Origin of the sequence: Pseudomonas sp. RL_5y_Pfl2_73, assembly GCF_963970515.1 — a bacterium.
Lineage (GTDB): Bacteria > Pseudomonadota > Gammaproteobacteria > Pseudomonadales > Pseudomonadaceae > Aquipseudomonas.
Window position 1 is genome coordinate 1 of record NZ_CAXAPD010000021.1, and the last position, 112737, is coordinate 112737.

Below are 112737 nucleotides of genomic sequence, written 5' to 3' on the forward strand. Positions count from 1 at the left end.
GCATTGCCATTGAAAATCCTCCGGGCTAAGGTTTGAACACTTGAAGGGTTCACCCAGAGGCGCAGGCTTGTTCCTATCGTCGGTCTAGGCCAGATGCATTCTTTATCGGCGCTTGGGTGAAAGGAGGGGGGGTGAAATCTCCCACGGTCTGTACTGCGGCTAACAGTCAGAATCGAGCTTTGTCCCTCCTCCTCCCTTCAAGTCCTACCATACAAGCGAGCTGGCTCGCGATGAGGCCGGCACATCCAACATCTTCATCGACTATGGCACCGCCTTCGCGAGCAAGCCCGCTCCCACAGGAGAAACGCGGTCTCCACCAAGAACCAGGCCGGCCGTTAGGCCGCCTCGCGGTGGCCGTTGATCTCGGCGCCCCGTTAACCACGCTGGCCGAACGCAGGCATTGTGGAGTGGGCACCTCGGCATGGATGCCGAGGTAGCCGCGCTGGGCCATGGATGGCCCTTCGCGGCGGCCCACGGAGCAATGCCGGAGTGAGGGCATGCCGAGCCTAGGCGAGGCACCGAGTGGTGGGGCAGGAGCGTTTTGCTTACTTTTGCGCTTCTCAAAAGTGAGCCGCCGTCAGGGCGGAACCCTAAGTGGCCATTACCGCAGAAACGGATATACACACCAAAACAAAGGAAATACCGATCCTTCTCAAAAACAACGCATTCCAATTCTAAAAAAAGCAGATATTGCGAGGCGACACGCACTAATGCAACCGAGCGCACAGGCCCGCAGATCTTGTCCCTTGCACCCCACGAGGTAAAAACCTTACAGTCATACGACAACCTACAACTAAAACAGCCGATCCTGGGCCTTTTGCCTTGGCGGCCGCCTTCGAGACACCTGCCATGACTCGCCCCATCGCTGCATCTGACACCCCCACACCGTTACCCCGCCACCTCGCGGTGCTCGTCCTGCTGTGCATGGGCTGTGCCTTCGCCGGCAACCACGTCGCCGCGCGGGCCGCGTTCGATGACGGTGCCGGTGTGCTGCTGGCGATCCTGCTGCGCTCGGGCGGGACGCTGCTGGTGCTGGCTGCGATGGTGCTCTGGCAACGACAGAGCCTGCGCCTGCCGCCCGGTACGTGGCGTTGGCAATTGGCGCTGGGGCTGTTGATCGGCGCCCAGAGCCTGTGCCTGTACTCCGCCGTGGCCCGGGTGCCAGTGGCGTTGGCGCTGCTGGTGGGCAACGTGTTTCCGATACTGCTGGCCTTGCTGACCTGGGCCCTGGGCGGACCACGCCCGACGGCGCGCACGGCTGCGTTGATGGGCATGATCCTGGTGGGCCTGGTGTTCGTGTTGGAAGTGCCGGCGAGGTTATCGTCCGGGCACGGCGTCGGCCCGCAATGGCTGCTCGGGGTGGGCCTGGCCTTTGGCGCCGCTTGCGCCTTTGCCTGCGCATTGTGGATCACCGATCACAAGTTGTCCCAGGTGCGCGGCTCGGTCCGCAGCCTGCTGACGATCTTCATCGTCTTCAGCAGCGTCAACCTCGCTGGCCTGACAGGCGCCCTGCCCGGCGGTTTCGACCTGCCAGCCAGCAACACCGGCTGGTTCGCCCTGGCGACCCTGGTGGTGCTCTATGGCACCGGGTTTACCGTGCTGTTCATTTCCGTGCCCCGCCTGGACATGCCGCGCAACGCCCCGGTGATGAACATCGAACCGCTGGCCACGCTGCTGATCGGCTGGCTGGTGCTGGACCAGATGCTCAACCCGGGCCAGGTGATGGGTGGCGCGATTGTGGTGACGGGCATCGTGTTGCTGACCTATCGCAAGGTTGAGCGGGTCAAGGTGCCTGTGGCTGAGCACACTTGAACTGACTGAACACCGTTGTGCCAGCCCACAGATAGTCTTCGCCTTCCTGAAACTTGTTCCAAAACCGACAGTCCTACCCCAGCCGTGAAACCCCCGCCGATCTGCAGCGGCGGGTTTTCCAGCTGATCGGCGCCAAGCCTGGCGCTATGGCAACTCCCCCTCTTGAGCCGTTCGCCCCATGCGCCACCCTGTTCGCTCTTGCCGTTTCGTTTCGCTGTGCTTGCTTGCCCTGTTTCCTCTATTCGCCAGCCCCGCCCATGCCCGCGGCGAAAGGCAGCTGGTGGAGGCCATCAACGATTTCCGTAGCCAGTCGCGCCGCTGTGAATGGCGCACAGTACGTGCCACGCCGCCGCTGGTGCTGCGTTCAAGCCTGGGTTTGCCGATTGGCCTTCGCGGTGGCCTGCGGGAAACCTTGAAAAACGCCGGCTATCAAGCTCGGGCCGTGCGCAGCATTCGCTTGACCGATGCGTGGGACGCCGAAGAAGCGTTCGACAGGCTGGCAGACGAACATTGCACCGCGCTGCTGAACAACCAGTACGCCGACATCGGCGTCAATCGGGTCGGTGATCAATGGCGCGTGGTGCTGGCGCAACCCATGGGTGGCACACGGATGAGCGACGCGGGTGCGGCGGACAAGTCGCTGCTGGCCCAGGTCAACGCCGCCAGGGCCAAGCCACGAATGTGCGGGCGCCAGCGCTTCGCGGCGGCCCGGCCGCTGAGCTGGAACGCCGCGCTGGGAACCGCCGCCCAAGGCCACAGCCGGTCGATGGCCCGCGAGAATTATTTCGCCCATCGCGACCCGGACGGTCGCTCTTCTTCCGATCGGGCCAAGCGCGCCGGCTTTCGCGGACGTAAACTGGGCGAGAACATCGCCGCCGGACAACGCTCACCGAGCCAGGCCATGCAAGACTGGCTGGCCAGCCCGGGGCACTGCGCCAACCTCATGAACCCGATGTTCACCCAGATGGGCGCAGCTTCGGCCAGCGATTCGCGCAGTGATGCGGGGGTGTACTGGACGATGGTGCTCGGCGCGCCGTGATGTGACGGACACCTTTGTGGCAAGGGGCCCCTGGATTCTGTAGGAGCTGGCGAAGGCTCGGGCCGCGTTCGGACGATCTTTTGATTTTGATCTTTCACTCTTGACTCAATGGGCAGGGGAAAGATCGCAGCCTCGTTGCACTCGACAGCTCCTACAGGGTGTTCTCCCAACCCATTGCGCAAGCCCTGCCTCACGCCGGCCGACGAACCGCCCTCACCTTGCCACTGCCACCACCGCCACAGAAAAACCGGTCGGCCCCGTCGGACTCCAACCCCGACACACCGATACCAGGCGGCATCGTCACGCTTTCCAGCACTTGCGCCGTTTGCGGATCGATACGCCGCAGGTCACTCTCGTCGTTTTCCCAGGTGCCGTGCCAAAGCTCTCCATCGACCCAGGTCACGCCCGTGACAAAGCGGTTGGATTCGATGGTGCGCAGGACCCTGCCGTCGGCGGGGTCGATCTGCAGTATCTTGCGCGCCTTGTACTGACCGACCCAGAGCGATCCTTCGGCCCACGCCAGGCCGGAATCATCACCGCTGTTGGGGGCCGGAATCGTCGCCAATACTTGACCGGTGCGTGGATCGATCTTGCGGATGCTGTCGCCGGCGATCTGGAATAAATGCTCACCGTCGAACGCCGTGCCCGCATTCGCCGGGACATCGAGCGAATGCATGGGCTGGCCACTGGCGGGATCGAGGGCATGCAACTTGTCGCCCGAAGCGAACCAGACACACTCGCCGTCATGGCTCACGCCGTGCACGCAATCGACGCCCGGAAAAGGACCGTATTCACGCAGGATCTGTGCCTCTGAATGTTTCATCTCTCTCGCCTCATGAATGGGGTGTGACTGCAGCCTAAGCCTGGGATGGCAGTGCGGTGAGTAACAATACCGTCGCGAATCCGGGCATCGGTGGCGCCATCCAGCGACGGGCCCTGGCGCGCCCGAACGACTGCGCCTTACCGGCGACGGCCAGCGTTTCCAAGGCCCGCTGCACGCTACGCTGACTGATGTCCAGGGCCAGCGCCAGGGCTGAACTGGACCAGGCTTCACCGTCGGCCAGCAATGCCAGCACCGCCCCGTAGGGCTCCTCGACGACTCGCGCCAGCACCACGACCTCGTCGGCCTGTCGCGGAATCAGGGTAAAACCGCGCTGGGTTGCCTTCACTTCAGCCAACGGACGAAGCGTTACCCGCAACCGCCCCATCTCCACCCGCAGCCGAGCGCGATGGGATTCATCCGTCAGCTTCAAGCCGAAGGCCTGGATCATGAGCGTTTCCCTCGGTACATCGCCAGGCCAGGCTTGAGCCAGCCCTCGCGCCAGGGCGAACAATACCGGTCGTCGGGCAAGGCTGACTTGAATGCCGGCGCCGCTGATCCCATAGCGGCACGCGTCCACCACCAACGCCGACCCGGCCAACAGCGCTTGCACCTCCTCCAGCACGAGCAAGCGCTCTTCGCCTCGGGCAATCAGACGCGCGGCGGGTGTGCGCAGTAGCCGCCAGGCGCTTTCAATTTCGGCGCTCAGTGCGCCGATTCCCGCTTGCTGTGCGGCTTGCCCGGCCCGTTCGAGGGCCGCGCGGGCGGTCTGTGTTTGCAACCGCCGCATGGCGATTCCCGCAGCCACTAACTCGCAAGCCGCCCGTGATGCCGAGGGCAGCCAGGCAAGATCCAGGTCAACGAGCCTGCGTTCGGCCTCGTCGAGCCGACCGATCAACAGCAGCCGGCGGATTTCGATCGTGTGGGCATGAGCAACGTTCGCCCGATCGCCGTGGGTTTCGAGCACCGCCCGCGCGGCGGCGAGACGCTTCATCGGCCAAGTCAGGTCACGAGACGCCAGGGCGATTTCGCCTTCGGCGACCACACAGCGCGCCCGTGCCACGGCCTCCGTGGGCCCGAAGGCCGCGCCCGCCCGACGCATCAGGGTACTGGCCCGAACCAGATCACCCAGCTGCGCCATGGCAATGCCGCGAAGCGCGAGGGCCGGGGCATCCTTGCGCAGCGCGACGCGATTGAGCGCAGCGACAGGATCCCCCGCTACCAGTGCTCGCGCCGCTGCGGTGATCAGAGGGTCAGTTGTCATCGGTTTGGGGGGTCAGAGGCGGATGTCGGCAGCCGGCACCACATCGATCCGCGATACCGCGCTGCTCAGACGCCCCAATCGGTTGTTGTGGTTGGCGATGATCTGTTCGGCCGCCATGCTGCCGTTGTCCACCGTGGAGTGGGCATCGGCCGCCAAAACCACGTCGTACCCCAGGGCATGGGCCTGGCGCACGGTAGCGTTGACGCAATAGTCGGTTTGCAGCCCACAGATCACCAGGCGGTTGATGTCCCGGGCCTGCAACAACGGTTGCAGGTCGGTCTGGTAGAAGGCATCGGGGGTGGTCTTGCGCACCCGCAGGTCATCGGCAGCGGTCAACAGGTCATCGACCAGTTGCCAGGCGGCAGAACCATACGTCAGCGAGCCTTCCAATTCTTCGTGCTGGATCAGCACCACCGTCAAGCCGAGGGCCCGGGTTTTGGCCGCCAGTTCGTTGATGGTCTGGATGATGCGCTGGCTGTCGAAGCACTCTTCTTCACCGCTGCACAGTGCGTTCTGGACATCGATGATCAGCAATGCGGTGTTCATGATCTTCCCTCTTCAGAACGGTATTGGACACCCAAGTCATGTAGGACCTGTGGAGCGAAGCGAGGCTGCGATCTTCCCCGGCCCGAAAGATCGCAGCCTCCGGCAGCGCCTACAGGGGATTAATATCCCAGCGACAACCCGGTATTGCGACGGGGGTCGTTGGCGCCATAGAAGCGGTTCTTGCCCACCGGCTTGCCGCCCAATGACGGCGCGCCGACCAGGATCGCGGCAATGTGGTTGGGATCCTGCGGGCCGGCAAACTTGTGCCCCCAGCTTTCCAGCAGCTTCTGGGTATCCGGGCTGGCCGCAAAGGTCTCCAGGTTGGTTTCCTCCGGCATCCACTGCTGGTGGAAACGCGGCGCGTCGACAGCCTCCTGGAGGTTCATCCCGTAGTCGATCACATTGAGGATAGTCAATAACGTCGCGGTGATGATCCGGCTGCCGCCCGGGGTGCCCACCACCATGACCGTCTTGCCGTCCTTGGTGACAATGGTCGGGCTCATGGATGATAGCGGCGCCTTGCCCGGCGCAATGGCGTTGGCTTCGCCCTGAACCAGGCCATACATATTGGGCACGCCGACCTTGGCGGTGAAGTCGTCCATTTCATCGTTGAGAATCACCCCGGTCTTGCTCGCCATGACACCGGCACCGAACCAGTCGTTCAGGGTATAAGTGACCGAAACGGCGTTACCCCAATGGTCGACGATAGAGTAATGGGTGGTGTTGCTGCCCTCATGGGGCGCTACGCCGGGCTTGATCTTCTGCGAGTCGCCGGCCTTTTGCGGTTCGATCGCGGCCCGCAGTTTGGCGGCGTAGTTTTTATCCAGCAGATGGTCGATGGGGTTCTTCACGAAGTCCGGGTCACCCAGGTAGCTGTTGCGGTCCACGTAGGCGTGGCGCATGGCTTCGATCTGATAATGCAGGCCCTGGGCCGAATGGAACCCCAGGTCCTTCATCGGATAGCCGTCGAGGATGTTCATGATCTGGCACAGCACTACCCCGCCGGAACTGGGCGGCGGCGCCGAGATGATGTGATAGCCGCGGTAGTCGCACTCCACCGGGGCCAGCTCGCGGGTCTTGTACTTGTCCAGGTCGGCCTGGGTGATGATGCCTTTGTTGGCCTGGCTGGAGGTGACCAGGGCATCGGCGACCCAGCCCTTGTAGAAACCGTCGGCGCCTTTGGCGGAGATTTCCCGCAGGGTCTTGGCGAGGTCTTTTTGCACCAGCTTCTGGCCGACCTGCATGGGCTCGCCGTTGTGCAGGAAGATCGCACCGGAGTCGCGCATGTCCTTCTTGAACACATCGGTGGCGGTTTCCAGCAGATCGACATCACCCTGCTCCAGGGTGAAGCCTTCCTCGGCGAACTTGATGGCCGGGGCGATCAGTTCCGCCCGGGGTTTGCTGCCGTACGCCTTCAACGCCAACTCCAGGCCGGAGACCGTGCCAGGCACGCCCACGGCCAGATGTCCGCGGGTACTGAGGTCGGGGACGACGTTGCCGTCCTTGTCCAGGTACATGTTGGCGGTGGCAGCCAGGGGGGCTTTTTCACGGAAATCCAGGAACGTCTTGCGGCCATCGGCCAATTGGAGGGTCATGAACCCACCTCCGCCCAGGTTACCCGCCGCCGGGTACACCACCGCCAGGGCATACCCTACCGCCACCGCCGCATCCACGGCATTGCCGCCGTTCTTGAACACATCGACGCCCACGTGGGTCGCCAGGTGCTGGGCGGTGACCACCATGCCGCTCTCGGCAGCCACCGGCGCCTGGGAGGCGGCCTGGGCATACACACAACTGAGGGTCAGGGTGGTCGCAACGAGGATCCGGGCAAAGGATTCGAACTTCATGAGTCGGCCTGTTCTTGTTCTAAAAAGTCGGGGATCGCATCAAGCAACTAGCTAGTATGGCCCGGTTTGCGTAATGCGCCTGCTTCCAAGTCGACCGGGTGACGCCACGGTAGCCTTTGGGATAGGCTCCTGCGGTTGATCTTGACTGAATAAGGACATCACCGATGACGCTACGAATCGAACGCACGGACACGCCCACCGACGCAGAACGCCAAGCCATCATCGCCCCGCTACGCGCCTATAACACGGCCAAGACCGGCGGGACGGTGCCTGAACTGGTCGCATGGCTGGTGCGCGATGAACAAGACGAAATTGTCGGGGGGCTCTACGGCCGAGTGTTTTTCCGCTGGCTGTATATCGAGCTGCTGGTGGTGCCGGAACAGGCCCGGCGCCAGGGCACGGGCTCGACCCTGATGCAGATGGCCGAAGAACTGGCCCGGGAGAAAAACTGCGTGGGCATCTGGCTGGACACCTTCGACTTCCAGGCCCCGGAGTTCTACCGCAAACACGGCTTCACGCAAATCGGCCAGATCGACGACTACCCGCCAGGCCACCAGCACTTCTTCTTCCAGAAGCGCCTGACTCAGACCAATTGAAATACTGACCCTGTGGGAGCGAGCCTGCTCGCGATGGCAGGCACCTCGGTCTATCTACTTAAAGACACGTCGCCAACGCCGCCAACCGGCGCTTGGCCACGAAGTCGTCATGCTTGGCGTAATAACTCAACTCGGTGCCTGTCGCCCCGGCATGCACATCGACAAACGATTCGGCCGAGCGGGTGTAGACCGTCAAGCCGCTTGGCTTGCCCGGTTGCAGGTAGGCGCCGGCATCGACACCGAACACCGCTTCGTCCTGCCAGGAGAACTGCACACACTGGGCGACGACCTGTTCGGGTTTGTCCGAAGTCAGGGTCTTGTAAGGGGCCTGGGTCCGGGCCTCGTTCATCGCCGAACCCGCGCAGCCGGCCAGCAAGGTTGCGGCCAGGGCCACGGTCAACATTCGCATGGTGCTCACTCATCAAGAAAAAAACCGACTGTAGCACTGCGACCCAGGCCTTCGTGCTGCTTTACTGAAATTTACACGGGACATCGGCCTGCGATTCACGCACCCTGTCGCGCCACTGTCACCAGCCACGCGGAACACCCCATGACCCCCAACGCCGAATTCTACAAACCCACCGCCGAATACGCCGACAAACTGATCAGCCAGATCGGCCAGACACCGTCCTGGATCGCCAAGCGCATCGGCGTCACCGACAAGCGGGTTCGCTACATCCTCGACGGCGAACGCACCGTCAAGGGCGAAACCACGCCGATCCAGATGACCTACACCGAACAGTTCGCCCTCGAATGCCTGGCGGCTGCGGCCAAGGCCAGCAAGAAGCAGTCAGCATCCCCCAAGGAGTGACCATGGCGGCAACCGAACAGCAACACGAACGAGCCCTGGAAAAATTCCTCGATGAGCGCCCCGAACTGCGCGTCGAATTGGACCACCTCAACCCGCTGCTGGCCCAGGCCAAGGGCGAGACCGCCGCGCAGTACCGCGCCGAGCGGTTGCATGAAGCCTTCGAAGCCGAGGCCGAGCGCCTAGGCCTGTTTGCCTGGGAACTGACCCTGCAACTGACCGCGGCCTCGCCCGCGGAGTACCAGGCCCAGCGCCTGGAGGTGCACAAGGAAGTCGCGGAGATGGCGGGGATGGAATGGGCTGAGTATTGCGCGTTAAATGGCCTCAACACCCAGGACTGAGCACTAGCTTGGTCCCGCAGGGTCCCGTAGGAGCTGTGTAGGAGCTGTCGAGTGCAACGAGGCTGCGATCTTTCCTGGGCTATTTGGAGCTCAAGCGAAAGATCAAAAGATCAAAAAGATCAAAGAGGTCAGATCGCAGCCTCGTTGCACTCGACAGCTCCTACAGAGTTCCTAAGCTGGTCCAGATAGGCCTCGCCACCCTTTCCCGGCAATCGCCCCCCCGCCCATAAAGCTTTATCATGGCCGCAGTTTTGCTGATCGGGTCTGTCATGAAGTTCGCCATCGCTTTGTTTTCCGCCGCCCATGCGCCCTCCTCGCGCCGTGCCTTGCTGTTTGCCCAGGCTGCGCTGGCGGGCGGGCATGAGATCGTGCGGCTGTTTTTCTATCAGGACGGCGTCTATAACGCCTGCGCCAGTGTCGTCACGCCCCAGGACGAACAGGACCTGCCCCAGCAGTGGCGAACCTTTGTCAGCGACAACCAGCTCGACGGCGTGGTCTGCATCGCGGCGGCGTTGCGCCGTGGGGTGTTGAACGAGGAAGAAGCCCAGCGCTACCAGCGTTCGGCGGTTAGCGTCGAGGCGCCCTGGGCCTTGTCCGGGCTGGGCCAGTTGCACGATGCAATCCAGGACGCCGACCGTTTGATCTGCTTTGGAGGCGCGTAATGGCCAAGTCTGTATTGCTCATCAGCCGCCAAGCCCCATGGTCGGGCCCCGGCGCCCGTGAAGCGCTGGACATCGTCCTGGCCGGCGGTGCATTCGACCTGCCCATCGGCCTGCTGTTTCTCGATGACGGGGTGTTCCAGCTCACGGCCGGCCAAAACGCCAAGGCGGTCCAGCAAAAAGACCTGAGCGCCAACCTGCAGGCGTTGCCGATGTTCGGCGTCGAGGACCTGTTCCTCTGCGCCGACAGCGCCGCCGAACGTGGTGTCGACACCGACACCCTGGCGCTGGGCGATGTGAAAGCACTGACCGCGCCGCAAATCGCCGCGCTCATCGATCGTTACGACCAGGTGATCACCCTCTGATGTCGACTTTGCATGTGTTGTCTCATTCGCCCTTCGGCGATAACCGCCTCGCCAGCTGCATGCGGGTACTGGGCAACCAGGATGCGCTGCTGCTGTGCGGCGACGCGACGTACGCGTTGCAACCGGGCAGCCCACCGTTTGAAGTGCTACTGGCTGCTGGCGTGAACCTGTTCGTGCTCGCCGAAGACCTCCAGGCCCGCGCCCTGGACACGCCAGACTGGGCCGAAGCCATCAACTACTCAGGTTTCGTCGAGCTGTCGATCGAGCACGACAAGGTCAACACCTGGCTATGAAGACGCTGACCGTGGGCGAGCGCGCCATCGCACTGGACAAGGACGGCTACCTGGCCGACCTTGACGATTGGTCGGCCGAGGTCGCCACCGCCCTGGCAACCGCCGAAGACATCGAGCTGGGCCCCGAACACTGGGAGATCCTCGAACTGCTACGCGGCTTCTACAACGAATTCCAGCTCTCCCCCGCGACCCGGCCGCTGATCAAGTACACGGCGCTGAAACTGGGCGCGGACAAAGGCAATAGCCTGCACCTGAACCGACTGTTCAAAGGCACTCCCGCCAAACTCGCCGCCAAACTGGCGGGCCTGCCCAAACCGACGAATTGCTTATGACCGACTTCCCATCGCTGACCCTTGAGACCCCGGCCGAACACCCGTTCGCCCAGTTCGTGCGCATCCTTGGCAAAGGCAAGCGCGGCGCCCGCAACCTGACCCGCGAAGAAGCCCGCGAAGCCATGGGCCTGGTGCTCGACGAAAAGGTTGAGGACACCCAGCTTGGCGCCTTTCTGATGCTGCTGCGACACAAGGAAGAAAGCGCCGAGGAGATGGCCGGTTTCACCGAAGCGCTGCGTGAACGCCTGGTGGTCCCGGCGTTGGCGGTGGACCTCGACTGGCCGACCTACGCCGGCAAGAAACGCCATTTGCCGTGGTACCTGCTGGCGGCCAAATGCCTTGGGCAGAACGGCGTGCGGATCTTCATGCACGGCGGCGGCGCTCACACGGCAGGCCGGCTCTACACCGAACAATTGCTGGGCTTGTTGCATATCCCGCTGTGCCGGGATTGGCGGCAGGTCGGCAGTGCGCTGGACAACGGCGGCCTGGCCTTCATGCCACTGGTGGATTGGGCGCCGCAAATGCAGCGGATGATCGACCTGCGCAACACCCTGGGCCTGCGCTCGCCGATCCATTCCCTGGCACGGATCCTCAACCCGCTGGCCGCTCGTTGCGGCTTGCAAAGCATCTTTCACCCGGGCTACCAGGCCGTGCATCGCGATGCCAGCGGTTTGCTCGGTGATAGCGCTATCGTCATCAAGGGCGACGGCGGCGAGATCGAGATCAACCCGGACGCCGACAGCCACCTGTACGGCACCACCGGCGGCGTCAGCTGGGACGAAGAATGGCCGCGACTGGCCGAGCAGCGCCACGTCAAACCGGAAAACCTCGATCCCGAGCACTTGAAAGCGATCTGGCGCGGTGACGTCGAAGACAGCTACCCACAACTGGCGCTGATCGCCACCATGGCCCTGGCCTTGCGTGGCCTGGGCCTGGCTCGCGAAGAAGCGTTCGACAAAGCCCGGCAGTATTGGGATGCCCGGGATCGTTCGATTTAACCTCATTAATCGCCGGACCTTTGCGCTTTTAGTTCGAATCTCTTTAATTTCGAATCATAGGAATAAACTCGCCTCCAATGACCATTGAGCGAGGACATCCAAATGGGTTTGTTGGTCGAGGGCCGCTGGCAGGACCAGTGGTATGAAAGCAAGGACGGCACCTTCCAGCGCGAACAGGCGCAGCGCCGTCACTGGGTGACCGCCGACGGCAGCGCCGGCCCCTCGGGCGACAGCGGTTTTGCCGCCGAGGCCGGGCGCTACCATTTGTATGTCTCCCTGGCCTGTCCCTGGGCGCACCGCACGCTGATCTTGCGCCAGCTCAAGGGCCTGCAAGACTTGATCGATGTGTCGGTAGTCAGCTACCTGATGCTGGAAAACGGCTGGACCTTCGACAAGGCCCACGGTTCCACTGGCGACAACCTCGACAACCTGAGCTTCCTGCATCAGCGCTACACGGCCGACACGCCGGACTACACTGGCCGCGTCACGGTTCCGATCCTTTGGGACAAACGCCAACAGCGCATCGTCAACAATGAATCGGCGGAAATCATCCGCATGTTCAACAGCGCCTTCGACGGCGTGACCGGCAACGACCTGGACCTGTATCCCGAACACTTGCGCCGCGATATCGACGCCCTGAACGAACGGATCTACCCGGCGGTGAACAACGGTGTGTACCGTGCCGGATTCGCCACGACCCAAGCGGCCTATGAAGAAGCCTTCGACCGGTTATTTGCCGAACTGGATTGGCTGGAGGCATTGCTGGCAACCCGCCGTTATCTGGCTGGCGAATACCTGACCGAGGCCGACATCCGTCTGTTCACTACGATCATCCGCTTCGACGCGGTGTATTTCGGTCACTTCAAGTGCAACCTGCGGCGCATCGCCGATTATCCGAACCTGTCGAACTGGCTGCCAGAGTTGTACCAGTGGCCGGGCATTGGCGAGACCGTGGACTTCCCCCATATCCAGGGCCATTACTACGCCAGCCACAAGACCATCAACCCCAATGGGATTGTGCCCAAGGGGCCGAAGCAGGACTTTACAGTCGCCCATGATCGGGGAAGGTTGAGTGGGAAAGGGATTTGGCGTGGGGCTGAGAGCTGATCTGAGATCTTTATTGCCTCAGAAGGCTAATCGCGAGCAGGCTAGCTCCCACATTTGATGGTTGTTCAACCATGGATCTGCGGTTGTACACGGTCCATTGTGGGAGCGAACCTGCTCGCGTTTGGAGGCGACGCGGTCTTCAGACCTGCCCCTGAGCCCCTTCAAACCATGCCAGTTTCTCGCGCAGTTGCACCACTTCCCCGACAATCACCAGGGTCGGCGCATGCACTTCGTGCTCGGCCACCAGCCGTGGCAAGTCCGCCAAAGTGCCGGTAAAGACCCGCTGATTGGACGTCGTGCCCTGCTGGATCAACGCCGCTGGCGTATCCGCCGCACGGCCATGCCTGATCAGCTCGCTGCAGATCATCGGCAGGCCGACCAAGCCCATGTAGAACACCAGCGTCTGGGCCGGGGACACCAGGTCGGCCCATGGCAAGTCGCTGGTGCCGTCCTTGAGATGGCCGGTGATGAAACGCACCGATTGAGCGTAATCGCGATGGGTCAGCGGGATCCCGGCGTAGGCCGCGCAACCACTGGCCGCGGTGATGCCTGGGACGACCTGGAACGGGATGCCATGGGCTGCCAGTTCCTCAATCTCTTCGCCGCCACGACCAAAGATGAACGGGTCGCCGCCTTTCAACCGCACCACGCGCTTGCCCTGACGGGCCAGGTCGACCAATTGCTGATTGATCTGATCCTGGGGGACCGCGTGTTCGGAGCGGCGCTTGCCGACGTAGATCCGTTCGGCGTCGCGCCGGCACAGTTCCAGGATTGCCGGTGCCACCAGGCGGTCGTACAACACCACGTCCGCCTGCTGCATCAAGCGCAAGGCGCGGAAGGTCAGCAGGTCCGGATCACCCGGCCCGGCCCCCACCAGATAAACTTCACCCGACGCGTTCGGCGCCTGGCCGTCGATCTTGTCCCGCAGCAGGCGCTCGGCTTCAGCCCCCTGCCCGGCCAGTTGCCGATCGGCGATAGGGCCCTGGAACACGTCCTCCCAGAACGCCCGTCGTTGCTGCACGTCGGGAAACAAACCTTTGACCTGGCCGCGAAAACGCGCCGCCAGCCCGGCCAGTTGCCCGTAGGTCGACGGAATCCAGGTTTCCAGCTTGGCCCGGATCAGCCGCGCCAGCACCGGCGCGTCGCCACCGCTGGACACCGCGATCACCAAGGGTGAGCGGTCGACAATCGCTGGGAAGATCACGCTGCACAGGGCTGGCGCGTCCACCACGTTGACCGGCACGCAACGCTTATGAGCATCGGCCGAGACCTGGGCATTGAGCGGTTCGTCGTCGGTGGCGGCGATGACCAAACCGCAGCCGTCCAGGTCCGCTTCGACGTAACCACGCAGGATGCATTCACCGCCGCTGCCACTGACCAGTTCCCGCAACTGCGGTTCGATGTCGGGTGCGACCACCCGCAGCAACGCGCCGGCATCGGCCAGCAGGCGGGACTTGCGCAAGGCAATCTCCCCGCCGCCGACCACCAGCACGCGGCTGCCGCGCAGGTTGTGGAACAGTGGCAAATAGTCCATTTAGCCGATGACCTCGATGCCGCCCATGTAGGGCTTCAACACCTCGGGCACACGGATCGAACCGTCGGCCTGCTGGTAGTTTTCCAGCACGGCCACCAGGGTACGACCCACCGCCAGGCCGGAGCCATTGAGGGTGTGGACCAGTTCCGGCTTGCCGGTTTCCGGGTTGCGGAAACGCGCCTGCATGCGCCGCGCCTGGAAGTCGCCACAGTTGGAGCACGAGGAAATCTCGCGGTACTTGTCCTGGCTCGGGATCCAGACTTCCAGGTCGTAGGTCTTGACCGCACTAAAGCCCATGTCACCGGTGCACAGCGCCAGGGTGCGATACGGCAGCTCCAGCATTTGCAGGACTTTCTCGGCGTTGGCGGTCAGGCCTTCCAATGCTTCCATGGACACCGACGGCTCGACGATCTGCACCATCTCGACCTTGTCAAACTGGTGTTGGCGGATCATGCCACGGGTGTCACGGCCCGACGCCCCGGCTTCACTGCGGAAGCACGGCGTGTGGGCGACGAATTTGATCGGCAGTTGCTTGGCATCGATGATTTCGCCGGCCACGATGTTGGTCAGCGACACTTCGGCAGTTGGGATCAGGTACAGGTCGGCCTCGCCTTCGCGGCTGATCTTGAACAGGTCTTCCTCGAACTTCGGCAACTGGCCAGTGCCTTGCAGGGCCGGGGCCTGGACCAGGTACGGTGTGTAGGCCTCTTCGTAGCCGTGCTCGGTGACGTGCAGGTTGATCATGAACTGCGCCAGGGCCCGGTGCAGACGGGCAATCGGCCCGCGCAGCAAGGCAAAACGGGCACCCGACAGCTTGGCGGCGGTTTCAAAGTCCAGCCAGCCGAATTTCTCACCCAGGGCCACGTGGTCCTGCACGGGGAAATCGAAGGCTTTCGGCGTGCCCCACCGGCGTACTTCGACGTTGCCCTCTTCGTCTTCACCGACGGGTACCGACTCGTGAGGCAGGTTCGGGATGCCCAGCAGGATCGAATCCAATTCGGTCTGGATCGCGTCCAGCTCGACCTTGCCGGCGCTCAATTCGCCCGCCATGCGCTCGACATCGGCCATCAGCGGCGCGATGTCTTCACCGCGTTGCTTGGCCTGGCCGATGGACTTGGAGCGCGCGTTACGTTCAGCCTGCAGGGCTTCGGTGCGGGTCTGGACGGTCTTGCGCTGTTCTTCCAGCGCTTCGATGCGCGCGACGTCCAGGGCAAAGCCACGGGAAGCCAGGCGGTCCGCTACGTCCTGAAGGTTGCTACGTAACAGTTTGGAATCGAGCATGTCGGTCTCTCGTTATCAAAGTTTGGTCAAGGACAGGCCAGCCCAGGTAGCGAGCAGCCCGCCGAATACGCTGATGGCCGCATAGCCCAGGGCCAGCGGCACTTGCCCGCTTTCCAGCAGGCGCACCGTATCCAGTGAAAAGGATGAAAAGGTCGTCAGGCTGCCAAGAAAGCCGACGATCAGGCCCGCACGCACCTCGATCGGCGCTTCCGGGCGCATCAAAAACAGACCGTATAGAACACCGATCAGCAGACAGCCCACGATATTAACGGTCAGCGTCGCGGTATAGAAGTGCCGCGGCCAATTTGCGTTGATCCAGTTGCCGGTCGCGAAGCGCACCAACGTACCCGCAACGCCACCGGCGCAAACTGCAAGAATCAAGGGGATCAAGGTATTCTCCGTTGCCGTGGACTCAAGCGGTCCAGTTGCGCCAAGTGGTTGAGCTTCTCGCCGATCTTCAGCTCCAGGCCACGGGGCACCGGCTGATAGAAGCGCTGGGGTTCGAGCGCATCAGGAAAATAGTCTTCACCGGCGGCATAGGCGTCCGGCTCGTCATGGGCGTAACGGTATTCTTCGCCGTAGCCCAGCTGCTTCATGAGCTTGGTCGGCGCGTTGCGCAGGTGCAGCGGCACCTCGAGGGACCCGTGCTCGGCGGCGCTGCGCATCGCCGCCTTAAAGCCCATGTACACGGCATTGCTTTTCGGCGCGCACGCCAGATACGTGATCGCCTGGGCCACGGCAAGCTCGCCCTCCGGGCTGCCGAGGCGCTCCTGCACGTCCCAGGCCGCCAGGCACAGGCTCAGGGCCCGCGGGTCGGCATTGCCGATGTCTTCGCTGGCCATGCGCACCACCCGCCGCGCCAGGTACAACGGATCACAACCGCCGTCGATCATGCGCGCGAACCAATACAAGGCCGCGTCAGGGTTGGAGCCGCGGATGGATTTGTGCAGCGCCGAAATCTGGTCGTAGAAGGCCTCGCCGCCCTTGTCGAAGCGTCGGCGGGTGTCGCCCAACAGGCTTTGCAGCAGCTCGACGTCGATCTCGCTGTTGTCTTCGGCCAGGTCCGAGGCGTTTTCCAGCAGGTTGAGCAAGCGTCGACCATCACCATCGGCGGCTGAGAACAGGATCTGGAAGCCTTCATCGCTGAGGCTCAAATGCCGCTTGCCCAGGCCACGTTCCTCAGTCAGCGCGCGATGCACCAGCTTGCGCATCGCCGCCTCGTCGAGGCTCTTGAGCACATAGACCCGCGCCCGTGACAGCAAGGCGTTGTTGAGTTCGAACGAGGGGTTTTCGGTGGTCGCACCGATGAAAATCAGCGTGCCGTCTTCGACGTAGGGCAGGAATGCGTCCTGTTGGGACTTGTTGAAGCGGTGGACTTCGTCGACGAACAGGATCGTGCGCTTGCCGTATTGCCCGGCCTGCTGCTTGGCCACTTCCACCGCTTGGCGGATTTCCTTGACCCCGGCCAGCACCGCCGACACCGTTTCGAAGTGGGCATCCGAGACTTCCGCCAGCAGTCGCGCCAGGGTGGTCTTGCCCACGCCCGGCGGCCCCCAGAAGATCATCGAATGCAACGCACCCTGCTCCAAGGCCTCGCGCAGAGGTTTGCCGCGGGCGAGCACATGTTCCTGGCCGACGTACTCATCCAGGTTGGTCGCACGCAGGCGGGCGGCCAATGGCTGGGCAATCGGGGCGCTTCGAAACAGGTCCATCACAACTTATGCAACCTCCGCTGAATCCTGGTGCCGATGATCTCTGCCGGAGCAGATCTGTGGGGGCAAGGTTTGCCCGCGATACAGGCACCTCGGTGCATCTGGCGGACCGAGGCGATGCAATCGCGGGCAAGCCTTGCTCCCACAGACCTTTTCCCACAGGGGCCTTGGGTTACTCCTGGATCACGTCCGCCCCCTTGGGGATTTCGAACTTGAACTTGGACGCGGCGATCGGCTCGTTGGCCTTGACCCCGGTGAACAGGATATTGGTGCGCTGGCCGACACTGTCGATCAGTTGCATGTCGTTGACCAGGCCGTTACGGAACGACAGGCGCAGGCTGTCGAACAGGCTGTCCTTGGTCTTGGGCTTGAGGGTGAAGTCAATCACGCCACCGGCTTCCTTGGCACTGATGTCGAAGCTCTGGCCAATCTTGGAGATGTCGCCCGAGAGCAGCAGCGCCGGCGTCTGGGTCAGGCGCTGGTCGAGGGTCTTGATGGTGACCTGCTCCAGGTCCGGATCCCACAGGGAGACTTTCTTGCCATCGGAGACCATCAGTTGTTCGGCTGGCGCATCGGTGTGCCAGTAGAACAGGCCCGGACGCTGCAGGGCCATGTCGCCGGCGGTTTCCTGCAACTGGGTGCCGCCGCCGTCGAGGGTCAGTTGGGAGAAACGTGCGGTCAGGGTCTGGGAGCGCTCCAGCAACTGGGTCAGGCGGGCCACGTCCTTTTCATCGGCGTGGGCCGACAAGGTGGTCAGGGCCAGTACGGGCAACAGCAACATGCGAATCAGGCGCATGGGAGTCCTCATGAAGTCGTGGGGGTCGAGCGGCGCTTCAGCAGGCCGCCCGGGTCGTTAGTCGCGCATCGGGCCCGGCGCCAGTACTTCGCGCGAGCCGTTGGTGTTCATGGCCGTCACCACCCCGGCCATTTCCATGGCTTCGATCATGCGGGCGGCGCGGTTGTAGCCAATCTTCAGCTTGCGCTGAACGGCGGAAATCGAGGCCCGACGGCTCTCCAGGACGAACTGCACCGCTTCGTCATAGAGCGCATCGGTTTCAGCATCGTCGTCACCGCCGCCACTGCTACCCTCGAAACCGCTGCCAGCTTCTTCGACACCGTTGAGGATGTCGTCGTTGTATTCAGGGGCGCCGCGCAGCTTCCAGGCTTCCACCACGCGGTGCACTTCGTCGTCGGAGACGAACGCGCCGTGCACACGAATCGGCAGGCTCGTGCCCGGCGGCATGTAGAGCATGTCACCGTGGCCAAGCAACTGCTCGGCGCCACCCTGGTCGATGATGGTCCGCGAATCGATCTTGCTCGACACCTGGAACGCCATGCGGGTCGGGATGTTCGCCTTGATCAGGCCGGTGATCACATCCACCGACGGCCGCTGTGTGGCGAGGATCAGGTGAATACCAGCCGCACGGGCCTTCTGGGCAATACGGGCGATCAGCTCTTCGACCTTCTTGCCAACGATCATCATCATGTCGGCGAATTCGTCCACCACCACCACGATGGTCGGCAGCTTGTGCAGCAGCGGCGCTTCGTCATGGATATTTTCGCGGTGATACAGCGGGTCGCTCAACGGTGTACCGGCTTCTTCGGCTTCCTTGACCTTGGCATTGAAGCCCGACAGGTTGCGCACGCCCATCTTCGCCATCAGCTTGTAGCGGCGCTCCATCTCGGCGACGCTCCAGCGCAAGGCGTTGGCGGCGTCCTTCATGTCGGTGACCACCGGGCACAGCAGGTGCGGAATGCCCTCGTAGATCGACAGCTCGAGCATTTTCGGGTCGATCATGATCAGCTTGGCGTCTTCCGGGCCGGACTTGAACAGGATCGACAGGATCATCGCGTTCACGCCCACCGACTTACCGGAACCGGTGGTACCGGCCACCAGCAGGTGGGGCATTTTCGCCAGGTCAGTAATGACCGGCTTGCCGCCGATGTCGTGGCCCAGGGCCAGAGTGACCGGCGACTTGTGGTTGTCATACTCAGGCGTCGAAAGCACTTCGGAGAAGCGCACGATCTGCCGGTCTTCGTTGGGGATCTCGATGCCCACGGTGGTCTTGCCAGGAATCACTTCCACCACCCGCACGCTGGTCACGGCCAGGGAACGCGCCAGGTCCTTCGCGAGGTTGGCGATGCGGCTGACCTTCACGCCGGCGGCCGGCTGGATTTCGTAGCGGGTAATGACCGGGCCCGGGTGGATCGAGTCCACCGAGACCTCGACGCCGAATTCCTTGAGCTTGATCTCCAGCAAATGGCCGACGGCCGCCAGGGATTCAGGGGAATAGTTGAGTTGTTTCTTCTCGGCCGGGTCCAGGATCGAGATTGGCGGCAAGGTGCCTTCCACCGCGCTGTCGACGAACAGCGGCGCCTGTTTCTCTTTCTGTACGCGCTTGCTTTGCTCGGGTGGCTTAGCCGGGGCCATGGTGATAACCGGCGGCACCAGCTTCTCGCGATCGGACATGTGCTTGCTCAACGCCTGCTCACGCTCGATCAGGCGCTCCTTGACCTTGGCCTGCTCGCGCTTGTCTGGCGTCGTCGGGGCTACCACGTCATGGACCCGGTCGTCGACGTCGCGCAGTTGCGCCACCAGTTGCTTACGCTCGGTGCGTGCCGCCCACCAGCGATTCATGGCGCCCTGGATCAGTTCGATCAGGTCGAGGGTGATTTTGCCGGTGATGTCCATGACTTTGAACCAGGACAGGTCGGTGAACACTGTCAGGCCGAACAGGAACAGGGCGATGAACAGCAGCGTGCTGCCCTGGATGTTCAGGGCGTTCCTGGCCAGGTCGCCGAGGCTTTCGCCCAGCGCACCGCCCGCCCCGGCCGGCAAACCGGTGGGCGCATGGAAATGGATATGGGCCAGCGCGGCCCCCGACAACACCAGGAACACCAGACCGATCAGGCGCCAGGAGAACAGCCAGCCGCTCCACTGCCACGGCTCGTGACGCTGGCGGAAGATCTGGTAGGCCTTGATCGCCAGCAACAGTGGGAAGATGTAGGCGAAATAACCCAGCACCATGAACAGGATGTCGGCGCTGTAGGAGCCGGCCGGTCCGCCAAAATTCTGCACGTCGTCGATTTTGCTGTTATGGCTCCAGCCCGGGTCGTCCCTGCCGTAGGTCAGCAGGGCCATCATCAGGAACAGGCACAGGGCACCGATGGCGATCAACGCACCTTCCTTGAGCCGGTAGTGCAATTGCTGGCGCCAGAGCGGAACGACTGGTTTGGGTGCTGCGGTGGATTTCTTCAAAACGCTTCTTTTCCTGCGCCAACGGCGCGTCCATCTGTTGAATGACTATAAAAAACTGCTCATGACGAGCAGGTAAAAAAGTGAATGTGCACAACCGGTACTACTTTTACCACTGTGGGGCGCATCCAGAAAACCGTAGGGATCGCCGAAGATTTGATCTTTAGCCCATCCCGCGTTCAAAACTCAAGCATTGTACGGGTTTGTCCGCGCCAAGGCATTGCCTGACAGCATAGCCGGATACAGGGTGCACACGCGCTAATTGGACCATGCATTCTCTTTTGTGACAAAGGCTTATGAGGTGTTTTTATGAGTGAAGTGAAGCATTCACGCCTGATCATTCTCGGTTCCGGCCCAGCAGGGTACAGCGCTGCCGTCTATGCCGCCCGTGCCAACCTCAAACCCGTTGTCATTACCGGACTGCAGGCCGGTGGCCAGCTCACCACCACGGTGGAAGTCGACAACTGGCCCGGCGATGTCGAAGGCCTGACGGGCCCGGTACTGATGGAGCGCATGCAACGGCACGCCGAGCGCTTCGACACGCAGATCGTCTACGACCACGTCCACACCGCCAAGTTGCAACAGCGCCCGTTCGAATTGATTGGCGACAGCGGCACCTACACTTGCGATGCGCTGATCATTGCCACCGGCGCCTCGGCCCAGTACTTGGGGCTGCCTTCGGAAGACAGCTTCGCCGGCAAAGGGGTTTCGGCGTGTGCGACCTGCGACGGATTCTTCTATCGCAACCAGGTGGTGGCCGTGGTCGGCGGCGGCAATACCGCGGTCGAGGAAGCCCTGTATCTGTCGAATATCGCCCGGGAAGTACACCTGATCCACCGTCGCGACAAGCTGCGTTCAGAGAAGATCCTGCAGGACAAACTCTTCGAAAAGGCCGCCAGCGGCAATATCAAGCTGCACTGGAACCAGAACCTGGATGAAGTCCTGGGCGACGCCAGCGGCGTGACGGGCGCGCGCCTGCGGCACAGCGAGACCGGCCAAACCAGCACCCTGTCCCTGGTCGGGGTGTTCATTGCCATCGGCCATAAACCCAATACCGAGCTGTTCCAAGGCCAGTTGAAGATGCGTGACGGCTACCTGCTCGTACGCGGCGGCAGCGAAGGCAACGCCACCGCGACCGATATCGCAGGCGCGTTCGCCGCTGGCGATGTGGCCGACCACGTCTATCGCCAGGCGATCACCTCCGCCGGTGCCGGCTGCATGGCCGCTCTCGACGCAGAGAAGTATCTCGATGACATCCCTGCCGCTTGACGGTTAACCTTCCAGGCGGGCGCTCGCCGATGGACGAGGCCCGCCACCTGCCGCCCTCCCCTTCTACTTAAGCCGGATACCCATGCTGACCTGGTTACAACGCAACACCTTCGAGTTCCCGCCACTGGCAAAAGCCATGCGCGAACCCAATGGGTTATTGGCCGCTGGTGGTGATCTATCCGCCGACAGGCTGATCCAGGCCTATCGCCACGGCTGCTTCCCATGGTTTTCCGAGGGGCAACCGATCCTCTGGTGGTCGCCGGACCCACGCACGGTGTTATTTCCCGACGAACTGCACGTCTCCCGCAGCCTGGGTAAACTGCTGCGCAAGCAGCGCTATGAAGTGACGTTCGATCGGGATTTTGCGGCGGTCATCCAGGGCTGCGCCGCGCCGCGAGACTATGCCGAGAGCACCTGGATCACCGACGCCATGCAAACCGCTTATCTGGAACTGCACCGACGCGGTTTCGCCCATTCGGTGGAAGTGTGGGACCAAGGGGCGTTGGTGGGCGGCCTGTATGGCTTGGCCATGGGGCAGCTGTTTTTTGGCGAATCAATGTTCAGCCGGGCCGATAATGCCTCGAAATTGGGCTTCACCACCTTGGTCCAACACCTCAAGGCCGCCGACTTCGTGATGATCGACTGCCAGATGCCCACCGAACATCTGCACAGCCTGGGCGCCCGCTCGATTCCACGAACTGAATTTGCGGGCTATCTCAAGGCCCACCTGGATCAACCCAACCACGCAACCTGGGTTTGCTGAGCGACATTCGCGCTCGTGGCTTACACTTAAATCTAAAAGCTTATCCGAGGGTTGATCATGACCGAGTTGGCGCGCTTGAAGTTCTATGCCACTCAGCCCCACTCTTGCAGTTACCTGCCGGAGGAACAGGCCACGACGCTGTTCCTCGACCCTAGCCAGCCCATGGATGTGCATGTCTACGCAGACCTGTCGGAAATGGGCTTTCGTCGTAGCGGCGACCACCTCTACCGGCCCCATTGCCAGCATTGCAACGCCTGCGTCCCGGCGCGCATCCCTGTGGCGCAATTTTTGCCCAATCGCCAGCAGAAACGCATTTTCAAGCGCAACGCCGACCTTCAGGTCCGCCCGGCCAAGCCGCAGTTCACCGAAGAATATTTCGACCTGTACCAGCGCTATATCGAACAACGCCATGCCGATGGCGACATGTACCCGCCCAGTCGGGATCAGTTCACGACCTTCCTGGTGCGTGACTTGCCGTTTTCCCGGTTCTACGAGTTCCGACTGGACGGACGACTGGTCGCCATCGCCGTCACGGACCTGCTGCCCAACGGGCTTTCGGCGGTGTACACCTTCTACGAGCCGGACGAAGAACGGCGCAGCCTGGGGCGGTTTGCCATCCTCTGGCAAATCAACGAAGCCCAGCGCCTGGAACTGGAAGCGGTGTACCTGGGCTACTGGATCAAGAACTGCAAGAAAATGAACTACAAGACCCAATATCGCCCCATTGAACTGCTGATTAACCAGCGGTGGGTTGTCCTGAGTTAGAACCCTTCGGCTTAAAAGCTAGAACCCCTTGGCTTGAACCCCCTTTTTCGGGCACAATGCACGCCGCTTTTGCCTGGCGCAGTTGCACCGGGCCATTCACTGGATACCGAGGGCTTTACTGCATGTCGAAAGAAGACAGCTTCGAAATGGAAGGCACTGTCGTCGACACCCTGCCCAACACCATGTTTCGTGTGGAGTTGGAAAATGGGCACGTCGTAACCGCGCATATCTCCGGCAAGATGCGCAAGAATTACATTCGTATTCTTACCGGTGACAAAGTGCGCGTCGAGCTGACGCCCTATGACTTGAGCAAAGGGCGCATCACTTACCGCGCTCGCTAACAAGTCAATACAAAACGCCCGGCTGATGCCGGGCGTTTTTGTTTGTGGGAATTGGCGGGGAAACTCAATCTTGTGCCCTGCCCAAGACAAACTGTGGGAGCGGGCTTGCTCGCGAAGACGACGGGTCAGCTTGCTCACATGCTGAATGTGCCACCGCATTCGCGAGCAAGCCCGCTCCCACAGGAGGTCGGCGTTTTCTGAAGCCAGCAAAAAGGCGCCTTGCGGCGCCTTTTGCTTTGTTGCAGCTATCGATCAGGCCATTTCGGCTGTGGTTTCGAAGTCGAAGGTCAGCTCGCCGTCCTTGATGTCGATGTGCACCACACCGCCATGTTCGGCCAGTTCGCCAAAGAGGATCTCCTCGGCCAGTGGACGCTTGATTTTGTCCTGGATCAAGCGAGCCATCGGCCGCGCGCCCATCGTCACATCGTAACCACCTTCTGCCAGCCAACTGCGGGCCGCATCGGTGACTTCCAGCAATACACGCTTGTCTTCGAGCTGCGCTTGAAGTTCGGTAAGGAACTTGTCCACCACGCTCTTGATAACCTCATGGCTGAGGCGACCAAACTGGATAATGGTGTCCAGGCGGTTGCGGAATTCAGGCGTAAAGCTCTTTTTGATCACTTCCATCGCATCGGACGAGTGGTCCTGATGGGTGAAACCGATCGAAGCGCGAGCTGCGGTTTCGGCACCAGCATTCGTGGTCATGATGACGATCACGTTGCGGAAGTCCGCCTTGCGCCCGTTGTTATCGGTGAGCGTACCGTGGTCCATGACCTGCAGGAGCAAGTTGAAGACTTCCGGATGCGCCTTCTCGATTTCGTCGAGCAACAATACGCAGTGTGGCTGCTTGGTGATGGCTTCGGTCAACAGGCCGCCCTGGTCGAAACCGACATAGCCTGGAGGCGCACCGATCAGACGCGATACGGTGTGGCGCTCCATGTACTCGGACATGTCGAAGCGAACCAGCTCGATACCCATTGCCTTGGCCAGTTGCCGTGCTGCCTCGGTCTTGCCGACACCGGTCGGACCGGCAAACAGGAACGAACCCACTGGTTTATCCGGCGACTTGAGACCGGCGCGGGACAGCTTGATGGCGGTCGACAGCGAGTCGATGGCCGCATCCTGGCCGAACACCGTCAGCTTCAGGTCACGCTCCAGGTTACGCAGCAACTCCTTATCGGAACTGGTGACGTGTTTAGGCGGAATACGCGCGATTTTCGCCACGATGTCCTCAACCTGAGGCACTTCGATGCGCTTGACGCGTTTCTCCACCGGTTGCAGGCGCTGGTAGGCACCCGCTTCGTCGATGACGTCGATGGCCTTGTCCGGCATATGCCGATCGTTGATGTAGCGCGAGGCCAGCTCAGCCGCCGCGCGCAGGGCTTCATCGCTGTACTCGATGTTGTGGTGCAACTCGAAACGCCCCTTCAGGCCGCGCAGGATGCCAATGGTGTCTTCCACCGAAGGTTCCGACACATCGACCTTCTGGAAGCGCCGGGCCAGGGCACGGTCCTTCTCGAAGATCCCGCGAAATTCCTGGAACGTGGTCGAGCCGATGCACCGGATATCACCCGATGACAGCAAGGGCTTGAGCAGGTTCGACGCATCCATGACGCCACCCGACGCCGCCCCGGCACCAATAATGGTGTGGATTTCGTCGATGAACAGAATCGCTTGCGGACGTTTTTTCAACTCGCCGAGCAACGCCTTGAAGCGTTTCTCGAAATCACCGCGGTACTTGGTACCGGCCAGCAAGGCCCCCAGGTCGAGGGAATACACCACGCTGTTGGCCAGCAGGTCTGGCACTTGGTTGTCGACGATGCGCTTGGCCAGACCTTCGGCGATTGCGGTCTTGCCTACGCCCGCCTCGCCCACCAGCAATGGGTTGTTCTTGCGACGCCGAGCCAGGATCTGGGCAACACGCTCGACTTCCGCTTCGCGCCCGACCAGCGGGTCGATACGTCCCTGACGCGCCAGCTCGTTCAGGTTGCTGGCATAAGCATCCAATGGGTTGCCTGAAGAAGAAGACTCACCGCCCTCGTCGTCCTGCATATCCTGCTCACCCTCGGAATGATCGCCATGCCCTGGTACCTTCGAGATGCCATGGGCGATGTAGTTGACGACATCGATACGCGCAACGCTCTGCTGCTTGAGCAGGAACACCGCCTGGCTTTCCTGCTCGCTGAAAATGGCAACCAGCACGTTGGCACCGGTGACTTCACGCTTGCCCGAGCTCTGCACATGGAAGACAGCACGCTGCAAGACACGCTGGAAGCCCAGGGTTGGCTGGGTTTCGCGATCCTCGTCATGAACGGGGATCAGTGGCGTGGTGGAGTCGATGAACTCCTGCAGATCGTGCTTGAGTTTATCGAGGTTCGCGCCGCAGGCACGCAAAACGGTGGCGGCAGCCTCGTTATCCAATAGGGCCAGCAGCAGGTGTTCGACGGTCATGAATTCATGACGCTTCGAACGAGCCTCCTTGAAGGCAAGATTGAGGGTGACTTCGAGCTCGCGGTTTAACATAGCTTCACCTCATACCCAAGTGGTCGGCGTTAACCGTCCTTCTCGATTTCACAGAGTAGCGGATGCTGGCTTTCCCGGGCGTACTGGTTGACCTGCATGGCCTTCGTCTCGGCGATGTCGCGGGTAAACACTCCACATACTGCCCGCCCCTCTGTATGGACGGCCAGCATGACCTTGGTCGCCAGCTCGCGATTCAGGTTAAAAAACACCTCGAGCACTTCGACGACGAAATCCATCGGTGTGTAGTCATCGTTGAACAAAACCACCTTGTACATCGGCGGTGCCTGTAATGCGGGCTTTGCTTCCTGAACAGCAATGCCCGAGGAATCGTCGTCGTGTAAATCCGGGCGATCCTGATTGAATGTTAGTCGAATCTGGCTGACTGCATGCATGGAAAGAAAGGTTCGTTTAGTTGGCGAATACAGTGATGGGGGCGTTTGTGGGCGATTTCAACCACGACCACCCGGTCACCTTGACTATCGGTAAAACGGTGTTACAACCAATAGAGCCCATCGCGGGTTAAAAAGGTCCGTGGAATCTATCTTATGCTTCAAGATTAGCCTGCGGATGGACTGGATGATACTCCAGTGATGGAGTGCGTTGCAGAGGGAAATGGGTTATGTCGGTTGTGAAGATGAATGGCAAGGTAAAGTGGTTCAACAATGCCAAGGGCTACGGCTTCATTATTGCGGCCGGCAGGGATGATGAAGACCTTTTCGCCCATTACTCGGCCATCAACATGGAAGGCTATAAAACCCTGAAGGCCGGACAGCCGGTAACGTTCGACGTCATCCAGGGACCCAAGGGTCTGCACGCGGTCAACATCAGGGTTGTCACCGTCGAAGAAACGCCCATCCCTGTCCAGGTCAGGGTCACCGAGACCCATTGACCGGCCGTCGCACCGGTCAAATGAAAATGCCCGGCTCGATCACTCGAGCCGGGCATTCGCGCTGAGCGCCGATTCGCTTACATATGCGAGATCAGAGCGTCACCGAAGCCTGAGGACGACACCAGCTTGGCACCCTCCATCAGGCGTTCGAAGTCATAGGTCACGGTCTTGGCCGAAATTGCGCCATTGGTGCCCTTGATGATCAGGTCGGCCGCTTCGGTCCACCCCATGTGACGCAGCATCATTTCCGCCGACAGGATCAGCGAGCCCGGGTTGACCTGGTCCTTGCCGGCATACTTGGGCGCGGTACCGTGGGTGGCTTCGAACATCGCCACGGTGTCGGACAGGTTGGCGCCTGGCGCAATACCGATACCACCCACTTCCGCCGCCAGGGCGTCGGACAGGTAGTCACCGTTCAGGTTCAGGGTGGCGATCACGTCATATTCAGCAGGACGCAGCAGGATCTGCTGCAACATGGCATCCGCGATGGCGTCCTTGACGACGACGTTCTTGCCGGTCTTCGGGTTCTTGAACTGCATCCACGGCCCACCGTCGAGCAGGGTCGCGCCGAACTCCTCGGCCGCCACTTCGTAAGCCCATTCCTTGAAGGCACCTTCGGTGAACTTCATGATGTTGCCTTTATGCACAATGGTCAGCGAATCGCGGTCGTTGTCGACAACATATTGCAAGGCCTTGCGAGCCAGGCGCTGGGTGCCCTGCTTGGAAACCGGCTTGACGCCGATGCCGCAGTCCTCGTCGAAACGGATCTTGGTCACGCCCATTTCTTCTTTCAGGAACTTGATGACCTTGGTGGCTTCAGCCGAACCGGCCTTCCACTCGATGCCAGCGTAGATGTCCTCGGAGTTCTCGCGGAAAATCGTCATGTCCACGTCGCCAGGCTTCTTGACCGGGCTTGGCACGCCTTCGAACCAGCGCACTGGACGCAGGCACACGTACAGGTCGAGCTGCTGGCGCAGCGCCACGTTCAACGAACGGATACCACCGCCCACCGGCGTGGTCAGCGGCCCCTTGATGGAAACGACGTAATCCTTGACCGCATCCAGGGTTTCCTGGGGTAGCCAGGTGTCCTGGTCATAGACCTGAGTCGCTTTTTCACCGGCGTAGACTTCCATCCAGGAAATCTTGCGCTTGCCGCCATAGGCCTTCTGAACCGCAGCGTCCACAACCTTGATCATGACCGGACTGATATCGACGCCAATGCCGTCGCCTTCGATGAAGGGGATGATCGGGTTGTCGGGAACATTAAGAGAATGGTCTGCATTGACGGTGATTTTGTCACCGACGGCTGGAACCTGAATCTTTTGATACCCCATGCTGAACTCCATTGCTTGGATTGAACATCTGGCTGCGTTCGAGCGTACCCCACTTGAATCGGCGCGCAAACCCTACGTTAGGCTCATCCGGGGTAAAGCGTTGCAGTTCGCGGTGTACAACCCTGAAAACCAAGGGAAAAGCGCCAAACTTGAGCATAGCCGCCCCCTTAGGTACTGCGACGTTTAGACCAATGGACGTGTACGGAAGTCTATGAACCATCGGCAGATTGCCAGCTACCTATGTATAATGCCGCCGCTGACCACAGGGTCACGCTGGCTGAGTGCTCTATCACAGGACTTTCCGTCAGTTTAGAAGCCGGACCGTTACCGCGGCCCAACCGCTTGACGCTCGACTGATGCACCCAACATCACCGCGAAGAAACCTCGACATTCGGTTCACGGATGACTTTGAACGAACGCGCTTACCCGGCGCCCCTCGAGTTTCTGCGCATGCTTTAGCAAAGAAGAGAGTTAATCCGAATATGCCCACCCGCTCGAAGATCATCTATACCTTCACCGACGAAGCGCCCGCCCTCGCCACCTATTCGCTTCTGCCGATCGTCGAAGCCTTTACCGCTTCGGCCGATATCGCCGTGGAAACCCGCGATATCTCCCTCGCAGGGCGCATCCTGGCCAGCTTCCCCGAGCAACTGGGTGACAAAGCCGTAGCCGACCACCTCGCCGAACTGGGCGACCTGGCCGTTACGCCTGAAGCCAACATCATCAAGCTGCCGAACATCAGCGCCTCGGTGCCGCAACTGCAGGCCGCGATCAAGGAATTGCAGGCCCAGGGCTACGCACTGCCGGACTACCCGGAAACCGTGACCAGCGACGCCGAGAAAGACGCTCGCGCGCGCTACGACAAAATCAAGGGCAGCGCCGTGAACCCGGTCCTGCGCGAAGGCAACTCCGACCGTCGCGCGCCGCTGTCGGTCAAGAACTACGCCCGCAAGCACCCGCACAAAATGGGCGCTTGGGCAGTCGACTCCAAGTCCCACGTGGCCCACATGAGCACCGGCGATTTCTACGGCAGCGAAAAAGCCGCCCTGATCGACGCCGCCGGCAGCGTAAAAATCGAGCTGATCGCCCAGGACGGCACTGCCACTGTCCTGAAGGAAAAAACCACCGTACAAGCCGGTGAGATCCTCGACTGCGCCGTGATGAGCAAAAACGCCCTGCGTGACTTCATCGCCGCTGAAATCGAAGATGCCAAGCAAAAAGGCGTCCTGCTGTCGGTTCACCTCAAGGCCACCATGATGAAGGTCTCCGACCCGATCATGTTCGGCCAGATCGTTGCCGAGTTCTATAAAGACGCCCTGGCCAAGCACGCACAAGTGCTGGAACAGATCGGCTTCAACCTGAACAACGGCATCGGCGACCTGTACGCCCGCATCAAAGCGCTGCCGGCCGAGCAGCAGGCGCAGATCGAAGCCGACATCCAGGCGGTCTACGCGGCGCGCCCATCCCTGGCGATGGTCAACTCCGACAAAGGCATCACCAACCTGCACGTGCCGAGCGACGTCATCGTCGACGCTTCGATGCCAGCCATGATCCGTGACTCCGGTAAGATGTGGGGCACCGACGGCCAGCTGCACGACACCAAGGCCGTGATCCCGGATCGCTGCTACGCCACCATCTACCAGGCGGTGATCGAAGACTGCAAGCAACACGGCGCCTTCGACCCAACCACCATGGGCAGCGTGCCAAACGTTGGCCTGATGGCCAAGAAAGCCGAAGAGTATGGCTCCCACGACAAGACCTTCCAGATCAAGGCCGACGGCGTGGTCCGTGTTTCGGACAACAACGGTCACACCCTGCTGGAGCAGAGCGTCGAAGCCGGCGACATCTTCCGCATGTGCCAGACCAAAGACGCGCCGATCCAGGACTGGGTCAAACTGGCCGTCAACCGTGCCCGCGCCAGCAGCACCCCAGCGATCTTCTGGCTGGACCCGATGCGCGCCCATGACGGCGTCGTGATCGAGAAAGTCCAGAGCTACCTGAAGGACTACGACACTGCTGGCCTGGACATCCGCATCATGTCGCCGGTCGACGCGATGAAGTTCACCCTGGCCCGCACCCGCGAAGGTAAGGACACCATCTCGGTGACCGGCAACGTACTGCGCGACTACCTGACCGACCTGTTCCCGATCATGGAGCTGGGCACCAGCGCCAAGATGCTGTCGATCGTGCCGCTGATGAACGGCGGCGGCCTGTTCGAAACCGGCGCCGGCGGCTCGGCACCCAAGCACGTGCAGCAACTGCTGGAAGAAAACTTCCTGCGCTGGGATTCCCTGGGCGAGTTCCTGGCCCTGGCCGCGTCCCTCGAGCACCTGGGCGTGACCTACAACAACCCGAAAGCCCTGGTGCTGGCCAAGACCCTGGACCAGGCTACCGGTGAGTTCCTGGACCGCAACAAGTCGCCTTCGCGCAAGGTCGGCGGCATCGACAACCGCGGCAGCCACTTCTACCTGACCCTGTTCTGGGCCCAGGCACTGGCCGCTCAAGACGACGACGCAGCCCTCAAGGCCCAGTTCGCTACCCTGGCCAAGACATTGACCGACAACGAAGAAAAAATCGTTGCCGAACTCAATGCCGTGCAAGGCAAGCCCATGGACATCGGCGGTTACTACTTCGCCAACCCGGAGCTGACCAGCAAGGCCATGCGCCCGAGCAACACCTTCAACGCGGCGATTGCTGCGCTGGTATAAGGTTGTAAGGAAGCACCACAAACCCCGGCCTTGTGCCGGGGTTTGTGTTTCTGGCATTTACACCATTCATCAACCAGAACCCACCCCTGTGGGAGATTCTATGCTGCAGGGGAACCCTGCAGCCTTAAATTCGGCTGATAATCGCTCTGGTTTTTCATGAGTGCAAATGCCACCCGGCCAACTGCAAGCCCCACATTCCAATCTGAGAAATAAAGGAGCCTTATGAACTGGCACCCCCACATCACCGTCGCCACCATCGTCGAAGACAACGGCCGCTTCCTGATGGTGGAAGAATCCAAGGCCGGGCGCGCAGTACTCAACCAGCCCGCCGGCCACCTGGACCCCAACGAAACCCTCATCGAAGCCGCCGTACGCGAAACCCTCGAAGAAACCGGCTGGGACGTCGAGCCCACCAGCGTCACCGGCATCTACCTCTACACCGCCCCGAGCAACGGCGTGACCTACCAGCGAGTCTGCTTCGCCGCCAAGGCCCTGAAACACCACCCCGGGTATCAACTGGACGACGGCATCCTCGGCGCCAAATGGCTGACCCGCGACGAACTGCTCGAGCAGCGCGAACACTGGCGCAGCGAGCTGATCATCCACTGCATCGACGATTATCTGGCCGGCCACCGCCACAGTCTGACGCTGATCCGTCCTTCTCTTTAGCCTTGCGCGCCCGGGCCTGATAGAATCGCGTCCTTTTTCAAGACACTCATTGAATTCCTATGCGTGATCCAGTTCCTTCTGACACATCCAAGCAGCGCGTCATAGTCGGCATGTCCGGCGGCGTGGACTCTTCCGTTTCCGCCCTTCTGCTGATCGAGCAGGGTTATGAGGTGGAAGGCCTGTTCATGAAGAACTGGGAAGAAGACGACGGAACCGAATACTGCACCGCCATGGATGACCTGGCGGACGCCCAGGCCGTGTGCGACAAGATCGGCATCAAGCTGCACACCGCCAACTTCGCCGCCGAATACTGGGATAACGTCTTCGAGCACTTCCTGGCCGAATACAAGGCCGGCCGCACGCCGAACCCGGACATCCTCTGCAACCGCGAAATCAAGTTCAAGGCGTTCCTCGACTACGCCATGATGCTCGGCGCCGACCTGATCGCCACTGGCCACTACGTGCGCCGCCGCGACATCGACGGCCGCACCGAACTGCTCAAGGGCCTGGACCCGAACAAGGACCAAAGCTATTTCCTGCATGCCGTGGGCGGCGAGCAGATCGCCAAGACCCTGTTCCCGGTAGGCGAACTGGAAAAGCCTGAAGTGCGCGCCATTGCTGAAAAACACCAGCTCGCCACCGCCAAGAAAAAGGATTCCACCGGGATCTGCTTCATTGGCGAGCGCCGTTTCAGCGATTTCCTCAAGCAATACCTGCCGGCCCAGCCGGGTGAGATCAAGACGACCGAAGGCGACGTCATCGGCCGCCACCATGGCCTGATGTACCACACCATCGGCCAGCGCCAGGGCCTGGGCATCGGCGGGCTCAAAGACGCCGGCGAAGAGCCGTGGTACGTACTGGTCAAGGACCTGGAGCACAACGAGCTGATCGTCGGCCAGGGCAACGACCATCCCTGGTTGTTTTCCCGCGCCCTGCTCGCCTCCGATATCTATTGGGTCAACCCGATCGACCTCAGCGAACCACGCCGGCTGACGGCCAAGGTTCGCTACCGCCAGAGCGACCAACCCTGCACCTTGGAAAAAACTGCCACAGGCTACCGTGCCATCTTCGATGACCCGCAGCGGGCAGTCACGCCCGGCCAGTCAGTGGTGTTCTATGACGGCGAAATCTGCCTGGGCGGCGGCGTGATCGAAGTCGCAGAGCCCTGGAGCAGCAAGGCATGACCCCCACCCAGGAACAACTGACAGCATTGGGCGGTGTGTTTCTCGCCGCCGTGCTAGTGGACAGGATCGCCAAGACCGGCCAGGCCACCGAAACGGGCGTGGCCTGCATGCTCGGCAGCCTGCTGGTTCGCGACCCCAAGGACACCCTGGAAGTCTACGGCGGTGACGACCTGAACCTGCGCGAAGGCTATCGTGCGCTGATCGGCGCCCTGGAGCGCGATCCCAGTACCCTGCAACGCGAACCGCTGCGCTATGCCCTGTCGATGCTGGGCCTTGAGCGTCAGCTGGCCAAACGCGACGACCTGCTGGAGACCATCGGCAAACGCTTGCCGCAGATCCAGTCCCAGGTCGAGCACTTCGGCCCTTCCCACGAAAACGTCGTCGCAGCCTGCGGCTCGCTGTACCAGGACACCCTGAGCACCTTGCGCCAGCGCATCCAGGTGCATGGCGACATGCGCAACCTGCAACAGCCAAGCAATGCCTCGAAGATCCGCGCGCTGTTGCTGGCCGGGATTCGCTCGGCACGGCTGTGGCGGCAGTTGGGCGGTCATCGCTGGCAACTGGTGATCAGCCGGCGCAAATTGCTTAAAGAGCTTTACCCGTTGATGCGCAACGAATAAGTCGCCTCAACCCGTTTTTTGTGGCGAGCTTGCTCCCATTGGACTTGTAGGAGCTGCCGAAGGCTGCGATCTTTTGATCTTTCGCTTGGGATTCAAGCGCCAAGGGAAAGATCGCAGCCTCGTTGCACTCGACAGCTCCTACAGACCCAGCAGGAGCAAGCGCCCTCGCCATAGGCATCAAGAGTTTTATTTCGTTACGCGTAATACGCCGGTCAGTTGGCGACGGACCGGCGATTGTTTTCATGTATGATACGCGCCCCATTTCGTTGCCCGACTGTCCGAGAACACCCCATGCAGCTCTCTTCGCTCACTGCGGTTTCCCCTGTTGACGGCCGCTACGCCGGCAAAACCCAGGCCCTGCGCCCGATTTTCAGCGAGTACGGCCTGATCCGTGCCCGCGTCCTGGTTGAAGTGCGCTGGCTCCAGCGCCTGGCCGCCCACCCTGCCATCAGCGAAGTCCCGGCGTTTTCCGCCGAAGCCAACGCGGTGCTGAACACCCTGGCAGAAAATTTTGTGCTGGAGCACGCCGAGCGCGTCAAAGAGATCGAGCGCACCACCAACCACGATGTCAAAGCCATCGAATACCTGCTCAAGGAGCAGGCGGCCAAGCTGCCGGAACTGGCCAATGTCAGCGAGTTCATCCACTTCGCCTGCACCAGCGAGGACATCAACAACCTGTCCCACGCCCTGATGCTGCGCGAAGGCCGTGATGAGGTGATGCTGCCACTGATGCGCCAGACCGCCCAGGCCATCCGCGAGCTGGCGATCCGCTTCGCCGACGTACCGATGCTCTCGCGCACCCACGGTCAGCCGGCTTCGCCGACCACCCTGGGCAAGGAACTGGCGAACGTGGTCTACCGCCTGGAACGCCAGATCACCCAGGTGGCCGCCGTGCCGCTGCTGGGCAAGATCAACGGCGCCGTGGGCAACTACAACGCCCACCTATCGGCCTACCCGGACATCGACTGGGAAGCCAACGCCCGCGCTTTCATCGAAGACGAACTAGGCCTGGGCTTCAACCCCTACACCACCCAGATCGAACCGCATGACTACATCGCCGAGCTGTTCGATGCGATCGCGCGCTTCAACACCATCCTGATCGACTTCGACCGTGACATCTGGGGCTACATTTCCCTGGGTTACTTCAAGCAGCGCACCATCGCCGGCGAAATCGGTTCCTCGACCATGCCGCACAAGGTCAACCCAATCGACTTCGAAAACTCCGAAGGCAACCTGGGCATCGCCAACGCGCTGTTCCAGCACCTGGCGAGCAAGCTGCCGATCTCCCGCTGGCAGCGCGACCTGACCGACTCCACCGTGCTGCGCAACCTGGGCGTGGGTTTTGCCCATAGCGTCATTGCCTACGAAGCCAGCCTCAAGGGCATCAGCAAGCTGGAACTGAACGAGCAGAAGATCGCCGCCGACCTGGACGCCTGCTGGGAAGTCCTGGCCGAGCCGATCCAGACCGTGATGCGTCGCTACAACATCGAAAACCCGTATGAAAAGCTCAAAGAACTGACCCGTGGCAAGGGCATCAGCCCTGAAGCGTTGCAGACTTTCATCGATGGCCTGGATATGCCTGCCGAGGCCCGCGCCGAGCTGAAGAAGCTGACACCGGCCAACTACATCGGCAACGCGGCGGCACAAGCCAAGCGCATCTGATCCACGGCTTTACCTTTGAGACGCCCGGCCGCGCCGGGCGTTTTTATTCGCGTCTGAAAAGTATATTTTTTCAATAGGTTACACATGAATCCTGATATTCCTCTGCAACTCCTGGGCGGCATCACGGCGCGGGAGTTTCTGCGCGACTACTGGCAGAAAAAACCCCTGCTGATCCGTCAGGCGATTCCTGACTTCCAGAACCCGATCGATGCCGATGAACTGGCCGGCCTGGCCCTGGAAGAAGAAGTCGAATCGCGCCTGGTGATCGAGCACGGCGAACGCCCCTGGGAATTGCGTCGCGGCCCGTTCGCCGAAGACGAATTCAGCAAGCTGCCAGAGCGCGAGTGGACCCTGCTGGTACAGGCGGTCGATCAGTTCGTACCGGAAGTCAGCGAGCTGCTGGAGAACTTCCGCTTCCTGCCGAGCTGGCGCATCGACGATGTGATGATCAGTTTCGCCGCTCCCGGCGGCAGCGTGGGTCCGCATTTCGACAACTATGACGTGTTCCTGCTGCAGGGTCACGGCCAGCGCAACTGGAAAATCGGCCAGATGTGCGACTCCGAAAGCTCCCTGCTGCCGCACGCCGACCTGCGCATCCTCGCCGAATTCGAAGCCACCGATGAGTGGACCCTGGAACCGGGCGACATGCTCTACCTGCCGCCTCGCCTGGCGCACTGCGGTGTGGCCGTGGACGACTGCATGACCTACTCGGTGGGCTTCCGTGCGCCGAGCGCCGCAGAAGTACTGACCCACTTCACCGACTTCCTCAGCCAGTTCCTGCCGGACGAAGAACGCTACACCGACGCCGACGCACGCCCTGTCGCCGACCCGCACCAGATCCAGCAGGACGCCCTCGACCGCCTCAAGGGCTTGCTGGCCGAGCACATGAGCGATGAGCGCCTGCTGCTGACCTGGTTCGGCCAGTTCATGACCGAGCCGCGCTACCCGGAACTGGTGGTGGGTCCGGACCTGGAAGAAGACGACCTGCTGGCCAGCCTGGAACAAGGCGCGGTAATCATTCGCAACCCGAGCGCGCGCCTGGCCTGGTCGGAAGTCGATGACGACCTGCTGCTGTTCGCCAGCGGCCAGAGCCGTTACCTGCCGGGCAAGCTGCGTGAACTGCTGAAAATGATCTGTGCCGCCGACGCCCTGCACATCGAAAACCTCGGTCCGTGGTTGGCCGACGAAGACGGTCGCGGCCTGGTCTGCGAGCTGGTCAAACAAGGCAGCCTGGGGTTCGCCGATGAATAAAATTCACGCTCGTGTCGCAGACTGGCAAAAGGATAACGCCGAGATCCGGCGCATTCGTGAGACCGTGTTCATTGCCGAACAGTCCGTTCCACCTGAGCTGGAATGGGATGCCGATGACCAGAATGCGGTGCATTTTTTGGCATTTGAAGGCGACTTTCCCATCGGCACCGCCCGCCTGTTGACCGACGGCCATATCGGCCGTGTCTCGGTTCTCAAGGACTGGCGCGGTCTGAAGGTGGGCGATGCGCTGATGCACGCCGTGATCGCCGAAGCCGAGAAACGTGGGCTCCAGCAACAGATGCTCAGCGCCCAGGTGCATGCCACGCCGTTCTACGAGCGACTGGGGTTTGCGGTGGTCAGCGAGGAGTTCCTGGAAGCCGGGATTCCTCATGTGGACATGGTGCGGCGCTCGGCCTGAAACCGCAGCGCGGCCATCGCGAGCAAGCTCACTCCCACAGGAGGCCGATGGTGAACCTCTGACTCATGTACACCTGTCCCCATGTGGGGCGAGCCTGCTCGCGATGAGGCCCTCAAGCCTTACCCAAAACGCCCCGCCATCCACCGATGTCGGGGCGTTTTGCCGTCTAGCATTCAACTTGCACCACCCGGGGCCGACAAACTGGCAATATCAGGCCTTTGTCTCACGGAGAAATGGACATGCTTGCACGCACCCTGCTGACCCTCTTGCTGCTTGGTAGCGGCCTGTCAGCCATGGCCGACACGCAAATCGTACCGCTGAACTACCGCACCAGCGCCGACCTGCTGCCGGTGGCACAGAACTTCATCGGCAAGGACGGCCAAGTCAGCGCCTACGGCAACCAACTGATCGTCAACGCCGAACCCGGCAAGATCGAAGAACTCCGGCAATTGCTGGCCCAATTGGACACCGCGCCCAAGCGCCTGCTGATCACAGTCGACACCAACGAAAACAACCTGCAGGGCGACCAGGGCTACTCGATTAACGGTGCCGCGCCGAGCCAGACCCGCATCATCAACCGCAGCACCGCCAGCCGTGACGGCGGCGTGCAGCAGGTGCAAGCCAGCGAAGGCCAGCCGGCGCTGATCCAGGTCGGCCAGAGCGTGCCCTTCACCAGTAGCCAGAGCGATGGCTACGGCCGCCTGCATAGCCAGACCGAATACCGCAACGTCACCCAGGGTTTTTATGTCACGGCGAGCGTCACCGGCGAGACCGTTCATCTCAGTATCAGTACCAACCGTGACCGCATGAGCCAGGAACGTCCCGATGTAGTGAACGTCCAGAGTACCGACACAACGGTCAGCGGTCGCCTGGGGGAATGGATCACCCTGGCCGGCGTGAATCGCCAGACTCAAGCCGACAAGCAGGGCCTGACCCGCAGCTATTCTACCCAGGGCCGCGACGACATGATTCTGCGGGTCAAGGTCGATACCCTGAACTGAAGCACCAAAAACTGACTGATGAGTCGTATTAGACCAAAGATGTAGTGCCACAAAAAAAGCACTACAAAACGTTTGACGAGCCAAAAAACCGAAGGCATGATGGCCTCGCTCCCGCTAATCAGGGGCCCTGGCAAGGGCCTTCGGGTCGACGCTTGCAACTACCCTGCGAGCCGATTCGTGTCTGTACCGCCCACAAGGTGTGTTTGACGAGGTTGCGACTGGAACGAAGTTGTCCCGAGGGACGGAAGCGTAACTAGGTAACCCGGCATCACTCTGAGTTCGTATGAAGGCCCACGACGCCCGAATGCGCCCGCAGTTCGCCCCTACCTGCTCACTTTCCCCTCGAGCCCATCGTTCATCCCGTCGCCTCCCCGCCTGAACCGACTTGTACGCCACCCCTGGTCGGCAGGAGCAGGAATTTTCCACCAAGACCTATGCGACGAGGTTTATCTCCATGGCACTGACACGCGAACAGCAAATTGCAGCCCTTGAAAAAGACTGGGCTGAAAACCCGCGCTGGAAAGGCGTGAAGCGCAATTATTCCGCTGCTGACGTCGTCCGTCTGCGTGGCTCGGTTCAACCTGAGCACACCTTTGCGAAACTGGGCGCCGAGAAGCTCTGGAACCTGGTCACCCAGGGCGCCAAGCCAGCCTTCCGTCCCGAGAAAGATTTCGTCAACTGCATGGGTGCCCTGACCGGCGGCCAGGCTGTGCAGCAAGTCAAAGCCGGCATCCAGGCGATCTACCTGTCGGGCTGGCAAGTGGCCGCGGACAACAACTCCGCCGAGTCGATGTACCCTGACCAGTCGCTGTACCCGGTGGATTCGGTTCCAACCGTGGTCAAACGCATCAACAACTCGTTCCGTCGCGCCGACCAGATCCAGTGGAAAGCCGGCAAGAACCCGGGCGACGAAGGCTACATCGACTACTTCGCGCCGATCGTGGCTGACGCTGAAGCCGGCTTCGGTGGTGTTCTGAACGCCTACGAGCTGATGAAGAGCATGATCGAGGCAGGCGCCGCCGGCGTTCACTTCGAAGACCAATTGGCTTCGGTGAAGAAATGCGGCCACATGGGCGGCAAGGTACTGGTTCCAACCCAGGAAGCCGTACAGAAGCTGACCGCCGCCCGCCTGGCTGCCGACGTTGCCGGTGTACCGACCATCATCCTGGCCCGTACCGACGCCAACGCCGCTGACCTGCTGACCTCCGACTGCGACCCGTACGACCAGCCGTTCGTGACCGGCACCCGCACCCAGGAAGGCTTCTACAAGGTGCGCGCCGGTCTCGACCAGGCCATCGCCCGCGGTTTGGCCTACGCGCCATACGCCGACCTGATCTGGTGCGAAACCGCCAAGCCGGACCTGGACGAGGCTCGTCGCTTCGCCGAAGCGATCAAGAAGGAATACCCGGACCAACTGCTGTCGTACAACTGCTCGCCTTCCTTCAACTGGAAGAAAAACCTGGACGACGCGACCATCGCCAAGTTCCAGCGCGAACTGTCCGCCATGGGCTACAAGCACCAGTTCATCACCCTGGCCGGCATTCACAACATGTGGCACAGCATGTTCAACCTGGCGCACGACTACGCCCGCAACGACATGACCGCCTACGTGAAGCTGCAAGAGCAAGAGTTCGCTGACGCCGCCAAGGGCTACACCTTCGTGGCTCACCAGCAGGAAGTGGGCACCGGCTACTTCGACGACATGACCACCGTGATCCAGGGTGGCACTTCGTCGGTCACCGCACTGACCGGTTCCACCGAAGAAGAACAGTTCCACTGACCCACGCCGTAAACGGCCCTTGCGGACCGAGTAAAAGCTAACCGCAAAGCCGATGATCTAACGCCCCGACTGGTTCGGGGCTTTTTTTCGCCTATGCTTCGAGAGGCAACACACTTCCCTTCAAAGCAACCTAGTGGAGCAAGGCTTGCCCGCGATGAACGATAACGCGGTCCGTCTGGAAAGATCCCCTCGCCGGCATCGCGAACACGCTTTGCCCCCACCGAGGCATTCCCATACACAAATCTGCGAACCGATAAAAAAATTGATCGAACGCAGTATTGGGCTGCCTGAAAAAGAGTAAAACGGCCGGCGCTGACAGTTGCAGTAGCGAGCATGTAAGAAGAGTTCTCAGCCGCTGTGCCGGGTTATTGATGAAAAAGCCAGGCAAACAATAATAATTATCATTTAGGCTGGTGTTTCGTTGTTACGCCCTGCACGAAATATTATTGACGAATAAACGGTCAATGCCCGCCCGGCCGGGGCCGCAGGGCCATGGAGGCGCGCTATGTCCTTATTCCAATAAATAATTTCGCTATAGGAATTTTACTTGCCCGGTGTTTAGCCATAAAATCACCGCGATTGATTGCTGCGACATATCGTCACTGCGTTATTTCTTTTCAAGCTCAGAGACCTTTGCTCTCTGTTAAGGATTTCCAGCATGCCCGAAGCGACAGGACTCATGGCCCACAACTGGGGCTTTGCCATTTTCCTTCTGGGCGTTGTCGGCCTCTGCGCCTTCATGCTCGGGGTATCGAGCCTGCTCGGGTCAAAAGCCTGGGGCCGCAGCAAAAACGAACCGTTCGAGTCCGGCATGCTACCTACCGGTGGCGCCCGCTTGCGGCTCTCAGCCAAATTCTATCTGGTCGCGATGCTCTTCGTGATCTTCGATATCGAAGCCCTCTTTCTCTTTGCATGGTCTGTGTCCGTCCGCGAAAGCGGCTGGACCGGATTCGTCGAAGCTCTCGTTTTCATAGCAATTCTGTTGGCAGGTCTTGTCTACCTTTACCGAGTGGGGGCGCTTGATTGGGCTCCGGAAGCTCGGCGCAAGCGGCAAGCGAAGCTGAAACAATGAGGCTTTGGCAATGCAATACAATCTCACCAGGATCGACCCCGATGCTCCTAACGAGCAGTATCCGATTGGCGAACGGGAAACCGTCGCCGATCCGTTAGAAGATCAAGTCCACAAAAACATCTTCATGGGCAAGCTCGAAGACGTGCTGAACAGCACGGTCAACTGGGGTCGCAAGAACTCCCTGTGGCCGTACAACTTCGGCCTTTCGTGCTGCTACGTGGAAATGACCACCGCCTTCACGGCGCCCCACGACATCGCGCGCTTTGGCGCCGAAGTGATCCGGGCATCGCCACGCCAGGCGGATTTCATGGTTATCGCCGGTACCTGCTTCATCAAGATGGCGCCGATCATCCAGCGTCTCTACGAGCAAATGCTCGAGCCCAAGTGGGTTATCTCCATGGGTTCGTGCGCCAACTCCGGTGGCATGTACGACATCTACTCCGTCGTTCAAGGGGTGGACAAGTTCCTGCCCGTGGACGTCTACGTGCCCGGCTGCCCGCCTCGCCCTGAAGCTTTCCTGCAAGGCCTGATGTTGTTGCAGGAGTCGATTGGCCAGGAGCGTCGCCCACTGTCCTGGGTCGTTGGCGATCAAGGCGTCTATCGCGCCGACATGCCATCGCAAAAGGAACAGCGCCGCGAACAGCGTATCGCAGTCACCAACCTGCGCAGCCCCGACGAAGTCTGATCCAGCTCTGTTCCTCTACAAGAAACGAGAACCTGGCTTCATTCTTTACGTTGACCGAAAGCGATAAATAACCATGACTACAGGCAGTGCTCTGTACATCCCGCCTTACAAGGCAGACGACCAGGATGTGGTCGTCGAACTGAACAACCGTTTTGGCCCCGAGGCGTTCACCGCCCAGCCGACCCGCACCGGCATGCCGGTGCTTTGGGTTGCCCGCGCCAAACTCGTCGAAGTCCTGACTTTCCTGCGCAACCTGCCCAAGCCGTACGTCATGCTCTATGACCTGCACGGCGTGGACGAGCGCCTGCGCACCAAGCGTCAAGGGCTGCCCGACGGCGTCGACTTCACCGTGTTCTATCACCTGATGTCGATCGAACGTAATAGTGACGTCATGATCAAAGTCGCCTTATCCGAGAGCGACCTTAGCGTGCCGACCGTGACCGGCATATGGCCGAACGCCAACTGGTACGAGCGCGAAGTCTGGGACATGTACGGAATTGACTTCCCCGGCCACCCGCACCTGACCCGCATCATGATGCCGCCGACCTGGGACGGTCACCCGCTGCGCAAGGACTTCCCGGCTCGTGCCACCGAGTTCGACCCGTTCAGCCTGTCCCTGGCCAAGCAACAGCTCGAGGAAGAAGCCGCACGCTTCAAGCCCGAAGACTGGGGCATGAAGCGTTCGGGCGCCAACGAGGACTACATGTTCCTCAACCTCGGCCCGAACCACCCTTCGGCCCACGGTGCGTTCCGCATCATCTTGCAGCTGGACGGCGAAGAGATCGTCGATTGCGTGCCTGACATCGGTTACCACCACCGTGGTGCCGAAAAAATGGCCGAGCGCCAGTCCTGGCACAGCTTCATCCCGTACACCGACCGCATCGACTACCTCGGCGGCGTGATGAACAACCTGCCGTACGTGCTGTCGGTGGAGAAACTGGCCGGGATCAAGGTACCGGAGAAGGTCGACGTCATCCGCATCATGATGGCCGAGTTCTTCCGTATCACCAGCCACCTGCTGTTCCTGGGCACCTATATCCAGGACGTGGGGGCCATGACTCCGGTGTTCTTCACCTTCACCGACCGCCAGAAGGCTTACACGGTGATCGAAGCCATCACCGGTTTCCGCCTGCACCCGGCCTGGTACCGCATCGGCGGCGTTGCCCACGACCTGCCACGCGGCTGGGAGAAATTGGTCAAGGACTTCGTCGAGTGGATGCCCAAGCGCCTGGACGAATACACCAAGGCCGCCCTGCAGAACAGCATCCTCAAGGGTCGTACCATCGGGGTCGCCGCCTACAACACCAAAGAGGCCCTGGAATGGGGCGTCACCGGTGCCGGCCTGCGTTCCACCGGTTGCGACTTCGACCTGCGCAAGGCGCGTCCTTACTCCGGCTACGAGAACTTCGAGTTCGAAGTACCGCTGGCCGCCAATGGCGATGCCTACGATCGCTGCATGGTTCGTGTCGAGGAAATGCGCCAGAGCATCAAGATCATCGACCAATGCATGCGCAACATGCCGGAAGGCCCGTACAAGGCGGACCACCCGCTGACCACGCCACCGCCAAAAGAGCGCACGCTGCAACACATCGAGACCCTGATCACGCACTTCCTGCAGGTTTCGTGGGGCCCGGTCATGCCGGCCAACGAATCCTTCCAGATGATCGAAGCGACCAAGGGCATCAACAGTTATTACCTGACGAGCGATGGCGGCACCATGAGCTACCGCACCCGGATTCGCACCCCAAGCTTCCCACACCTGCAACAGATCCCTTCGGTGATCAAAGGCAGCATGGTCGCGGACATGATTGCGTACCTGGGTAGTATCGATTTCGTTATGGCCGACGTGGACCGCTAAGCATGAACAGCACGCTTATCCAGACAGACCGTTTCGCCCTGAGCGAAACCGAGCGCTCGGCCATCGAGCACGAGCTGCATCACTACGAAGACCCGCGCGCGGCGTCGATCGAAGCCCTGAAGATCGTCCAGAAGGAACGTGGCTGGGTGCCTGACGGCGCGCTCTACGCCATCGGCGAGATCCTCGGCATCCCGGCCAGCGACGTCGAAGGCGTGGCCACCTTCTACAGCCAGATTTTCCGCCAGCCAGTGGGCCGTCACATCATTCGTGTCTGCGACAGCATGGTCTGCTACATCGGCGGCCACGAATCGGTGGTCGGCGAGATCCAGAGCAAGCTGGGCATCGGCCTGGGCCAGACCACCGCCGACGGCCGCTTCACCCTGCTGCCGGTGTGCTGCCTGGGCAACTGCGACAAGGCGCCAGCGCTGATGATCGACGACGACACCTTCGGTGACGTCCAGCCTGACGGCGTCGCCAAATTGCTGGAGGGCTACGTATGACCCTGACTTCCTTCGGGCCCGCCAACCGCATCCAGCGTTCGGCCGAAACCCATCCCCTGACCTGGCGCCTGCGTGACGACGGCGAAGCCGTATGGCTGGACGAGTACCAGGCCAAGAACGGCTACGCCGCCGCGCGCAAGGCGTTCAGCGACATGGCTCAGGACGACATCGTCCAGACCGTGAAAGACGCCGGCCTCAAGGGCCGTGGCGGCGCGGGCTTCCCCACGGGTGTGAAGTGGGGGCTGATGCCCAAGGACGAGTCCATCAACATCCGCTACCTGCTGTGCAACGCGGATGAAATGGAGCCCAACACCTGGAAGGACCGCATGCTGATGGAGCAACTGCCCCATCTGCTGATCGAAGGCATGCTGATCAGCGCCCGCGCGCTGAAAACCTACCGTGGCTATATCTTCCTGCGCGGCGAATACACCACCGCCGCCAAGCACCTGAACCGTGCCGTGGAAGAAGCCAAGGCCGCCGGCCTCTTGGGCAAGAACATCCTGGGCAGCGGTTTCGATTTCGAGCTGTTCGTCCACACCGGTGCCGGGCGCTACATCTGCGGTGAAGAAACCGCGCTGATCAACTCCCTGGAAGGCCGCCGCGCCAACCCACGCTCCAAGCCGCCCTTCCCTGCCGCCGTCGGCGTGTGGGGCAAGCCGACCTGCGTGAACAACGTCGAGACGCTGTGCAACGTGCCGGCGATCATCGCCGACGGCGTGGACTGGTACAAATCCCTGGCCCGCGACGGCAGCGAAGACATGGGCACCAAGCTCATGGGCTTCTCCGGCAAGGTCAAGAACCCTGGCCTGTGGGAACTGCCGTTCGGCGTCACCGGTCGCGAGCTGTTCGAAGACTACGCCGGCGGCATGCGCGATGGCTACACGCTCAAGTGCTGGCAGCCTGGCGGCGCCGGTACCGGGTTCCTGTTGCCGGAACACCTGGACGCCCAAATGTACGCCGGCGGCATCGCCAAGGTCGGCACCCGCATGGGTACCGGCCTGGCGATGGCGGTGGACGACAGCGTCAACATGGTGTCGCTGCTGCGCAACATGGAGCAGTTCTTCGCTCGCGAATCCTGCGGTTTCTGCACCCCTTGCCGTGATGGCTTGCCCTGGAGCGTCAAGCTGCTGATGGCCATCGAGAAAGGTGAGGGCCAACCCGGCGACATCGAGACCCTGCTGGGTCTGGTGGGTTTCCTCGGCCCAGGCAAGACCTTCTGTGCTCACGCACCGGGTGCCGTGGAGCCGTTGGGCAGCGCCATCAAATACTTCCGTCCAGAGTTCGAAGCCGGCATCGCGCCCATCAGCGCCGTCGTCCCGCCTCTGGCAAAGCCGATCGTAGTCGGCGCGTAAACGCTTAAAAAGGCGAAGGGTCCGTGCCCTTCGTCTTTTCGTGTGATGACGCCGTAAACGGCTGTGTTGATTCACGCGAATAACAAGATTCCATTAGCCACGCCCGCTGACACCGGGCCAACGAAGAACTTTGAACCATGGCCACTATCCACGTAGACGGCAAAGAGCTCGAAGTCGATGGCGCAGACAACCTGTTACAGGCATGTCTGTCGCTGGGCCTCGACATTCCTTATTTCTGCTGGCACCCCGCCCTTGGCAGCGTTGGCGCTTGTCGCCAGTGCGCGGTCAAGCAGTACACCGACGAAAACGACAAGCGTGGTCGGATCGTCATGTCCTGCATGACCCCCGCCACCGACGGCAGCTGGATCTCCATCGACGACGAAGAAGCGAAAGTGTTTCGCGCCAGCGTCGTCGAATGGCTGATGACCAACCACCCTCACGACTGCCCGGTCTGTGAGGAAGGCGGCCACTGCCACCTGCAAGACATGACGGTGATGACCGGCCACAACGAGCGCCGTTATCGCTTCACCAAGCGCACCCACCAGAACCAGCAACTGGGCCCGTTCATTTCCCACGAGATGAACCGCTGCATCGCCTGCTATCGCTGCGTGCGTTTCTACAAGGACTACGCCGGCGGCACCGACCTGGGTGTGTTCGGCGCCCACGACAACGTGTACTTCGGTCGCGTTGAAGACGGCACCCTGGAAAGCGAGTTCTCCGGCAACCTCACCGAGGTCTGCCCGACCGGTGTGTTCACCGACAAGACCCACTCCGAACGCTACAACCGCAAGTGGGACATGCAGTTCTCGCCGAGCATCTGCCATGGCTGCTCCAGCGGTTGCAACATCTCCCCGGGCGAGCGCTACGGTGAACTGCGTCGCATCGAAAACCGCTTCAACGGTTCGGTGAACCAGTACTTCCTGTGTGACCGTGGCCGCTTCGGCTATGGCTACGTCAACCGCAAGGATCGTCCACGTCAGCCGCTGCTGGCAAACGGCGCCAAGCTGAGCCTGGACCAAGCGCTGGACAAGGCCGCCGAGCTGCTGCGCGGGCGCAACATCGTCGGCATCGGTTCGCCACGGGCCAGCCTGGAAAGCAACTACGCACTGCGTGAACTGGTCGGCGCCGAGCACTTCTACAGTGGCATCGAAGCCGGTGAGCTGGAACGCATCCGCCTGGTGCTGCAAGTGCTCAAAGACAGCCCGCTGCCCGTGCCGAACATGCGCGACATCGAAGACCACGACGCGGTATTCGTCCTTGGCGAAGACCTGACCCAGACCGCCGCCCGCATGGCCCTGGCCCTGCGCCAGTCGGTCAAGGGCAAGGCCGAAGACATGGCCGACGCCATGCGCGTCCAGCCGTGGCTCGACGCTGCCGTGAAGAACATCGGCCAGCACGCGCTGAACCCGCTGTTCATCGCCAGCCTCGCTGAAACCAAGCTCGACGACGTGGCCGAAGAATGCGTCCACGCCGCCCCTGACGACCTGGCCCGCATCGGTTTCGCCGTGGCCCACGCCCTGGACGCCAGTGCCCCAGCCGTCGAAGGCCTGGACAGCGAAGCGGCCGCCCTGGCCCAACGCATCGCCGACGCCCTGCTGGCGGCCAAGCGTCCATTGATCATCGCCGGTACCTCCTTGGGTTCCAAGGCGCTGATCGAAGCCGCGGCCAACATCGCCAAGGCCTTGAAGCTGCGCGAGAAGAACGGTTCCATCAGCCTGATCGTGCCGGAAGCCAACAGCCTCGGCCTGGCCATGCTCGGCGGCGAATCGGTGGACGCCGCACTGCAAGCGGTGATCGACGGCAGCGCCGACGCCATCGTGGTGCTGGAAAACGACCTGTACACCCGCACCGACAAGGCCCGGGTGGACGCCGCCCTGAACGCCGCGAAAGTGCTGATTGTCGCCGACCATCAGAAAACCGCCACCACCGACCGCGCCCACCTGGCGCTGCCGGCGGCGAGCTTCGCCGAAGGCGACGGTACGCTGGTCAGCCAGGAAGGTCGCGCCCAGCGCTTCTTCCAGGTCTTCGACCCGACTTACCTGGACGCCAGCATCCTGGTCCACGAAGGCTGGCGCTGGCTGCATGCCCTGCGCGCCACCCTGCTGGACCAGCCGATCGACTGGACGCAACTGGACCACGTTACCGCCGCCGTCGCTTCGAGCAGCCAGCAACTGGCCGCCATCGTCGACGCCGCACCGTCCGCCGCGTTCCGCATCAAAGGCCTGAAGCTGGCGCGCGAACCGCTGCGCTACTCCGGTCGCACCGCCATGCGCGCTGACATCAGCGTTCACGAACCGCGCACCTCCCAGGACAACGACACCGCGTTCTCGTTCTCCATGGAAGGTTACTCGGGCTCCGCCGAACCGCGCTCGCAAGTGCCGTTCGCCTGGTCGCCGGGCTGGAACTCGCCGCAAGCCTGGAACAAGTTCCAGGACGAAGTCGGTGGTCACCTGCGTGCCGGTGACCCGGGCACCCGCCTGATCGAAAGCCAAGGCGATGGCCTGAGCTGGTTCGCCAGCGTACCGCGCGCCTTCAACCCGGCACCGGGCACCTGGCAGGTCGTGCCGTTCCATCACCTGTTCGGCAGCGAAGAGAACTCTTCCAAGGCCGCACCGGTGCAGGAACGCATCCCGGCCGCCTACGTGTCGCTGGCCAAGTCCGAAGCCGACCGCCTGGGCGTCAACGACGGTGCCCTGCTGAGCCTGAACGTGGCCGGCCAGACCTTGCGTCTGCCGCTGCGCATCAATGAAGAACTGGGCGCCGGCCTGGTGGCCCTGCCGGCCGGCCTGGAAGGCATCCCGCCAGCGATTTTCGGCAAAACCGTCGACGGTCTGCAGGAGGCAGCGCTATGAGCTGGTTCACCCCTGAAGTGATCGCTGTGATCCTGACGGTCCTCAAGGCCATCGTGATTCTGCTGGCCGTGGTGGTCGCAGGCGCACTGTTGAGCTTCGTCGAACGTCGCCTGCTGGGCTGGTGGCAGGACCGCTACGGTCCGAACCGCGTCGGCCCGTACGGCATGTTCCAGATCGCCGCCGACATGATCAAGATGTTCTTCAAGGAAGACTGGACGCCGCCGTTTGCCGACAAGGTGATCTTCACCCTGGCACCGGTGGTGGCCATGAGCGCCTTGCTGATCGCCTTCGCGATCATCCCGATCACCCCGACCTGGGGTGTGGCGGACCTGAACATCGGCCTGCTGTTCTTCTTCGCCATGGCCGGCCTGTCGGTGTACGCGGTGCTGTTCGCCGGCTGGTCGAGCAACAACAAGTTCGCCCTGCTGGGCAGCCTGCGGGCCTCGGCCCAGACCGTGTCCTACGAAGTGTTCATGGGCCTGGCGCTCATGGGCATCGTGATCCAGGCCGGCTCGTTCAACATGCGCGACATCGTCGAGTACCAGGCCCAGAACCTGTGGTTCATCATTCCGCAGTTCTTCGGTTTCTGTACCTTCTTCATCGCTGGCGTGGCCGTGACTCACCGTCACCCCTTCGACCAGCCGGAAGCGGAGCAGGAACTGGCCGACGGTTACCACATTGAATACGCCGGCATGAAATGGGGCATGTTCTTCGTCGGTGAATACATCGGCATCATCCTGATCTCGGCGCTGCTGGTAACGCTGTTCTTCGGTGGCTGGCACGGTCCGTTCGGCATCCTGCCGCAACTTTCCTTCGTCTGGTTCGCCCTGAAGACCGCGTTCTTCATCATGCTGTTCGTCCTGTTGCGCGCCTCGATCCCGCGCCCACGCTACGACCAGGTGATGGACTTCAGCTGGAAATTCTGCCTGCCGCTGACCCTGATCAACATGCTGGTGACCGCTGCGATCGTTTTGATGAACGCGCCTGCGGCCGCGGTTCAGTGAGGATTTGACCCATGTTCAAATATATTGGCGACATCGTTAAGGGTACCGGTACCCAACTGCGAAGCCTGGTCATGATCTTCGGCCATGGCTTTCGCAAGCGCGACACCCTGCAATACCCGGAAGAGCCGGTCTACCTGGCACCGCGCTATCGTGGCCGCATCGTCCTGACCCGCGACCCCGACGGCGAAGAGCGTTGCGTGGCTTGCAACCTGTGCGCCGTGGCATGCCCGGTGGGTTGCATCTCGTTGCAGAAAGCTGAAACCGAAGACGGTCGCTGGTACCCGGACTTCTTCCGCATCAACTTCTCGCGCTGCATTTTCTGCGGCCTCTGCGAGGAAGCCTGCCCGACCACCGCTATCCAGCTCACGCCGGATTTTGAAATGGCCGAGTTCAAACGTCAGGACCTGGTGTACGAGAAAGAAGATCTGCTGATTTCCGGTCCCGGTAAAAACCCTGATTACAACTTCTATCGTGTTGCAGGTATGGCCATTGCCGGTAAGCCAAAAGGCGCCGCGCAGAACGAAGCCGAACCGATCAACGTGAAGAGCTTGCTGCCTTAAGGAAGAAAGATGGAATTCGCTTTCTATTTCGCATCGGGTATCGCGGTGGTGTCCACGCTTCGTGTGGTCACCAACACCAACCCTGTGCACGCCCTGCTCTACCTGATCATTTCGCTGATCGCCGTGGCCATGACCTTCTTCGCCCTCGGTGCACCGTTCGCCGGTGCCCTGGAAGTGATCGCCTACGCCGGCGCCATCATGGTGCTGTTCGTGTTCGTGGTGATGATGCTCAACCTCGGCCCGGCCGCGGTCCAGCAGGAACGCTCCTGGCTCAAGCCTGGCATCTGGGCGGGACCGGTGATCCTGTCCGCCCTGCTGCTGGGTGAACTGCTGTATGTCCTGTTCGCTCATCAGAGCGGCCAGGCCATCGGCCACACCACCGTAGACGCCAAGGCCGTGGGCATCAGCCTGTTCGGTCCGTACCTGCTGGTGGTCGAACTCGCCTCGATGTTGCTGCTTGCCGCAGCCGTCACGGCGTTCCATTTGGGCCGTAACGAGGCGAAGGAGTAATCACATGCCTGCTATCCCTCTCGAGCATGGTCTGGCGGTTGCCGGCATCCTGTTCTGCCTCGGTCTGGTTGGCCTGATGGTCCGCCGCAACATTCTGTTCGTGCTGATGAGCCTGGAGGTCATGATGAATGCCTCCGCCCTGGCTTTCATCGTCGCGGGCGCTCGCTGGGCGCAGCCGGATGGACAGATCATGTTCATCCTGGTGATCAGCCTGGCAGCCGCCGAGGCCAGTATCGGCCTGGCGATCCTGTTGCAGTTGTATCGCCGCTTCCACACTCTCGATATCGACGCTGCCAGCGAGATGCGCGGATGAACCTACTCTTTCTGACTTTCGTATTCCCCCTCATTGGTTTCCTGCTGCTGTCGTTCTCTCGTGGACGCTGGTCGGAAAATCTTTCGGCACTGGTTGGCGTGGGTTCCATCGGCCTGTCTGCCATCGTCACGGCCTACGTGATCTGGCAATTCAACGTCGCCCCACCGGAAGGTGGCAGGTACGTGCAGGTGCTGTGGCAGTGGATGGCCGTTGAAGGCTTCACACCGAACTTCGCCCTCTACCTGGACGGCCTGTCCATCACCATGCTCGGCGTGGTGGTCGGCGTGGGTTTCCTGATCCACCTGTTCGCCTCCTGGTACATGCGCGGTGAAGCCGGTTATTCGCGTTTCTTCGCCTACACCAACCTGTTCATCGCTAGCATGCTGTTCCTGGTGCTCGGCGATAACCTGTTGTTCCTGTACTTCGGCTGGGAAGGCGTGGGCCTGTGCTCGTACCTGTTGATCGGTTTCTACTACAGCAACCGCAACAACGGGAATGCCGCACTCAAGGCGTTCATCGTCACCCGGATCGGCGACGTGTTCATGGCCATCGGCCTGTTCATCCTGTTCCAGCAACTGGGCACGCTGAACATCCAGGAACTGCTGGTCAAGGCACCCGAGCACTTCAAGGTCGGTGACTTCTGGATCGTCCTGGCGACCCTGATGCTGCTGGGCGGCGCCGTCGGTAAATCCGCGCAACTGCCGCTGCAAACCTGGTTGGCGGACGCGATGGCCGGCCCTACCCCGGTCTCGGCACTGATCCACGCCGCGACCATGGTGACCGCCGGTGTCTACCTGATCGCCCGTACCCACGGCCTGTTCGCCCTGGCGCCGGACATCCTGCACCTGGTCGGCATCGTCGGCGGCGTGACCCTGGTACTGGCCGGTTTTGCCGCCCTGGTACAGACCGACATCAAGCGCATCCTCGCCTACTCGACCATGAGCCAGATCGGCTACATGTTCCTGGCCCTGGGCGTTGGTGCCTGGGAAGGCGCGATCTTCCACCTGATGACCCATGCCTTCTTCAAGGCGCTGCTGTTCCTTGCTTCCGGTGCGGTGATCGTTGCCTGCCACCACGAGCAGAACATCTTCAAGATGGGCGGCCTGTGGAAGAAACTGCCGTTGGCCTACGCCAGTTTCATCGTCGGCGGCGCGGCCCTGGCGGCCCTGCCATTGGTCACCGCCGGTTTCTACTCCAAGGACGAGATCCTCTGGGAAGCGTTCGCCAGCGGTAACCAGGCGCTGCTCTATGCCGGCCTGGTGGGTGCGTTCATGACCTCGCTGTACACCTTCCGCCTAATCTTCATCGCGTTCCATGGTGAAGCCAAGACCGAAGCCCATGCCGGCCACGGCATTGCTCACTGGCTGCCACTGTCGGTGCTGATCGTGCTGTCGACCTTCGTCGGCGCCTTGATCACCCCACCGCTGGCCGATGTGCTGCCGCAAAGCGTCGGCCATGCCGGCGGCGAAGCCAAGCACAGCCTGGAAATCGCCTCGGGCGCCATTGCCCTGTCGGGTATCCTGCTGGCCGCCCTGCTGTTCCTGGGCAAGCGTCGTTTCGTCACGGCGATCGCCAACAGCGGCATCGGGCGATTCCTTTCGGCCTGGTGGTTCGCCGCCTGGGGCTTCGACTGGATCTACGACAAACTGTTCGTCAAGCCATACCTTGCGATCAGCCACATTCTGCGCAAAGACCCGCTCGACCAGACCATTGGCCTGATCCCGCGCATGGCCAAGGGCGGCCACACTGCCCTGAGCCGTACCGAGACCGGTCAACTGCGTTGGTATGCGGCTTCCATGGCGGCTGGCGCCGTGCTGGTTATCGGCGCCATCGTGCTGGTAGCGGTCTGATATGAACCTTGCGAACTTGCGAAAGGAAACGAGCCCGTCATGATTCTGCCCTGGCTAATCCTGATCCCCTTCATCGGCGGCCTGCTGTGCTGGATCGCGGAGCGCTCCAGCTCCACGCTCCCGCGCTGGATTGCGCTGCTGACCATGTCCCTGGAACTCGCGCTCGGCCTCTGGCTGTGGGCGACCGGCGACTATTCATTTGCACCGGCCCCTGGTGCCGATCCGACCTGGGCGCTTGAGTTCAAGCACATCTGGATCGAACGCTTCGGTATCAGCGTGCACCTGGCCCTCGACGGCCTGTCGCTGCTGATGATCCTGCTGACCGGCCTGCTGGGTATCCTCTCGGTACTCTGCTCCTGGAAAGAGATCCAGCGTCACGTCGGTTTCTTCCACCTGAACCTGATGTGGATCCTGGGCGGCGTGATCGGCGTGTTCCTGGCGCTGGACCTGTTCATGTTCTTCTTCTTCTGGGAAATGATGCTGGTGCCGATGTACTTCCTCATCGCGCTCTGGGGTCACAGTTCTTCGGACGGCAAGAAAACCCGGATCTACGCGGCGACCAAGTTCTTCATCTTCACCCAGGCTTCCGGCCTGATCATGCTGGTGGCGATCCTTGGTCTGGTGCTGGTCAACTTCAACAACACCGGCGTGATTACCTTCAACTACGCCGACCTGTTGAAAGTGCAGATGTCCAAGACCACCGAGTACGTGCTGATGCTCGGCTTCTTCATCGCCTTCGCGGTGAAGCTGCCGGTGGTGCCGTTCCACTCCTGGTTGCCCGACGCTCACGCCCAGGCGCCGACCGCAGGTTCCGTGGACCTGGCGGGTATCTTGCTCAAGACCGCGGCCTATGGCCTGCTGCGCTTTGCCCTGCCGCTGTTCCCCAACGCTTCGGCCGAGTTCGCGCCGATCGCCATGACCCTGGGCCTGATCGGGATTTTCTACGGTGCGTTCCTGGCGTTCGCCCAGACCGACATCAAGCGCCTGATCGCGTTCTCCAGCGTTTCGCACATGGGCTTCGTGCTGATCGGGATCTACTCCGGCAGCCAGCTCGCCCTGCAAGGCGCGGTGATCCAGATGCTGGCTCACGGCCTGTCGGCTGCGGCGCTGTTTATCCTCAGCGGTCAGTTGTACGAACGCCTGCACACCCGGGACATGCGTGAGATGGGCGGCATCTGGTCGCGTATCGCCTACCTGCCGGCCATCAGCCTGTTCTTCGCCGCCGCGTCCCTGGGCCTGCCAGGCACTGGCAACTTCGTCGGCGAGTTCCTGATCCTGATCGGCACGTTCGCCAGCGCTCCATGGATCACCGCCATCGCCACCTCCGGCCTGGTGTTCGGTTCGGTCTACTCGCTGATCATGATCCACCGTGCCTACTTCGGCCCAACCAAGTCGGACGAAGTGCTGCGTGGCATGGACGGTCGCGAACTGATCATGGTGCTTGGTCTTGCGGTGCTGCTGGTTTACCTCGGCGTTTTCCCGCAACCGTTCCTCGACACCTCTGCCGCCACGATGCATGGCGTGCAGCAGTGGCTCGGCACCGCCTTCTCTCAACTCGCTTCGGCCCGGTAAGAGCGCTATGGAATTCACGATTCAACACTTTATCGCGCTTGCGCCGCTGTTGATCACCAGCGCCACGATCATCGTGGTGATGCTGGCGATCGCCTGGCGGCGCAATCACTCACAAACCTTCCTGCTGTCGGTGGCGGGGCTGAACCTGGCCTTGCTGTCGATTTTGCCGGCCCTGAAAGTCGCGCCCCTGGCGGTCACCCCGCTGATACAGATCGACAGCTTCGCCTGCCTGTACATGGCGCTGATCCTGGTCGCCACCCTGGCCTGCGTCACCCTCGCCCACGCCTACCTCGGCGATGGCGGTTCGGGTTACCCGGGCAACCGCGAAGAACTGTACCTGCTGATCCTGATGGCCGCCGCCGGTGGCCTGGTCCTGGTCAGCGCGCAGCACCTGGCTAGCCTGTTCATCGGCCTGGAACTGCTGTCGGTACCGGTCTACGGCCTGGTGGCTTACGCCTTCTTCAACAAACGCTCCCTGGAAGCAGGCATCAAATACATGGTGCTGTCGGCAGCCGGTTCGGCGTTCCTGTTGTTCGGCATGGCCTTGCTCTACGCCGAAGCCGGCACCCTGAGTTTCGTTGGCATTGGCCAGGCCCTGGCGGCCACCGGCCTGCCTAGCCCGATCGCGCAACTGGGTCTGGGCATGATGCTGATCGGCCTGGCGTTCAAGCTGTCGCTGGTACCGTTCCACCTCTGGACCCCGGACGTCTACGAAGGCGCCCCGGCGCCAGTGGCGGCGTTCCTGGCCACCGCGTCGAAAGTGGCGGTGTTCGCGGTCATGGTGCGTCTGTTCCAGATCTCGCCAGTGGCCAGCAGCGGTGTGCTGAGCAACGTACTGACCATCATCGCCATCGCGTCGATCCTGTTCGGTAACCTGCTGGCACTGACCCAGAGCAACCTCAAGCGTCTGCTGGGTTACTCGTCCATCGCCCACTTCGGCTACCTGCTGATCGCCCTGATCGCCAGCAAGGGCCTGGCCATGGAAGCCATCGGCGTGTACCTGGTCACCTACGTGATCACCAGCCTCGGGGCGTTCGGCGTGATCACCCTGATGTCCTCGCCGTACAACGGCCGCGACGCCGACGCCCTGTACGAATACCGCGGCCTGTTCTGGCGCCGTCCGTACCTGACCGCCGTGCTGACCGTGATGATGCTGTCCCTGGCCGGCATCCCACTGACCGCCGGCTTCATCGGCAAGTTCTACATCATCGCCAGCGGCGTCGAGGCCCACCAATGGTGGCTGGTCGGCTCCCTGGTGCTGGGCAGTGCCATCGGCGTGTTCTACTACCTGCGCGTCATGGTCACCCTGTACCTGATGGAACCGAACCTGCGTCGCCACGACGCCGAGTTGCACTGGGAACAGAAGGCAGGCGGCGTGATGCTGCTGGCCATCGCCGCACTGGCGTTCTTCCTCGGTGTGTACCCGCAGCCGTTGCTGACCCTGGTTCAGCAGGCTGGCTTGACGGGCTGATCGTGTAGCGGTAGCTCGTAGAAAACAGAAACGGCACCTTTGGGTGCCGTTTTTGCGTTTGGGGCATGATGGGTTTTCAGAACCCCGTGATCGCAGCCTTTCTTGCTCCAGTTCTTATGCGATCAATCAAACCTTCCTATAAAAGCCTCTTCACCATGGGAACACATGCCAGTTGAAGCCCCGAAGGGGATTGGTAAATCGCAGGCGCCTCACCCACGAAACCGCAGCGTCGGTAAAAGTCAGCCGCATTCAAAGTCGCATCAAGCTTGACTTCCTCCAGGCCCAACTCCCGCGCCAGGCATTCGAGGTAATCCAGGACTCTCCTACCGATACCTCGCTGCATAAAGTCAGGATGCACAAAGATCGCGCCGATTTCGCTGTTCTCCAGGTCAAGCATTCCTGTCGCCACCGCCTCTCCATCAATACAACCCAGATAGAAGTGCTTCTCCATCAGCGTGTCATAGCCATCCTCGGCCGCACCAGCTGTCCAGGCTAATAGCTGCGCCTGGGTATAGGCGCCGATGCATTGATGCCGGATCGCTAGAAGGCGAATGTCGAATGCTGTCTGGGAATCGCTGTGGCTGGCTCGTCTAATCTCGAACATTTCATTCTCCGTCAGCCATGTTCGGACGGAGAACTGAAAAGCCCCGTCCATCTCTGGCGGGGCTTGGGGGTAACACGTCAAATTCTATGCACGCATGACCTCATGGCCCGCCAGAGGCGGTCATGGAGGAACACATCATGTTCATTCGGCGTATGTAAATCATGGTCGGATAGTGCTGAGGATGGCCAGACAAGTCAATCTCGAGGCGGCTTTGCGGAACCTGCGCATGTTCCGACATGCTTTTGAGTATCCGGAGCTGTTACGAACGGAGTGCTTGACGCTTCACCATTATTCAATATGATTAATTCTTAATCATTTCGCTGAATATAGATTCGGTATTATTCACCGATAGTAAGTAGCCCCGGAAGCGGTTGCTCAGAAGACTGGCTTGTACTGCCAATTGCCTAAGAGAAATCCACCATGACAACCACCGCGAAAACCCGGTCGGTCACAGCTCACGTCCCGGTGCACCTGGCCGAAAAAGTCGACCTGATGGCCGAGCGCCTTGAGCGCTCCAGGAACTGGATCGTCAAACAAGCGCTATCTGCCTGGATCGAGCAGGAGGAGGAGCGAAGCCGCCTGACCCATGAGGCCTTGGCCGATGTTGACGCTGGCCGAGTGATTGACCACCAGGCTGTCCAGGCTTGGGCCGATAGTCTCAGCAACGACGCCCCGTTGCCGGTACCGCGCTGATGGAGTTGAAGTGGACCAGCAAGGCGCTTTCCGACATTGCTCAACTTTATGAATTTCTGGCGTCGGTGAATCAACCCGCGGCCGCGCGAACAGTGCAACAACTCACGGCCGCGCCAACCTCTCTGCTGGCTAACCCGCGCATTGGTGAACGCCTGGAAGAGTTCGAACCTCGAGACGTACGCAGAATCCAAGTGGGGCGCTACGAAATGCGCTATGAAATAGCCGGTTCCACCCTTTTCCTGCTACGCCTGTGGCACACACGTGAGGATCGATGACTTGGGCTCGAGCGGACTGACTGCCGTCACGCAGAATCTTTTTTTATTCGACGTCCGGCAGGGATGAGCGTCGATATCGAATGCGTGGTGGTCGGCGCAGGCGTCGTTGGCCTTGCCGTGGCACGGGAAATGGCCCGAGCCGGTCATGAAGTGCTGCTGATCGAAGCCGCCGACGCCATCGGCATGGGCATCAGTTCGCGCAACTCCGAAGTCATCCACGCGGGCATCTATTATCCGTCGGGCAGTCTCAAGGCGCAGCTGTGCGTCGAAGGCCGGCACCGGCTGTACACCTATTGTGAAAGCCACGGCGTCGCCACCCGCCGGCTCGGCAAGTTGATCGTTGCCACGGATCAGGCGCAGGTGGCCGGACTCGAAACACTGCTCGAGCGGGGCTTGATGAACGGCGTGGACGACCTGCGCCTGCTCGACCACGAACAGGCGCAGGCTTTGGAACCGGCCCTGGCCTGTGTCGCTGCGCTGTATTCGCCTTCCACCGGTATCGTCGATTCCCATGCTCTGATGCTGGCCTTGCTGGGTGACGCCGAAGCGGCCGGGGCGGACATTGTTTTCCACACGCCTTTACTGGGCTCTCGCGTCATCACTGGGGGGTTCATGCTGGAATTGGGCGGCACGGCGCAGATGACCCTGTCCTGTCGCCTGCTGATCAACGCCGCCGGCCTCCAGGCGCCCGCCCTCGCCCGCTGCATCGAAGGCCTGGAGATGCAATCGGTGCCCGAGGACTTTTTGTGCAAGGGCAACTACTTCAGCCTCACCGGGCGGGCACCGTTCCGGCACTTGGTCTATCCCGCCCCGGAAGCCGCCGGCCTGGGCATCCACATGACGCTGGACCTGGCCGGCCAGGCGCGTTTCGGGCCGGACACCGAGTGGGTCGAGTCCGAGGACTACCGAGTGGATCCGGCCCGGGCCGAAGCGTTTTACCCGGCGATCCGCAATTATTGGCCGGGCCTGCCGGACCAGAGCCTGCAACCGGCCTACAGCGGCATCCGCCCGAAGATCTCTGCCCCCGGCGAACCGGCCCGCGACTTTGTCATCAGCAGCGAGGCCGAACACCGGGTGCCAGGGTTGATCAACCTGCTCGGGATCGAATCGCCAGGGCTGACGTCCTGCCTGGCAATCGCCAGTCGGGTCCGACAACAGATCGAAAGTCTCTAGTCACCCGCGCAAAGTGCAACGCGTTTTGCACCCCGCTCATGCAGCCTGCACGACGCCGGACATTATTAGCGTCTCAACTGATTGTTTTTAAAGGGTTTTAAATCGATCCCCGGCTGGCACAGCTGATGCAATTCAGCACCTACGCGGCGTCGGCGCTTGAAGCCTGCCCGCATCCGTGTATTGCCGAGGAGCTACTTATGAATGCCATCGATCTGCTGAAAGCCGACCACGAACGCGTCAAAGCCATCCTGACTCAACTGAGCGAGTCGACCGAACGCGCCGTGAAAAAACGCACCGACCTGTTGGCGAAACTGGAAATGGAAATTTCCATTCACACCCGCCTGGAAGAAGAAATTCTGTATCCGGCTTTCAAGCAGGCCGGTGGCAAGGACGAGGCCGAAATGTATTACGAGGCCAAGGAAGAACACCGTACCGTCGACTCGCTGGTGCTGCCGGACCTGAAAGCCACCGATCCAACCCAGCCAGAATTCGCCGGCCGGGTGAAAGTGGTCAAGGAACTGCTTGAGCACCACATCGAGGAAGAAGAAAAGGAAATGTTCCCCCACGCGAAAAAACTGCTGGGCAAGGCAAAACTGGACACCTTGGGTGCAGACATGGAAACCATGAAAGCGCAGTACAAGAAAGAACTGAGCAGCGCCAACCTCGCCGCCTGATCAAAGCGCCGTAGCGGCTTCAGCCGTCATGTGACGGCTGAAGGCGTTGCGGCGCTTTATTGCATTTGTTCACGCAAGAATTCCACCAATGCCTGCACCGGGCGTGCACTTTGGCGATGCTGTGGATACACCGCCGACAGCGCCAGCGGTTCGGTCTCGAAGCCTTCAAGGACCTTGATCAGCCGCCCATCCTTCAAGGCATCGCCGAGGATGAAAGCGGGCAGATAGGTGATGCCCATGCCGGCAATGGCCGCATCCCTGAGCAAATCCCCGTTATTAGCGCGCATGCGCCCCGTGACCTCCAGGGTCAACGGTTTGCTGGCCCCCACGAAACGCCACTGCACCTGACGGCTGTGACCATAGGGCAAGCAGTCGTGATTGCGCAGGTCTTCAGGCCGCGCGGGTGTGCCTTTTTGCGCCAGGTAGCTGGGACTGGCGCAGTACACCCGCTCGATGGTCGCGATGCGCCGGGCAATCAGCGTCGAATCCTCCAGCACACCGATGCGCAGCGCCAGGTCGTAGCCCTCCCCCAGCAGGTCCACCGAGCGATCACTCAGGTCCACCTCGACGCTGACGCCCGGATAGCGTTGCAGAAACAGCGGAAGCAGACTGCCCAGGTGCGCCACGGCGAAGGACAGCGGTGCGCTGAGGCGAAGGGTGCCGCGGGGCTCGCTGGTCTGGCCGCTGATACCCTGCTCCACCTGTTCGACGTCATTGAGCAGGCGCAGCGCCGCCTCGTAATAGCGCTGGCCCAGGGGGGTGACGTCCAGCCGCCGGGTCGAGCGATTGAGCAGGCGCACGCCCAGGCGTTGTTCCAGTTCCATCAGCTTGCGGCTGACAAACTGCTTGGACAGCCCCAGTTTTTCCGCCGCAGCGGTGAAACTGCCCGACTCCATGACCTGGGCAAAGATGCGCATTTCTTCGAAGGGGTTCATTGTCATTCCTGGGGTGGACAGTCAGGCGTTTCTGTCGGCCATTGTGGTTGAGCTAAGACAGATTTGGAAGGTGTGGAATGTGCCACCGTCATCGCGAGCAAGCTTTGCTCCCACATTGGATCTGTGGGAAAAACGGTGGGAGCAAAGCTTGCTCGCGATAGCGGTGGCACAACTTGCGAGGCGTTAATGCCAAACACGAAAACGCCCGCACAAGGCGGGCGTCGTTCAGCATGAACCGCTTACTTGGCCGTCAGCGCCGAGTAGCTGTTCATCAGGTTTCGGTAGTTCGGAATGCGCTGGGACAGCAGGTTGCCCAGGCCTTCGATGTCGTTGCGCCAGTCGCGGTGCAGCTCACAGGCCACCGAGAACCAGTTCATCATCTGCGCGCCGGCAGCGGTCATGCGGACCCAGGCGGCCTGTTGCACGGTTTCGTTGAACGTGCCCGAAGCGTCGGTCACCACGAACACGTCAAAACCTTCAGCCAGCGCCGACAGGGTCGGGAACGCCACGCAGACATCGGTGACCACGCCGGCGATGATCAGTTGCTTGCGGCCGGTGGCCTTGATCGCCTTGACGAAATCTTCGTTGTCCCAGGCATTGATCTGGCCTGGACGCGGGATGTAAGGCGCATCCGGGAACATTTCCTTGAGTTCCGGCACGATCGGGCCGTTGGGGCCTTGTTCGAAGCTGGTGGTCAGGATGGTCGGCAGTTCGAAGAACTTCGCCAGATCGGCCAAGGCCAGCACATTGTTCTTGAACTCGTTAGGCGAGAAGTCCTGGACCAGGGAAATCAGGCCGGTCTGGTGATCGACCAGCAGGACGACCGCGTCGTCTTTGTTCAGACGGTTGTAGGTGGGAACGTTGCTCATGGGATGACTCCTTTGGGATGGATGTATTGAAAACCAATGTGGGAGCGAGCCTGCTCGCGATGACGGTGTGTCAGCTTGCGGCGATGTCGGATGTGCCGACGCCTTCGCGAGCAGGCTCGCTCCCACAGGGGAGAAACGGTGCGTTAGTCAGAAGGCAAAGCAGGAACAACCAAACGCGCCCCAGAACCCCTGGAAGTCGCTGACCGGGACGTTCGACAGTCGCGCCCGTTCATGGCTATGAGAATGCACCGTGCACGGACCGCTGCACTGGTGGACCTGGGCCTGCAACGGTGACGTCGGGCGCCAGTGGCCAGGGACCTTGACCACCGGCGACCAGTCGGGCAGTACCGGGACACTGGCCGGTCCGAGTTTTTCGAAGTCGCCGGCGGCGTACACCACCTTGCCATCGACCACGGTCAGCACCGACTCGATCCACTTGATGGCTTCTTCCTCGACGCTGAAAAAGTCCGCGCTCAGGGCCGCCAGGTCTGCCAGTTGGCCAACCTTGATCAACCCCTTCTTGCCCTGCTCCGACGAGAACCAGGCACTGCCGTGGGTGAATAATTCCAACGCGGTCAGGCGCGGCAGGCCTTCTTCGTGCAACGACAGGCCACCGACGGTGCGACCGCTGACCATCCAGTACAAGGAGGTCCAGGGGTTGTAGCTGGAGACGCGGGTGGCGTCGGTGCCGGCGCCCACCGGCACGCCTTCGGCGAGCATGCGCTTGATCGGCGGCGTGGCTTCGGCGGCCTTGGCGCCGTAGCGATCGACGAAGTATTCACCCTGGAAAGCCATGCGATCCTGGATCGCAATCCCGCCGCCCAGCGCCCGCACACGCTCGATGTTCTTCGGTGTGATGGTCTCGGCGTGATCGAAGAACCAAGGCAGGCCGTTGAATGGGATGTCGCGGTTAACCTTCTCGAACACGTCGAGCATGCGGCTGATGGACTCGTCATAGGTGGCATGCAGACGGAACGGCCAGCGCTGCTCCACCAGGTGCCGGACCACCGGCTCCAGGTCCTGCTCCATGCCCGGCGGCAGGTCCGGACGCGGCTCCAGGAAGTCCTCGAAATCCGCTGCCGAGAACACCAGCATTTCCCCGGCGCCGTTGTGCCGCAGGAAATCATCGCCCTGGTGCAACTTGACGCTGCCGGTCCAGTTCTTGAAGTCGCTGAGTTCTTCCTTGGGCTTCTGGGTGAACAGGTTGTAGGCGATGCGCACCGTCAACTGCTGCTCGCGGGCCAACTGCTCGATGACCGCGTAGTCGTCCGGGTAGTTCTGGAAGCCGCCACCGGCATCGATGGCACTGGTCAGGCCCAGGCGATTGAGTTCACGCATGAATTGGCGGGTGGAGTTGACCTGGTATTCCAGCGGCAGCTTTGGTCCCTTGGCCAGCGTCGAGTAAAGGATCATCGCGTTGGGCCGCGCCACCAGCATGCCGGTGGGCTCGCCCTTGCTGTCACGCACGATCTCGCCACCCGGCGGGTTCGGCGTGTCACGGGTGTAGCCGGCCACCCGCAGCGCGGCACGGTTGAGCAAGGCACGGTCATACAGGTGCAACACAAACACTGGCGTATCGGGAGCCGCCTGGTTGAGTTCTTCCAGGGTCGGCATGCGTTTTTCGGCGAACTGGAATTCGTTCCAGCCCCCCACCACGCGCACCCATTGTGGCGTTGGCGTGCGGTCGGCCTGGTCCTTGAGCATGCGCAAGGCATCGGCCAGGGACGGCACGCCCTCCCAGCGCAGCTCCAGGTTGTAGTTCAGGCCGCCGCGGATCAGGTGCAAGTGCGAGTCGTTGAGCCCGGGGATGACGGTGCGGCCCTTGAGGTCGATGACCTGGGTGCCGCTGCCACGCAAGGCCATGGCCTCGGCGTCGGTGCCGACCGCGACAAAGCGCCCCTGGCTGATAGCGACCGCGCTGGCGCGGGGCTTTTCACGGTCGACGGTATGGAACTGGCCATTGAACAGAATCAGATCGGCGTTCATCGGTTTTTCCTTCAACAATGGATATGCGGACAAATCCGTGGCGAGGGAGCTTGCTCCCGCTGGGCTGCGAAACGGCCCCCAAAAAGAGCGGACGCTACGCGTCCAGCGGGAGCAAGCTCCCTCGCCACACAGTGCTTGTCACAAAAGTTCGGCGCTGCTTAGGGCTCCAGGTGTTCATGGGCCTTGGACGCTTCCAGCCACGGCGCGAACAGCCGGGTCGCCAGCGGCATGCACACGTACACCACCGAGAGCACGATGGTTACGGTGATCAGAAACGTGGCGACCACGTAGTTGGACAGAAACGCGTTGAGTTGCAGCAACGGGCCCCAGATCAGCGGCACCAGCAAGGTATGCGGCAGGATGACCAGCAGCGTCACCACCGATTGTTTCCAGCGCGGCGGTGGCGTGGCGGCATCGGCCAGCGGGGCGAACCAGAACTCCTTGTGGGAACCGACCTCAATCTGATCGCCGTCGGCCAACAGTGGCGCGGCCTCGGTCACTAATTCGCGCCGCTCGGGGGAGTCCAGCCAGCGCTGCATGGCCTCGGTGGAGCGAAAACGCAGCACGCAAGTAAACAGCGACAACCCATCCAACTTGCCCCGGACCACATCGACGCCCAGGTGCCCCGGCCACTGACCGGCCACAGTCACGATGCGCCGCAACCAGGCCTCGTAGGCATCGTTCTGTCCAACCTTGATCCGGTGCTTGACCACCAAGGTGACGATTTCATCGAAACCGGGCACTGCCGGGCTTGCGGTGGATTCCAGAGCTTTGGATTCAGACATGACGAAGCACTCCATCAAAACGCGTGTTCAGCACCAGGCGTCCAGGGCCGGCAATGAACACGCTGGTAAATACAATCAGCAGTAACCAGCCAAACTGGCCTTCTTCCAGGCTCCACTGCGGGTGCACCACCAGCAGCGCCACGGCCAGCAGAAACAGGATCGGCAGGCACGCCAGGCGCACCAGCACACCGGCCATGATCAGCAGCGGACACAGCACCTCGGCGAAAATCGCCAGGATCAGGGTCGGCGCCGCGCCCAAGTGAAACGGGTCTTCGATGCGGCTCAGCTCGATGCTGTAGTGCAACAGCTTCGGCAGCCCATGGACCCACAGCAGGAACAGCCCGCCGCTCAGGCGCAGGAACAACAAGCCCAGGTCCTGCAACGGGCGCTCATCGGTCAGGCTCATCGGTGGGCTCCGTCCGGGGCGGCCGAGGCAGCGGCCGGCAATGGTTGGGACATATGGCTGGCAATGCGCGAGCGCAGCCAGCGCTCGGCCGGGTCGTTGTCATGCACACCGCTCCAGACCATCGACAGTTCCGCGGCATTGATCTCGAACGGCGGGTCCTCGGCGCGCAGCGCGCAGCCTTCCACCAGCGCGCAGGCGGCATAGTCGGGCACGGTGGCGATCAACTCGGTGCCGGCCAGCAAGGCCCGCAGCCCACTGAATTGCGGCACCGCCAGCACCACTTTGCGGGTCCGGCCGATGCGGGCCAGGTCCAGGTCGATGTTGCCGCTCAGGTCGCCCGAGAACGAGACCATGGCGTGGGGCCGCGAACAGTATTCATCCAGGGTCAAGGGCCCCGGGCGCTTATCGCCACGCAAGACTTTGCAAGGAATGTCCCGCAGTTTCTTGCGCTTGGCATTGGCCGGCAGATCGGTGGTGTAGCTGACTCCGACGCTGATTTCACCACTGGCCAGCAGCGACGACATCAGCAGGAAGTTGGCCCGGCGCACCACCACGATGATCCCCGGCGCTTCATCGCGCAGTTGGCTCAGCAGCGGTGGAAACAGGCCGAACTCGGCATCGTCGGACAGACCGATGCGAAACACGTCGCAACTGGTGGACGGATCGAACGCCTTGGCCCGGCTGACCGCGCCAGAGATGGTGTCCATGGCCGGTTGCAGCTCTTGCAGGATCGCCAGGGCCCGCGGCGTCGGCTCCATGCCGCGACCGTGGCGGATCAGCAACGGATCATCGAACAGATCCCGCAACCGCCCCAGCGCCGCGCTCACCGCCGGCTGGCCCATGAACAGCTTTTCGGCGACGCGGGTCAGGTTTTTCTCGAACATCAGCGCCTCGAAGATCACCAGCAGGTTCATGTCGAGACGGCGTAAATCATTGCGGTTCATGGGTGTGAGGTCCCGTTTTAACTGTGGGAGCGAGCCTGCTCGCGATGGCGGTGGGTCAGCTTGCATTCATATCTACTGTCCTGACGCCTTCGCGAGCAGGCTCGCTCCCACAGGTCTTAGCTTGCTTGCGTCAACCCTGGATGAACGCCAGCAGGTCCGCGTTCAGGCGGTCCTTGTGGGTGTCGGTCAGGCCGTGAGGTGCGCCGGGGTAGACCAGCAACTGCGAGTTCTTGAGCAATTTGGCGGCAGCGATGCCAGCTGTTTCGATGGGGACCACCTGATCGTCATCGCCATGGACCACCAGGGTCGGCACGTCGATATTGCGCAGGTCTTCGGAAAGATCGGTCTCCGAGAACGCCTTGATGCAGTCGTAGGTGTTCTTGTGGCCGGCGACCATGCCCTGCATCCAGAACCAGTCGATCATGCCTTGGGACACCTTGGCGCCCGGGCGGTTGGCACCGAAAAATGCGCTGGCCACGTCTTTGTATAGCTGAGAACGGTCGGCCAGGGAGGCCTGGCGGAAGCCGTCGAAGACTTCCACCGGCAAACCGCCGGGGTTGGCCGGGGTCTTGAGCATCAGCGGCGTCACCGCCGAAATCAGCCCGAGCTTGGCGACACGGCCAGCGCCATGGCGGCCGATATAGCGCGCCACTTCGCCACCGCCGGTGGAGAAGCCGAGCAACACCGCGTCCTTCAAGTCCAGGCGCTCGATCAGCTCGGCCAGGTCATCGGCGTAGGTGTCCATGTCGTTGCCGTCCCAAGGCTGGCTGGAGCGCCCGTGCCCACGGCGGTCATGGGCGACCACCCGGTAGCCATTGGACGCCAGGAACATCATCTGCGCCTCCCAACTGTCCGAGTTCAACGGCCAGCCGTGGCTGAAGACCACCGGTTGACCACTGCCCCAATCCTTGTAGTAAATCTCGGTGCCGTCGCGGGTGATGAAAGTGCTCATGACATGACTCCTTGAGGTGGGTGGATCGCTTTATGGTCCGGCCAAGGGGGGCACCTGCGTGAGTTAAACGTTGTTAATTTTTTCGGGACGGCGGTGTTAAAACCCCGCTTGTGTGGCGAGAAAGCTTGCTCCCGCCGGGCTCCCCCCGTAAGAGCTGCGTAGGAGCTGCGTAGGAGCTGTCGAGTGCAACGAGGCTGCGATCTTTCCCCAGCCACTTGAATCTCAAGCGAAAAATCAAAAGATCAAAAGATCGCAGGCTTCGCCAGCGCCTACAGAAGCCCAGCGGGAGCAAGCTCCCTCGCCACAGGTTCGGCGTCTGGAAGGCTGGGCGTAGAGCCTGCGCCGTTGCGCTTGACACAAAACCTGAGGAATATGCTCGGGTAAAGCCCAGGCACCGGGTCCAGAACATTGAGAGCAACATGAGCCAATACCTCAGCCTGCCCGTTGAACAGACGGTGCATTTCGGCCCTTACCGAGTCCACCCTCGCCAGCGCCTCGTGCTCGAGGGCGAGCAACCGTTGCGCCTGGGACGGCGGGCCGTGGAGATTCTGCTGGTGTTGCTCGAACACGCCGGCGAGGTGGTGAGCAAGCAGCAATTGATCGCCCGGGTCTGGCCCAGGAGCGTGGTGGAAGACACCAACCTGCGCGTGCATGTCGCGGCACTGCGTAAAGCCCTCGGGGATGGCCAGGCCGGGCAACGCTACATCGTCACCGTGGCGCAGCGCGGTTACAGTTTTGTCGCGCCGCTGTCATTCGAACCGCTCGAACAATGGGCGCGCATCCCTCATCCGTCTTTGACGCGCAACCTGCCGCTGCAGCGCACGCGTATGATCGGACGCCAGGCCCTGCTGGAAAACCTGGTGGCCCAACTACCGCGAAAACGCTTCATTACCCTGGTCGGTACCGGCGGCATCGGCAAGACCACCGTTGCCCTGCGGGTCGCTGAACGGCTGATCGGCCATTACCGTGACGGCACTCATCTGCTGGACCTGGCATCGCTCAACGACGCGGCCATGGTCGCCCCCAACCTGTGCGCGTTGCTCGACCTGCCACTGCAGGACGGTGATCCGCTGGACGCCATCGCCCGGCAGCTCAAGGAGCGGCATCTTCTGCTGGTGATCGACAACTGCGAGCACCTGATCGACGCCGTCGCCCAGCTCAGCGAAGCCCTGCTGCGCGGCGCCCCCCACCTGCACATCCTGGCCACCAGCCGCGAAGGCCTGCGCGCCGAAGGCGAACACATGCAGCGCCTGGATGCCCTGGCGTTCCCGCCCCGGGAAATGCCCATCGAGGGCTATCCCGCCCTGCAATACCCGGCGCTGCAACTGTTTGCCGAGCGCGCGCTGGCCAGTCGTGACGACTTCGAACTGAGCGACCACGACGTGCCGTTGGTGATCGACATCTGCCAACGGCTCGACGGCATTCCCCTGGCCATCGAGCTGGCTGCCGCGCAAATCGGCCGTTTCACCCTGGAGGAACTTCACCGGCAACTGCAAGACAGCGTCGCCCTGCTTCACAACGACACCGACGCCGCACCGCGCCAGCAAACCCTGCGCGCCACCCTGGACTGGAGCTTCGCGTTGCTCACGGCCTGCGAGCAGACTTGCCTGCGGCGGCTGGCGGTGTTCATGGGCAGTTTCAACCTGGCCTCGGCCGCTGCGGTGATCGTCGGCCAGCATGTCGCGCCCGACCAGGTGCTGGTGTCGGTCAGCCAGTTGGTCGCCAAATCGCTGCTCAATGTAGAAATCGGCGATGAAGAGGTGCGCTATCGCCTACTGGACACCACCCGCCGCCATGCCTTGGAGCAACTGGCCGAAGCCGGGGAACTGGCGGCCAGCCAGGAACGCCACGCCGAGCGCTGCCTGGCGCTCATGGGACAAGCGCAAAGCGATTGGGAAAGCACCCCCAGCCGACTGTGGATCGCCCGCTACGCCGACTATCGCGATGACATCCGCGCGGCGCTCAACCGAGGCTTGGGCCCGCAGGGTTCACACGCCGTAGCGATCCGCCTGACCGCCCGCACCCTGCCTCTCTGGCAGGAGCTGTCGTTGCTCAAGGAACACGGCCTCTACGTCAACAAAGCGCTGCAATTGTTGCGAGCCAGCCCCGCGCCATGCCCACGCTTGACCCTGGCCCTGGAGCTGGCCCACGCCAGTTTCAACTACCACACCGAGGGCGGCACGCCGGCCACCGTGCGGGCCTTTGCCACGGCCCGGCAACTGGCCCGGCAATGCCAGGACCTGGCCGGCGAACTGCGGGCCGTGTCCGGGCAAATGACCGTCGACCTCAGTTGCGGCGACTACCAACAAGCCCTGGCACACAGCCGGGATTTCGACCGGTTGGGCTTGCAGGGCGACCCGACCCTGTCCTTGAGCACCCAACGCCTGCGGGTGCTGGCGTTGCACTTCACCGGCGACCAGGGCGCGGCGCGGCGCGAAGCCGAACAGGTGATCCAGCGCCTGGCCCAGAGCGGTCACCTCAACCGCTTCAGCCTCGGCTTCGGCGTGCAATACGATCAGAGCGTGGCCGCGCTGACGGTTCTGGCGCGCATCCTCTGGCTGCAAGGTTTTGCCGAGAAAGCCCGACGCACCGCCAACCTGGCGCTGCAGATCGCCGTGCAGATCAACCACGGTATTTCGATCTGCTACACCTTGGCGCTGGCCGGTTGCGTGATCGCCCACTACAACGGCGATTACCCCAGCGCCCGGGAAAGGCTCGACCTGTTGAAGCAGCAGGCCAAGAAACATTCGGTGATGCTGTTCCATGACTGGGCTTGCCATTACGACTGCGCATTCAATGGCCAGCCCCTGGCAACACGTCCGGCCGACGGATTGATCCAGGACATCGCCGCCACCCTGCGTAGCGACTTCGTCAGCCCGGCGCAAATCGAACGGGCGCGCAGCGGCGCCGCAGGCTGGTGTTCGGCGGAGATCCTGCGGGCCGATGCCGAGACCTTGCTGGCCCGCAACGAACCGTCTCTTGAAGAAGCAGCCGAAGCGCAACTACTTGCCGCCCTGGACATCGCCCGTCGTCACCAGGCCCTGGCCTGGGAGCTGCGCAGCGCCACGTCCCTGGCCCGTTTGTGGCAGCGCCAAGGGCAGGCGCAAGCTGCGCAGGCGCTGCTCGGCCCCGTCTATCGACGCTTCACCGAAGGTTTCCAGACCCCCGACCTATTGGAAGCCGGCGCGCTGCTCCAGGCGCTGACTTGACGGTTGGGGCCTTGAATGCCGGACTCCCCAAGCGCCTTGCAACACGTAACGCCGATGAAACACAGGCCACTGACCACTGCGCCGCAGTTTGTCCATGGCATAGGCGCGAGTGGTGTGGAGCAGATGGAAGCGCCCCCCTTCGGCAAGCGGCTCGACCATCAGCAGTGACACGCCCACCAGACGCGACAGCAGCGAGGGTAATTGCCCGACGCTCAGTTCAGCGCAACTGATCACGGCCAGCGCCGCCTTGAGCGTAAACGGCCCCTCGAACACCGCCAGACGCTGGAATGCGGTTTTTTCGTCAGCGCTCAAACGCTCGAAACTCGAGTCCAACACCGCCTCCAGGCTGCGGTGCCGGGCTACCGCCGTACGCCGCCCATGGCTCAAGAGTGATAAACCGTGATCCAGTTGCTCCAGGACCCCGGCCACTCCCAAGGCGTCAACCTGGGCCGCTGCCAGTTCCAACGCCAGCGGCAATCCGTCCAGGCGCTGGCAGATCTGCGCAAGCGTCGGCCAGTCGCGACCACCCGGCCTGAAACCCTGCTGCCGGGCGCCAACCCGCTCGATCAGCAACTGCACCGCCGGGCATGCCTCGATCTGGTGCGCAGGTTCCAGGGGCGACGCCACGGCCAGGCCCGGCAGTGACACCACCCTTTCATCCGGCACGTCCAAAGGTGCGCGACTGCTGAGCAGCAGAGACACCCCGGGTGCCGCCGCAGCCACTGCCTGGACCAGTTCCCGACAAGCATCGAGCACGTGCTCACAACCGTCGAGCACCAGCAACATCCGACAGGGTTCGAGGCAGCGGGCCAAAGCACCCTGCTCCACGCCTAGCACACCGGCCACTTGCGCCACCACTTCCGAGGAGTCGGTGACGGCCGCCAGGTCAACGAACCAGGCACCGTCCTCAAAGTGTTCGAGCAGCAACTCCGCCCCCCGCAATACCACAGTGGTCTTGCCGACCCCGCCGGGGCCGGTCACGGTGGTCACAGCTTGACGGGGTACTTGCGCCAATAACCGCCCCAGGACTTTGTCGCGACCCACCACCGGACTCAAGCGCATGGGCAGGTTGTGCCGCTCGGTTGGGTGACTGAAAGGCGAGCCAACGCGCTCTTGCACCGCCAGGGGCACCGCAAGGCAATAGCCTTGTCGAGGATGATTGAGGATATAGCGAGCGCCATCGCGCCCGTCACCGAAGGCCCGGCGCAGCGCCGCGATGTGCACCCGCAGGTTGATGGCCTCCACGACGCTGTCAGGCCAGACGTGGGCGATGAGTGTTTGCTTGCTGACGTAGTGGCCGGCGTGTTCCACCAGCACCTGCAGGACATCCAAGGCGCGGCCGCCCAGCGCCAGGGGCTGGCCGTCACGGGTGACCAGCCGCTGCTGCCGGTAGAAGGCAAACGGACCGAAGCCCACCGCCGGCTCGCTATCAGGTTTGACGAAACTGTTCATGGGCGATCCAGCGCCGGATAACCGGTCTGGGCGTCAGCGTGCGGATCACCGAACACGTCTGCCCTGGCTCCTGCGCATCCTTTCCAAAGGGTTCGCCGTTATCTTGGCAGGCACAGGCCTCAGGACAATGCTGGCACAGGGAGCGTCACGGACATCACGGTGCCCTGGACGGACATCGATGGCTCAACTGAACTGCTGGCGATACTGCACCGGGGTCAGGCCGAGTTTTTCACTGAACAAAAAGCGCATGTGCCGCACACTGCCGAAGCCACTGCGAAACGCCACGGTCTTGAGCGGCAGGTCGGTGGTTTCCAGCAACTGACGCGCCCGGTCGATGCGCGCACCTTGGAGGAACTCCATGGGCGTCATCTTCACTTCACGGGCAAAGACCCGGGCGAAATGCCGCGAGCTCATGGCGGCCAACGCGGCCATGCGCTCGATGGTGAAGGGTTCTTCCAGATGTTCCATCACATGATTCTGCACGCGGGTAATGGCCGACTCCTGTGTCGCCACCGCCGCCACCGAGGGGCTGAATTGCGCCTGTCCGCCCTGGCGTTTCATCACCACCAGCAACACCTTCGCCACGTCCAACGCGACCTTGCGACCGTGGTCCTGAGCGACGATGGACAAGGCCATGTCGATCCCGGCGGTGACGCCGCCGGAGGTGATCAGGCGCCGGTCCTGCAGGAAGATCTTGTCGGTTTCCACCAGGGCCTTGGGGAAACGTTGTATCAGGCGTTCGGTGTAATGCCAGTGGGTGGTGACGCGATAACCGTCGAGCAAGCCCGCCTCACCGAGCACAAAAGCCCCGGTGCAGATGGAGCCGTAGCGCGTAGCCCGTTGCGCCGCGGCCCGCAGCCAAGTGTGCAGCCCCGGATGCTGGTCGTTATAGGCCCCCGGCCCGCCCGGTACCAACAACACGTCATAAGCCGCCCATGCCTGGTCGATATGGATATCGGCCTGCACCGTCACGCCGTTGGAGGCTCGTAACGCCCCGCGCTCGGTGCCCAGGGTCAGCAGTTGATAACGCTGATCCGCTGCGAGGTAACGATTGGCGATGGAAAACACCTCCAGAGGCCCGGCCATGTCGAGCAGCAAAAAATCCGGGTACAGCACCATTGCAACGGTTTTCATCGGGGATACGCCAAAAAATCCAGAACGTGTAGATGTCCCATGTGGGAGATTCTATGTTGCAGGCTCGCTCCCACAGGTTATAGAGCCTCAAAGCCTCAGCATTATGTCGAAGCGAAGCTTCAGCCGGTAGGCATTATCGATTGCCCACCCAAAGCGGACAGTCTTTCATTTTTAACCTACTTATTGAACATCTGGATAACCATTAACCTTCTTCTGAACCCGGCGAACGGCCCAGTCGTCGCCCACAGACATCAGGAGAATTGATCATGCTGACCCTTCGCAAAGCTTCGGATCGCGGCATTGCCCGTCACGGCTGGCTGACCTCGTTCCACACCTTCTCGTTCGCCAGCTACCGTGACCTCAACGAACAGGGCTTCTCCGACCTGCTGGTCATCAACGATGACCGGGTCGCCGCCGCCAAGGGTTTCGGTCAACATCCCCACCGGGACATGGAAATCTTTTCCTATGTGCTCGAAGGGGCGCTGGAGCACAAGGACACCCTGGGCACAGGCTCGGTCATTCGCCCGGGTGACGTGCAATTGATGAGCGCCGGCAGCGGCGTGGCCCACAGCGAGTTCAACCATAGCGCGGACGAACGGGTGCACTTCCTGCAGATCTGGATCGTGCCCAACGTCAGCGGTGCCACGCCACGCTACCAACAGGAGCATTTCAGCAGCGAGCAGAAACGCGGTCGCCTGCAATTGATCATCTCCCCCGACGGTGCCGACGGCTCGCTCCTGGTGCGCCAGGATGCGCGGGTCTACGCCGGGTTGTTCGATGGCGAGCAAAGCGCCACCCTGACCCTGGTGCCGGATCGCTATGCCTACGTGCACGTGGCACGAGGCGCTGTCGAGCTCAACGGCATACCGTTACTGGAAGGTGATGGCGTGCGGGTGCGCGAGGAGCAGGTCCTGACCTTCAGTAACGGCCAGGATGCCGAGGTGCTGGTGTTCGATCTGCGGCCACAGGAACTGCCACAGATGCCATGAAGCCACCGAGAACCATTGTGGGAGCGAGCATGCGCCCACAATGTTTATCTCCCGCAATAAGTGAAAAAAACTCGAAAGTCCTGAATCCATGATCAATGACGTATTTCAGGCGAAAAACATCTAAAAAAAGTCGGGCAACTTGAAAAATCCAGGCTTTGCTAATGGAGAGCCGCGCATTGGGAGAAGGCCACTGGAGCGCCTCAAATGCGTTCGTCTGTTGCCACAAGCTTGGTCGATCTATAAAGTTCCCGGAAGAACCTCGACTCCGACCAATGGTCGTTGGATGCTATCCTGCGCGAATTGACCCAATGCGTGCGCCAAGGCAAAATGATTCCACTTTGCCATTGATTCTCCTGACTTGCTTATTCACGGAAGAAAGCATGAAAACCGCTATGTCCCTCGCTTTACTCTCCATTGCGTGCAGTGCAACTGCGGACGTCCAGAACATCACTTACCTCTACGATGATTCGGATGCCGTGTACTCCATCGTTTCGTTTGTCGACAGTGGTTCAGCCATCCAGGCCACCGTACAAAGATCGGGCGCTTACTTCACCAACTACACAAAGTTCGAACTCGACTGTGCCACCCGCAATGTTCGGCACATGGGGATGTACAACAGCCTTTCAGGGGTGGAAAAAGCTCAGTTCGACCAGATGGAAGGACGAATCGTCGACGGCTCGATAGCCGACGAAGTTGGAAAAGTGCTCTGCAAGGACACAACAACCATGACCGCTTCGCAAGCAGCGAAGCAAACTGAAGACCTGCCCACCGAAACACAAGCAGGCGATAACACCTGATTTATCTCCGTAGCGCGGGAGCTGTGCAGGAGCGCCTGCTCCCACACAGCTCTGGCGCTACAGCGCGGCAACGCCCTTTCCCCACGCTAAAAACTCATCTCTGATCTGCCAGCGTCTTCATCGCACGGTTTGTTTGCGCTCCGATTTCGAGCGGTAGCTACCCGGTGGCACACCAAAAAAATCCCGGAAACGACGCTGGAAGTGCGGGGAGCTGACGAAGCCTGTCGCCACGGCGATTTCGGTCACGGATCGATTGGTTTGCTGGATGAGCTGGCGGGCACGCGTCAAGCGCAGTTCCAGGTAATAGCGTGTGGGGGTCGCACCGAGAAAACTGCAGAACCGTCGCTCCAACTGCCGCTTGGAAATCTTGACGCACGCTGCCAGCTCATCGATGGTCAACGGCTCTTCTACGTTTTGCCACATCAGTTCCAACGCCAACTTGAGGCTTTCCGGCAGCGTCGGGTCGGTCTCGACGAAAACCGGAGGCAAGTCCGTCGCATCATCGCCTGACTCATCACAGCGAAGAATTTCCTCGATGGCGCCCACCAGCGCCGCCCCGCCCGTCTGGCGAATCAACTGGAGCATCATGCGCAGCGAACTGTTGGCGCCCGCGCAACTGACCCGCTCCCGATCAACGACATAGGCCCGGCTGGATACCTTCACATGGGGAAACACCTCCACCATCATGGCACGGCTTTCCGGATGAACAGCGCATTCGAAACCGTCCAGCAGATTGGCATCGGCCACGAAGAAGGCACCGTTCCACAACCCGCCCAGGATCGCCCCGGACGCCGCATGGGCGCGCAGCTTGCGGCGCAGCAAGGGATGACCTTGCAACTTCACGCGAAAGCCCCCGGCGACGATCAGCACGTCCTGGTTTTCCGGCATCTGCGCCAGTTCGATGTCGGTCGAGATGACAATGCCCAGGTCGCTCGTCACTTGCCCTCCTGAAACCCCCACCGTCAGCACCTCGTAGAGGGGCATGTCGTTCATCAGATTGGCGGTCACCAGCGCGTCCACCGCACCGGTGAAGGACATCATCGAGAAATTGTCCATCAATATAAACGCGACGCGGATCGGCGTCTGGCTGGCTGACGCTGATCCGAGCGGTCGATAAGCCATGTTCTTGTTTTTGAGTACGCTCTCGAATGCGCTTGGCATAGGGCCTCGTGAATACATTAAAGACGATGAGGATGTGCTGCACGTGGGCGCCTTGAGCCGCAGGGCGAAGGCGCAGAGCAGACCACGCTATCTTCCAGGCAAGTCAAGCCGGCTGCAATCGCGCCTGCGCCCCCTACTGATCGGCCCGCGCCAAAAGGGAACGCCTCAAGTGCCTATGACTTTGGTCGATACACTGGCAGTAGGCATGGGCGCTTTTCCCTTTAAGAGACTCGCAACGCCAAACACTGCTGTTTCCGCCGCTCCAACACTTAAAATATTCCGCGGGAGAAGTCATGAATATCAAACAAAAGCTGACATGGGCGTTCGCGACCATCGCCTGCCTCCCGGTTATCCTGGTGGCGGTGCTTGTCGTAATGAACCTGCGCGACGCCGCGAAGGCCAACTTCCTGGACAGCAGCGGCCGTGAAATCCGCCAGATCGACAACGGCATGAAGCAGTTTTTCGATGGGATCAGCCAGAACGTCGAATTCATCGCCAAGGATCCACGGATCGTCGCCGCCAAGGACTTGAAAAACTACTCGGGTGCCGACGCCGCACAAATCCCTCTCCCTGAGAACAATAAACAGCTTTTGGAGATCTTCGACAGATTCGCCAAGAGCCACCCGACCACCGCCTATCTTTCCCTGGGCCTGGCCGACGGTGGTTATGCCAGTTGGCCTGACGACCCCAAGATATCCAACTACGACCCACGGGTGCGTCCATGGTACAAGGCCGCCGTCGCCGCGCCGGGCACTACTGTACGGACAGATGCCTATTATTGGGCGCCGGATGATGTGTCCTTGATCGGCATCGTGCACACGGTTTCAGACGCCGCCGGCAAACTGGTGGGCGTGGTTGGCCTGGACGTATCGCTCAAGCAACTGACCGAACTGGTCAAGAACATCAAGCTGGGCGAAAGCGGCTACCTGATGCTGGTCGAAGCCAACGGCAACGTCCTGGTGGACGCCGCCGATGCCAAGCACAACTTCAAGCCGCTGGCCGACCTGGGCCCCAACTATGCCGAGCTGGCAAAAAGCAGCGATGGCGTGACCCAGATCGAGATCGACGGTGTGCCCTACATGGCCAACGTGGTCAGTTCCAAAGGGTTGGGCTGGCGCTTCATCGGCCTGATCAAACGCGATGAGGTGATGGCCAAGGCTTCGAGCCTGACTTGGCTGATCGCCGCCATTGCTGCCGCGCTGGCTGCGGTGTTCGCTTTGGTCGGCGCCAGTTTCGCCAGTGTGATCGTGCGGCCGATTCGCGGTGTTGCCAACGGCCTGCAGGAAATCGCCGAAGGTGAAGGCGACCTCACCCGCAAACTCATCGTGCAAGGCAAGGACGAAACAGCCACCCTGGCGGGCTGGTTCAACCAGTTCCTGGGCATGATCGCGCAACTGATGCAGCGTATCGGCAGCGCCTCCTCCGACCTGCAAACTGCCGCAGCCGATACCAGCCACGTGGCCCAGAACATGAACGACGCAGCCGGGCGCCAGCGCCAGGCCGTGGAGCTGGTGAGCACCGCGTTCAACGAAATGGTCGCCACCGCCAACGAAGTGGCCCGTTCTTGCAGCCAGGCCGCCTCCAGTGCGGACGAAGGTTATCGCGATGTACACAATGGTCAGCATCACATCGGCGAAGCCACGGGCAGCGTGCTGAAACTGAGCGAAGACCTGCAACAATCGACCCAGACCATGCAGGCGCTGGAACAGGACAGCAAGAACATCAACACCATCCTCGACACCATTCGCTCGATCGCCGAACAGACCAACCTGCTGGCTCTGAACGCCGCCATCGAAGCGGCACGGGCCGGCGATCAAGGTCGCGGGTTCGCCGTGGTAGCCGATGAGGTCCGGGCGTTGGCACGGCGTACCGCCGACTCCACCGGTGAGATCGACAGCCTGCTGGGCAACCTCGCACGGCGCACCCAGGAAGTCACCCAACAGATGCAAAGCAGCCTGCAGGTGTCGCACACCAGCGTCGAGCGCATCCAGCAGGCCCGTGACAGCTTCGACAAGATCCGCAACTCGGTGGACTCGATTCGCGACCAGAACACCCAGATCGCCACAGCAGCAGAGGAACAACACCAGGTGGCCGAAGACATCAACCGGCACATCGCGCAGATCCATGCCGATGCGCAGTTGGTCGAGGAATTCGCCCACTCGGCGCAGACCGGCTCGGGGCGCTTGACCGATATTTCCGGGCAGCTCAAGGGCTTGGTGGGGCGCTTCAAGTTCTAGGCGCTAGTGCCTGGGAGAGCCAAGGATGGCTCTGATCTGATGACGACTGGGCGGTAGGGAAAGTCGCCGCACCTAACCTTTCGCCTTGACCGCATAAAGGCCACCGATGAGCGCCAATGTCGCCTTTGCGGTCCGAATGCCGGATAACGCTGATACACAAGTGTTCCAATTTTCCTTGGGGCAGACGTTCTAAGCGGGTGGGTCAGTCGTAAACCGGGGGGCGCCTCATCGCCCAGATCCGCAATAAACGCAGCTCACCCATACATCTAAAAAACGGACAATATCGGCCGATACCCAGGATAAGCCCCCGCGGCCGGGGCGCAGGATAGAACGGTGGGTCAGTCATGACAGAGATTTATTTGCTGATAGCGCACGGCACGGATCAGGGCGAAGCTTACGTTCTGGGCTGGTTCGATGACCGGAGCAAAGCCCGGGAAGTGGCCGAACAGAAAGAATGGGAAGCGTACCGCGCCAGCCTGAAGGAGAAACATCCATGGTCCAGCCACAAACCGCTGGCGCCGGATCAGACGGACTATCGCCGTTACTGGATCAAGACCATTTCCAAATTCGAGCATGTGCCGGTGCCAAGGTCCTTTGCGGTCCATTGATCATCGCGACTGAATATTCAACGAAACGCGCGTTATCGGTAGCGGTCTAGACGATTAAGCCCATCCGATGAGAGCGTTTTTATGTTGAAATTCCTTGGCGGTACCGTAGGTATCATTTTCCTGATTGGCCTGATCGTGGTAATTGCGCTGTTCAAGTTAGTTTTTTGAGCGTGGCGGCGGCCAGTGGCTTGGTTCTGGAGCTGGCGAAGCCTGCGATCTTTTGATCTTTCGGTTGGCCCCCAAGTGTCTGGGGAACGATCGCAGCCTCGTTGCACTCGTCAGCGCCTACATGGCTGCTACAGGCTCAGCGGCTCTGGAGGTTCGCGGACCTCATCCTCACCGTACTTTGGCCCATAGGCATTCAAAGTAGTCGCTATTGACTGGAACAGTGGGAGCCGACTCCACCCCAGCCAATACCAGACCGCGCAGGTGCTGTCGATTCTGATCCTTGTCAATGAGCTCTCGCACATATTCGCTACGGGTGCTGTAGCCTCGCAGGCTAACCTGAACATCCACGAAGGATTTGAGAGCGTCCGTCAGAGAGATGTTCAGGGTACTCATGACTTCGTCTGCTTTTGGAAAAACTTGCCGAAGTTTACACTCTTGGCCCGACCTCTCCAGTGTCGAGCTCGCGGAAAAACTGTAGTCCTTGGCTAGCAATGACAAACGTTCAGGTCTCAACACTATGACAGACATAGAGACGGCTATTGCTGACTGGGAGCCGCTGCAGCTTGAATGGCATCAAGGTTTCGCCTTCGTCGACGGTGTGCTGCTGGGCGACGGGCAAGTACCTGATGTGTACATCATGCTCAACCCCAAAGGTGCATACCCCGGCGCGATAGCACAATCTGCCAGCGCGGGGCATTATCCGCCCTCGCCCTTGTTTGCCGGTCAGCCGGTTTGGCGACATCGACGCAACCCCTGGGTCTTGCGCGACACGCTGCGCGACTACTACCTGCTTCCATCCTACCGGGAGCGCCACGGCTACCACGCGCTTCAGGCCCTGCCGTTTCGCTTCGACAACGGCCTGGAAAGCCTTGGCTACCAGTATTGGCGTGACGCAACCGGCGCCTATTGGTTCGGCGACTACGCGATCACCCAAATCCCCGAGGCACGGCACGACAGCCTGGCCCTGCTGGCAGCGTCGCCGGCCTCGGTGACTTCAGCGTCTGCCCTGTTCAGCGATGGTGTGCATCTCTTTCTGCAAGGGCTATTTATCGCCAATGCCACAGCGCGGGTGCGGTATTGCAACCACCCTTTCTATCGAGTGATCGACGGTCAGGTCTACAAGGGCTTCAAGCCCCTGCACCAGAAGGACGGCATGCCGCTGACGATCGCAAACCCGGACGACTTCCAGATGCTCGCCCGTCGCTGGGGCACCGATGGGCAGTCGATCATCGTGCAAGCGCAGCAAGGCTCGAGCATTTCCTATGAATACTTCTACCGCATCGACAATGCCGACCTGGCGAGCTTCACCGTACTTAACGAACGCTACGCCAAAGACCGACACCGCGCCTATTACCTGACTGGCAAGAGCATTCGCTACGTTGGCGATTTCCACCTGCTCAAATGCTCGCAGCCAGTGTTTGATGAGTGCGGCCGCGTGGTCAGCACCGGCGAACACGAGGATGACTATTTTGCCGTGGACGACACCTTCGTCTACGCCGCCGGAACCCGTTTGCGTGACGCCCATGGTCCGAGTTTTCGCCACTTGGGGTTCGACTATTACCGTGATCATCAGCACGTCTACAGGCGCCAGAAACGCCTCGATGTCGACGTAGAAAGCTTCGTAGTGACCCAGCTCTATCGCAATGACCAGCATTACTCACCCGCGCTGGTCGGTGACAAGCACGGCCCGCTGGGCTCTGGCGGCATCATCGATACGGCCATGCAAGAGGCATGGGCGCCTTACTTCGAGGCCCATCCGCAGTTGAAGGACTATTGGTGGCACCGCCTGCAGGCCCTGTCTGAAGAATCGCAAACGCCTGCAGAAACACTGCCCTTACGTGCCATCGGTCTCGGTTTCGAGCTGGGCCGCCAGGTGTATTTCCATGGACGTGTGATCAATGGACTGGACGCGGCGAGTTTCAAACTGCTGGACACGCACCTGTGCGGCGATGCCCAGGGCTTGTATCTGATCCCGTTTCATAACGCCGAAACCGAGGTACCTGAGCGGTTTTCCCAGGAGCCCGCGGAGCATTTCCGCTCACTGGGTGCCCCCTACCTGACTGACGGTAAGACCGTGTTCTGTCACCGAATTTTTTACCACCGCCCGGAACCGATTCGTAAGGCGCAAGCGGCCACGTTCGAGTCCTGTGGTCATGGTTGGGCCAAGGATCGGGATGCGGTGTATTACTACGGCGAGGCGAAAAAACGGCTACATCCCGCGGATACCCGCATTCTCGGCAGCTATGCCATCAGCCCTACCCTGATTCTCTCGGAAGGCAAACCACTGGATGTGGCATTCGACCCTGATGAAGTCCGCGTGCCGCATCCCGACTTCCTGCAACTGGGCACGCGTAAATTGTTCTGCCACCGACGACCGCTGAGCGCCAAACGGATCGACCTGGCAACCCTCCGATTCCTGAATGACCGCTACGCCCGTGACCAACATCGAATCTATCACTACGACGGTTATGCAACCTTGACCGAAGTCGACGAAGCGCATTATCGGGAATCGCTCGGCCAGCCGGTGGCGAACGCCTAGAACTGCGTCACGACCGTCACCCCTGCCGTGTCAAACCGGTCCATGTTCATGAGCGCATCAATCGATTGTTCGAGGCTGATGGTCTTGCCGACCAGTTTTTCAGGCGCCAGCTTGCCGGACGTGATCATCTCCATCATCGCGCCGTAACGGTGAGCCTGCATGCCATGGCTGCCACAGATCTCAAGCTCGTAGGCAATGACCTTGCTCATTGGGATTGCCGGCGTGCTGTGGTCCGCCAGCATCAAACCGACCTGGATATGCCTGCCACGCCGTCTCAAATTATTGATGGAGTTGAAGCACGTCGTTGGATGACCCAGGGCATCCAGCGAAACGTGAGCGCCACCCTTCGTAATCTCGAGCACCGCCTCGGTGACATCCGCCACCCGGCTTGCGTTGACCGTCGCGACGGCGCCGAGCGACTGGGCAAGCTTGAGCTTATCGTCGGAGATATCGATGGCGATAACATTCGCCCCAATAGCGTGGGCGATCATCACCGCAGACAACCCCACACCGCCACAGCCATGAACCGCCACCCACTGGCCCGCCGTGACCTTGCCTTGATCGACAACAGCGCGGAACGACGTAACGAAACGACAACCCAAGCTCGCCGCCGTGGCGAAGTCCATGTTTTCCGGTAGCGCGACCAGGTTCAAATCCGCCTTGTGAATCCCCACATACTCGGCGAAAGACCCCCAATGGGTGAAGCCCGGCTGAAACTGGCTGTGGCACACCTGCTGGTTGCCGCTATTGCATTCCGGGCAAGCCCCACAGCCACCGACAAAGGGAACGGTAATGCGATCGCCAACCTTCCACCGGGTGACATCCGTCCCCACCTCCGCCACGATCCCTGCCAATTCGTGACCGGGCACATGGGGCAACTGAATGTCAGGATCATGACCTTTCCAGCCATGCCAGTCGCTTCGGCATACCCCCGTGCCAAGGACCTGAACAACCACACCGTGACGTTCAGGGGTCGGGTCCTCGACGGTCATCAAACGGGGGGGTTGGGAAAAGGCTTCGTAAACTACGGCTTTCATGAAAATCCCTCTACTGTGCAAAAGCGCTATGCCTGAATCCGGGTTCGCGGACAGGCCAAACCGCAAACAAAAGCCAGCAGTAGCCACAGGCCCCACGACACGTACCAATCTCTGTCGCTTAGAGGTTGCAGCTGTACTGATATTCGAAGGGGAAGAATACGGTATCGACCACCAATGAAAAGGGTGCGTCGATAAGCAAAAAAGGGATCAGTTTTCCTTTGGATGTGCCCACCAGCCACCAGTCAAACCGCAGGCCGATGTAGGGACATCGGTGTTTGTCGTAATCCATCCGCATCGCGGTGGCCATGCAGCCGCTCAAGCTGGCGATCAGGATCAGCAGAATCACTTTTTGTAGCACGTAATGTCCTTATTGCTTCTTCGCGAAGAGGCTGCATAGACGCTTTCGCTAAAAGCGAGTCACCCTTCATGCCAGTGCGTAGAAGACTGCCCTTCCACGTCACCAACGTAGCCACCGCAACCTGGTGGGGGCGCTTACGCTCCACACTCCATGCCGGGTGCGCAGAGCGTGGACTTGAAGAAGATGCACAATGTATAAATCGGTTTTTTTACAACCACGGATGGGATCAACAAACGATGCACAAACAACTTTCAATGGCTGCAATGTCACTGACTTTTTACTGTACCTCTGCAGCAGCCCACTCCTATTCGGAGCTCAACACCCCCGACAAATCGGGTTTCATGTGGGGGAAGGTCTATCAGCATACAAAAACGGCGTGCGGCACCTTGCCCGAAGATCTCGAAGACGACTATGCGAAAGCGATCCGACTCCTTTCCCAGGCCAGTCCCGAGTTTGGCCCAACCTATCAAGATGGCCTGAAACCCAGCGCAAAGAAGGATCCTTTGAGGTCAGTCGAGGAACTGGAGGATCTATGCGTAAAAGGTCAGGTAGGCCTTAGAACCCAGGTGAAGCTCGCACGATACTGGTTTTCTGCACAATGGTAGGCGGGCGGGCAGACCGTCGGCATTGATTCAGAGCGCTGCACTATCCTGCTATCGACGTCCAAGCTTGCACCGAGCGACATCCCTCCCCACCTCCGTCACGGTCCCAGCCAATTCGTGACCGGGTACATGCGGCAGCTGAATATCAGGATCATGACCTTTCCAGCCATGCCAGTCGCTTCGGCATACGCCCGTGCCAAGGACCTGAACAACCGCACCACATGGCCCTATGCCACTTATTTCTGCGCCCACGCTTTCAATCGGCCGGGGTATTCACTACATTGGGGGTAACTCTGCTCTGTCGACACGGACTGTCATGACTACCCTATCCCCGATCAGCTCCGCCATTCCCATCCAGACTCGCTCTGGCGTCGCGCCATCACCCACAACAGTGATAGAGCGTGCTGATGTCCTCCCGGCTCGACCATCGGCCACTGTCAGCCTGGGCAACCCCGTGGCCGATGTCGAATCACAGACCTATTCCCGACTCGGGCAACTGCCCGGCCAGGAGATTGTTCGTGTCTGGGAAAAGACCAGTCAGGATGCCGTCACTCGCGTCATGGGGACCAACCCCAGATCGCTGTCGATAGCCAACCGTTTCCACGGCCTGGGCGCAGCCTTGGTGGAGCAGTTCGCCAAGAGTGGTTCGAACATTTCCCAGTCAGTGCTCCATACCACCACGGACAGGGCTCACAACACCGCCGAGATAAAATCCGAACAGGCACTGCTGCACAATAGAGCCGACAACCTGATCACCCTGAGCATCAAGACCGCCAGTGGCAAGACAGTTACCTTCAGCCTGACCAGCCAGGACGATGGACTTGGCGTTCAGGCTACGGTGGACGGGGGCCCGCTGAGCGAGGACGAACTCAAGGCCATTGGTGTTCTTGGCAGTGCCTTCCAGGCCGCTGTCGACGGGTTGACCGCCGAGCCTCCCAAGCTCGACCTGGGCAAGCTGACGCAGTTCGACTCCAGCGTATTGGCCACCATTGATCTGAACGCCAAGCTGAAGGGCGTGGACGGTGAGGACCTGATCCTTGCCTACCGCGCCGACAGCCAGAGCCGCACCACGCAAATGAGTGGTCCGGATGGCGAATTGAAGCTGAGCGTGGATCTGAAGAACAGCGCAATCCTGGGCGATGCCAAGCAACAGGCCAACGCACTGAACAGCTACCTCGCCCAGTTTGAGCGAGTGCAGGAGCGTGGCAGCGCCAAGGCTGCCCTGATGGAGATGTTCAAGGACGCCTTCAGCGCCATGAACAGCCACTATCCTCAGGGCGTTACCCCGTCACAGCCACTGACCCGTAACGCGACGGACAAAGGCCTGCTGACTGGGCTGGCAGACTTCGAGGCGTCCATCAAACAAACCCACAACGCGTCCAACCCGATGCGCCCGTCCGAAGTCGATAGCTTTGCCTATAACCTGTCGCAAAAAACTGTCGTTGCAGGTTCCATAATGAGCAATCGCAGCGTCGATCAAGTCCAGCAATCGAGTTTATCGGCCAGTTATCACAAGAGCCTGAAGGGCGGGAAAGCACCCGTGATAGGCAAAACGACCGACTCGCAGAACTATCTCTACGTACAAGTGCATGACGAGGCCCGCAGTTCGGCCAGCCTCGCCTACAAGGACGGCCGACTGAGCAAAGCCGCCGTCACGCAAAGCGCCAGCCAGGACACACGGACACAGCAGTACGTCATGGGCAAAATGATTGAAGAGACGGTGGTGCCGAAACAAGCTTCAGCCAGCCGCAGTCACTTGGTATTGCTGGAGTACGCCGCCAAGCAAAGCAAAAAGTCCCAGGATGCGCAGGATCAATCCCTATTGAAGGAAGCCCTAGCGACCCTGCACAACTCGGTGCTGCTGCAGGAAAACCCTTCGGCACTGGTGCGTTGAAAGCAAAAGACAGTCGACTCTGCCTGCAGGATGAAAGTGGATACCGACGGTTTTCCTGGCGATGATTGGCTTTGCGCTGGGCCGCACCGTGCAGTGGTCTAACGAATTACGTAAAGTTTTTCTGCATGCAACTGATCTACGTCAAGCCCGTTCGGCCCACAGCAAATACCTTGGAACCTGGCTTTTAATGGTCATGTCCCAGGGTTTGCCATGGACCTTTTGCTTGAGTTAATCAACGGTGGAGCTGGCAGTCTGGCTTCCTACTTGGCGGCCCACGTCCTACTTTGTCTATTGCCAGCGTTTTTCATTGCCGGGGCCATGGCAGCACTTATTCCTAAAGCCAGCATCACTCACTGGCTGGGACGGCATGCACCTGTCTATGTTTCCTACCCAGCGGCGGCATTGGCCGGGGCACTCATTGCCGTCTGCTCATGCACCATTGTTCCTTTGTTCGCGGGCGTTTACCGCAAAGGCGCGGGTATCGGCCCGGCGATCACCTTTCTATTTTTTGCCCCGGCAGGAAATATCATGGCCCTCACCTATACCGGCAACATTCTGGGAGCGGAGTTTGCAATTGCCCGTTTGATTCTCTGCCTGATCTTCGGCATCGGTATTGGCTTGATAATGGCGACTCTGTTCTGGAAAGACGACCTGACCCACGATGCACAGGCAGATGCCCTGTTCGCAGAGAAAGCCAGCATTTGCGGGCCTGCCCTGGGCATCCTCCTATCTCTGGTGGCCCTGCTGATCGTGGGTACCTTGAGACTGTGGCCCCTGACCGCAGACCTGATCAGTATCAAAGTCCCGCTTTTCTGGGCCCAAGCGTGGCAGGACACCCTGTTTGACTGGGTTCCATATGACGCCAGCAAAGGAGAAGAAGGCGTGAGCTTGCAAGGGTCTGTACTCATCGCCCTGCTCCTGCTGATTGCCGCCACGGCCAAGCGTGGTCTGGATAACATCACCGAAGGTGCCAATAACTGGACATGGGTTGCACTGGGCCTGACCGCCAGTACTTTGCTGATCGCCTCGATGCGCCTGACGCCAGAACCTGGCACATTGGTTTTCATCTTCACGGGTCGAGTATTCGGTGTCGCACTGGCCCTATTGTCTGTTTGGTACTTTGCCCGAAAACTGCCAGCCGAAGACTGGCAAGGCTGGCTCTGGGAAGCCTGGCGCTTCGTCAAGCAGATATTCATGGTGCTGGTGGTGGGTGTATTCATCGTCGGCATGGTTCGCCAGGTTATTCAACCCGAGTGGATTGAAAGCGTTGCAGGCAGCAACTCAGTGACCGCCAATGCCATAGCAGTAGGGTTCGGCGTGTTCATGTACTTCCCAACCTTGGTAGAGGTACCCGTCGCCCGCATGTTCCTCGATCTTGGTATGCATCCTGGCCCGCTCCTGGCCTATCTGATGGCAGACCCTGAACTTAGCTTACAGAGCATGCTCATGGTGGTGGCTGTGATTGGTCGCAGGAAGACCGCCGCCTACGTTGGGTTAGTCGCTTCGTTCAGCATCGTGGCAGGCCTGCTCTATGGTGCCTGGGTCGATGGCACCGGCTGGCTGACCCTGGGTGCAGGCGTGGCGGCCTTGCTGGCGATGACCGCTGCGATTTTCCAGTTGATCCGTTTTCAGCGTAAACAAACAGCAAGCTGACTTTCACAACCAGGAGCTTCCAATGCTGAACATCAAAATCCTCGGTTCAGGATGCGCCAACTGCAAGAAACTGGAGGCCGCAGCCCGTCAAGCCGCGCAGAATCTAAATATCCAGGCCGAATTCGAAAAGATCACCGACATGGGCAAGATGATGACTTATGACATCCTCTCCACGCCGGCTCTGGTGATCAACGAGAAGGTTGTAAGCAGCGGGAAAGTTCCGACGGTTGCGGATATTCAGGGCTGGATTTCGACGGCGGGCCCTGCCAATTCCTCCACGTGCACGTAGCCCGATGAGGTTCATGCCCTCCTGCCTAGTGGCTTCATATCGCCTCGGCATGCCTGGGTAAAGCGATGGAAATCAAGGCGGCCAGCAACACGAATGCGCTTGATATCCAAAGGCATGCGCCCAATCCAAACACCTGGTAAATCCAGCCAGAGAGCACGGTGCCGATCAAGCGCCCCGTGGCGTTCGACATGTAGTAAAACCCCACATCCAACGACACGCCGTCTTCCTTGGCGTAGGACACGATCAGGTAGCTGTGCAGCGACGAGTTCACGGCGAACAACGCCCCAAAAACCATCAATCCACCCAACAGCACGACCTGTTGCGACAGCCCGGTGTTCAGCCCCAGCGCAATGGCCGCGGGCAGACCCGCCAGTGCAAGTGCCCACAGAAACGCCGCTCGACCGTCCGGCACGTGACCTCGTTTCTTTCCAGTGATGTTGGGCGCGAAGGACTGGACGATGCCGTAGCCGATCACCCAGGCCGCCAGGAAGCCGCCAACCTTCCAGAAATCCCAGCCGAACACGCTGCTCAGGTACACCGGCAAAGCCACCACGAACCAGACATCGCGGGCACCGAACAGGAACATCCGCGCCGCCGAAAGGATGTTGATCGCCCGGCTCTTGGACAGGATGTCACGAAACTTGGGCTTGGCTTTGGCCTTGCCCAGGTCCTTCTTCAACAGGATCAAGCTACTGATCCAAATCAGCGCCAGGCCACCCGCCATGGCAAGCAACGCGCCTTTGAAACCGACCCATGCCAGCAAAGCTCCGCCGAGAAAGAAGCCGACACCCTTGAGCGCATTCTTTGAGCCAGTGAGGATCGCCACCCATTTGTAAAGCTTGCCCTGCTGCCCATCGGGGACCAGAAGTTTGATGGAGCTTTTGGCGCTCATCTTGTTCAGGTCTTTGGCAATCCCCGACAGCGCCTGAGCCCCCATCACCCAAGGGATGGTCAGCCAAGCGACCGGCACTGTCAGCATCAACAGCGCCGCCACCTGGAGGCCCAGACCGATGTTCATGGTCCGGTTAAGTCCCAGCCGGGCACCGAGGTAACCACCCACCAGGTTGGTGATCACGCCAAAGAGCTCGTAGAACAAAAACAACGCCGCGATTTGCAGCGGGCTGTAGCCCAACGCGTGAAAGTGCAGCACCACCAGCATGCGCAAAGCGCCGTCGGTGAGGGTGAAGGCCCAGTAGTTACCCGTCACGAGCAGGTACTGCCGCACGGACGGCGCGAGGGCTGACAACGCTTTCATGGCCGCTCCTCAGACTGCCAGACCGACCATTTTGGCCAGTTCGACCGTGCGGTTGGCATAGCCCCACTCGTTGTCATACCAGGCGTAAAGCTTGACCTGGGTGCCGTTGATGACCATGGTCGACAGCGCATCGATGATCGATGAACGCGGGTCGGTACGGTAGTCGATGGACACCAGCGGACGCGTCTCGAAACCAAGGATGTCTTTGAGCTCATTCTCGGCAGCATCCTTGAGGAACTGATTGACCTCGTCGACGGTAGTGGCCCGTTCGACCTCAAAGACACAATCAGTCAGCGACGCATTGGCCAGCGGCACACGTACGGCGTGACCATTCAGGCGCCCACGCAACTCCGGGAAGATTTCGGCAATGGCGGTGGCCGAACCGGTACTGGTTGGAATCAGGCTCATGCCACAGGCCCGCGCACGGCGCAGGTCCTTGTGTGGCTGATCGAGAATGCTCTGGGTGTTGGTCAGGTCGTGAATGGTGGTGATCGACCCGTGGCGAATGCCCAGCTTTTCGTGGATGACTTTAACGACAGGGGCCAGGCAATTGGTGGTGCAAGAGGCAGCAGTGACGATGCGGTGCTGCGCAGGGTCGAACAGGTGCTGATTGACGCCCATGACGACGTTTAACGCGCCTTTTTCCTTCACCGGAGCGCACACCACCACACGCTTGACCCCCTGATCCAGGTAAGCCTGCAGCACCGCGACGGTTTTCATCTTGCCGCTGGCTTCAATCACCAGATCGCAACCCGACCAATCTGTGTCGGCAATCGTTTTGTTCGCGGTCACCTTGATGCGCTTGTCGCCAATCACTACTTGATCACCTTCTGCGCTGGCCTCGTTATGCCAACGGCCGTGCACCGAGTCGAAGTTGATCAGGTGCGCATGGGTGACTGCATCGCCCGCCGGATCGTTGATCTGCACGAATTCGAACTCAGGCCAATTCCAGGCAGCCCGCAGAGCGAGGCGACCGATACGACCAAATCCATTGATGCCAACTTTGATAGTCATGTTGTTGTGCTCTGTTGTCAGTGGGCGTTCGACTGGCTGTCGAACTAGCCATACAGGAGGGAGGGCTCCTGTTACTCATGATCATTGTTCCTGAGGCTACAGCGTGCCAATCAGCGTAATCAGGCAGTCTGGCTTTCGCAGCAAACGACTGCACGCTCAGGCCGATCACCCATTCCATCAAGGCGTTTGGCATCAGGGCTTAACCAGTGCTTGTTGCTTTCCAGCGTCGTGGTTAGCACTTGATGAACCCAATCGGGGAGATTCGGGTGCAGTCGGTAATACACCCATTGGCCTTGCCGACGGTCAGACAACAGGCCGCAAGTACGCAACTGCGCCAGGTGCCTGGAGACCTTTGGCTGACTCTGGTTCAACGCGCAGGTCAGCTCGCAAACACAAAGCTCTCCTTCACGAGTGATGAGCAGCATGGTGCGCACGCGAGTGTCATCAGCCAGGCATTTGAAAACAGTGGCTGGTGTCAAATGGTCAGCCATATCGATTCTCAGCGAACAGAGCGCGGGCTTTGCTGGTCATTGTGAATGCCTCGATTTATATACGATTTTTCGAATATATGATTTTACGAATAATAGATAAACCCCTCCCATCGGAAAAACTCAAAAACAACCAGCTCCTGGCGAACAGATGCCCATAAAAACCCTTTTTATAGGACACCCGGGATATTCAATCAGCAGAACGGCTCAGAACCATCTTGAAAAATGCATATACGCATATGGTAATAACACTGTCCTCCTACCGCGGATTACCTGTGTTCCGATCCACGCCCTCAGGATGGGCCAATGGCCTGCTAAACAGCCACATCTCGAACAAATCGCATCAAGCTGGGCATGATGTAGGCCGCATCCTGGCCGACACCTCTGAGTGTCGCTGAAGCAAAATTCCGTTGTTTCGGTAGACCGACAAAATACAGCCCGGGCAAATGCTTCGCCTGCCCGTTACGATTAGCCCAATATTCGTTGCCTGGACATTCCAACCCGCTCAAGAACTCCAGGTTCGGGCGAAAGCCTGTAGCAAACACCAAACTATCAACCTCGGTGTGCTGCCCATCAGACCAGATCACGCCGGTTGGTGTTATCGCCTCGAACATCGGCTTACGCTCGAAAAGCCTTTGCTCAAGCGCTCGTCGATAGATCCCGTCATCGAGCACCGGCGTGCTTTGATCGCTCAACCAACGGGTCTTTTCCAACCCTGACCACTTCAGCCACGCATGAAAATCCACGTCGAGTATCTTTTGCGGAAAAAACCGAATGGGCTCCCTGCTTGCCAGCACGACGTTGCCTACATGAGCCAGTTCATAAGCAATTTGAACCGCCGAGTTCGCAGCGCCAACCACAACCACGCGCTGGTCACCAAAGCCATTGGTATTTCGATACTCCGCGCTGTGCAAACTGCGCCCGAGAAAACCCTGAAGCCCTTGAATATCGGGAATGAAAGGCTTATTGAATCCACCCGTGCAGACGATCAGCGCCTTGGAGCAAAAGTGTTCCCCATCGTCGGTTTGAAGCTGAAACAGCCCGTGCTCTCTGCGTACATGCTGTACACGGGCGTACTGACGAACTGGCAATTTGAATGCCTTTGCATAGTCTTCCAGATAGCGCACGACCTCATCACGAAACGGGTAATGATCAGGCTCTGCCGGGAAGCGCATGCCTGGCAATGACGAGTAAGCCGCTGGAGAAAACAGCTTCAGACTGTCGTAGTAGTTGCGCCAACTCCCTCCCGCAGACCGCTCAGCATCCAAAATCAGGAACCTGAGGTTTTTCTGCTGCAAATGCCAACCGCACGCCAATCCTGCTTGACCTGCGCCGATCACAATGACATCCATGATTTCATTCATTACATTCATATATGCACACTCATGCACGCTATAGGACAAAAAAAATCAGGACGCACCCGGGCAGCAGAACGGGGTCAGGCATTTCATATGCTCAAGAATAGCTTCGAGGCGTGCCACCACCGCCGGACCATCCACCTCGTAGAACATCTGCCTGCTGACCTTGGTGCCACGGACGATACCTGCCTCTAACAGCACTTGCAGATGTCGGGAAACAACTGAACGTTCCTGGGGCAATCCTTGGGCAATCTCGGCGATATCGGCGCGCCCCAGTTGCATCACGCGCTTGAGCACAGCGACACGCGAAGGCTCGCAAAGTGCTTTGAAGAAAGCGCCATCGAGAGACTCGATGGCAGCGTCAATTGCGCGGGTTCGGTGAAGGATTCGATCAGTCATGCGACTGACTATATGTGCATGCTTGTGCACGCGTCAATACTCTGCAAAGCCCCCCAGACATTGCACTTTCTGGAAGGCCTATAGCCTAGGGAGCGAGATGTCCGTACCCGGCTGCACGGGTGAAGTCGGCCAGATGCCAAATATCACCGTTCGCCCCCCAAGTGCCATCAACCACATCCTGGATCTGTATTGAGGTCAGCAACTGGCGCTGATCCTCCGTTGTCAGGCTCGAGTGTATTGCGCAATGCAATTCACGCACGTAGCGCTGGCGCATCGGTGCATCAAGAACGCCGGCAGGCACCTTGACGATGACAATGCATGGAACGGCCCTGGCATGAGGAGCAACGCCTCCGCACAGCCATTCATCGGCCTGAATTTCCTCAATGAGCACCCAGCACAAAGCTCGCTGCTGAGGGGCATCGCCCATGTGTTCATTAACCATTGCCACGTCGCTCACGCTTCGAAGCAACTGTTGGCGCTGTGGCTGATTGAAAGCTCCCGTAGGCACCTTGATCAAGATGTTTGGCATGGCAAAACCTCACTGTTAACTGGAAGCGCCATTGGGCCAGTTATCTCCTGCCTCCATAAGTGACCGATTCGACTTCTTTCGGGCATAATCGGACAATGTACGATTTCACTGTTCTAGTCTTTCCCGAGTCGTTCGCCTCAAGCGTCGCGGCCACCCTGGACATCCTCGGCACCGCCGCGACACTTGCGCAGCGCCAAGGCCTCGCCGTGCCACGCTGGCGAGTTTGTGGGCCGCAGCCAGGGCTGATTACGCTAGGGCAAGGCATGCAACTGTTGGTCGACGAACTGACGACAGACGTCGAGGACAACTCCTGCTGGGTCATTCCGGGCCTTGGCATCAGCGACTTCGACGCGCTGCTGCAGCGTCTTGAGCAAGACTGGGTACTGCAGACACTGCCAGCGCTGAGGGCACATGTGAATGAAGGCAAGGAGATTGCCGCCTCGTGCTCGGCTGTCTTTCTCCTGCATGCCGCAGGATTACTGGACGGTCGAAAGGTAACGACCTCCTGGTGGCTCGCCCCTTGGCTGTCGAGCATTGCGCCTGACTGCATCGTCGACCCCAACGTCATGGTGCTTTGCGACCCACCCTTGACGACCGCTGGCGCAGCCTTCGCGCAAACTGACCTGATGCTGCACCTGCTGCGCAGGCGCCTGTCGCCAACGCTCGCCGACTATGTGGGCAAGGCTCTTCTACTCGACGGCCGACAGTTGCAATCCCCATTCATCAACCCAGCGATCATGGCCCGGGGCAATACACTGGTCGCCAACCTCACCGCTTACATAGAAGCCTGCCTGCCCCACCCTCCCAGCGTTCCGAGCCTTGCGGCGTACGTCGGCATGTCTGAGCGAACGCTGTCCCGGCACCTTCGAAAAGCAACCGGCCTTTCAACCCAATATTTGATCCAGCGCGTGCAACTGAACAGGGCCCGCGTGCTACTGGAAACCAGCAGATACTCCGTTGAATCTATCGCCGAGCAGGTGGGATACCAGGACGCCACGGCCCTACGGCGACTTATGCGCCGCTTGTTGAACGCATCCCCGAGACAACTGCGCCAGTAGCTCAAATGAGTGCGAGGGCAGCCGCACAGTATGATGACGAGCCCTAGCCCAAACCGATCTCAATGTCTTCTGGGAATACGAGCTTTCCATACCAGCCGTGCCCGGCCGTAAGAGCAGATATCCGAGCAAGCAACAGCCCCCCAATAGCAAGGCTCTTTTCAATCCGCCGACCTTACTGACCATTACCCTACAGATAAGCCACAGCTGAAGAATGCTTGCAGCACATGCAAGGAAGATAAACCCAAAGGCCTGAAACGAGCCGGGCATCCATGTTCCTCATATTCCTATACGCCGCAGCATAGCGCTCCCAAAGCACTGCCGGCCAGCAACTCCCCGCTCAAAGTCACCGCACCAAAAAGGCTGGCCGGATCATTTCCGCCATGTCGATGAAATCAGTCCTGATGGCTTCGAAGTACGTTGCATCAAATACGCGGTGATCGGTGAAACGGCTCGGTGCCAGGATCACGCCGATATCGTGTGGTCGGAGGCAATCCCCGACCTGAATATCAGCGAAATCACGGGATAGTTTTGCGCGGGCACAAAAAAGCCGATCCATCTGATCGGCTTAAGTGCCTGATTTTACTCAGTAAATATGGTCGTGACGGAGTGATTCGAACACTCGACCCCTAGCACCCCATCTCCTTTTTCATACTTCTTGAAAGCTTCCAAAATTTTACTATGGATTTTTCAAAGCCAGTATTTACTTGAGCTCCAGCGGTGTTCTGCTCTACGAGAGTCCAGGAACGTCCATCAAGAGCCGACGTTTTTGTGGGGGTAAAAGTAGGGGGAGTCCATTTCATGGCCAAAATCACCATCAAAGAACTCGAGTCGCTGACCGACAATGAGGCCGATCGGATCCTCAGGGAGGATGGCAATCTGGCCGGTCGAATCTCATTCCGTAAGGACGGTGTGTCAGTCAGTTTTTTTCTATCGGTATCGCTGGGGCGACCAGAACAAAGAGTATGCCTGCGGAACTTGGCCGCGCAAATCCCTGACGGACATCCGCAAGACCCACAACCAAGCCCGCGCGCTCATTGATGAGCAGATCAATCCCAACGAGCATAAGAAAACCACCAAGGCACAGGCATACGCAGCTGCTAACGTAGAGGCCGAACAAGTAAAAACGACGAAGGTGCAAACGCTGACCGTCCAGGATCTGGCCAAGGCGTGGCTGTTGGATGGCGTGGCGCGCAAAGATGGCAATGCTGAATTGCAGCGCCGCTTTAACAAGGACCTTTTTCCGGCACTCGGCAGGACCGGGGTGAACAGCGTCTCCGAACATGATGTCCGGGCGCTGATCCGGGCCGTGGTCAACCGCGGCGCTCACCGACAAGCCATCAGCTTCTTCGCCGACCTCACTCAGATGTTCAGCTGGGCCAGAAAGCGTCAGCCTTGGCGGGCCTTATTGATCGAGGGCGATCCGACGGAGGTGGTCGACATCTCCCCCTTGATCCCTGCCGACTACGAAGCCGAAAGAAGCCGCATCCTTTCCCCGGCTGAACTGTTGGAACTGCACAACCGCTTCCAACAAATGACCACCGACTACAACGCCCTCCCCGCCGGCCAAAAATACGACGGCATTCGACCGCTAAAGAAGGAAACGCAGCTCGCGCTCTGGATCAGCCTGGGCAGGCCGAATGGAAAAATGTCGATATAGACCAGCAGACCTGGTTCCTCCCCAGCGAAAACGTCAAAGGCACCCGTGGCAAGAAACAAGACCACCATGTCTTCCTCTCTCCCTTCGCCCTGCATTTCTTTCAGGAACTGAAAACCCTGACTGGAGACTCGCAATGGTGCTTTCCGAACAAGCTGGATGATGGGCATGTGGATGTGAAAGTGGTGAGCAAACAGGTCGGCGATCGCCAGGCCCGGTTCAAAAACCGCAAGGCCCTCTCCAGACGGTGCCATGACGACACGATGGTCCTTGCCGACGGCCAAAACGGCGACTGGACGCCGCATGACCTGCGCCGCACCGGCGCGACCATGATGCAGGCCTTGGGGGTCAGCCTGGACGTCATCGATCGCTGCCAAAACCACGTGCTGGCGGGTTCGCGGGTCAGACGCCACTACCTGCATCACGACTATGCCGAAGAGAAGAAACGTGCCTGGAATCTGTTGGGCGATCGACTCAGTGCTGTGTTGTCCTCAACCTATGAGCACACGCCGAACGAGTCGATGTTGTCTTTTCCAGCGTACGCGACGCCGGAGACGCGAACACCGTCATAGGCTGTTGCACCCAGAGTTTCCCGGAATTTAACATCCGCGACACCCTGTGTTATGACCTTTAATTCGCGATGAGGAAAGGTGACAGACTGTATGTACACATTCGTGAGCTTCACCGTCGTGAACCTGTTCGAAAAAGTAATACCCCGGCATGATGTGCGGCCCGCGAAAACGCCCCTCGAACTTGCCATCCACCGGCACCAGGCGCACCTCACAACCCGCGCGGCAAACCGATATAACCGGCCATGGACAACGGCCCTGTGGTGAAGATGCAGGACGGCGCAGCATCGGTCATGCCGAGCCCGGCCATTATGCGGATGCGCACGCCGCAGTGTTGCTCGGCCACGCGGTCGAGGCGGTCCCAGACGCTTTGCGAAAGGCCGGCGGCAGCGAAGAAGAACAGCGTCATCCGCGCAAAAAACCGCTCGCGCAACTCGGCATCCTGTTCCAGGGCGCTGACCAGCTCTTCCCAGCCCTTGGGCACCGTCAGGTAGGCGGTGGGCGAAATCTCCTTGAGGTTGCGCAGGGTCTGCGCAAAGCCCTGGACCGTGGGCTTGCCGTCGTCGAGGTAAAAAGTCCCGCCGTTGTAGAGCACGATGGCGACGTTGTGGCTGCCGCCAAAGGTATGGTTCCACGACAGCCAGTCCACCAGCACCGGGGGGGCTTCACCGAACACCGAAAACGTCTGCAGGAGCATTTGCTGGTTGGCGCAGAGCATGCGCTGAGTGGTGATCACCGCCTTGGGCAGCTTGGTCGAGCCCGAGGTAAACAGGAACTTGGCGATGCTGTTGGGGCCGGTGGCCTTGAAGGCGGCATCGGCTTCGGTGCCTGCCGGTGTTTGCAACAGGCTGGCGAAGCTGACCTGAGTACGCCCAGGCACCTGGCCGCGTACGCTGATCAGCGGCGTCTCGGCCGGCAGCACTGCATCGATCGCACACTGGTAGGCCTGCGCATCGCTGACGAACACCAGCCCCGGTTGCAGCAGGTCGCACACATGCCGCAGCTTGGCGAAATCCTGAGACAACAACGAATACGCGAGCGATACCGGACACTAGGGAATGCCCGCGTACATCGCGCCGAGGGCGACCTGCAAGTGCTCAACGTCGTTGCCCGACAGCAACGCCAGCGGCTCATCCGCCGACAGCCCGTAACTCAGCAAACCCTGGGCAATCGCACGCACGTTGTCGAGCATCTCGCAGTAGCTGACACGGCGCCAATCACCACCGGCCTGACGGGCCGCGATAAATGTCTGCTCGGGGCGCACCGGTGCGTGGCCGATGGCTGATTAAGGGCGAGACACCACCCCCTCTCAGGTGCAGGTTCCATAACTGGACAAGCACAGGCTCGATATGTTCGACGAAGGTAATAAGGGTTTTAAGTGCCATCTTGATATCCACCGCAGGTGTGAGGAGATATCCAGCGTAATTAAACACCCGCTGCGATAGCCATCCGCGAGGGGCTCATAGACCTTCAATGGAAAATTGAAAGTCACTTCAAATGTCGTTACGGCCAATGTCGCCTGGAGCGGCTCAAACGCCTCCGGCGCTGCTACAAATTCACCTCGCCCTGCCCTACGTATTCCATGTCACCGTTTCGAGCTTCGTTAAGTAACCATTCTGTAAACGCCCTGACCTCCGGACGATAAATCGTTTCCTTCCTGCTGACGATGTAATAAGAAAACACCGCAGGCCAGGGTTTATCCAACACCTTTACCAGCCGTCCCGAATTTATCTCTGATTGCGCATGCAGTTCGGGCACTAGCGCCAGCCCCTGCCCGGATTCGGCAGCACGAATAAGTAACGCATCATCTTCGAAACTGGAGCCTCGTTCCGCCCGAGGGTCAGTTGAGACGCCGTGTGCACTGAGCCAAAGCGCCCAATCAGCGCGATCAGAATCATGCAACAGCGGGTAATCAAGGCAATCCTGCGGGGTGTGCAGCGGGCTTCTGTGGGCGATCAGGCTCGGGCTGGCAACCGGCACAAGCACCGGCGTTATCAGCTTGGTGACCTGCAGGTCAGGGTAGTGGCCCAGCCCATGACGCAACGCTACATCGACCCGGTCTCGGCGTAAGTCCACCAAGCAGGCGGTCGTTTCGATCCGGACTTCGATCTCCGGATATTCGCGGGTAAAACCTCCCAGCCGCGGGACTAACCAGGTCGCTGCAAATGCCGGCACCGTGCTAACGGTCAGCACCACCTGATTGCTGGCGCCTTTAAGGGTATCAACAACCTTTTCGATTTGTGCAAATGCCTCGAACAGCAGCGAATGTGCGTTTTCGCCCGCTTCAGTCATACGCACACCATGCGGTTCACGGATGAGCAACAACGCCCCGACCCGCTCTTCCAGTAAACGGATATGTTGGCTGACGGCGCCCGGTGTTACATTCAATACTTTGGCAGCCGCTTTAACACTGCCATAGTGCCCAACTTCGACGAAAGCGCGAAGTGCAAGTAACGGGATGGAGGACTTAGGCATGACTGGAATTTTTACTAACCTCAGAGTTTAGAATTCTTCGCTGGTTTTTATACCGCTCAATGGCCCTGCAACAATCACCGCGACGTGCAAAACGTTTATAGAGCATAAGGCGCTTTGAATAATTTACAATTGTGTTTTTTTCTAATGCCAGGACTTAGAAAAATGCTTCATAGTGCATTGCGCAGCACACGGCAACCACAGGGAGGCGTCTACATTCAACGGCCAACGCTCGCGCATTGGAAAACAGACGGTCTTGGATATAGCAAACATGACTTAATCAATGCCTGCGATAAACAGAGTTGAATTTTTGCCACGCCAGGCACTGTATGGAATGCCATGATAAAGGGATGAATCATCGCAAAGGCGATGCTGGCGTGCTCATAGGTAAGCACGCCAGCCAGGTTCACTGCATCGGGTAGAGCGTTGCACGCGCCTCATTCAATACCGACACCAGGTAATCAACATCTGCGGTGCCCGAACGGTAACTTGTCACGCACGTGCGCAACACGTTATTCCCCGCGAACAACGTTGATGACAACCAGACTTTATTGGACTTTAACGCCTGTGTAAGAATCGGGCCCACCTCACGATTACCTCCATCTCGAAAGCAAATAACCGGCAACTCAGTGCTGTTCACCGCCACCCAGCCGTGCTGTTCCAAAGACGTTTTCAGGTAGGTACCCAATTCCACTTGATAGTCAATCATCCGGCTGAAGCCCTCGCGCCCGAGAATCGCCAGCGGTATGAACAATCGAAGACCATTGAAACGGCGTGACCATTGAATGGAGTTGACATAGGGGTCAGCGTTTATTTCATCTCCTGCCGGCATATAGTTGGTCGTGACCGCGAAGGGCTCGCACAGGATTTGTTTGTCGGCACAAATGAATATGCCTGTCCCCATGGGGGCGGTCAGCCACTTGTGCGCATCCAGCGTGATCGAGTCCGCCTTGGCGATACCTGCAAGCAAAGGTGCATGGCGATCACTTAGCAGGATCGCGCCCGCCCAGGCCGCATCTACATGGAAGTACAACCCGTTGTCCCTGGCCACTTCGGCCAACGCCTGCAGCGGGTCAATGACACCTGCGTTTGTGGTGCCGGCAGTCCCGACCACCATAAATGGCAGCAGGCCACTGGCCTGATCTTCGAGCACCGCAGTTCTGAGGCGATCGGTATCCATCTTGCCCGCCGTGTCGACCGCGATCAGCCGCACCGCGTCATGGCCCAGCCCGCATTGCAAGGCAATCTTCAGCCACGCTAGGTGACTGTCGGCAGAGATGTAGAACACCGGCTTTCGGGCCTGGGCATGCAAACCAAGCTTGGCGAAACCGGGGATCTTTTGAGTCATCGCGCAAATCAACGCCGTGCAATTGGCCTCTGCTCCGCCGGTGGTAAATGCGCCTCCACTCGAGCGCTGGTCGAACCCCGCCAACCCCGCGAGGTAGCGGATCAACTTATCTTCTATATCCACACACGCAGGTGCATGACTCCACACAGCCAACTGAGGGTTGTACAACGCGGTGATGAAATCAGCGATCCCGCCCCAAAAGGAAGTGGAGGGGTTGAACAGGCCAAAATAATTCGGACTGGTCACATGCACCACACCGTGCTCCATCATGCTGAGCACGTCGGACAGCACCGAGGCCACCGGCAGGCTGCCGTCAAAATCGTAGCGCGAGAGGATCTGCCCAATGTCCGCTTTGGACATTGATGGGTTGACCTCGATACTGGAAATGTCGCTGACGTAGTTGTCGACAACCCCTTTGAGGAAGCCGAAAATTTCCGTGCGCTCACGCTGTTCGGGGAAAAATGACGCAATGATTTCGCCGCTGGTATCAGCATTCAACATGGACTTGGGCATAACTGCGCTCCGTGGGGATCAGATGGCGTAATCGACTGAAATAGCCGCATTGGCTTTCATCGATTCAAAGATGACACCGGCGCGGAATGCGACAGCCGAGAACGACTGTGAATCACTGATGCCATGGGTTCGCTCGGAAAGCCCGTTGACGTATATTTCAGCCTGTTCACTGTTGCGCAGCTTCACTTTGTATTCTTTATCAACGACAAGATTGCCGTCGGCATCCTTCATCAGGAACTCATCCAGTTGCGCCAGCAACGGCGGGACTTCCGACTGCTGGTAACCGGACCCCAAAGCGATGGCATCCACTTCGTATTCGGTCAGCGCGCCGGTAAAGCTGTCACGCAGGATCACCTGATAACCCTGCGCCGACTTCGTCAGGCTCAACAGCTCTGAGTTGACTTCCATCTTCAGACGCTCGCGCCCCACCACCTCATCCTCGTAGATGACCGAATACAGATGCTGGCTTTCGTCCACATCGATACCGGAATAGTTGGTGCTTTTCACATGGTCGAAGAACCGGTTGCGCCCTGCGCTATCCAGCCCCTTGAAGTACTCAATGTTTTCCGGGAGAAATACCAGATTTGGAAACTGACCCAGTTGCGCCAACTTGAATCCGATGGAGCGATGCAGCGACACGATGTGAATGTCATCTTTTTTGCCGATCAAGTCGGCAATCACTTCGCCAGCGCTCTGCCCAGAGCCCAATACCAGCCAGCGCTTGGGAATATCGCCCGCGAACGCCTTCAGCCGGTCAAGGTACTCGCTGGCATGAAAAACATGACTGCCAAGATGCGCGTGATACACCTCGGGTATTTGCGGCGACGAGCCGTTGGAAAGGACGATCTTGCGCGTCTGGTACGTGAAACCTTCACCCACGACCTCGAAACCAATCAACCGGCCTTCTTCCAGGATCGGCGTAATGTCGGTGACCGCACGGTTGTACTGTACATATCCGTCGAGTTTGCCGGCAACCCAGCCCATGTAGTCAGACCACTCGAAACGGCTGGCGGGACGCCCCAGCAGGCCGAACTTGAACAAGCGATCCTTTTCCTTGAGGTACATGGCAAAGCTGTAAGGGCTCTGTGGATTACGCGGCGTCACCAGATCACGATAGACATGGTGGTTTATGTCGGTATTTGCCAAGAGCAGGTTCGGGTGCCAGGCACAAGTCTGCGCTTTCTCCAGGGCGAGGAAACTGGGCTTGACCTGGCTGCCCTTGGCGATGAGTTCTTCATCGAATACGCACGCCAGTGCTAGGCCGGCTGGGCCAAATCCGATACACAGGGTGTCAATGTAGCTGGGCGACTTCAACGCGTGATTCATGTCATTGGCTCTTTGTTCGGTTTAATGAGTTCGACGGGGCGAAACTGGTTTGCTTCGTCATTGCGCCACAGGCACAAATCCACGTGCTGCCGTTCACCGCGCACGAAACGCAACTCTCCCAGCGACGTGAGAAATGAGCCGGCATTAAGATCGGCCACGAAATCCTCGGACTTCGCTGTTAAATGGCTGACGATCTCCAATGCGGCGATGGTCTCCAGAAAGAACACTCCGGGCATCTCGCCATAGCGGCGCACATATTCCTGCGCGCACGGCGCCGTTGGGTTCACCTGAGCAGTCGAGGCGAAACCGACCCCGCGCACCTGGCCTGCACGCATTGACCCGGGGATGACGAAGTGTGGGCAGGCCGCGTCGTCGGTCAGCATGAATGGGCCAGGTATCGCTGTGCGCTCACAGGCTTCAAGGAACATTTCGCTGCACGTTCCAGTGCCTATGAACACGATATTGGACGTCACTGCGGTTTTATTCACAGAGCGAGCAGAGCGCTCGGCCAAGGTGTTTTTCAGAGTACTGGCCAGGTTTTGCGCATAGGACGATTCATCGGTGAATACGTCAAAATTGAACGGCTCATCCGGCGAAAAGAACGACAACAGCGCGTTAACGATATCCGTGTTGTTGGGGCACAAACGGAAGATGTTATTGCGATCCAGCGTCAGCTGGGTGTCCGTGGCCGTAGGTAGCAGGACGGGGACTGCATGCGCGGCATAAAACGGCGCCGCGCCCATTGCGGAATTGCTGGCGTAATGGCCCACCACAATGTCGACCCCTTGTGACACCAGCAAATCGGCGGCATGCGCGCCCCCCTCTACCGAGCCGAAATCCTCACAGCAGATGAACTCAATGGTGTCGTGTGCAAACAATGCCTTGTAGATATCCAAGGCACGCAGGACCGTTTGCGTGTGCATGGACCTGGCGGGGTCAAGAATCGCGGCAAAGCCGCAACGTATCGGACGGTTCATTGCACCGTCTCCGGCGCGTCAAAGCGCGCGGCGGCGAAGAGATGGCGGCTATCACTGAAGGGCGAGTTCCACGCCATCTCTTCGGACAAGAGCATGTATTTCACACGCTCCGCCACGGCCAAAGCGACCTTGTAGCCAATCCCGCAGAAGCCGGTGGCTGCGACGCAGCGCTTGTGCACGTCAATAAAGTCGACTACCGGCCGGCCATCGGCGGTGTAGGAGTCGAAGCCCTCCAGCACCGTCACGACATCGGCCGCCGTGTGCTCCAGTCCAGACCCTTTGAGCCGTCCCAGAATGTCCGGGACGATCAAGCCAGTGTCATAGCGTAAGGACTCCGGGTCGACAGCCGAGGCGCGAATCTTCGAGCCTGCCTGGTAATACCCACCTTGCAACGGAATCACGTGGGTACCGGTTTCGGTATCGATGATCGGGATTGGAGATTCGCGACGGGCACGCAGGCTGGCCAACGGAATACTTCGGGTATCGATCGGCAACTCGTCAGCCAGCTGTCGCGACCATGCGCCAGCTGCCAATACCAGGTAATCGGCCTCCAGCACATAGCTGCCGCAACGCACCGTGACGCCCGAAGCGGTAGAGCTGATCGCATTGATATGCGCGTTTTCAAGCACCAAGTTGCCATAGGACCTGATCAGATGGGCCATGTCGCGTGCGGTCTTGCGGATATCGCCTACTCCGCCCTTGGGCTCATACAGAAGCGTTCGGACGTTGTCGCTGGGATAACAGCCATTGCTGAGTTCGCACGCCGCCTGCGGACTTACCCGCTCCAGGGCGTATAACGCGTCGCTGTGTTGCGCGATGCAGCGGGAGATAGCGTCATCGTTAAGCTGAGTTTTTTCACAGGCATATAAAATCCCGCAACGACGCAGACTCTGGGCGAAGACTTCTCCCACCCGACTGGTCTCCATCAACTCGACACTATTGCGCGTCAGCCTGGCGATCTCCGGGTCGGGATCAAAAAGGCGAAATAACGCGCCGGAATACTTTGTGGCACCATTACCGCCGACCGTTTGCTTTTCCAGCAGGGACACTTGTTGACCTTGAACACTAAGGTTGGCGGCAACCGTGGCTCCCGTGATGCCGCCACCAATAACGATGACCCGAACCGACTTATTCACCGGTGCTCTCCTTGCCTGCGGGGCGCAGGTTCAGCAAGGCTGCGAACACGCTGCGTTCCGTTTGCGTCAGCTGCTGCTGCAGGGCCTTGTTCAGGCTCGGCAGGGTCGGCTCGCCCAACAATGCGAACAGTGCGATAAGGTTGCGCGGCACCTTGCCGGCGTCGAGTTGAGCCTCGATGGCAACCAGCATTTGCATCAGTACCAGAGCGATCCCCTTCATCGAGAACTGGTCATGCCGGGCGCTCTGCTGCCATTGTTCGACAAGGCTGCCTTCCAGTTCAGACAGCACGACACCTTCGCTGCCAACGACGCTTGCCCCACTCGACAGCGCCGAAGCAAGTTTGGGCAACAACACCCCAAAGATGTGCTGGCGCCAGGTCCAGAAGGCCGCCGGCTCGAAGTTTTCGGTGTGTTCTTCCGGTGCAACCAGCGAAACATAAAAACGTACGCTGTCTGCACAGGCGTCGCTGACCAGGTCACGCGCCCAGATTGCGTGGCCGCGGCTGGTGGAGAAATCCACCCCATCAAGCTTGAGAAACGCGTTGGTATAGAACGCATTCTTGAACTGAAAACGCGGGTTCAACAGCACCTGCGCCGGGTAAGCCAGTACATGGCTGTAGGAGCAGTCCATGCCCAAGAAGTTGACCAGCCGGGTGCTGTCACGAAACAACAACTCATAGGCATCCCGGGCCTGCTCGTTGTGCTCGGACAACTCCTTGAGCGCCGCGAAATAACCCGCCTGCCCCATGAACCAGGTGTGGACCCGGTGCGCCTCATCGTCATACAGCTTGAGCCCGGCCTCGCCCGGCCGGGTTATGCCCCAGTCGATCAAGCCGTTGTTATAAGCCTCTTTTACCCAAGCCCGGAGCGTTGGCCGCATGGGCGCTTTGTCGAGCCGCTCACGCAGGGCCTGCGCCACCATCGGCAACTTGAGCATCCGGCGCTCCACAGGTTTGAACACAACCGGCTGGTGGCACAACATGCACTGCAGGTCGCTCATCTCCAATACATTCGGCGCCATTGCGCAAAACTCACACTGGCTGGGGTCCGAGCTATGACCGCAGTGGTCACAGCCACCCCGGGCAAACGCTTCATACCCCCACACATCGCAGTGCTCGCAGTAGGGTTCAAAGCAGGTTTTGGCTTCGATCAAACCCTGCGCCTGAGTGGACTCATACAGCATCTGCGTGGCGGCCTCGAAATGCCGGTTTTCATAGGACTCAAGCCAGTGGTCAACCTGGATATCGGCCATGCGCAGCGAGTCTTGTATCTTGGCCGAGTTGACTTTGGCCAAGTTGACCGCATCGGTGTCGCTTTCCATCGCCTTGCGTGTCAGGTAGGACTGGTAGTCGTCGGAGTAGGACACCATGTAACACTGAGCGCCTTTGAGCCTCTGGGTGCGCGTAAATATATCGGCCCCCAGAAACGGTCCCGCGATGTGGCCGATGTGCAAATCACCATTGGGTGTAGGCGGTGTGATGGTGACGATGAAGGTATCAGTCATCACTTATCCTCCAACGAGACGAGGAAGTTGTTGGTACTCTCCTTGTCCCACCAGATGGAGTAGAAATGGAAATCCGACTCGCTGCTGTTTTTCACCGAGTGCTCGGTGTTGAGCGGCAGTAGCACCAGATCGCCTTTCTCCGCCAGGAGAGAACGCTCCCCCACGCGCACTTCAGCACACCCCTCGATGACTATAAACAACTCATATTCGTCATGCGCGTGACGACGGCTTTCCGTCCCCGGACGCACAACACACCAGGCACCGCCAAATGGAGATTTCATGCCTTCCCAGGGCAATAGTCGCGAACCGTCCAAGTCATATTCGTGGACCAGGCCGCCCCAGTTCATCTTGCGAAAAACCGTCATTGGCCTGCCCCTTCGTTATCGTTGATCAGCTCGGTGAGTACGTGCTCAAGCACGCCCAAGGCCTCGGTGACGGTCTGCTCACTCACATTCAAGGGCGGCAGCACTCGCAGCACCGTATCGTCACGCCCGCCCAGCTCCGTGATCAAACCAAGACGCAGGGCACGCTGCTGAATCTTTGAGGCCGTGGCCTCACAGACCTTTCCCGTCACCGGATTGAGAATTTCGACGCCCAGCATCAGACCCAGCCCACGCACCTCGCCCAACATGGCAAAGTCACGCTGCAGCTCGCCAAGACGTTTTCCGATCTGCTCGGAACGCAGGCGAACGTTGTTCAATACCGCATCGCGGTGGAACACTTCGATGGCTTTGGCACCTGCGACAAACGCCAACTGATTACCGCGAAACGTGCCGATATGGCTGCCCGACGGCCACGACACCAGGCTCTTTCTATAAAACATCAGCGAACTCGGCAGGCCAATGCCGCTGGTACCTTTGGAGGTCACGAAAATGTCCGGTTCAATGCCGTATTGTTCAAAGGCATACCAGGTGCCGGTGCGCCCGCAGCCGGTCTGGATTTCGTCGATGATCAACGTAATGCCGAATTTCCGCGTGAGCTGGTAAATGCGCTGGACGAAGTCCTTGTCAGCCACATAAACACCGCCCTCCCCCTGAACCAGCTCAAGGATGACGGCGGCGACATTACCAAGGCCGGAATTGACATCTTCCAACGCCGACTCCAGCAGCAGCGCGGCATCAACCTGCGCCCCGTTCAGCACCGAACTGGCCTGGGACGTCGAGGTGGAGCCGAAGGGGAAGAAATGCACGCCAGGCATCTTGCCCGGAACATTTTTTTTCATCGCCCGGTTGCCCGTCAGTGACAGCGCACCATTGGTACAACCGTGGTACCCACCTCGAAAGCTGATGATTTCATCCGCACCGGAACCGGCCTTGGCCAGTTTGACGGCCGCCTCCACCGCATCGGCCCCCGTCGGGCCGCAAAAATGTATGCGGTAATCACCGCGAATGGCCTCGGGCAACATACCCAAATGCGCATCGGTAAAACGCTCCTTGGCCGGGGTCGGAAAGTCCAGGCCCAGGCACAGAGTGCCGGCCTGCTCTACGACTTCGGCAACCAGATCAGGATGGGAATGCCCCAGTGGCAGGGAACCGGCACCCGCCAGGAAATCGATGAATACGTTGCCGTCCAAGTCTTGAACATAGCAACCGAGGCCTTTGGCCAAGGAAATCGGCAAGCGCTTGGGGTAGGAGACAGCAGTCGACTCCTGTGCAAGCTGCTTATCCAGCGCTTGCCGCGAACGTGGGCCAGGTATAGGTGTCTGCACGTTAATGGTGTTCATGTCTTAGGCTTCTGCTTTCATGGGATGGGCGACAGCGGCTGCCTGTTCACCCAGGCAACGTATGGATTCGATGATCTGTTTCGCGCGGATTGACACCAGGCTCAGCGAACCTGCGTCCCCCAGACCGTGAGAGGACTCACACAGCCCGTTGAGGTAAAGCCCGGCGTAAGGGGCGCCGATAATCCCGAGCCGATAATCACGCCCGACCTGCATCTCCCCATGTTCGTGCTTGGCGATATGCGGGTAGAGCGCACTCAGCAAGGGGGGGTGAAGTTCCTGATGTTCGAGGGGGCCGAAATCGCGAAAACCGGTTGCCGACACAACCAGGTCGACTTCCACCGACTTAATCTCTTCATCGCTGTGTGCGGAGACCAACTCCAGTGAAACTTTCGAACCAATCATGACGGCGCTGGCGATTTCCACTGAGTTGTGGATCGTCAGTTTGTTGTCCCCAAAGTGTTTATCTCGATAAACAGCGCGGTACAACTCGTCCAGCACATCGGCGTCCGATGCCGCATAGTTAGTCAGATGAAGATCATCCTTAAGGCGTTGTTTGTGCGCGGCCGAACTGTTGTAGAAGAGGTCTACAAAACTTGGAAAGTACACTTGGCCGGTGAAAGGCGAACTGTCTTTCATGCGGTAGCCGAATTTGCGCGAAACCCCATGCACGCTAACCTGCGGGAATGTACTGGACAGGTAGAGCATGATCTCAATTGCCGATTGGCTGCCGCCAACTACCGCCACGCTGCGAATCTCGCCAGACACGATACGGTCAATGATCGAGTTGAAATGCGCGCCATGTACCAGGCTGGTCGGCGCGATCGCATTGAGCACTGGCGGAAAGTAGGAAGTTCGCCCAGTTGCCATAACAAGATTGTTGCAGGTTAAGACCTTTCCGGAATCGGTAGTCACCTTAAAACGCGCAGGCCCGTCACCGGCGGGGAGCAGGATGACTTCGGTAACGGCGGTTGAATACTCGACACTCGCATCGAAGTGTTCCGCCGCCCATTTGATGTAATCGCGGTATTCGTAGCGATAGGGATAATACAAGCCCATATTCAGGTGCTCGAACAAACGCCCTTGTTCAAACAAATAGTTGGTGAACGAATAATGGCTTTTGGGATTACGCGGCGTTGCAAGGTCACGCAACGGGTGGTTCTGAATATCCGAATTCGCTAACAACAACCCTGTTTGCCACTGGCTGGATGCAGCCTTCTCGAGAAACAGACATCGCGTGCTGGGCGACTCCTCTTCAACCGCAATTGCCATGGCGATATTGGAAGGGCCAAAGCCCACGCCAATCACCTCATAATGTGCATGCATACTCATTCCGACTCCTTTCAAAAGATGATCAGCAGACGACGTCATTTTACGCGACCGCCATTACCCAACTCATCACGATACATACGTCTTATTATTATTTGTCTCGACTTCTAACCGCCAAAGCACTTCACTGTTTCAGGGCAGTTTCGGCAACCTCAAAAAATTATCATTGGCGTTTATAAATGTATAATCATTTTACCTAACCTCATGATTTAGTTTTTCTAACCCCAACTTAAGCCCCACCAAAATACGGCGACTACACTACGCGCAAGCTCGAATATCACCCACACCATGCTGGTACTAACGGCATCTTCTTACTTGCAAACTCTTTTCCCGCGAATGGGGACTTAACGGAAATTAACTATTTGTTTTTTTCAGCACGCTACCGCCGCACACAAGACATGGCAACGCCACTAATAAATAGTAACTATTTGTTTCTAGTGCGTTGCAGTTTTTCAAAGGCACTATTTTCTATATGAATTTGAAAACCCGATCATGATTTAGAAATACTAATGCCACGAAATAAAAATCATCGTTTCTAAACCCGTTTTTTCTTGACTACCATGACTATTAGCAACTCGACTAGTCCGTGGTTCTTCAAGGTTAAAATAATGACGAAAACGCCTGACCTCATTCTCTATACCGACAGCTCACCCAACGGTTTCAAAATCACCATTGCCTTGGAGGAATTGGCGCTCCCCTACACCTTGAAGCACGTCCATATTGAGCAGGGAGAGAACCGTCAACCTGACTTTCTCCAACTCAACCCGCATGGACGAATCCCCGTACTGATGGACACTGCGACAGGCATAACCCTGTTCGAGTCTGCCGCCATCCTGCTTTACCTGGCGCAGAAAACAGCTCGCCTGTTGCCCGAGGAACCGCAGGCGCACTGGTCGGCAATCACCTGGCTGATGTTCCATACCTCAAGCATGGGACCCTTGTTGGGCCAACGCGTGCATTTCGAGTTATTCGAAAGCTCAACAAACCCGGCAACCATCGCGCGCTATCGGGAATTGACTGAATCGACATTCAGCACACTCGATCAGCGCTTGGCAGAGCACACATGGCTGGCGGGCGACGAATATTCGATCGCCGATATAGCCACCTTCGGCTGGATGCACATCGCCCGCATCATCCATTTCGACTTCAGCCAGCATCGCCATCTGACGGGCTGGTATGAGCGCGTCGCCCTGCGTCCAGCCGTGCAACGTGGCATTTCGCTGCCGCACCCGGCGACTGGCCCATAACCCCACCCACCAAGGAACTGGTATGAACGAAAACGTAACGCACATTGCGCCTTCATCGATCCGGGGAGCGGATGCCGCGACTTTCGCCGGGCACCCTGGCTACCGCCGCATGTTCGAGCAACACCAACTGACGCTGGGGATCTTCTTGCCGCTGCGGTTTTACGAAGGTGATATGTCGGTACTCACCGGCCAGGCGGATTTAGTCAGTGAAATCGATCGGCTGGGCTTTGCCGCCACCTGGGTCCGCGATGTCCCCCTGTACGACCCTTCATTTGGTGATGCGGGGCAGTTGTTTGATCCGTTCACTTACCTTGCCTATCTTGCCGCACGCACCAAGCAGGTCAGCCTTGTGACCGGTAGCGCGATTTTCTCGCTACGCCACCCCATAGACTTGGCCAAAGCCGCTGCGACCATAGACCAACTGTCGGGAGGAAGGCTGGTGATGGGCATCGCATCAGGCGATCGCCCAGTGGAGTTCCCCGCCTATGGGCTCGAGCATAGCGAGCGCGGTGAACGCTTTGCCCATTCGGTGGATTACTTTCGGCAATTGCTGCAAGTAAAAGCGCCGATGATCCATTCGCCGCTTGGCCACCTGAGCGAAGCACAACTGCTGCCAAAGCCCGTTACAGGCCGTATTCCGCTGATCGTTACCGGCTCTTCTCGGCAATCCATGCAATGGCTGGGCGAACAGGCCGATGGTTGGCTGACCTTTCCCGATTCCACCCAGAACATCATGGGGCCGCGCCGCCTGGCGGAAAAAGTCCGCACCTGGCGCGCCAACATCCCGAGCGGTGGTTTCCGTCCGCACATGACCAATGAATGGATCGATTTGGCGGTGGACCCGGACTTCCCGCGCACGCCGCTACGGGGCGGGTATGTACTCAAGACCGGGCGTAACGGGCTGATCGAGCTGCTTGGCGAATGGCGCGACGCCGGCGTTAACCACGCCGCACTGGGCATCCAGATGGCGGAACGCCCGGCAAAAGAGATTCTTCAGGAACTGGCAGAAGAAGTACTGCCCCTGTTCCCCTCACGTAGCGGTCCTTTGCCCTTCCCTCAGCACTGGTAAGCGCTCGATACCTGGAGTGCCTGGCGGGCACTCCCCTGCTCAGCCTCGTAACCGGAGACCGTTAACATGTCTATTGCCCAAACGCGCCTGTTCCAAGGCTATCTCGATAGCCGCCTGGGCATGATCCACATGCTGCTTGACCAAAATGGTGCACTGATAAGGCTCGATTTCAGCGAAAGGCCTGAATACCGAGACGCCATCCTGGATCAGCAGGCTGCCGCTGCGGTTTGCCTGCAATTGCGTGAATACCTCTGCGGTACCCGCCAAACATTCGACATACCGCTCGCCCCCGCTGGCAGTGCGTTTCTCAAAGAAGCTTGGGCGTTGCTCAGGGAGATCCCCTACGGAACGACTACCACGTATGGCGAGTTGGCAAAGGCAATGGGCAAGCCCTCCTCCGCTCGTGCTATCGGCACGGCCAACGCGGTCAATCCGATATCGATCATCGTGCCCTGCCATCGCGTAATCGCCGCCACGGGTCACCTGACCGGCTACAGCGGTGGTCTGGACAAGAAGCGAGGGTTGTTGGCGCTTGAAGCCGAGTTTTCGCGTGACGATCTGGCCTTCGTGCCGCCGTGGAAAGTACAACTGGAAGGTCCGGCAGCCTGATTGGGCAGTCGCTGTGGCGCGTTACCGCAGCTCGCCCTCGTCAGAGGGCGAGCCAGGTCAGCGGTTGACGGGGGAGCTTACGTTGCGACAGCCACGCTTTGGACCTTGCCGGGCAAGATGAGTGCGGCACATACAGCGCCGACCACCACCATGCAGGCGGAAACCAGGATGGCGTAGCTGAAGCCTTGTACTTCCGTGCCACCGCCCGCCAAAACAGCGATGCTCACCGCCACCCCCACGGCCAAGCCAACTGCCGAACCCACCTCCTGGGTCGTGGTCAGCATGCCTCCCGCCAAGCCATGGTCGATGGCATCCACGCCTTCAATACCCGCCACTGTCCAGGCAGGAAACGCGATGCCATACCCAATGCCCGCCAGCAACGTGCCGGGAAGGATAGAGCCGGCCCAGGAGGTATCTACAGCCAAGCACAGGCCGAGCAAGGCCAGACCACAGACGAACAACGCCATGCCCCCCAGAATGACCGGCTTGGTATCAACCTTGGCGATCAGGCTCGGGCCTACCCAGGCACTGGAGAGGGTGAAGGCAATCGCCATCGGCAGCAGCCCCAACCCCGTCTGGGTCGCGGTAAAACCGAGGACTTCCTGCATGTACAACGCCACGACGACAAACGTCGGGCCCAGTGCCGTGTTCGCGAGCAGCGACACCAGGTTCGCGCCCCCGGTCATGCGTCGCCAGAAAATCGGGATAGGCATCAACGGGTATTCCACCTTGCTTTCGACCCAGACGAACAAGGCGAGCAAACCCAAAGCCAGGGCAACCAGCCCAAAGGTGACTGGAGACGCAAGTCCGACGTGCTCGCTGTTGGCGAACGCAAACACCAGCGTCGCGGCGCCCCCGGCAACCAACACGGCACCGCCGATATCCAGGCGCCTGCCCGCCATGGCGACGTCACGCTCGCCCGCCGGCAGGTAACCTGACAATGCGATCACCAGCACACCGACCGGTACATTAATCCAAAGGACCCAGCGCCAGCCCAGGACATCGGTAATGCCCCCCCCGAGAATCAGGCCCGCGACAAAGCCACTCGCCGCCACCGCCGTCCAGGCACCCAGCGCTCGATTACGCGATGCCTGGTCGGGAAACAGTGCCAGCAGCAGTGAAAACGCTGCCGGTGAAAACAGAGCGGCGCCAAAGCCTTGCATGGCTCGGGTGGTGATCAGCATGGCGGGAGTTTGCGAGAAACCACCGAGCAACGAACCGAGGGTGAAAATCACCAGGCCAATCAGGAACACACGGCGACGGCCAAACATGTCGGCAGCACGCCCGCCCAGCAGAAGGAAACCTGCAATGGCGACACCATACGCGTTGATCACCCACTGCAAGGCGCCAGGCGTGAAGCCCAGGCTCTCCTGAATTTGCGGCAGCGGAATCATAGTGATGGAAAAGTCGAGCAGTGCGACGAATTGAGTCGTGCATAGCAATATCAGGCAAAGGCGCCAGCGAGGGTTATTCATTGTGCATCCCATTTGATTTAGTTTTGCTAAATTAACTTAGTACCTCTAAACACGATGTATCATCGCGTTGGCGCTTCGTAAGCGGAAACGATCATTTTTGCGTACCACATTTAGGAAAACTAAAGCCGATGGCAACGTCACTGCCTCTTCTTGCACTAAGAACCTTCGTTGAGGTTGGCCAACGAGGAAGTATGAAAGCTGCCGCTGAAGCCTTGAGCGTCACGTCAGGCGCGGTCAGCCAACAGATTCGACTGCTGGAAGATCGAATCGGAATGGCGCTTTTTACGCGAGAGAGGAGCGGTTTGCGCCTTACGGAAGCAGGGGCCAGCGTTCATCCCGCGCTGTTCCAGGCTTTCGAGCAAATGCAAGTGGCCTTGCAGTCCCTGGAGGAGATCAAATCCCGGCAAACCCTGACCGTTAGTACAGTCGCGACGTTCGCAGCCTCATGGCTGGTGCCGCGGCTGGGCCGTTTCAACCTGCGGCATCCTCACATTGAGGTACGCGTCGAGGCGACTTCCGCCGTGGTGGATATGCGTCGGGACCGGGTCGATGTCGCACTGCGGCATGGGTTGGGAAGCTACCCTGGCCTGGATGTCACACGCTTGATGGCGCCCATACTGGTGCCGGTCGCAAGTTCCGCCTTTGTGGCCGCAAGCCCCGAACTCATGGAGCCCGAGGATTGCCTGAACTTCCCATTGCTGCACGATTCCGATCGCGCAGACTGGTCCTTGTGGCTCACCGCACACGGCGTTGCAAAAGACCCGCGCGCCGAACGGGGTACCGCCTTTGAAGATGATTTCCTGCTGATTCGCGCCGCAGAGGCCGGCCAGGGGCTGGCTTTAGTACCTCAGGAGTACGCGCGCGAGGAAATCGCTGCGGGCCGCCTTGTGCAAGTGATGGACAAGCCTTGGCCAGCAAGATTTGCGTATTACGTCGTCACTCGGCCGGAGGCCGTGCAGAGGCCTGAGATCAAGGCGTTCGTGGAATGGATTCAGGAAGAAGTACGGGAAACGATCTAGTGAAAGCGGCGCGGCGTTAGCTGCGGTCATCACTCACCCTTCTCGATTATTGTTTCGGTGAACAGGACACGGCGCGTTCGCAAGCGACTCGCCATGGACAGTACCCAGACAAAGAACACCGGTACCCACAAGAACCGAGCAGCGTTGCCGCAAGCATGCCACCGATCACGCCGGTACCGATTGCCCGTTGGCTGGCGGCACCGGCCCCGGAGGCCACCGCCAGGCGGGACCACGCCGAGAATAAAGGCCATCGAGGTCATAATGATGGGGCGGAACCGCAAGCGTGGAGCCTGGGCCGCCGCCTGTGCGAGGGGCGCGCCCTGAGCATGCAACGCTTTGGCGAATTCGACGATGAGAATCGCATTCTTTGCCAAGAGACCGATGATCGTGATCAGCCCCACCTTGAAATACACGTCATTGGGCATACCCATGATCGTCACCGCAGCCACTGCACCGAACATACCGACCGGCACGATCAGCAATACCGCAAAGGGAATGGTCCAGCTTTCGACAACCAGGACCAGCAACACCACAACCAATGACAACTCCATCAACAGCGGCACCTGATCGCTGGCCTGCTGCTCCTGAAGCGACAGCCCGGCCCATTCCAGACTGAAGCCGGCGGGGAGTTGACGGGCGATGTTCTTCAGTTCTTCCATCGCCTGCCCGGTGCTGTATTCCGGCGCGGCGTCACCGGAAAAGCGCAATGTCGCTGCCACCCCCGGTGTCAGGCTAGTTGTCGCCTGAGCTGATTTATCAAAACGATAGATCGGGGGCGTCAAAGAGAGCTGTAATGTCGAGCTATTCACCTGAGCGTAAAGCGGCCCTTATCCGTAAATTACTGCCGCCGCAAAACATGA

103 protein-coding genes and 5 pseudogenes are annotated in these 112737 nt (G+C 60.1%); 60 read left to right on the forward strand and 48 right to left on the reverse strand.

The window, feature by feature from the left end; all coding sequences use genetic code 11:
- Nucleotides 1–849 precede the first annotated feature (849 nt).
- A complete protein-coding gene (locus AACY42_RS19585; RefSeq protein WP_339481732.1) occupies nucleotides 850–1812 on the forward strand; it encodes an EamA family transporter in 963 nt (320 codons plus the stop codon).
- 178 nt (nucleotides 1813–1990) lie between these two features.
- On the forward strand, nucleotides 1991–2851 hold the full coding sequence (locus tag AACY42_RS19590) for a CAP domain-containing protein (protein ID WP_339481734.1): 861 nt from the start codon (nucleotides 1991–1993) through the stop codon (nucleotides 2849–2851).
- A 190-nt stretch (nucleotides 2852–3041) separates the two neighbouring features.
- Here the strand turns inward: AACY42_RS19590 and AACY42_RS19595 are convergent, their stop codons facing one another.
- From AACY42_RS19595 to ggt, 4 genes are all read right to left on the reverse strand, one after another.
- Nucleotides 3042–3674, reverse strand: coding sequence for a Vgb family protein (locus tag AACY42_RS19595; RefSeq protein WP_339481736.1), 633 nt, complete (start codon nucleotides 3672–3674; stop codon nucleotides 3042–3044).
- A 34-nt stretch (nucleotides 3675–3708) separates the two neighbouring features.
- Nucleotides 3709–4935, reverse strand: coding sequence for a helix-turn-helix domain-containing protein (locus AACY42_RS19600; protein ID WP_339481738.1), 1227 nt, complete (start codon nucleotides 4933–4935; stop codon nucleotides 3709–3711).
- A gap of 12 nt (nucleotides 4936–4947) precedes the next feature.
- Nucleotides 4948–5481, reverse strand: coding sequence for a cysteine hydrolase family protein (locus AACY42_RS19605; protein WP_339481740.1), 534 nt, complete (start codon nucleotides 5479–5481; stop codon nucleotides 4948–4950).
- Nucleotides 5482–5600: 119 nt separating this feature from the next.
- Nucleotides 5601–7328, reverse strand: a complete 1728-nt coding sequence (gene ggt / locus AACY42_RS19610; RefSeq protein WP_339481742.1) for a gamma-glutamyltransferase — start codon at nucleotides 7326–7328, stop codon at nucleotides 5601–5603.
- 164 nt (nucleotides 7329–7492) lie between these two features.
- Between ggt and AACY42_RS19615 the strand changes: the two genes are divergently transcribed.
- The gene (locus AACY42_RS19615; protein ID WP_339481744.1) at nucleotides 7493–7924 is read left to right on the forward strand and encodes a GNAT family N-acetyltransferase; all 432 of its coding nucleotides are present in this window, start codon (nucleotides 7493–7495) and stop codon (nucleotides 7922–7924) included.
- Nucleotides 7925–7982: 58 nt separating this feature from the next.
- Here AACY42_RS19615 and AACY42_RS19620 read toward each other — a convergent pair whose 3' ends face one another.
- The gene (locus tag AACY42_RS19620) at nucleotides 7983–8333 is read right to left on the reverse strand and encodes a hypothetical protein (RefSeq protein ID WP_339481746.1); all 351 of its coding nucleotides are present in this window, start codon (nucleotides 8331–8333) and stop codon (nucleotides 7983–7985) included.
- Between the two features lie 141 nt (nucleotides 8334–8474).
- Here AACY42_RS19620 and AACY42_RS19625 point away from each other — a divergent pair, with 141 nt between their 5' ends.
- From AACY42_RS19625 to AACY42_RS19660, 8 genes are all read left to right on the forward strand, one after another.
- Nucleotides 8475–8735 carry a hypothetical protein gene (locus tag AACY42_RS19625; protein WP_092222705.1) on the forward strand — a complete coding sequence of 87 codons (261 nt, stop codon included), beginning with the start codon at nucleotides 8475–8477 and terminating at the stop codon, nucleotides 8733–8735.
- 2 nt (nucleotides 8736–8737) lie between these two features.
- Entirely contained in the window at nucleotides 8738–9073 is a 336-nt protein-coding gene (locus AACY42_RS19630) for a DUF6388 family protein (protein WP_339481751.1), read from the forward strand.
- Between the two features lie 269 nt (nucleotides 9074–9342).
- Nucleotides 9343–9735: a sulfurtransferase complex subunit TusD gene (gene tusD / locus AACY42_RS19635; protein ID WP_063325040.1), complete on the forward strand. Its 393-nt coding sequence runs from the start codon at nucleotides 9343–9345 to the stop codon at nucleotides 9733–9735.
- Nucleotides 9735–10097 (forward strand): sulfurtransferase complex subunit TusC, encoded by a 363-nt coding sequence (tusC, locus tag AACY42_RS19640; RefSeq protein ID WP_339481752.1) that lies wholly within the window; start codon nucleotides 9735–9737, stop codon nucleotides 10095–10097. Before tusD ends, tusC begins: the two co-directional genes overlap by 1 nt.
- Complete coding sequence (tusB, locus tag AACY42_RS19645; RefSeq protein ID WP_339481754.1) at nucleotides 10097–10390, forward strand: sulfurtransferase complex subunit TusB; 294 nt, start codon at nucleotides 10097–10099, stop codon at nucleotides 10388–10390. The genes tusC and tusB overlap by 1 nt, the downstream gene beginning before the upstream one ends.
- Nucleotides 10387–10722 (forward strand): TusE/DsrC/DsvC family sulfur relay protein, encoded by a 336-nt coding sequence (locus tag AACY42_RS19650; RefSeq protein ID WP_339481756.1) that lies wholly within the window; start codon nucleotides 10387–10389, stop codon nucleotides 10720–10722. Before tusB ends, AACY42_RS19650 begins: the two co-directional genes overlap by 4 nt.
- Complete coding sequence (locus AACY42_RS19655) at nucleotides 10719–11720, forward strand: glycosyl transferase family protein (RefSeq protein ID WP_339481758.1); 1002 nt, start codon at nucleotides 10719–10721, stop codon at nucleotides 11718–11720. Before AACY42_RS19650 ends, AACY42_RS19655 begins: the two co-directional genes overlap by 4 nt.
- A 102-nt stretch (nucleotides 11721–11822) precedes the next feature.
- Complete coding sequence (locus AACY42_RS19660) at nucleotides 11823–12827, forward strand: glutathione S-transferase family protein (protein ID WP_339481759.1); 1005 nt, start codon at nucleotides 11823–11825, stop codon at nucleotides 12825–12827.
- 139 nt (nucleotides 12828–12966) lie between these two features.
- Here the strand turns inward: AACY42_RS19660 and cysG are convergent, their stop codons facing one another.
- The 6 genes from cysG to AACY42_RS19690 all read right to left on the reverse strand — a co-directional run bounded on the left by cysG (nucleotide 12967) and on the right by AACY42_RS19690 (nucleotide 20613).
- Nucleotides 12967–14361, reverse strand: coding sequence for a siroheme synthase CysG (gene cysG / locus AACY42_RS19665; RefSeq protein ID WP_339481760.1), 1395 nt, complete (start codon nucleotides 14359–14361; stop codon nucleotides 12967–12969).
- Nucleotides 14362–15642, reverse strand: coding sequence for a serine--tRNA ligase (serS, locus tag AACY42_RS19670; RefSeq protein WP_339481761.1), 1281 nt, complete (start codon nucleotides 15640–15642; stop codon nucleotides 14362–14364). It lies immediately after the preceding gene.
- Between the two features lie 15 nt (nucleotides 15643–15657).
- A complete protein-coding gene (gene crcB, locus AACY42_RS19675) occupies nucleotides 15658–16032 on the reverse strand; it encodes a fluoride efflux transporter CrcB (protein WP_339481762.1) in 375 nt (124 codons plus the stop codon).
- Nucleotides 16029–17354: a replication-associated recombination protein A gene (locus tag AACY42_RS19680; protein ID WP_339481763.1), complete on the reverse strand. Its 1326-nt coding sequence runs from the start codon at nucleotides 17352–17354 to the stop codon at nucleotides 16029–16031. The genes crcB and AACY42_RS19680 overlap by 4 nt, the downstream gene beginning before the upstream one ends.
- A gap of 172 nt (nucleotides 17355–17526) precedes the next feature.
- On the reverse strand, nucleotides 17527–18150 hold the full coding sequence (gene lolA, locus AACY42_RS19685) for an outer membrane lipoprotein chaperone LolA (RefSeq protein WP_339481764.1): 624 nt from the start codon (nucleotides 18148–18150) through the stop codon (nucleotides 17527–17529).
- A gap of 57 nt (nucleotides 18151–18207) precedes the next feature.
- Nucleotides 18208–20613 (reverse strand): DNA translocase FtsK, encoded by a 2406-nt coding sequence (locus AACY42_RS19690; RefSeq protein WP_339481765.1) that lies wholly within the window; start codon nucleotides 20611–20613, stop codon nucleotides 18208–18210.
- A 306-nt stretch (nucleotides 20614–20919) separates the two neighbouring features.
- Here AACY42_RS19690 and trxB point away from each other — a divergent pair, with 306 nt between their 5' ends.
- The 4 genes from trxB to infA all read left to right on the forward strand — a co-directional run bounded on the left by trxB (nucleotide 20920) and on the right by infA (nucleotide 23748).
- Nucleotides 20920–21879: a thioredoxin-disulfide reductase gene (gene trxB / locus AACY42_RS19695; RefSeq protein WP_339481767.1), complete on the forward strand. Its 960-nt coding sequence runs from the start codon at nucleotides 20920–20922 to the stop codon at nucleotides 21877–21879.
- Between the two features lie 82 nt (nucleotides 21880–21961).
- Nucleotides 21962–22642 (forward strand): leucyl/phenylalanyl-tRNA--protein transferase, encoded by a 681-nt coding sequence (aat, locus tag AACY42_RS19700; protein ID WP_339481768.1) that lies wholly within the window; start codon nucleotides 21962–21964, stop codon nucleotides 22640–22642.
- Between the two features lie 57 nt (nucleotides 22643–22699).
- Nucleotides 22700–23407: an arginyltransferase gene (locus AACY42_RS19705; protein WP_339481769.1), complete on the forward strand. Its 708-nt coding sequence runs from the start codon at nucleotides 22700–22702 to the stop codon at nucleotides 23405–23407.
- A 122-nt stretch (nucleotides 23408–23529) separates the two neighbouring features.
- Nucleotides 23530–23748 (forward strand): translation initiation factor IF-1, encoded by a 219-nt coding sequence (infA, locus tag AACY42_RS19710; protein ID WP_002553999.1) that lies wholly within the window; start codon nucleotides 23530–23532, stop codon nucleotides 23746–23748.
- A 252-nt stretch (nucleotides 23749–24000) separates the two neighbouring features.
- Here infA and clpA read toward each other — a convergent pair whose 3' ends face one another.
- The gene (clpA, locus tag AACY42_RS19715; RefSeq protein WP_024616766.1) at nucleotides 24001–26271 is read right to left on the reverse strand and encodes an ATP-dependent Clp protease ATP-binding subunit ClpA; all 2271 of its coding nucleotides are present in this window, start codon (nucleotides 26269–26271) and stop codon (nucleotides 24001–24003) included.
- A gap of 29 nt (nucleotides 26272–26300) precedes the next feature.
- A complete protein-coding gene (clpS, locus tag AACY42_RS19720; protein WP_339481771.1) occupies nucleotides 26301–26663 on the reverse strand; it encodes an ATP-dependent Clp protease adapter ClpS in 363 nt (120 codons plus the stop codon).
- A 227-nt stretch (nucleotides 26664–26890) separates the two neighbouring features.
- On the opposite strand from clpS, the gene AACY42_RS19725 reads away from it, so the two are divergent.
- Nucleotides 26891–27160 carry a cold shock domain-containing protein gene (locus AACY42_RS19725; protein ID WP_445261523.1) on the forward strand — a complete coding sequence of 90 codons (270 nt, stop codon included), beginning with the start codon at nucleotides 26891–26893 and terminating at the stop codon, nucleotides 27158–27160.
- 77 nt (nucleotides 27161–27237) lie between these two features.
- Here AACY42_RS19725 and icd read toward each other — a convergent pair whose 3' ends face one another.
- Nucleotides 27238–28494 carry an NADP-dependent isocitrate dehydrogenase gene (gene icd, locus AACY42_RS19730; protein ID WP_018609234.1) on the reverse strand — a complete coding sequence of 419 codons (1257 nt, stop codon included), beginning with the start codon at nucleotides 28492–28494 and terminating at the stop codon, nucleotides 27238–27240.
- Nucleotides 28495–28976: 482 nt separating this feature from the next.
- On the opposite strand from icd, the gene AACY42_RS19735 reads away from it, so the two are divergent.
- The 22 genes from AACY42_RS19735 (at nucleotide 28977) to nuoN (ending at nucleotide 55386) form a co-directional block, all read left to right on the forward strand.
- Complete coding sequence (locus AACY42_RS19735; protein WP_339481772.1) at nucleotides 28977–31202, forward strand: NADP-dependent isocitrate dehydrogenase; 2226 nt, start codon at nucleotides 28977–28979, stop codon at nucleotides 31200–31202.
- A gap of 222 nt (nucleotides 31203–31424) precedes the next feature.
- Nucleotides 31425–31871 carry an NUDIX hydrolase gene (locus AACY42_RS19740; RefSeq protein ID WP_339481774.1) on the forward strand — a complete coding sequence of 149 codons (447 nt, stop codon included), beginning with the start codon at nucleotides 31425–31427 and terminating at the stop codon, nucleotides 31869–31871.
- A 59-nt stretch (nucleotides 31872–31930) separates the two neighbouring features.
- Nucleotides 31931–33055, forward strand: coding sequence for a tRNA 2-thiouridine(34) synthase MnmA (gene mnmA / locus AACY42_RS19745; RefSeq protein WP_339481775.1), 1125 nt, complete (start codon nucleotides 31931–31933; stop codon nucleotides 33053–33055).
- Nucleotides 33052–33675 (forward strand): high frequency lysogenization protein HflD, encoded by a 624-nt coding sequence (gene hflD, locus AACY42_RS19750; RefSeq protein WP_339481776.1) that lies wholly within the window; start codon nucleotides 33052–33054, stop codon nucleotides 33673–33675. Before mnmA ends, hflD begins: the two co-directional genes overlap by 4 nt.
- A 291-nt stretch (nucleotides 33676–33966) precedes the next feature.
- Nucleotides 33967–35337, forward strand: a complete 1371-nt coding sequence (gene purB, locus AACY42_RS19755; RefSeq protein WP_339481777.1) for an adenylosuccinate lyase — start codon at nucleotides 33967–33969, stop codon at nucleotides 35335–35337.
- Nucleotides 35338–35421: 84 nt separating this feature from the next.
- A complete protein-coding gene (locus AACY42_RS19760) occupies nucleotides 35422–36588 on the forward strand; it encodes a ribosomal protein uL16 3-hydroxylase (RefSeq protein WP_339481778.1) in 1167 nt (388 codons plus the stop codon).
- Nucleotides 36581–37006, forward strand: a complete 426-nt coding sequence (locus AACY42_RS19765; protein WP_339481779.1) for a GNAT family N-acetyltransferase — start codon at nucleotides 36581–36583, stop codon at nucleotides 37004–37006. Before AACY42_RS19760 ends, AACY42_RS19765 begins: the two co-directional genes overlap by 8 nt.
- 239 nt (nucleotides 37007–37245) lie before the next feature.
- The gene (locus AACY42_RS19770; protein ID WP_339481780.1) at nucleotides 37246–38007 is read left to right on the forward strand and encodes a secretin N-terminal domain-containing protein; all 762 of its coding nucleotides are present in this window, start codon (nucleotides 37246–37248) and stop codon (nucleotides 38005–38007) included.
- A gap of 454 nt (nucleotides 38008–38461) precedes the next feature.
- Complete coding sequence (gene aceA, locus AACY42_RS19775) at nucleotides 38462–39787, forward strand: isocitrate lyase (RefSeq protein WP_053123202.1); 1326 nt, start codon at nucleotides 38462–38464, stop codon at nucleotides 39785–39787.
- A 658-nt stretch (nucleotides 39788–40445) separates the two neighbouring features.
- Nucleotides 40446–40859, forward strand: a complete 414-nt coding sequence (locus AACY42_RS19780) for an NADH-quinone oxidoreductase subunit A (protein WP_030141323.1) — start codon at nucleotides 40446–40448, stop codon at nucleotides 40857–40859.
- A gap of 10 nt (nucleotides 40860–40869) precedes the next feature.
- On the forward strand, nucleotides 40870–41544 hold the full coding sequence (locus tag AACY42_RS19785; protein ID WP_013693708.1) for a NuoB/complex I 20 kDa subunit family protein: 675 nt from the start codon (nucleotides 40870–40872) through the stop codon (nucleotides 41542–41544).
- A gap of 73 nt (nucleotides 41545–41617) precedes the next feature.
- Nucleotides 41618–43402: an NADH-quinone oxidoreductase subunit C/D gene (gene nuoC / locus AACY42_RS19790; RefSeq protein WP_339481782.1), complete on the forward strand. Its 1785-nt coding sequence runs from the start codon at nucleotides 41618–41620 to the stop codon at nucleotides 43400–43402.
- A 2-nt stretch (nucleotides 43403–43404) separates the two neighbouring features.
- Nucleotides 43405–43902 (forward strand): NADH-quinone oxidoreductase subunit NuoE, encoded by a 498-nt coding sequence (gene nuoE, locus AACY42_RS19795; RefSeq protein WP_014337676.1) that lies wholly within the window; start codon nucleotides 43405–43407, stop codon nucleotides 43900–43902.
- Nucleotides 43899–45254 (forward strand): NADH-quinone oxidoreductase subunit NuoF, encoded by a 1356-nt coding sequence (gene nuoF / locus AACY42_RS19800; protein ID WP_339481785.1) that lies wholly within the window; start codon nucleotides 43899–43901, stop codon nucleotides 45252–45254. Before nuoE ends, nuoF begins: the two co-directional genes overlap by 4 nt.
- Before the next feature lie 137 nt (nucleotides 45255–45391).
- Nucleotides 45392–48106, forward strand: coding sequence for an NADH-quinone oxidoreductase subunit NuoG (gene nuoG / locus AACY42_RS19805; RefSeq protein ID WP_339481787.1), 2715 nt, complete (start codon nucleotides 45392–45394; stop codon nucleotides 48104–48106).
- On the forward strand, nucleotides 48103–49110 hold the full coding sequence (gene nuoH, locus AACY42_RS19810) for an NADH-quinone oxidoreductase subunit NuoH (RefSeq protein WP_014337673.1): 1008 nt from the start codon (nucleotides 48103–48105) through the stop codon (nucleotides 49108–49110). Before nuoG ends, nuoH begins: the two co-directional genes overlap by 4 nt.
- A gap of 11 nt (nucleotides 49111–49121) precedes the next feature.
- Nucleotides 49122–49670, forward strand: coding sequence for an NADH-quinone oxidoreductase subunit NuoI (gene nuoI, locus AACY42_RS19815; RefSeq protein ID WP_003180051.1), 549 nt, complete (start codon nucleotides 49122–49124; stop codon nucleotides 49668–49670).
- A 9-nt stretch (nucleotides 49671–49679) separates the two neighbouring features.
- Complete coding sequence (gene nuoJ / locus AACY42_RS19820) at nucleotides 49680–50180, forward strand: NADH-quinone oxidoreductase subunit J (RefSeq protein WP_003203382.1); 501 nt, start codon at nucleotides 49680–49682, stop codon at nucleotides 50178–50180.
- Nucleotides 50181–50184: 4 nt separating this feature from the next.
- Entirely contained in the window at nucleotides 50185–50493 is a 309-nt protein-coding gene (gene nuoK, locus AACY42_RS19825) for an NADH-quinone oxidoreductase subunit NuoK (RefSeq protein WP_003180046.1), read from the forward strand.
- Complete coding sequence (nuoL, locus tag AACY42_RS19830) at nucleotides 50490–52343, forward strand: NADH-quinone oxidoreductase subunit L (RefSeq protein ID WP_339481790.1); 1854 nt, start codon at nucleotides 50490–50492, stop codon at nucleotides 52341–52343. Before nuoK ends, nuoL begins: the two co-directional genes overlap by 4 nt.
- A gap of 39 nt (nucleotides 52344–52382) precedes the next feature.
- Complete coding sequence (nuoM, locus tag AACY42_RS19835; RefSeq protein ID WP_339481792.1) at nucleotides 52383–53915, forward strand: NADH-quinone oxidoreductase subunit M; 1533 nt, start codon at nucleotides 52383–52385, stop codon at nucleotides 53913–53915.
- Nucleotides 53916–53922: 7 nt separating this feature from the next.
- Nucleotides 53923–55386, forward strand: coding sequence for an NADH-quinone oxidoreductase subunit NuoN (gene nuoN / locus AACY42_RS19840; protein ID WP_339481793.1), 1464 nt, complete (start codon nucleotides 53923–53925; stop codon nucleotides 55384–55386).
- 136 nt (nucleotides 55387–55522) lie between these two features.
- On the opposite strand, the gene AACY42_RS19845 is transcribed toward nuoN, so the two are convergent.
- The gene (locus tag AACY42_RS19845) at nucleotides 55523–55990 is read right to left on the reverse strand and encodes a GNAT family N-acetyltransferase (protein WP_339481794.1); all 468 of its coding nucleotides are present in this window, start codon (nucleotides 55988–55990) and stop codon (nucleotides 55523–55525) included.
- 420 nt (nucleotides 55991–56410) lie between these two features.
- Here AACY42_RS19845 and AACY42_RS19850 point away from each other — a divergent pair, with 420 nt between their 5' ends.
- From AACY42_RS19850 to AACY42_RS19865, 4 genes are all read left to right on the forward strand, one after another.
- Nucleotides 56411–56683 carry a CopG family ribbon-helix-helix protein gene (locus tag AACY42_RS19850; protein WP_339481796.1) on the forward strand — a complete coding sequence of 91 codons (273 nt, stop codon included), beginning with the start codon at nucleotides 56411–56413 and terminating at the stop codon, nucleotides 56681–56683.
- Complete coding sequence (locus tag AACY42_RS19855) at nucleotides 56683–56958, forward strand: type II toxin-antitoxin system RelE/ParE family toxin (RefSeq protein WP_339481798.1); 276 nt, start codon at nucleotides 56683–56685, stop codon at nucleotides 56956–56958. Before AACY42_RS19850 ends, AACY42_RS19855 begins: the two co-directional genes overlap by 1 nt.
- 63 nt (nucleotides 56959–57021) lie before the next feature.
- Nucleotides 57022–58131, forward strand: a complete 1110-nt coding sequence (locus AACY42_RS19860) for an NAD(P)/FAD-dependent oxidoreductase (protein ID WP_339481800.1) — start codon at nucleotides 57022–57024, stop codon at nucleotides 58129–58131.
- Between the two features lie 197 nt (nucleotides 58132–58328).
- The gene (locus AACY42_RS19865) at nucleotides 58329–58805 is read left to right on the forward strand and encodes a hemerythrin domain-containing protein (RefSeq protein ID WP_339481802.1); all 477 of its coding nucleotides are present in this window, start codon (nucleotides 58329–58331) and stop codon (nucleotides 58803–58805) included.
- 56 nt (nucleotides 58806–58861) lie between these two features.
- On the opposite strand, the gene AACY42_RS19870 is transcribed toward AACY42_RS19865, so the two are convergent.
- The 7 genes from AACY42_RS19870 to AACY42_RS19900 all read right to left on the reverse strand — a co-directional run bounded on the left by AACY42_RS19870 (nucleotide 58862) and on the right by AACY42_RS19900 (nucleotide 65682).
- Nucleotides 58862–59740: a LysR family transcriptional regulator gene (locus AACY42_RS19870; protein ID WP_339481804.1), complete on the reverse strand. Its 879-nt coding sequence runs from the start codon at nucleotides 59738–59740 to the stop codon at nucleotides 58862–58864.
- A gap of 239 nt (nucleotides 59741–59979) precedes the next feature.
- Nucleotides 59980–60609 (reverse strand): isochorismate family cysteine hydrolase YcaC, encoded by a 630-nt coding sequence (gene ycaC, locus AACY42_RS19875; protein WP_339481805.1) that lies wholly within the window; start codon nucleotides 60607–60609, stop codon nucleotides 59980–59982.
- A 147-nt stretch (nucleotides 60610–60756) separates the two neighbouring features.
- On the reverse strand, nucleotides 60757–62595 hold the full coding sequence (locus tag AACY42_RS19880; RefSeq protein ID WP_339481806.1) for an amidohydrolase: 1839 nt from the start codon (nucleotides 62593–62595) through the stop codon (nucleotides 60757–60759).
- Between the two features lie 158 nt (nucleotides 62596–62753).
- The gene (locus AACY42_RS19885; RefSeq protein ID WP_339481807.1) at nucleotides 62754–63380 is read right to left on the reverse strand and encodes an antibiotic biosynthesis monooxygenase; all 627 of its coding nucleotides are present in this window, start codon (nucleotides 63378–63380) and stop codon (nucleotides 62754–62756) included.
- Nucleotides 63373–63786 (reverse strand): DoxX family protein, encoded by a 414-nt coding sequence (locus AACY42_RS19890; RefSeq protein WP_339481808.1) that lies wholly within the window; start codon nucleotides 63784–63786, stop codon nucleotides 63373–63375. Before AACY42_RS19890 ends, AACY42_RS19885 begins: the two co-directional genes overlap by 8 nt.
- The gene (locus AACY42_RS19895) at nucleotides 63783–64730 is read right to left on the reverse strand and encodes a LysR family transcriptional regulator (protein WP_339481809.1); all 948 of its coding nucleotides are present in this window, start codon (nucleotides 64728–64730) and stop codon (nucleotides 63783–63785) included. Before AACY42_RS19895 ends, AACY42_RS19890 begins: the two co-directional genes overlap by 4 nt.
- Nucleotides 64731–64860: 130 nt before the next feature.
- Entirely contained in the window at nucleotides 64861–65682 is an 822-nt protein-coding gene (locus tag AACY42_RS19900; RefSeq protein ID WP_339481810.1) for an alpha/beta fold hydrolase, read from the reverse strand.
- Nucleotides 65683–66101: 419 nt separating this feature from the next.
- Here AACY42_RS19900 and AACY42_RS19905 point away from each other — a divergent pair, with 419 nt between their 5' ends.
- Nucleotides 66102–68891, forward strand: a complete 2790-nt coding sequence (locus AACY42_RS19905; RefSeq protein ID WP_339481811.1) for an ATP-binding protein — start codon at nucleotides 66102–66104, stop codon at nucleotides 68889–68891.
- Here the strand turns inward: AACY42_RS19905 and AACY42_RS19910 are convergent.
- Nucleotides 68853–70343: an ATP-binding protein gene (locus AACY42_RS19910; RefSeq protein ID WP_339481813.1), complete on the reverse strand. Its 1491-nt coding sequence runs from the start codon at nucleotides 70341–70343 to the stop codon at nucleotides 68853–68855. The two genes, AACY42_RS19905 and AACY42_RS19910, sit on opposite strands and share 39 nt — an antisense overlap.
- A gap of 183 nt (nucleotides 70344–70526) precedes the next feature.
- Nucleotides 70527–71477, reverse strand: a complete 951-nt coding sequence (locus AACY42_RS19915) for a GlxA family transcriptional regulator (RefSeq protein WP_339481814.1) — start codon at nucleotides 71475–71477, stop codon at nucleotides 70527–70529.
- A gap of 266 nt (nucleotides 71478–71743) precedes the next feature.
- Here AACY42_RS19915 and AACY42_RS19920 point away from each other — a divergent pair, with 266 nt between their 5' ends.
- Complete coding sequence (locus tag AACY42_RS19920; RefSeq protein WP_339481815.1) at nucleotides 71744–72466, forward strand: pirin family protein; 723 nt, start codon at nucleotides 71744–71746, stop codon at nucleotides 72464–72466.
- Between the two features lie 380 nt (nucleotides 72467–72846).
- Nucleotides 72847–73263: a hypothetical protein gene (locus tag AACY42_RS19925; RefSeq protein WP_339481816.1), complete on the forward strand. Its 417-nt coding sequence runs from the start codon at nucleotides 72847–72849 to the stop codon at nucleotides 73261–73263.
- 117 nt (nucleotides 73264–73380) lie between these two features.
- Here the strand turns inward: AACY42_RS19925 and AACY42_RS19930 are convergent, their stop codons facing one another.
- Nucleotides 73381–74424: a GlxA family transcriptional regulator gene (locus AACY42_RS19930; protein ID WP_339481817.1), complete on the reverse strand. Its 1044-nt coding sequence runs from the start codon at nucleotides 74422–74424 to the stop codon at nucleotides 73381–73383.
- 374 nt (nucleotides 74425–74798) lie between these two features.
- Between AACY42_RS19930 and AACY42_RS28735 the strand changes: the two are divergent.
- The 4 genes and pseudogenes from AACY42_RS28735 to AACY42_RS28745 all read left to right on the forward strand — a co-directional run.
- A pseudogene (locus AACY42_RS28735) lies at nucleotides 74799–75800 on the forward strand (HAMP domain-containing protein); the annotation flags it as partial.
- A 93-nt stretch (nucleotides 75801–75893) separates the two neighbouring features.
- On the forward strand, nucleotides 75894–76661 hold the full coding sequence (locus AACY42_RS28740) for a methyl-accepting chemotaxis protein (RefSeq protein WP_445261752.1): 768 nt from the start codon (nucleotides 75894–75896) through the stop codon (nucleotides 76659–76661).
- 344 nt (nucleotides 76662–77005) lie between these two features.
- Nucleotides 77006–77269 carry a hypothetical protein gene (locus AACY42_RS19940; protein WP_003203536.1) on the forward strand — a complete coding sequence of 88 codons (264 nt, stop codon included), beginning with the start codon at nucleotides 77006–77008 and terminating at the stop codon, nucleotides 77267–77269.
- A gap of 81 nt (nucleotides 77270–77350) precedes the next feature.
- Nucleotides 77351–77437: a hypothetical protein gene (locus tag AACY42_RS28745; protein WP_442963079.1), complete on the forward strand. Its 87-nt coding sequence runs from the start codon at nucleotides 77351–77353 to the stop codon at nucleotides 77435–77437.
- A 168-nt stretch (nucleotides 77438–77605) separates the two neighbouring features.
- On the opposite strand, the gene AACY42_RS19945 is transcribed toward AACY42_RS28745, so the two are convergent.
- A complete protein-coding gene (locus AACY42_RS19945; protein ID WP_339481819.1) occupies nucleotides 77606–77830 on the reverse strand; it encodes a ribbon-helix-helix domain-containing protein in 225 nt (74 codons plus the stop codon).
- A gap of 124 nt (nucleotides 77831–77954) precedes the next feature.
- Between AACY42_RS19945 and AACY42_RS19950 the strand changes: the two genes are divergently transcribed.
- Nucleotides 77955–79976, forward strand: a complete 2022-nt coding sequence (locus tag AACY42_RS19950) for a DKNYY domain-containing protein (RefSeq protein ID WP_339481820.1) — start codon at nucleotides 77955–77957, stop codon at nucleotides 79974–79976.
- Here the strand turns inward: AACY42_RS19950 and AACY42_RS19955 are convergent.
- Both AACY42_RS19955 and AACY42_RS19960 read right to left on the reverse strand, forming a co-directional pair.
- Complete coding sequence (locus AACY42_RS19955; protein ID WP_339481821.1) at nucleotides 79973–81013, reverse strand: zinc-dependent alcohol dehydrogenase family protein; 1041 nt, start codon at nucleotides 81011–81013, stop codon at nucleotides 79973–79975. The two genes, AACY42_RS19950 and AACY42_RS19955, sit on opposite strands and share 4 nt — an antisense overlap.
- Nucleotides 81014–81131: 118 nt before the next feature.
- Nucleotides 81132–81371 carry a YceK/YidQ family lipoprotein gene (locus tag AACY42_RS19960; protein ID WP_003203548.1) on the reverse strand — a complete coding sequence of 80 codons (240 nt, stop codon included), beginning with the start codon at nucleotides 81369–81371 and terminating at the stop codon, nucleotides 81132–81134.
- Between the two features lie 236 nt (nucleotides 81372–81607).
- Between AACY42_RS19960 and AACY42_RS19965 the strand changes: the two genes are divergently transcribed.
- Complete coding sequence (locus tag AACY42_RS19965) at nucleotides 81608–81976, forward strand: hypothetical protein (protein ID WP_339481822.1); 369 nt, start codon at nucleotides 81608–81610, stop codon at nucleotides 81974–81976.
- Between the two features lie 51 nt (nucleotides 81977–82027).
- On the opposite strand, the pseudogene AACY42_RS19970 reads toward AACY42_RS19965, so the two are convergent.
- Nucleotides 82028–82192 (reverse strand): annotated as a pseudogene (locus AACY42_RS19970) (alcohol dehydrogenase catalytic domain-containing protein); the annotation flags it as partial.
- Between the two features lie 235 nt (nucleotides 82193–82427).
- Between AACY42_RS19970 and AACY42_RS19975 the strand changes: the two are divergent.
- The 3 genes from AACY42_RS19975 (at nucleotide 82428) to AACY42_RS19985 (ending at nucleotide 85809) form a co-directional block, all read left to right on the forward strand.
- Nucleotides 82428–83867, forward strand: a complete 1440-nt coding sequence (locus AACY42_RS19975; protein ID WP_339481852.1) for a lactate dehydrogenase — start codon at nucleotides 82428–82430, stop codon at nucleotides 83865–83867.
- 210 nt (nucleotides 83868–84077) lie between these two features.
- Complete coding sequence (locus tag AACY42_RS19980) at nucleotides 84078–85520, forward strand: permease (RefSeq protein ID WP_339481823.1); 1443 nt, start codon at nucleotides 84078–84080, stop codon at nucleotides 85518–85520.
- A 22-nt stretch (nucleotides 85521–85542) separates the two neighbouring features.
- A complete protein-coding gene (locus AACY42_RS19985; RefSeq protein WP_339481824.1) occupies nucleotides 85543–85809 on the forward strand; it encodes a thioredoxin family protein in 267 nt (88 codons plus the stop codon).
- A 34-nt stretch (nucleotides 85810–85843) separates the two neighbouring features.
- Here AACY42_RS19985 and arsJ read toward each other — a convergent pair whose 3' ends face one another.
- From arsJ to AACY42_RS20015, 6 genes are all read right to left on the reverse strand, one after another.
- Complete coding sequence (arsJ, locus tag AACY42_RS19990) at nucleotides 85844–87064, reverse strand: organoarsenical effux MFS transporter ArsJ (protein ID WP_339481825.1); 1221 nt, start codon at nucleotides 87062–87064, stop codon at nucleotides 85844–85846.
- 9 nt (nucleotides 87065–87073) lie between these two features.
- Nucleotides 87074–88078: an ArsJ-associated glyceraldehyde-3-phosphate dehydrogenase gene (locus AACY42_RS19995; protein ID WP_339481826.1), complete on the reverse strand. Its 1005-nt coding sequence runs from the start codon at nucleotides 88076–88078 to the stop codon at nucleotides 87074–87076.
- A gap of 119 nt (nucleotides 88079–88197) precedes the next feature.
- Nucleotides 88198–88569, reverse strand: a complete 372-nt coding sequence (locus AACY42_RS20000; protein WP_339481827.1) for a metalloregulator ArsR/SmtB family transcription factor — start codon at nucleotides 88567–88569, stop codon at nucleotides 88198–88200.
- Between the two features lie 311 nt (nucleotides 88570–88880).
- Nucleotides 88881–89939 carry a flavin-containing monooxygenase gene (locus tag AACY42_RS20005; RefSeq protein WP_339481828.1) on the reverse strand — a complete coding sequence of 353 codons (1059 nt, stop codon included), beginning with the start codon at nucleotides 89937–89939 and terminating at the stop codon, nucleotides 88881–88883.
- A gap of 36 nt (nucleotides 89940–89975) precedes the next feature.
- Nucleotides 89976–90323: an ArsR/SmtB family transcription factor gene (locus AACY42_RS20010; RefSeq protein WP_339481829.1), complete on the reverse strand. Its 348-nt coding sequence runs from the start codon at nucleotides 90321–90323 to the stop codon at nucleotides 89976–89978.
- Between the two features lie 85 nt (nucleotides 90324–90408).
- On the reverse strand, nucleotides 90409–90852 hold the full coding sequence (locus AACY42_RS20015; RefSeq protein WP_339481830.1) for a tautomerase family protein: 444 nt from the start codon (nucleotides 90850–90852) through the stop codon (nucleotides 90409–90411).
- A 95-nt stretch (nucleotides 90853–90947) separates the two neighbouring features.
- Here AACY42_RS20015 and AACY42_RS20020 point away from each other — a divergent pair, with 95 nt between their 5' ends.
- On the forward strand, nucleotides 90948–91910 hold the full coding sequence (locus AACY42_RS20020) for a GlxA family transcriptional regulator (protein WP_339481831.1): 963 nt from the start codon (nucleotides 90948–90950) through the stop codon (nucleotides 91908–91910).
- Between the two features lie 343 nt (nucleotides 91911–92253).
- On the opposite strand, the gene AACY42_RS20025 is transcribed toward AACY42_RS20020, so the two are convergent.
- On the reverse strand, nucleotides 92254–92466 hold the full coding sequence (locus tag AACY42_RS20025) for a hypothetical protein (protein WP_339481832.1): 213 nt from the start codon (nucleotides 92464–92466) through the stop codon (nucleotides 92254–92256).
- Nucleotides 92467–92708: 242 nt separating this feature from the next.
- Between AACY42_RS20025 and AACY42_RS20030 the strand changes: the two are divergent.
- Nucleotides 92709–94136, forward strand: a pseudogene (locus AACY42_RS20030) (tyrosine-type recombinase/integrase).
- A 135-nt stretch (nucleotides 94137–94271) separates the two neighbouring features.
- Here AACY42_RS20030 and AACY42_RS20035 read toward each other — a convergent pair.
- The 10 genes and pseudogenes from AACY42_RS20035 to AACY42_RS20080 all read right to left on the reverse strand — a co-directional run.
- Nucleotides 94272–95403: pseudogene (locus AACY42_RS20035) on the reverse strand (AMP-binding protein); the annotation flags it as partial.
- Between the two features lie 278 nt (nucleotides 95404–95681).
- On the reverse strand, nucleotides 95682–96608 hold the full coding sequence (locus AACY42_RS20040; protein ID WP_339481833.1) for a LysR substrate-binding domain-containing protein: 927 nt from the start codon (nucleotides 96606–96608) through the stop codon (nucleotides 95682–95684).
- A gap of 403 nt (nucleotides 96609–97011) precedes the next feature.
- A complete protein-coding gene (locus AACY42_RS20045; RefSeq protein WP_339481834.1) occupies nucleotides 97012–98466 on the reverse strand; it encodes a pyridoxal phosphate-dependent decarboxylase family protein in 1455 nt (484 codons plus the stop codon).
- Nucleotides 98467–98484: 18 nt separating this feature from the next.
- Complete coding sequence (locus tag AACY42_RS20050; RefSeq protein ID WP_339481835.1) at nucleotides 98485–99792, reverse strand: SidA/IucD/PvdA family monooxygenase; 1308 nt, start codon at nucleotides 99790–99792, stop codon at nucleotides 98485–98487.
- The gene (locus AACY42_RS20055; RefSeq protein WP_339481836.1) at nucleotides 99789–100769 is read right to left on the reverse strand and encodes an ABC transporter substrate-binding protein; all 981 of its coding nucleotides are present in this window, start codon (nucleotides 100767–100769) and stop codon (nucleotides 99789–99791) included. Before AACY42_RS20055 ends, AACY42_RS20050 begins: the two co-directional genes overlap by 4 nt.
- On the reverse strand, nucleotides 100766–101905 hold the full coding sequence (locus AACY42_RS20060) for an NAD(P)/FAD-dependent oxidoreductase (RefSeq protein WP_339481837.1): 1140 nt from the start codon (nucleotides 101903–101905) through the stop codon (nucleotides 100766–100768). Before AACY42_RS20060 ends, AACY42_RS20055 begins: the two co-directional genes overlap by 4 nt.
- Nucleotides 101898–103409, reverse strand: a complete 1512-nt coding sequence (locus tag AACY42_RS20065; RefSeq protein ID WP_339481839.1) for a methionine--tRNA ligase — start codon at nucleotides 103407–103409, stop codon at nucleotides 101898–101900. The genes AACY42_RS20060 and AACY42_RS20065 overlap by 8 nt, the downstream gene beginning before the upstream one ends.
- Complete coding sequence (locus AACY42_RS20070; protein ID WP_339481841.1) at nucleotides 103409–103774, reverse strand: cupin domain-containing protein; 366 nt, start codon at nucleotides 103772–103774, stop codon at nucleotides 103409–103411. The genes AACY42_RS20065 and AACY42_RS20070 overlap by 1 nt, the downstream gene beginning before the upstream one ends.
- Nucleotides 103771–105132 carry an aspartate aminotransferase family protein gene (locus tag AACY42_RS20075; protein WP_339481842.1) on the reverse strand — a complete coding sequence of 454 codons (1362 nt, stop codon included), beginning with the start codon at nucleotides 105130–105132 and terminating at the stop codon, nucleotides 103771–103773. Before AACY42_RS20075 ends, AACY42_RS20070 begins: the two co-directional genes overlap by 4 nt.
- Nucleotides 105133–105135: 3 nt before the next feature.
- A complete protein-coding gene (locus AACY42_RS20080) occupies nucleotides 105136–106461 on the reverse strand; it encodes a SidA/IucD/PvdA family monooxygenase (RefSeq protein ID WP_339481843.1) in 1326 nt (441 codons plus the stop codon).
- A 605-nt stretch (nucleotides 106462–107066) separates the two neighbouring features.
- Here AACY42_RS20080 and AACY42_RS20085 point away from each other — a divergent pair.
- The 3 genes from AACY42_RS20085 to AACY42_RS20095 all read left to right on the forward strand — a co-directional run bounded on the left by AACY42_RS20085 (nucleotide 107067) and on the right by AACY42_RS20095 (nucleotide 109383).
- The gene (locus AACY42_RS20085) at nucleotides 107067–107705 is read left to right on the forward strand and encodes a glutathione S-transferase family protein (protein ID WP_339481844.1); all 639 of its coding nucleotides are present in this window, start codon (nucleotides 107067–107069) and stop codon (nucleotides 107703–107705) included.
- A 22-nt stretch (nucleotides 107706–107727) separates the two neighbouring features.
- The gene (locus AACY42_RS20090) at nucleotides 107728–108774 is read left to right on the forward strand and encodes an LLM class oxidoreductase (RefSeq protein ID WP_339481845.1); all 1047 of its coding nucleotides are present in this window, start codon (nucleotides 107728–107730) and stop codon (nucleotides 108772–108774) included.
- Between the two features lie 66 nt (nucleotides 108775–108840).
- The gene (locus tag AACY42_RS20095; RefSeq protein ID WP_339481846.1) at nucleotides 108841–109383 is read left to right on the forward strand and encodes a methylated-DNA--[protein]-cysteine S-methyltransferase; all 543 of its coding nucleotides are present in this window, start codon (nucleotides 108841–108843) and stop codon (nucleotides 109381–109383) included.
- A 77-nt stretch (nucleotides 109384–109460) separates the two neighbouring features.
- On the opposite strand, the gene AACY42_RS20100 is transcribed toward AACY42_RS20095, so the two are convergent.
- Nucleotides 109461–110858, reverse strand: a complete 1398-nt coding sequence (locus tag AACY42_RS20100; protein ID WP_339481848.1) for an MFS transporter — start codon at nucleotides 110856–110858, stop codon at nucleotides 109461–109463.
- A 128-nt stretch (nucleotides 110859–110986) separates the two neighbouring features.
- Here AACY42_RS20100 and AACY42_RS20105 point away from each other — a divergent pair, with 128 nt between their 5' ends.
- Nucleotides 110987–111877, forward strand: a complete 891-nt coding sequence (locus AACY42_RS20105) for a LysR substrate-binding domain-containing protein (RefSeq protein ID WP_339481849.1) — start codon at nucleotides 110987–110989, stop codon at nucleotides 111875–111877.
- 29 nt (nucleotides 111878–111906) lie between these two features.
- On the opposite strand, the pseudogene AACY42_RS20110 reads toward AACY42_RS20105, so the two are convergent.
- Nucleotides 111907–112587, reverse strand: a pseudogene (locus AACY42_RS20110) (efflux RND transporter permease subunit); the annotation flags it as partial.
- Between the last annotated feature and the right edge of the window lie 150 nt (nucleotides 112588–112737).

Excerpts from the sequence above, each read along its gene's own strand:
- AACY42_RS19900 (WP_339481810.1), bottom strand. The coding sequence starts at position 65,682 with ATGAGCACTTTCATCACCCGCGACGGCACCGAGATTTACTACAAGGAT.
- AACY42_RS20055 (WP_339481836.1), bottom strand. The coding sequence starts at position 100,769 with ATGAACCGTCCGATACGTTGCGGCTTTGCCGCGATTCTTGACCCCGCC.
- AACY42_RS19865 (WP_339481802.1), top strand. The coding sequence starts at position 58,329 with ATGAATGCCATCGATCTGCTGAAAGCCGACCACGAACGCGTCAAAGCC.
- arsJ (WP_339481825.1), bottom strand. The coding sequence starts at position 87,064 with ATGAAAGCGTTGTCAGCCCTCGCGCCGTCCGTGCGGCAGTACCTGCTC.
- AACY42_RS19785 (WP_013693708.1), top strand. The coding sequence starts at position 40,870 with ATGCAATACAATCTCACCAGGATCGACCCCGATGCTCCTAACGAGCAG.
- AACY42_RS19630 (WP_339481751.1), top strand. The coding sequence starts at position 8,738 with ATGGCGGCAACCGAACAGCAACACGAACGAGCCCTGGAAAAATTCCTC.
- tusC (WP_339481752.1), top strand. The coding sequence starts at position 9,735 with ATGGCCAAGTCTGTATTGCTCATCAGCCGCCAAGCCCCATGGTCGGGC.
- AACY42_RS20065 (WP_339481839.1), bottom strand. The coding sequence starts at position 103,409 with ATGACTGATACCTTCATCGTCACCATCACACCGCCTACACCCAATGGT.
- AACY42_RS20075 (WP_339481842.1), bottom strand. The coding sequence starts at position 105,132 with ATGAACACCATTAACGTGCAGACACCTATACCTGGCCCACGTTCGCGG.
- trxB (WP_339481767.1), top strand. The coding sequence starts at position 20,920 with ATGAGTGAAGTGAAGCATTCACGCCTGATCATTCTCGGTTCCGGCCCA.
- AACY42_RS19885 (WP_339481807.1), bottom strand. The coding sequence starts at position 63,380 with ATGTCTGAATCCAAAGCTCTGGAATCCACCGCAAGCCCGGCAGTGCCC.
- AACY42_RS19940 (WP_003203536.1), top strand. The coding sequence starts at position 77,006 with ATGACAGAGATTTATTTGCTGATAGCGCACGGCACGGATCAGGGCGAA.
- AACY42_RS19895 (WP_339481809.1), bottom strand. The coding sequence starts at position 64,730 with ATGAACCGCAATGATTTACGCCGTCTCGACATGAACCTGCTGGTGATC.
- nuoM (WP_339481792.1), top strand. The coding sequence starts at position 52,383 with ATGATTCTGCCCTGGCTAATCCTGATCCCCTTCATCGGCGGCCTGCTG.
- AACY42_RS20015 (WP_339481830.1), bottom strand. The coding sequence starts at position 90,852 with ATGCCAAACATCTTGATCAAGGTGCCTACGGGAGCTTTCAATCAGCCA.
- AACY42_RS19925 (WP_339481816.1), top strand. The coding sequence starts at position 72,847 with ATGAAAACCGCTATGTCCCTCGCTTTACTCTCCATTGCGTGCAGTGCA.
- AACY42_RS19870 (WP_339481804.1), bottom strand. The coding sequence starts at position 59,740 with ATGAACCCCTTCGAAGAAATGCGCATCTTTGCCCAGGTCATGGAGTCG.
- AACY42_RS19950 (WP_339481820.1), top strand. The coding sequence starts at position 77,955 with ATGACAGACATAGAGACGGCTATTGCTGACTGGGAGCCGCTGCAGCTT.
- ggt (WP_339481742.1), bottom strand. The coding sequence starts at position 7,328 with ATGAAGTTCGAATCCTTTGCCCGGATCCTCGTTGCGACCACCCTGACC.
- AACY42_RS19880 (WP_339481806.1), bottom strand. The coding sequence starts at position 62,595 with ATGAACGCCGATCTGATTCTGTTCAATGGCCAGTTCCATACCGTCGAC.
- AACY42_RS20025 (WP_339481832.1), bottom strand. The coding sequence starts at position 92,466 with ATGGATCGGCTTTTTTGTGCCCGCGCAAAACTATCCCGTGATTTCGCT.
- cysG (WP_339481760.1), bottom strand. The coding sequence starts at position 14,361 with ATGGACTATTTGCCACTGTTCCACAACCTGCGCGGCAGCCGCGTGCTG.
- icd (WP_018609234.1), bottom strand. The coding sequence starts at position 28,494 with ATGGGGTATCAAAAGATTCAGGTTCCAGCCGTCGGTGACAAAATCACC.
- AACY42_RS20085 (WP_339481844.1), top strand. The coding sequence starts at position 107,067 with ATGACGAAAACGCCTGACCTCATTCTCTATACCGACAGCTCACCCAAC.
- AACY42_RS19955 (WP_339481821.1), bottom strand. The coding sequence starts at position 81,013 with ATGAAAGCCGTAGTTTACGAAGCCTTTTCCCAACCCCCCCGTTTGATG.
- AACY42_RS19650 (WP_339481756.1), top strand. The coding sequence starts at position 10,387 with ATGAAGACGCTGACCGTGGGCGAGCGCGCCATCGCACTGGACAAGGAC.
- serS (WP_339481761.1), bottom strand. The coding sequence starts at position 15,642 with ATGCTCGATTCCAAACTGTTACGTAGCAACCTTCAGGACGTAGCGGAC.
- AACY42_RS28745 (WP_442963079.1), top strand. The coding sequence starts at position 77,351 with ATGTTGAAATTCCTTGGCGGTACCGTAGGTATCATTTTCCTGATTGGC.
- nuoI (WP_003180051.1), top strand. The coding sequence starts at position 49,122 with ATGTTCAAATATATTGGCGACATCGTTAAGGGTACCGGTACCCAACTG.
- AACY42_RS19760 (WP_339481778.1), top strand. The coding sequence starts at position 35,422 with ATGAATCCTGATATTCCTCTGCAACTCCTGGGCGGCATCACGGCGCGG.
- AACY42_RS20100 (WP_339481848.1), bottom strand. The coding sequence starts at position 110,858 with ATGAATAACCCTCGCTGGCGCCTTTGCCTGATATTGCTATGCACGACT.
- AACY42_RS19615 (WP_339481744.1), top strand. The coding sequence starts at position 7,493 with ATGACGCTACGAATCGAACGCACGGACACGCCCACCGACGCAGAACGC.
- AACY42_RS19660 (WP_339481759.1), top strand. The coding sequence starts at position 11,823 with ATGGGTTTGTTGGTCGAGGGCCGCTGGCAGGACCAGTGGTATGAAAGC.
- nuoL (WP_339481790.1), top strand. The coding sequence starts at position 50,490 with ATGAACCTACTCTTTCTGACTTTCGTATTCCCCCTCATTGGTTTCCTG.
- AACY42_RS19915 (WP_339481814.1), bottom strand. The coding sequence starts at position 71,477 with ATGAAAACCGTTGCAATGGTGCTGTACCCGGATTTTTTGCTGCTCGAC.
- AACY42_RS20005 (WP_339481828.1), bottom strand. The coding sequence starts at position 89,939 with ATGAATGTAATGAATGAAATCATGGATGTCATTGTGATCGGCGCAGGT.
- AACY42_RS19845 (WP_339481794.1), bottom strand. The coding sequence starts at position 55,990 with ATGTTCGAGATTAGACGAGCCAGCCACAGCGATTCCCAGACAGCATTC.
- AACY42_RS19965 (WP_339481822.1), top strand. The coding sequence starts at position 81,608 with ATGCACAAACAACTTTCAATGGCTGCAATGTCACTGACTTTTTACTGT.
- infA (WP_002553999.1), top strand. The coding sequence starts at position 23,530 with ATGTCGAAAGAAGACAGCTTCGAAATGGAAGGCACTGTCGTCGACACC.
- AACY42_RS19850 (WP_339481796.1), top strand. The coding sequence starts at position 56,411 with ATGACAACCACCGCGAAAACCCGGTCGGTCACAGCTCACGTCCCGGTG.
- AACY42_RS19735 (WP_339481772.1), top strand. The coding sequence starts at position 28,977 with ATGCCCACCCGCTCGAAGATCATCTATACCTTCACCGACGAAGCGCCC.
- nuoE (WP_014337676.1), top strand. The coding sequence starts at position 43,405 with ATGAACAGCACGCTTATCCAGACAGACCGTTTCGCCCTGAGCGAAACC.
- AACY42_RS20090 (WP_339481845.1), top strand. The coding sequence starts at position 107,728 with ATGAACGAAAACGTAACGCACATTGCGCCTTCATCGATCCGGGGAGCG.
- AACY42_RS19945 (WP_339481819.1), bottom strand. The coding sequence starts at position 77,830 with ATGAGTACCCTGAACATCTCTCTGACGGACGCTCTCAAATCCTTCGTG.
- AACY42_RS19655 (WP_339481758.1), top strand. The coding sequence starts at position 10,719 with ATGACCGACTTCCCATCGCTGACCCTTGAGACCCCGGCCGAACACCCG.
- AACY42_RS20070 (WP_339481841.1), bottom strand. The coding sequence starts at position 103,774 with ATGACGGTTTTTCGCAAGATGAACTGGGGCGGCCTGGTCCACGAATAT.
- AACY42_RS19595 (WP_339481736.1), bottom strand. The coding sequence starts at position 3,674 with ATGAAACATTCAGAGGCACAGATCCTGCGTGAATACGGTCCTTTTCCG.
- AACY42_RS19995 (WP_339481826.1), bottom strand. The coding sequence starts at position 88,078 with ATGACTATCAAAGTTGGCATCAATGGATTTGGTCGTATCGGTCGCCTC.
- AACY42_RS19860 (WP_339481800.1), top strand. The coding sequence starts at position 57,022 with ATGAGCGTCGATATCGAATGCGTGGTGGTCGGCGCAGGCGTCGTTGGC.
- nuoF (WP_339481785.1), top strand. The coding sequence starts at position 43,899 with ATGACCCTGACTTCCTTCGGGCCCGCCAACCGCATCCAGCGTTCGGCC.
- AACY42_RS20000 (WP_339481827.1), bottom strand. The coding sequence starts at position 88,569 with ATGGCTGACCATTTGACACCAGCCACTGTTTTCAAATGCCTGGCTGAT.
- AACY42_RS19765 (WP_339481779.1), top strand. The coding sequence starts at position 36,581 with ATGAATAAAATTCACGCTCGTGTCGCAGACTGGCAAAAGGATAACGCC.
- tusD (WP_063325040.1), top strand. The coding sequence starts at position 9,343 with ATGAAGTTCGCCATCGCTTTGTTTTCCGCCGCCCATGCGCCCTCCTCG.
- lolA (WP_339481764.1), bottom strand. The coding sequence starts at position 18,150 with ATGCGCCTGATTCGCATGTTGCTGTTGCCCGTACTGGCCCTGACCACC.
- mnmA (WP_339481775.1), top strand. The coding sequence starts at position 31,931 with ATGCGTGATCCAGTTCCTTCTGACACATCCAAGCAGCGCGTCATAGTC.
- AACY42_RS19590 (WP_339481734.1), top strand. The coding sequence starts at position 1,991 with ATGCGCCACCCTGTTCGCTCTTGCCGTTTCGTTTCGCTGTGCTTGCTT.
- AACY42_RS19585 (WP_339481732.1), top strand. The coding sequence starts at position 850 with ATGACTCGCCCCATCGCTGCATCTGACACCCCCACACCGTTACCCCGC.
- AACY42_RS19910 (WP_339481813.1), bottom strand. The coding sequence starts at position 70,343 with ATGAACAGTTTCGTCAAACCTGATAGCGAGCCGGCGGTGGGCTTCGGT.
- AACY42_RS19780 (WP_030141323.1), top strand. The coding sequence starts at position 40,446 with ATGCCCGAAGCGACAGGACTCATGGCCCACAACTGGGGCTTTGCCATT.
- AACY42_RS20050 (WP_339481835.1), bottom strand. The coding sequence starts at position 99,792 with ATGAATCACGCGTTGAAGTCGCCCAGCTACATTGACACCCTGTGTATC.
- nuoH (WP_014337673.1), top strand. The coding sequence starts at position 48,103 with ATGAGCTGGTTCACCCCTGAAGTGATCGCTGTGATCCTGACGGTCCTC.
- AACY42_RS19920 (WP_339481815.1), top strand. The coding sequence starts at position 71,744 with ATGCTGACCCTTCGCAAAGCTTCGGATCGCGGCATTGCCCGTCACGGC.
- AACY42_RS19985 (WP_339481824.1), top strand. The coding sequence starts at position 85,543 with ATGCTGAACATCAAAATCCTCGGTTCAGGATGCGCCAACTGCAAGAAA.
- purB (WP_339481777.1), top strand. The coding sequence starts at position 33,967 with ATGCAGCTCTCTTCGCTCACTGCGGTTTCCCCTGTTGACGGCCGCTAC.
- clpA (WP_024616766.1), bottom strand. The coding sequence starts at position 26,271 with ATGTTAAACCGCGAGCTCGAAGTCACCCTCAATCTTGCCTTCAAGGAG.
- AACY42_RS19705 (WP_339481769.1), top strand. The coding sequence starts at position 22,700 with ATGACCGAGTTGGCGCGCTTGAAGTTCTATGCCACTCAGCCCCACTCT.
- nuoG (WP_339481787.1), top strand. The coding sequence starts at position 45,392 with ATGGCCACTATCCACGTAGACGGCAAAGAGCTCGAAGTCGATGGCGCA.
- hflD (WP_339481776.1), top strand. The coding sequence starts at position 33,052 with ATGACCCCCACCCAGGAACAACTGACAGCATTGGGCGGTGTGTTTCTC.
- AACY42_RS20045 (WP_339481834.1), bottom strand. The coding sequence starts at position 98,466 with ATGCCCAAGTCCATGTTGAATGCTGATACCAGCGGCGAAATCATTGCG.
- AACY42_RS19930 (WP_339481817.1), bottom strand. The coding sequence starts at position 74,424 with ATGCCAAGCGCATTCGAGAGCGTACTCAAAAACAAGAACATGGCTTAT.
- nuoK (WP_003180046.1), top strand. The coding sequence starts at position 50,185 with ATGCCTGCTATCCCTCTCGAGCATGGTCTGGCGGTTGCCGGCATCCTG.
- AACY42_RS19770 (WP_339481780.1), top strand. The coding sequence starts at position 37,246 with ATGCTTGCACGCACCCTGCTGACCCTCTTGCTGCTTGGTAGCGGCCTG.
- AACY42_RS19620 (WP_339481746.1), bottom strand. The coding sequence starts at position 8,333 with ATGCGAATGTTGACCGTGGCCCTGGCCGCAACCTTGCTGGCCGGCTGC.
- nuoN (WP_339481793.1), top strand. The coding sequence starts at position 53,923 with ATGGAATTCACGATTCAACACTTTATCGCGCTTGCGCCGCTGTTGATC.
- AACY42_RS19625 (WP_092222705.1), top strand. The coding sequence starts at position 8,475 with ATGACCCCCAACGCCGAATTCTACAAACCCACCGCCGAATACGCCGAC.
- aceA (WP_053123202.1), top strand. The coding sequence starts at position 38,462 with ATGGCACTGACACGCGAACAGCAAATTGCAGCCCTTGAAAAAGACTGG.
- AACY42_RS20080 (WP_339481843.1), bottom strand. The coding sequence starts at position 106,461 with ATGAGTATGCATGCACATTATGAGGTGATTGGCGTGGGCTTTGGCCCT.
- AACY42_RS19680 (WP_339481763.1), bottom strand. The coding sequence starts at position 17,354 with ATGGACCTGTTTCGAAGCGCCCCGATTGCCCAGCCATTGGCCGCCCGC.
- AACY42_RS19890 (WP_339481808.1), bottom strand. The coding sequence starts at position 63,786 with ATGAGCCTGACCGATGAGCGCCCGTTGCAGGACCTGGGCTTGTTGTTC.
- AACY42_RS19905 (WP_339481811.1), top strand. The coding sequence starts at position 66,102 with ATGAGCCAATACCTCAGCCTGCCCGTTGAACAGACGGTGCATTTCGGC.
- AACY42_RS20010 (WP_339481829.1), bottom strand. The coding sequence starts at position 90,323 with ATGACTGATCGAATCCTTCACCGAACCCGCGCAATTGACGCTGCCATC.
- AACY42_RS19725 (WP_445261523.1), top strand. The coding sequence starts at position 26,891 with ATGTCGGTTGTGAAGATGAATGGCAAGGTAAAGTGGTTCAACAATGCC.
- clpS (WP_339481771.1), bottom strand. The coding sequence starts at position 26,663 with ATGCATGCAGTCAGCCAGATTCGACTAACATTCAATCAGGATCGCCCG.
- AACY42_RS20105 (WP_339481849.1), top strand. The coding sequence starts at position 110,987 with ATGGCAACGTCACTGCCTCTTCTTGCACTAAGAACCTTCGTTGAGGTT.
- AACY42_RS19600 (WP_339481738.1), bottom strand. The coding sequence starts at position 4,935 with ATGACAACTGACCCTCTGATCACCGCAGCGGCGCGAGCACTGGTAGCG.
- aat (WP_339481768.1), top strand. The coding sequence starts at position 21,962 with ATGCTGACCTGGTTACAACGCAACACCTTCGAGTTCCCGCCACTGGCA.
- AACY42_RS20020 (WP_339481831.1), top strand. The coding sequence starts at position 90,948 with ATGTACGATTTCACTGTTCTAGTCTTTCCCGAGTCGTTCGCCTCAAGC.
- AACY42_RS19605 (WP_339481740.1), bottom strand. The coding sequence starts at position 5,481 with ATGAACACCGCATTGCTGATCATCGATGTCCAGAACGCACTGTGCAGC.
- nuoC (WP_339481782.1), top strand. The coding sequence starts at position 41,618 with ATGACTACAGGCAGTGCTCTGTACATCCCGCCTTACAAGGCAGACGAC.
- AACY42_RS19740 (WP_339481774.1), top strand. The coding sequence starts at position 31,425 with ATGAACTGGCACCCCCACATCACCGTCGCCACCATCGTCGAAGACAAC.
- AACY42_RS19980 (WP_339481823.1), top strand. The coding sequence starts at position 84,078 with ATGGACCTTTTGCTTGAGTTAATCAACGGTGGAGCTGGCAGTCTGGCT.
- AACY42_RS28740 (WP_445261752.1), top strand. The coding sequence starts at position 75,894 with ATGAACGACGCAGCCGGGCGCCAGCGCCAGGCCGTGGAGCTGGTGAGC.
- ycaC (WP_339481805.1), bottom strand. The coding sequence starts at position 60,609 with ATGAGCAACGTTCCCACCTACAACCGTCTGAACAAAGACGACGCGGTC.
- AACY42_RS20040 (WP_339481833.1), bottom strand. The coding sequence starts at position 96,608 with ATGCCTAAGTCCTCCATCCCGTTACTTGCACTTCGCGCTTTCGTCGAA.
- nuoJ (WP_003203382.1), top strand. The coding sequence starts at position 49,680 with ATGGAATTCGCTTTCTATTTCGCATCGGGTATCGCGGTGGTGTCCACG.
- AACY42_RS19855 (WP_339481798.1), top strand. The coding sequence starts at position 56,683 with ATGGAGTTGAAGTGGACCAGCAAGGCGCTTTCCGACATTGCTCAACTT.
- AACY42_RS20095 (WP_339481846.1), top strand. The coding sequence starts at position 108,841 with ATGTCTATTGCCCAAACGCGCCTGTTCCAAGGCTATCTCGATAGCCGC.
- tusB (WP_339481754.1), top strand. The coding sequence starts at position 10,097 with ATGTCGACTTTGCATGTGTTGTCTCATTCGCCCTTCGGCGATAACCGC.